This is a genomic window from Anaerococcus lactolyticus ATCC 51172, from assembly GCF_000156575.1.
GTDB lineage: Bacteria > Bacillota > Clostridia > Tissierellales > Peptoniphilaceae > Anaerococcus > Anaerococcus lactolyticus.
In genome coordinates this window covers 316,350-430,278 of record NZ_GG666045.1, presented here as the reverse complement: position 1 = coordinate 430,278, position 113,929 = coordinate 316,350, and the positions used below count along the sequence as shown (strand labels likewise).

The following is a 113,929-nucleotide window of genomic DNA, read 5'->3' as shown; positions in this document are numbered from 1 at the left end:
AGGCGGCATTGTCCTTATCGGATTAAAGCTGATTCCGCTTCTTGCAAATGTACTCAAGTAAGAAGAAAAGGAGAAATTAAATGTTTGGGATATTCGACAAGATAGAGGAGTTTTTCAAAGATCTTCTACTGGGCGGTATCCAAGCAAACTTAGAGTCCATGTTTCTTGACATCAACGATAAAGTTGGTGCGATTGCAACGGATGTGGGAAAGACACCGATGGGGTGGAACGGACAGGTTTTTAGTTTTATCAAAAGCATTAACGACTCTGTCATTATCCCCATTGCAGGGCTAATCATAACGGCAGTCCTTTGTATCGAGCTTATCAATATGGTTATGCAAAAGAACAATATGCACGATACGGATACCTTTGAATTTTTCAAGTACATCATAAAGATGTGGATTGCCGTATGGTTAGTGTCTCACGCTTTTCAGTTTTCTATGGCAGTCTTTGATGTGGCACAGCATATGGTAAATAAAGCGGCAGGGGTAATTAACACCTCTGCCGTTATCTCTGGAGATCAGATTGTAACGATGGTAGAAGGCTTAAAAGATAAAGGTCTTGGAGAGCTTGTCATGATACTCTTTGAAACCTCGCTCATAAAGGTGGCAATACAGGTCATTTCCATTGTGATTATGCTTGTGGTATACGGCAGAATGTTTGAGATTTATGTTTACTCATCCGTTTCAGCCATTCCTTTTGCCACAATGGGAAACAAAGAGTGGGGACAAATCGGAACAAACTATATCAAAGGCTTATTTGCCATAGGATTACAAGGACTCTTTTTAATGGTTTGTCTTGGAATATACGCAGTATTAGTTAAGACAATACAAATAACAGATATACACACAAGTACCTTTACGATACTTGGATATGCGGTTTTGCTGGGGTTAATGATGCTAAAGAGCGGAACACTGGCCAAAAGCGTATTAAATGCACACTAAAAGAAAGGATAGATATGATGAACAAAAGAAAAACAGTATTGATAGTAGTAGCAGTTGGAACGGGTATTTTGGCGGTGATGGATAGAATCAGGCTTCACAGCAAAGTGAATGACTTGGAAGAAAGAACAAAGGACATCGGTCGCTGCCATAATGATTTTTGTCTAATGCAGGAAAGATATAACAGAAGTACAGATAAACAGATTGCAAGTATTCAGGAAGAAATCGGCTCCGTATATGAGCATATAGAGGAGCTTTCAAAGGATAAAGAAGATGGGAGGTAAGTTATGGCGTATGTACCTATCCCAAAAGACTTAAAGAAGGTAAAAACAAAGGTGGCATTCAACCTGACAAAAAGACAGCTTATCGGTTTTACGATTGCAGGACTGATTGGAATACCAATCTATTTATTTATGCGAAAGGTAGTTCCAAATGATATAGCAGTCATCTTTCTCATTGTGTCCACACTTCCCATATTTTTCATCACTCTTTTTGAAAAGGACGGACTTAGCTTTGAGAAATATTTTAAGTATATTTACCTTCACAAATTTTATCAGCCACAAAAAAGAGTGAGGAAGGAGGTTTACCTTGAAAGACAAAAGAAAGATTCAGCAGCTAAAGTTAGAACAAAACCAAAAGAAGTTAAGAAGTCAAAAACAGGACTTAAAGCAAAATAAGGAAAAGTCTAAAAAAGATAGGGGCGGATTACTTGACCTTATCTTTAGGAAAGAGCCGAAAAGATACACAGTTGAAGATACCATTCCTTACCTTAGACTTTTAAAAAGCGGGATATGTCAGATTGATGAAAAGCATTTTAATAAGAGTATCGCCTTTGAGGATATAAACTATCAGCTTGCCTTAGAAGAAGATAGGGATTTGATTTTTAATCAGTTTGCAAACTTTCTTAATTCCTTTGATCCAAGTATCAGCATAGAGTTTTCATATATCAATCAGCTTGGTAGAAACGAAGAAATGAAATCAGCCATACAAATACCGGATAAAAAGGACGGGTTTGACGATATACGCCTTGAGTTTCGAGAAATGCTCAAAAGTCAGATTGTAAAGGGAAATAACGGACTGAAAAAATCAAAGTATGTAACCTTTACGGTGGAAGCGGATAATTTAGAGCAGGCTACTTCAAAACTGGAAAGACTGGAGATAGATATATTATCGAGTCTTAAAAGTATGGGAGTAAGAGCAGAAAGCCTGAACGGAGAAGAAAGACTCAAGATTCTTCACGATATATTAAATCCCAATAAGACCTTTGAGTTTTCATACAAAAATCTGAGGAAAAGGGAAAGCACTAAAACATACATTGTACCTGATGAATTTAACTTCACGCCTTCAAGGTACTTTAAGTTTGGAAAATTTATCGGGGCAGTAAGTCATTTTCAAATTCTTGCAAGTGAGCTTTCAGACCGTATGCTTGCCGAGTTTTTGGATATTGATGATAACATCAATATTTCATTTCATATTAAGGCAATCGACCAATCGGAGGCTATTAAAATGGTAAAGAGAAAAAATACCGATATTGACAAGATGAAGATTGAGGAAAACAAAAAGGCTGTAAGGTCGGGATATGATATGGACATTCTTCCAAGTGATTTAATTACCTATGGAGAAGATGTAAAAAGCCTTTTAAAAGACCTCCAGACAAGAGATGAGCGTATGTTTGTCGTAACCATTATCTTTATGAACTTTGCAAGGACAATTCAAAAGCTGGATAATACCATTTCTCAAATCAGCTCCATTGCCAATAAGCATAATTGCAAGTTAAAAAGACTTGATCACTCACAGGAGCAGGGCTTAATCAGTGTACTTCCACTTGGGGTAAATAAGATTGAAATTGACAGAGGACTAACCTCATCATCTACGGCAGTATTTATGCCTTTTACTACAGAGGAGCTATTTATCAATTCAAGTAACAGTCTTTATTACGGACTAAATGCCTTAAGCCATAACCTGATTATGGCAGATAGGAAAAAACTCAAAAATCCAAACGGTCTAATCCTCGGAACTCCTGGAAGTGGTAAATCCTTTAGTGCTAAAAGAGAAATGGCAAATGCAATTTTAGTAACAGACGATGATGTGATTATCTGCGATCCGGAAGGAGAGTATGGAAACCTTGTAAGACAATTTAATGGAGAAGTCATTAAAGTCAGCAGTAAGTCCAAAGATTACCTGAATCCCCTTGATATAAATATGAACTATGGCGATGGGGATGCGCCACTGAAAGACAAAGCAAACTTCATTATGAGTATGCTGGAGCTTGTAGTAGGCGGTAGTGGTCTTACGGCAGAAGAAAAGTCCGTTATAGACAGGTGCTTACCTAAGATTTACGAAAGGTATTTTGAAAATCCAGAACCTTGTAATATGCCTATACTTCAAGACCTATACGATATGTTAAAAGGACAGGAAGAAAAGGTCGGTAAAAAGCTGGCAACGGAGATGGAAATCTATGTATCAGGTTCCCTTAATGTTTTTAATCACAGGTCAAATGTGGACTTAAATAAGAAGCTCCTTTGTTTTGATATTAAAGAGCTTGGAAGTCAGCTAAAGAAAATCGGTATGCTTGTTATACAGGATCAGGTGTGGAATAAGGTATCGCAAAATAGGGGAAATAAGGCTACAAGGTACTATATCGACGAGTTTCACTTATTGTTAAAAGACGAGCAGACAGCTTCCTATTCCGTAGAGATTTGGAAAAGATTTCGTAAGTGGGGAGGAATTCCGACAGGAATTACACAGAATGTCAAAGACCTACTGATGAGTAAGGAAATTGAAAATATCTTTGATAATACGGACTTTGTTTTAATGCTTAATCAAGCTTCAGGCGATAGAGAAATTTTAGCAAGGAAACTTAAAATCTCACAGCCACAGCTAAAATATGTAACTAATTCCAATGCAGGAGAAGGACTTTTGTTCTTTGGAAATACCATTGTACCTTTCCTTGATAAGTTTCCGAAAGATACTATTCTTTATCAGAAGATGACAACCAAGCCTGAAGAAGTGAGGTAGGCTTATGGGAAAGAAACTGAAAAAGGACTTTAAGGAAAGGCAAAGGGCAAGGATTGAAAAGGAAAGGCTGCAAAGTAATAGCAGCATAGGGCCTGAAGAAAATAAACTAAAGCATAATGATGATTACAGAGGGAAAATTGTCCATGACAAAGACAGATTTCAAGATAAGGTTCATGAAAAGGTCAGTAAGAGAAGTGCAGAAACTGAATTAAACGGAAAAACTTCTAAAAGAAATGCAAGGTATAGAGCTTCCGATAAGGATAGCGTAGCTTCTGTAGCTGAAACAGAAGGTGTAAGTCAAAAAGAAATTGGAAAAGCAGATTATATTACTGAGGTTAAGGATGGAAAAATCTATGATCCTTTAGGAAAAGACCTTGATAATGACGGAATCATAGATAGATATGACAATGACTTTAGGGACAGCGACTATTTTGAGTCAACCTATGATGTAGAGGACAACCTTCATCGTAAAGCAGAAGATACAAAAGGCTTTTCAAAAAGCCAAAAGGCTCAAAAGAAAAAATATAAGAGAAAAAACTATTCCGATAAGCTCTATACCAGAAAAAAGGACAAAGAATCCAAAGAGGAAAAGGCTGACAATAAAAAAAGCGGAAAAGAAGCCATTCTTGATAGAGAAAAGAAAAACAGGCTTTCTAAAGAACAGGAAAGAACTTTTAGGGATAAGGCTTCTAAAGTGTCCGCTTTATCAGGACTTGCTAAAGGAAGTGAAACCGTAAGAGATTATTTATCTCATGGAAGTGATGAAAATCAAGGGGTAGAGGCAGGAGAAAAAACAGCCGACACAAGCTCAAAACTCATTCATGGCATTAAGAACTATTCAGATAAGAAAAGAGCAAAAAAAGGATATGACCTTACGAATAAGGACTATAAAATCAGAAAGCGAAAATCCAAACTTGAATTTCGAGATGCCAAAGAGGAGCTAAAAAAGACACAGGAGTATCAAAAAGCAAATAACTTTAAGCGATTTCAGAAGCGAAAGCAGATGAAAGATTCCATTAAAAGGCAGAATAAGTCAAGGCTTAGAGATCGCATTAAGGAAGGGCTTATAGGAAGTCTTAAAAGTTCAAAGGAAGTTATATTAAGAAAAGCGAAGGGACTTATGATTATTTTCATAGGTCTTATTATTTTGGGAACTTTCTTTATCAACTTTGCAGGAACGGGAATGACAGGCTTTATGAACTCCACAAGTTCTGTTCTTACAACAAGCTATTTGTCAAAGCCAAATGTCCTAAATGAAATCAATCAGAATTTTTCCGCTATGGAAAGTGAGCTTCAAAACGAGGTTGATCATGTCAAAGAAAATTATCCCGGATATGACGAGTACATCCTAAATAACACAGAGTACATCGGTCATAATGTCCATGAGCTTTTATCCTACATTACATCAAGGTGTGGGGAAGTAAAGAATGTATCAGAAGTAAGTTCTGTATTAAATGAGCTTTTTAAGTCCATGTATGACCTTGAGTATAAGGAAGAAGTGGAAATCAGATACAGGACAGTTACAGATACCTATACCGATGAAGATGGAAACGAATATACCGAAAGCCATGAAGAACCTTATGAGTATAAAAAGCTCATTGTAACGCTGTATAAAAAAGAGATGGACAGCATTATCCGAAAGATATTTGCTGATTATCCCGATAACTTAAAGCACTATGAAGCCTTATTCCTTGCGCAAGGAAATATGGGAGAAGCCTTTGGCAATAGCGACCTTATTGCTTCCAATGGAGGTATCGGAGGCGGAAAAGAGTATGAGGCTTCTACGGAAGTTCAAAAGAAGATTGTCAATGCTGCCTACATTACGCCATCTCCGGGTGCAGGCTGGTGTGCTATGTGGGTATCGCAGGTCTATCAAAATGCAGGACTTGGATATATCGGAGGAAATGCTTGTGATATGTACCGAAACTACACCTTTACATCAGATAAATCAAAACTCAAGGTAGGAATGCTTGTTGCAGTTGAAAGCAGTAGTAGCGGAAGCAGTGCAGGACTTACCTATGGTCATGTAGGCATTTATATAGGCGATGGCAAGGTAATAGATAATATCGGGAGAATCAGAGTAACTACCTTAGATGATTGGATAGCATCTTTTTGTCAGCATCATCCCGTAGGTTTCGGCTTTCCGCCAAATGTAAACAGATAAGGAGGACACAATTTGAAAAAAGAACTGACAGCAGTAAAAAACAGAATAAAGAAGTTAAGGGATAAAAAGGCTCTGATTGATGAAGAATTGGAGCCTTTATTCATTCGTGAGGAAGAACTTGAAAACGAAGAAATTATTGCCATTTGCAGAAAGAACAACATTACAATTTCTGATCTGATGGCAAAAGTAAACAGAGAAAAAGCAGAAGTGAAAAAGGAGAAAACAAATGAAAACCAGTTTGAAAAATAAAAGAATTACAGCCATTGTTGTAGCTTTTACCCTGTTAATGGGTGGAGTTTTAGGGGTGTTAAAAGTTGGTGCAAAGACAGTGTTTGCGTCAAATGAACCGCCTGAAAAATATGAAACATATTATGAACTGAAATTTGAGGATCATACTTCAGATGACACCTTTAGAGGATTTTATTATGTCGGAAAAGAAAATAAAGAAGGTCAGCCATTGAACTTTAAGTTTTCCTTATCAAAATCCTTTGAAGAAAAGGGCGGTGTGGTTGTCGATAAGTATAATGAAACCTTTACCAATGAGAACATGGACAAAGAAAATCAGTTAGATGATCTAATATATATGACAAAGAAAACTTATCCTTATTATCGAATTCATAATGTAGGGACAGGTGCTTTTACAAGTATCGTTTCTCCAAGAGATAAAGATAATTACTATATTGGAGATATTACAGAAAATGCAGAAGAACGAACTGTAAAAGGAAAGAAAGCAAATGTCATTGTCTATACCTGCCCTGTCTTACAGATAAATAGAAAAATCGAGAAAGTAACAGTTGACTATGAGGGAGAGCTTAAAGAGGAAACAAAGAACTCTATTATTGGCAGAGTAAAGGAAGCAAATCCCAATATCAATAATGTAAAAGAAATTAAGATTGTTAAGGACAAGCTGATTATTGAAACATGGAATAGATTTCATACCGGCGTCCCATACCTTGAATTACCTTTAGAGGATTTATATAAGAGGGTAGCGAATGCGTCAGCTCAAACAGATAATAAGGATACTAAGAATCAGGAAAGTCAGACAAAAAGTAAAGTAAAGGTCAAATATAAATATCAGGATGGAAAGGTATATAAGGAGTATTCAGCTTTCTTTGACAAAAATCAGATGATTGATGCGTCTGACCTTGAAATGCTTCCTGATAATATGAGTTTTAATGACGATTTTGTAAGCTACACAGTAAAAGGTGATGGAAGCGATAGTATTATCCGAATTGTAAAGAAGTTAGAAAGTAATGCTCAGACGCAGACGGAAAAGCCAAAAACAGAAGATAAGGGAACTCAAACAGAGCTTAGCAAAGATGATATTTCCAAAATGGAAAAGGAATCTAAGGAACTTCAGGAAAAACTTGATAAGCTAAGTCAGGAGATTAAGGACAAGGATAAATTAAGCGACAAGCAAAAGGAGAAAATCAAAGACCTTGAGGAAAAAATAGATAAGCTGAAGGAAAAACTTGAGAAGGGCAAAGACGATAAGGATTTATCGGCGGATATGAAAAAGGAGATAGAGAAGCTAACTGAGAAAATTAAGGAGCTTGAGAAAAAGACGAATGAGGTTGGCAAGGCTACAGTTACGCATAATCCTACTGTAACACCAATCAGCCCTATCTCTGGAATGAAAACAGGAACAGGAAACTTTCCTCAAACATCTGTAAGTGATACGGGTAAAGGCTCATCATCACAGGATAATACAGGAAAGATTACAAAGGACACCAATGTTGGCAAGACCGATGGAAAAGAAAAAGAAGTTCGTTATCCCAATAAGCTGACACCGAAACAACCTGCCAATAACAGCAGTCAGGATTCCTCTATGGATGGTTCAAGTAAGAATGTAAATACCAATAAAGGAGTTGCTTCTGCTCCATCAAAGGCACGAGGAACTGTTACGGAAAATAAGGATAATGCGAACAAGGATTATCCGATTCATCATGGAGATAGCAGTGATAAGAAAGAAACGGACATGTATTCAGCGGACGCAAGACAGTTTGTTACCTTTACTACTAAGAATGGCAAGACTTTCCATCTAATCATCAATCACGATGAGGATAGCGAGAATGTCATGCTCCTAACAGAAGTATCAGAAGATGATCTTCTCAATATGGTTGAAAAGAAAGAAGCTCCGAAACAGGAAATTAAAAAGGAAGAACCTGAAAAAGAAGAACCTAAGCCAGTAAAAAAGGAAGAAAGCAGCAATATGGGAACCTACTTAATTCTCATTCTTGTAGTAGCAGGAGCATTAGGTGCAGGATATTATTTTAAGGTCGTTAAGAAAAAGGAAGATAAGGAGCTTGAAGGCTTTGAGGAGGAAGATGATGATTTCTTTTCAGAGGCAGAAGAAAGTGAAAATGAAACAGATGAAACAGAAACAGAAGATAAAGAAGATGATGAGTTAGAGTAGATTTGCACCTAAAACTATACAATATTTGGGGCAAAATACAGGGCGAGAGAGTAAAATCTTTCGCCCTCTTATTTTGAAAAACAGGAGGATAAATATATATGAAACTTGTAATTGCTGAAAAGCCAAGTGTTGCAATCTCTATTGCAAAAGTGATTGGAGCTACAAAAAAGAAAGACGGATACTATGAGGGAAATGGATACAAGGTAAGCTGGTGTGTGGGACACTTAATTCAGATGGCAAATCCTGATAGTTATGATGAAAAGTACGCAAAGTGGAATATGGCGGATTTACCGATTATCCCAAAAGAATATAAGTATGAGATTGCAAAGTCCACAAAGAAACAATTTACGATTCTTAAAAAGCTGATGAACGATAAGGACATAGACATCGTGATAAATGCTTGCGATGCAGGGCGTGAGGGAGAAGCAATCTTCAGGCTCGTCTACAATCAGGCAAATTGTAAAAAGAAGATGAAACGCCTTTGGATTTCATCAATGGAAGATAGTGCCATAAAGGAGGGCTTTGATAACCTAAAAGATGGAAGTTCTTACGATAATCTTTTTGAGTCTGCACAAGCAAGAGCAATAGCAGATTGGATTGTGGGAATGAATTTAAGCAGACTGTATTCGTGTCTATACAAGCAAAATTACAGTGTGGGCAGAGTGCAGACACCTACCCTTGCCATGATTGTAAATAGAGATGATGAGATAGCAAATTTCAAGAAAGAAAAATATTATACAGTGGAATTAAGTCTTAATGACTTTACACTATCAACAGATAGAATTGATGATGAGGTTACTGCTGAACAGCTCTTAAATTTAGTAGGTGATAAGATAGAAATTACCGATGTTATTCAAAAGGAAAAGATAACAAAGCCTGATTTGCCTTTTGACCTTACAACACTTCAAAGAGAGTGCAATAAGTATTTTGGATACTCAGCTAAGCAGACACTTGATTATGCTCAAAGTCTTTACGAAAAGAAACTGATTACCTATCCAAGAACAGACAGCAGATTCCTTACTGAAGATATGATTGTAAGTACGGTTAATAACATTTTAGGAAAGAATGATTTTGACACAGGGCGTATCAAGACGGTATTTAACTCTAAAAAGGTTACAGATCATCATGCGATTATACCGACAGAAAGCAGTATGAATGAGGACTTAACTTCTCTTCCGGAAAGTGAATTGAAGGTATATGAACTTATTTTAAATAAGCTACATGCAAGTGTAGGCTATCCTTTAATTGAGAATGCAATGAAGATTGTGGCTGAATTTGATAGCTTTACTTTTACAAGCTCAGGCAAGACAATTAAAGATGAAGGTTTTACAAAATATCTTAAAGAATATAAGTCTAAGAAAAATGAAGATATGGCACTTCCTGATGTGAACATTGGTGATGTATTGAGCATTGAAAACAAGGAAATAAAAGAAAAGTACACTCAACCGGCTAAGCATTTTACGGAAGATCTTCTCCTAAAGGCGATGGAGCTTGCAGGAAATGACGCATTGGAAAAAGGAGTAGAGGTTGAGCGAAAAGGACTTGGAACACCTGCAACAAGAGCAGGGATTATTGAAAATCTGATTTTCAAGGGATTTGTAGAAAGAGATAAAAAGAACCTTATTGCTACACATAAGGGAATCAGCCTTGTAACGATTGTAGCTGATACTTTTAAATCAGCAGAAACAACAGCAAAGTGGGAAATGGAGTTATCGGATATTGCACAGGGAAAATCATCAAAGAAAAATTTTTTAGAGGCAATTGAAACTGAGATAAAAGAAGTGGTTTCAACTTATATCAAGTAAGATGGCACTAATTTCAAGGTGGAAAAAATGCCCTAAAAATGCTATAATCTTTTGTAGGAAAAGTAGGGCGAAAGGAAACGGGTATGAAAGATACATTTATGGATACTGCAAAAGTTATGTCAAAAGGGCAGGTTACTATTCCGAAAAGGATAAGAGAACTTTTGGACTTACAAAATGGAGATTATGTTACTTTTGTAGTTAATAACGATAAAGTGCAAATTCAAAACTCCAAAATTTTTATTGAAGAAAACATTGATAAATAAAGGTGGTGAAATAACAAAGATGACGATAGATGAAATAAAAAAGTTAATTCAAAACGGAGAAAAGATAGATGTTGAATTTAAAGAATCAAGGAATGCTTTAACCAAAGATGTCTTTGATACAGTATGCTCTTTCAACAATAGAAATGGAGGACATATTTTACTTGGTGTAAATGATAAAAGAGATATTGTTGGTGTTAGTGAAGATAAAGTGGATAAGGTTATTAAAGAATTTACAACATCTATCAACAATTCGCAGAAGATGTACCCACCACTTTATTTATTACCGGAAGTCTTTGAAATTGACAGTAAAAAAGTCATTTATATCCGAGTGCCTGAAGGTTATCAGGTATGCAGGCATAATGGAAGAATATGGGACAGGTCTTATGAAGGAGACATCAATATCACAGACCATGCAGAACTTGTCTATAAGTTATATGCAAGAAAACAAGGAAGTTATTTTGTAAATAAGGTATATCCAAATCTTGATATTGATTTTCTTGATGCCTCTGTTATCGCTAAAGCCAAGAGAATGGCAGTTGCAAGAAATAAAAATCATGTTTGGGAAAATATGAGCGATGAGGAGCTATTACGAAGTGCAAATCTCATTCTGACAGATCCTGAAACAAAGCTTGAAGGCATTACATTAGCAGCGATTTTGCTATTTGGAAAAGACAACTCTATTATGTCTGTTCTTCCACAGCATAAAACTGATGCAATATTTAGAGTTGAAAATAAGGACAGATATGATGATAGAGATGTGGTAATTACAAATCTGATTGATAGCTATGACAGGCTTATAGCGTTTGGACAAAAGCATTTGAATGATTTATTTGTCTTAGATGGAATTGTAAATGTGAATGCAAGAGATAGGATACTTAGAGAAATTGTTTCTAATACTTTAGCTCACAGAGATTATTCAAGTGGTTTCCCAGCCAAAATGATTATTGATGATGAGAAGATTACCATTGAAAACAGTAACTTGGCTCATGGAATAGGAGCATTAGATTTACAAAAGTTTGAGCCTTTCCCTAAAAATCCGGCTATTTCAAAAGTGTTTAGAGAAATAGGACTTGCGGATGAGCTTGGTTCCGGCATGAGAAACACCTATAAATATACAAGACTATATTCAGGTGCTTTTCCTCTGTTTGAGGAGGGAAATATATTTAGAACGATTATTCCTTTAAAGAAAATAGCGACTCAAAAAGTTGGAGGAAATGGTGTCGCTCAGGATGTCGCTCACAGTGTCGCTCAGGATGTCGCTCACGATAAGATAGCTCTTGTAGAGTTTATAAAAGAAAAAATAAGAGAAAATGACAAGATTACAAGAAAAACAATTGCAGATGAAGCTGGAGTCAGTGTAAAGACTATAGAAAGAACCATAAAAGAAATAGATAATCTACGATATATAGGTAGTGGAAGTAATGGTCATTGGGAACTGACTGAATAGCAGTAAGTTGCAGCACATAGAATTGAAAGGTGATTAGAGTAAAATCTAACCGCCTTTTTTCATGCAAAAAAGAAGGAGGTAAACATGCGAATAAATGATTTTCATAACATCTTGGAGCTAATAAAACAAGATATTCTGCAGAGTGAAGCAGAGTATCTGAAGCTCTTAAAGGTTGTCGGAAACAATCAGAGGTACGACTTTAGAAGTCAGCTAAGTATTTATGACAAAAATCCTGAAGCGACAGCTTGTGCCAAGTTTGACTACTGGAGGGAACGCTTTAATCGAACTGTTATGAGAGGACAGAAAGGTATCCCCATTTTAGAGGACTATGGCACATATAAAAAGGTGGACTATATCTTTGATATAAGTCAGACCGTTTCCAAAAACAGAGATGTCAATGAGGTAAATCTTTGGAGATTTGATAAAGAGGCTCATAGAGATGTATTAAAAGAAATGATAAAAGCTGAAGGCTATGAAGAAAGTGAAAGCACCTTAGAAAATATCTTTTCTTTAAGTAGGCTCTACGGAGATGAAAAAATAGATAGCCTGATGAATGAACTTAGAATATCTGATGAGGACAGAATAGCCTTTACCAAGTTTGTGAGGAACTCGGTAAGCTATGCAGTAGCTGCAAGATTTAAGTTAGACTATCCTATAGATACGGAGCTGTTAAAAGAAAACTTTGCAATGCTTGACAGCATTTCCCTTATGAGCCTTGGAGAAACGGTATCAGACATTAGTGGAACAGTCATTGATACAACCATTCAAAAAAGCAAAGAGTTAGAGCTTCAAAAAGAAGTGTTAAGAGGTAAAGAAGCAGGATATAATAAAATTAGAGAAGAATTAGAGGAGGTAGAAGAAAATGTACTTCGACGAGATGATCAGGAAAGAATTAGTGAAAACGAGCGAATTTTCCGAAATGGAGAGTACGGACGAGATAATAGAGAAAATCAAAGAGAATACACTGAATCAGTTAGAGGAAGAGATGGACTTTATGAGGGAATATCCGAATCCGACTTACGCAGTGATGAGGCTGGATTATCTTTCAAACAGCGAGGAGCAGAGCCACTTCGAGATGTTAGTGGATCTATACAAGGAGAAGAAATTGACCAAACACCTGATGGATACTCAAAAACAGGCGATAGAATTTATGAGGACGGAGAAGCCAAAATTGATGGCAGCTTGGAAGATAGAGGACGAGAGCCATCCACAGTACCAAGCGATGATTTCAGCACTCAAAGAAATTACCATCAAGGAAGTAGTGGAAATCTAAAAGAAAATACGGATAAAGAGATAAGAGAAGCTGACAAGGCTTCTTTTTCTTTACCCGAAAACAGATCAGGACAGATTAAACTTACAATACCTCTTACTCAAAATGAAATTGACAGTATTCTTATAAACGGTGGAAACCATGAGGGTGGTAGACTCCCTATCATTGCTGAATTTTCCAAAGGAAAAACAGTAGAAGAATTAGGAGAATACCTTAAAGGTACCTTTAGAGGCGGAAACGGTTTATTTCTTAATGAAGCAGAAGTATCTTCCTGGTATTCGGATAAAGGCATTCATTTAGCTTATGAAACTTCGGCAAGAGAAGATAGCACACAAATTTTAAGCTGGAGTGATGCTGCAAGAAGAATTAATGAACTTTTGGAAAATGGAGAGTTTGCAACAAATGTAGAGCTTTCTGAAGCACAGGACTATGAAAGAGATAGAGTTTCAGAATCCTTATGGTATCTATACCACGATTTAAGTGAAGAAGGGAAAGCACAGGGATATTTTGACTTTATAGAAAGAGGTGGTGGCTTTCCGAAAGAAACAAGACAGTTATCGGAAGCTCTGAAAAATCCTGACTATCTAAAGAATGTTATTTCCAAGTACAGTCGCTTTTTGACAGGATATAAAGAAAACAAAGATGTACTAAGATTTCATTATCACAAGGTAGATAGCCTTTATCAAAAATTGCAGGAGCTTGAACTTCCGAGAAAGGAATATACCTCTAATCTTACCGAACTTCCAAAGGTACAAGGATTTATTACAGAAGATGAAGTTCTTGATACGATTTCAAGAGGAAGTGGAGTATCTCAAGGAAAAGAGCGAATTACTAAGTTTTTCAAAGAAAATCATACGCTTCAGGAAAAAGCGAATTTCTTAAAAGATGAGTATGGAATCGGAGGTCATTCTCATGCTGTTTCAGGAGCAAAGGGAAGTGATGAATGGTATGATGCAAAGGGACTGAAATTACAGAAGAATCATTGTAACGATGTTTTTCTTACATGGTCAAATGTAGCAAAGCATGTAGATGAGCTGCTTTCTAAAAATCTTTATCTTGAAGAGAATAAAATTGAAAGCAAGACAGCGATAGAAGAACAAAAAGAGCCAAGTTATTACTCTAAAGACGATCCATACAATCTGATGACTGATGAAATGCTTGAGAAAGTTCCCGAGCTTTATGCACATGAGGATGTAGCTTTAGCGGATAAACAGGTTCATGCAGCATACATTATTCCATTTAGAAGTAACTGGACTTGGTATATGACGGAGTATGACAGGAAAAGTAAAGATGCTTTTGGACTTGTTTTAGGGATTGAGCCGGAATGGGGATATTTTAATCTTGAGGAGTTAAAGGAATTAAATGCCCAAAGACTTGTTTTAGAGGATTTTCCAAAGACCTTTAGAGAACTTAAAGACAGTGAACTTAAAAAGCAGATGGATGAGCAGGAGCTTCAGTCTGTCTTTAATGGAGAACTTAGCTTTGAAGATAAAGTAGAGCTTGAAGCACCTGAAGAAGTGGAAGAAAGCATACAAGCAGAACCTTTTCAGGCTACCTTATTTGATTATCTAAAGGAAAGAGAAGAAGTAGAGCTTAATGAAAAAGAGGAGAGCCTTTCAGATGAGTTTGCAGTTAAAGAAGGTGATACCGTCTATTTTCATCATGAAGAATACAAAGTCAGAGAAATTTCTAAAAATGAAATCACAGGAAGAAATGACTTGTGGCTTGATCCTGTAAGGCAAGGGAATCATCAAATCCCGATTATATCCTTTACAGATGATGAGGATTTATTAAGACAAATAAGTCTTGAAAGACCTGACTTTATCATCGGTGATGAAGTGAAGTATAAGGGAAAAGACTATACCATCACAAGATTTGATGATATGGGAAATAACCTAAAGACCGTAACGGTTAAGGATAATACCGAATATCTTGGAGGTATGATTACAGGCTCCGATGTAATTCCTTATCGTAAGGAAAGTGAGCTTGATAAAATCTTTGAAAATCTGACCAATGAGAAGCCTGAAAAGACTTTTGAGGAAGTAGAAATAAAGAAAAATGAGGCTCATAATTTCAAGATTACAGAAGAAACACTACCTGCAAAGTTATCTCCAAGTGAGAGGTTAAACAATAACCTTGAAGCAATCTCTATGCTTAACAGAGTAGAAAGTGGAGAACGAGAGCTTGATATTACAGCTCAGGAAGTTTTAGCGAAATATGTCGGTTGGGGTGGATTATCTGAAGTCTTTGATGAAAGCAAGGATGGACAGTGGAAAGAGGCAAGAGCCTTCTTAAAGGAAAATCTATCGTCATCAGAATATGAAGCTGCAAGAGATTCAACCTTAACGAGCTTTTACACACCGAAAACCGTTATTGATGGCGTATATAAGACGCTTTCAGGTATGGGATTTAAACAGGGAAATATCCTTGAACCGTCAATGGGTATCGGGAACTTTATCGGTAATTTACCTGATGAAATGAATAAGTCAAAGTTTTATGGAGTAGAGCTTGATTCGGTAAGCGGTCGTATTGGAAAGCTGCTATACCCTGAAAGTGATATACAGGTAAAGGGACTTGAAGAAACGGGATTTTCCAATAACTTCTTCGATGTAGCAATCGGAAATGTTCCATTTGGAGAGTATAAGGTAAATGACAGGGAATACAATCGTAATAACTTTCTTATCCACGATTATTTCTTTGCCAAGTCCATTGATAAGGTAAGAAACGGCGGTGTTATCGCCTTTATTACATCTTCAGGAACAATGGATAAAAAAGACGAAAGTGTAAGAAGATATCTTGCAGCAAGAACCGAATTTATAGGAGCAATCAGACTTCCAAACGATACCTTTAAGGGTGTTGCCGGCACAGAAGTAACTTCGGATATTATCTTCTTAAAGAAAAGAGATAGTGTATTAGAGCGAGATGAAGATTGGATACACCTTGCGGAAGATGAAAATGGACTTTCATATAACAAATACTTTGTCGATCATCCTGAGCAGGTGCTTGGTTCTATGCGTGAAGTTAGCGGAAGGTTTGGGAAAACACTCACTTGTGAGCCGATAGCTTATTTAGGTACAGAGATAAACATGGCTTCATTAAAGGAGCGTATCGAGATTGCAGGAGAAAGAATTTCAAAAGAAGCCAAGTATGAAGAAATAGAGCTACTTGATGATGAAATAACTTCTATCCCTGCAACCGATGATGTAAAGAACTTCTCTTATACCTTGATTGACGATGAAGTCTATTACAGAGAAAACTCACTTTTTATCAAAAAGGAAGTATCAGACAAGAATAAAGAAAAAATCAAGGATTACCTTGAGCTGAATGCTGCCTTAAAAGATGTGATTTACAAGCAGAAAGAAGATTTTAACGAAGAAGAAATCAAGGCTTCACAGGAAAAACTAAATGAAGTATATGACAACTTTTCTAAAAAGCATGGCTTTGTCAATAACCTAAGCAATACCAGAGCCTTAAAAGAGGATAGCAACTTCCCGCTTGTTTCCTCCATAGAAATCCTTGATGAAGAAGAAAATTTCAAGGCAAAGGGAGATATTTTCTCCAAAAGAACCATTACAAAAGCCAAAATCATAGACCATGTGGATACCTCTTTAGAAGCTCTTGTTTTATCGGTATCTGAAAAAGGATATGTGGACTTTGACTATATGGGAAGTCTTACCGGAAAAGACAGACCAACTTTAATTGAGGAGCTTCGAGGGGAAATCTACCTAAATATCAGAGAAGAACAAAACTTTTACAGACCGCTTTCCTTTAACCTCGAAGATGAGGATTTACCTTTTGCCTGTGCCAATGGCAGCAACTCCTACAAATATAGCTATGTAACAAAAGATGAATATTTAAGTGGAAATATTAGGGACAAGATTGCCATTGTAGACAGTTATCTATCAAAACTAAGACAGACGGAAAGAGAACTTCCTCATCTTGGCTATGAAGAAAATGGAAAAGAAAAAGAGCTGATAAGCTATGAAATGAATCGTTTGGAATATCAAAAAGCAGAGCTTACAAAAGTTCTTCCAAAGGAGCTTGAAGCAAGTGAAATCAATGTGCGTCTTGGTGCAACTTGGATACCGATTAAAGATATTGAGAAATTCATCTTTGAAACGCTTAAAACTCCGGGATATGCAAGATGGGATATTAAGGTTAAGTTTTCAAATCTTACAAGCGAATGGAATGTAGAAGGAAAAAGTAGGGATAGAGGAAATGACCTTGCTGAGATGACCTTTGGAACATCAAGGGTAAATGCCTATAAGCTGATTGAAGATGCCTTAAACCTGAAAGAAACAAAGGTATTTGACCAGATTGTAAATCCGGATGGCTCTAAAACTTCTGTCTTAAATAAAAAAGAAACCATGCTTGCAGGACAAAAGCAGGAGTTATTAAAAGAAGAATTTAAGAACTGGATATTTAACGATCAGGAAAGAAGAAGCCGTCTTGTAAAGCTGTATAATGAGCGTTTTAACTCTATCCGTAACAGAGAATATGACGGAAGCAATCTTTCCTTTGAGGGAATGAATACGGAGATTGACTTAAGACCTCATCAAAGAAATGCCATAGCAAGAAGCCTTTATGGAGGAAACACCTTGCTTGCCCATGTAGTAGGCAGTGGAAAGACCTTTGAAATGGTAGCTTCTGCAATGGAGAGTAAAAGGCTTGGAATGTGCAGTAAGTCCTTGTTTGTTGTACCAAATCACTTAACAGGACAAATCGGTCGTGAGTTTATGCAGCTATATCCGTCGGCTAACATTATGGTGGCTGATAAGAAAGACTTTGAGCCGAAAAACAGAAAGAGGTTTATCGGCAAGATTGCCACAGGGGAATACGATGCGGTTGTTATCGGGCATACGCAGTTTGAAAAAATCCCTATGAGTAAGGAATATCAGGAGAAGCATATCCAAGATCAGATTGATGAAATCGTAAACTATGTAGAAGAATACAAGCATGATAGGAACCAAAACTTCACAGTAAAACAGCTTGAAAAGACAAAGAAAAAACTGGAAACAAGGCTTGAGAAATTAAATGATGATTTTAAGAAAGATGATGTGATTACCTTTGAGGAATTAGGAGTTGATAAGCTCTTTGTTGACGAGGCACATGGCTTTAAGAACCTTTATCTCTATACCAAAATGCGTAATGTTGCAGGTATAGGGCAATCTGAAGCCTTTAAGTCCTCTGATATGTTCATGAAGTGCCGCTACATGGACGAAATGACAGGCGGCAAAGGCGTGGTTTTTGCCACAGGAACGCCTGTAAGTAACTCTATGACAGAGCTTTATACCATGCAGCGTTATCTTCAGTATGAAAGTCTAAAGAAAAACAACTTGGAGCATTTTGACTCTTGGGCTTCCACTTTTGGAGAAACACAATCCTCCTTTGAATTATCGCCTGAAGGTACAGGATATAGGGTTAAAACGAGATTTTCAAAGTTCTATAACTTGCCTGAGCTTATGTCTATGTTTAAGGAAGTTGCTGATATTCAGACGGCAGATATGCTTAATCTTCCTACACCTGAAGCTAACTATGAGGTTATTAAAACAGAGCCTTCTGAAGAACAAAAAGAAATTCTAAAGAGCCTCTCTGAAAGAGCAGATGATGTCAGAAATAGGGTTGTAGAGCCAGATGTTGATAATATGCTTAAGATTGCTCAAGGAAATCATGAACCTTTAATTGACGATGAGTTATGGAATACAGTTCAGGAAAAAAGAAAATCTCAAGCTAAAAAGTATGAGAAGATAAATAGAGGAAAAGATGAGAGAATTCATATCTTATCAAATCTAATAAAATGCCCATATTGTAGTGCTGGTTTATATGGAAATAAAAGCCGTAAACGTAATAAAAACAAAGAAGGAGAGCATTACAAAGATTATTACTATTACGGATGTAAACATCGACAAATGATGAATGGACATAAATGTACTTTTAATAAACAAATTAGGGCTGAATTAATTGAAAAAGAAGTAGAAACAATAATTACTCAAATAGTTAGCAATCCTACTTTTGCCAAAAAAATTGAAGAAAAAATCAATATTCAAATAGATACAAAAGAAATTGACGAAGTTATTAATAAACACTTAGCGAAGATTAGGCAATTAACAGGTACAAAAGCATCACTAATTAATCAAATAGACTCTTTAAATTTTGAAGATAAACATTATGATAGAAAATATACTGATTTAAATCTCAGACTTGATGCAATATATGATCAGTTAGAATATGCAGAAATGCAGTTAAATGATAGCAGAAAAAGGAAAGAGGCGATCCTTGAAGATAAAATAACTTCTGATAATATTTATAAAATACTTGTTAATTTTAATAGCCTTTATACAGTCCTTTCAGATATCGACAAAAAGAGATTACTTAATGAATTGATAGAAGAAATTCAAATTTATGATGAAAAAACAGAAAAAAGCACTTGGATAAAATCGGTTGTTTTCAAGCTTCCGCTCATAGATTATGACATTGACTTTAGTTTGGACAATAAAGACAATGTCGAAGCCCTAACCCTGCTTTCACGAGATTAACAAAGTTAATCGAAGTGGAACAGCGGTAGGTGTCATGCAAAGCTTTCCCAAGAGATGCTACTAGATAGCATCGACTGGCAAGAAAGCGACTGCTGAAGCTATAGCGTTGATACAAAAGATGTAAATTTAGAAATCCTGCATTTTAAGCAATTTTATAAGCATTTTGTATTTTAAAAAGATGAGAATGGATATGTAAAAAGGCTCAAAAAATTCCATGGACGTAATAGTGGTTTTAAAAATCTGCTTTTTTTATTTGTAAAGTTATTATTGATATCGAATGCATGGTATAATAATATTGATAATGAATATCAATAGGAGTTTAAAATGTTAAAAAGATTTTTTGAAAACGTGATTAAACCAAAAAATAATTTTGGTGGGCGTTTTATGGTTAAGGGCATGAATATTGGTCACGAGAAGTTAGCATCTTGGGGTCGATCATTTTTAAATATTACATCGACTGATACTTTATTGGATCTTGGTTGTGGTGGTGGTAGAAATATTCAATATTTTCTAACTAAGGCTAATAAGGTATATGGGATTGATTATTCAATGGCGAGTGTGGATATTGCAAGAATTTTAAATGATAAGGATATTAAGGATGGAAGATGTCAAATAATTGAAGGCGATGTAAAAAATATCCCTTTTGATGAGAAGACCATTGATATAGTTACTGCCTTTGAGACCATATATTTTTGGAAGGATATAGAAGCTTGCTTTAGGGAGATTCATCGAGTTTTGAAGGATGGTGGTGAGTTTTTGATTGTTAATGAGGGTGCTTATAGGGAGCATAAAAATATAAAGAAGTGGGCAGATATGCTTAATTTTGAAGTCTATTCACCAGAGTACTTAACAAATATTTTAACCAGCATCGGATTTGCATGTGAATATCACTTGGATAATAAAAGTCATCTTGCTTTTATCGCTAAAAAAATATTGTAAATTACATCGGAGATTTAGTAATTGGAAATTGAAACTATAAATGAGAGGTTAGATTTTTGAAGTTGTTATATTTTTTTGATGACAAGTTAAAACCCATAACTATGCGTGGTAAGTATTATTGTAAACCAGAAGAAACTGGGATACTAGCTGAAGGTGTGAGTTGTATAAGGGAATATGATGTCAATATGTGGTTTTACACCAAGAATGGTAAAACGATTGCTGTTGACAGTGGCCATTTAAATTTCAAAAATATAGGAGATGAATTTCAAAAAATAAATATTAGACCAGAAAATATCAATCATTTATTTTTGACTCATCTGGATACAGACCATGGTGGAGGGATAGATAAGAGCGGTCATAATATTTTTCCTAATGCTCATGTTTATATGGGCGAGGATGAGAAAAAATATATGACGAAAGAGATTCGTAGGAAGGGTATTTTTTATAATTGTGTTGAAATCGCTGATGGTTGGACTCCGATAAGCGGAAATATGATATTTGATGTTGATGGGGTAAGGGTCGAAGCTATCAGACAAATTGTTGCATTAAAAGAAGATACGAGTGAATATGTTAGAAAATCGGTAGGGAATGCTTTAAGAGATATTAGTAAAAAATTTCCAGAGTTAATTAAAGCTGAACTCTCGAACTGGAAGTTAGAAAGCAAAGAAATAAACCAAGTATACAAATTAGCGAGTAAGCTTGTAAGATGACAACTCCCAGTTTGACGAGGTAATACCTTTTAATGATAACCTTAAGCTATCGTTAAAAAGTTCATAGATATGTTCCTACATACGAACGTAGCTACTCGGCATACTTAGTGTTTACTTGTTTCACGTCGAAGTTATAGTGTTAATGTCATGTGTGTAAAGAAGTGAGGTTAATTAGCAATTCTGGTCTAAAAATCACTAAGAAGGATAATATAAACTAGGTCTAATTGGATTGATTCAACAGAAAGAAATGCTAGCATAGGTGTCAATAAAAGATAAATAAGAGCTAAAAAGTAATTATTTTATAGGAGGAAGTTTGAAAGGTTCAGAATGTAGATTAATAGAATATATGGAGGGTTCTAAAAAGCGTTTTATAATTCCAGTATATCAGCGTAACTATGACTGGAAGATAGAGAATTGTAAACAGCTTTATGATGACCTTGTTAAGGTGATAAAAAACAAAAGAAGAAGCCATTTCTTTGGAAGTTTGGTTTCAGTTTATGAACCATCCGGAAGAAATACGGAGTTTCTTGTAATTGATGGACAGCAAAGGCTAACAACAGTGTCATTATTGCTCTTAGCAATGTATAATCTTATAAAGTTTGAAATAGTAAGGTCGAGAGACACTTTATTAGATAAGCAGATTTATGAGGATTTCTTGGTTGATAAATATCAGCCAGAGGAAACTCGTATTAAATTAAAGCCTGTAAAGAACGATCAAAAGGCATTTGGCAAGCTATTTAATGATGTTAATGAATACATAAGAGAATCAAATCTAACCACTAACTACAATTATTTCTTTGAAAGAATCCAAAAGCAAGAAATAAGTATTGATGAATTGTTTGATGCAATATGTAGATTAGAGATTATTAACATCACACTTAACAATGAGGATAACCCTCAGTTAATATTTGAAAGCTTGAACTCAACGGGTCTTGATTTAAGCGAAGGCGATAAAATAAGAAATTTTATATTGATGGGGCTACCTTCAAAAGAACAAGATGAATACTATGAAAAATATTGGAATAGAATTGAAGAATTTACAAAATATAATGTTAGCTCCTTTGTTAGGGATTATCTGAGTGTCAAGCAGCTCGCTATACCATCGCAGAAGAAAATTTATATTAGTTTTAAAGATTATGTCGATAGGCAATCGATTGAAACAGAAGACCTTCTGAAAGATTTATTGGCATATGCTAAACGATACGAAATTTTACTATGTGGAGGAACAAAGAACAGGACGTTGGACTCAAGTATCTATAGGTTAAATAGACTAGAGACAACAGTTACAAGACCATTCTTCCTTGAAGTATTAAGGCTTTATGATGAAAATAAACTGGATATTGCAGATATTGCCGAAATATTTTTGATTACAGAGAATTATTTATTCAGAAGAACAATATGTGATCTACCTACAAATGCTTTGAATAAAATATTCCTTATTCTTCATAGAGAAATCACAAGGTATGAAGGTAATGATGTGGGATATGTTGAAAAATTTAAGTATGCACTTTTATCAAAGAAAGAAAAGGCACGCTTCCCTGACGACGATGAATTTGCTGAAAGATTTACTGGTAGACAAATTTACCAGATGAATAGCAAGAACAAGATTTATATCATGGAACGTCTTGAAAATTATTCTACCTTAGAAGACAAGGATGTATATGGCCATTTTGACGATGGTACTTATTCCATAGAGCATATTATGCCACAGCACTTAATTCCAGCGTGGGTTAAGGCCATTGGTGAAGACTATGAAGAGATTCATAAGCTATGGCTTCATAGAATTGCAAATCTGACTTTGACTGCTTATAATTCAAAATATAGTAACTCTACATTCGAAGAAAAGAAAACAATGAAGAATGGCTTCGAAGACAGTGGTATCCGAATGAATACTTATATTGCCAAGAAAGATAAATGGACTTTAGCTGAACTTGAAGAGCGCAACCAATATTTAATGGGAAGGGCTCTAGAAATTTGGGCCTTGCCAACAAGTACATTTAAGCCAGCAGAAAAGCTTATGGATTCATATACTTTAGACGATGATACTTCATTAAGCGGAAGATTAATTGCGCGCTTCAGCTATAAAAATACAGAACAGCCAGTTTCAAGTTGGGTAGAAATGTTTCAAAAAGTATTACAAATTCTATATTCTGAAGACAAGAGCGTGATTACAAGACTTGCCGTATCTAAAGATGGTAGCGTTGCTCAGCATTTTACCATGAATGTAGAAGATTTCAAAAAGAGTGTTGAAATTGGAGATGGCATTTACGTATGGACTAATTCAAGCACACAGAGCAAGCTTTCAGTATTAAATAGAGTGTTTAAATTATACGATTCCGATCCAAGTGATTTAGTATTTTACCTACGTGACGATATTGAAAGTACAGAGGAAGAGACAGAAACGCGATACGAGATACGAAGAAAATATTGGACCTATGCATTAGGTTTTATCAAGGAAGCTCATAGAGAAGGTGGTTCTTTTACTAATGTAAATGCATCAAAAAATAATTGGATTAGCGGTTTCTTTGGAATTAGCGGATTTAATATTAGCTGTATAGCAAACTACGATTTTGCAAGGGTTGACTTGTTTTTAGGAAAAGCTAAGAAAGAAGAGAATAAAAAAGCTTTTGATATGCTGATGACTCATAAGGATGATATTGAAAATACGTTAGGAGTATCGCTCATTTGGTACCGCGGTGATGATATCAAGTCATCAAAAATATCATATCAGTTAAATGGTGTAAGCATAAAAAATGAAACTGACTGGCTTAAGATGGCAAGATTCCATGTGGGGTGGAGCAAAAAATTCTATGATGTTATAGTACCTTATCTTGGATGATATTAGGCCGAGAAGGTAAGCGTTTTTAAATACATGGATTAATAGATCATGAACAAGAAAATCTATATGTTGAATTATTTATAGAAATTAAGGATGAATTAGATCAAACTATGAATATTTGAAACAATATTTTAATGCATAGAGAGAATAATTATTTTAATACGACAAATTAATCTATGTATTAAAAAGATAAAATAAAATTTCATTCAAAGAAATGATACTTAATGAAATGACATAATTAAATTTTATTTATATTGACAACTCAAGCCATGTTGAAAGTATTGTCTTAATTATTAAATAAAGATATTTAAGTGAATAAAATTAAGATAAAAATATGCACCCACAAGGGTGCATATTAATTTTAAATTGATTTACATTGATAGATTTTGAACTTATTTTGTTAATGATTATTATTTTTTGATTTTTGACTATATTTTTTTGATGAGTAGTAGGCTAATATAGATATAATTAAAATTATTATAATTAATCTAAGACCTTTTATTCCGGTTTTTACATTTTGCTTTGATACTACTTCGTACCTTGTAGTTGGTTCAGCACTAGTGTAGGTAACAGGCGAGTTTTTAATCGCACTATTATTTATAAATTCACTTGAATTTGTAAGAACATTATTATCTATTATTTCAGAGCCGTTAGTAATTTCATCGATGGCTATAAGTTCAGGACTTGGATTGGTATTATCACTAGGCTCAATATTATCGAATTCACCATCATATTCTCCTACTTCTCCACTATTGTTCCTATCAATCATAAAAGGATAGATCCACACAGTATTTTTAACAGGTATTGGAAATAAACCGGAATTCTTGACTTCAGCAATAGTTAAAGGATATTTTCCATCAGTATTAATTGTGTTAAGTATTTGTTTTTGTTCGTCAGTTAGCTTAGCGTATGCTTCGCTGGTTTTTGAATGGGTAGAAAAAATTGAACCATCGGTTAGACTTTTATTTACTATATAATCTTCTTCATCATTATTGTTTATATCAATCATGAAAGGATAAATCCAGACATCGCTTTTAACAGGTATTGTAAATTCACCAGATTTTTTGACTTCAGCAATAGTTAGTGGATATTTTCCGTCAGTATTCATTTCGTTGAGTTTTTGTTTTTGCCAGTCAGATAATTTTGCGTAAGCTTCTTTGGTTTTCTTATGAGTAGCAAAAATTGAATTATCAGCTTTACTTGTATTTATTAAATCATCGTCTTCAGTATTAAAGGATTTAAATTCATTAGTTTTTTCAATATTTGAACTAATAATCTTACATGATTTACTATTTGGTGCATCAATATGGTTATTTTCTCCTAAAATTATAGTTTCTGGCGTAAGTAAAGTTTCAGACGATTTGTTACTAAGTTCTAAATCTATATCCTTATTATTATCTGATGAAAATGTTCTTTCATCACCTAATAAATTTGTTTTGCTAGACATTGTCAGCAAATTCATTAAAGTTAAGTTTTCAATCCTTGTATTATTGTTATTTAATGAATTGTTTTCTAGTTTATATCTAAGGTCAAAATTAGTATTTCTATAGGATTCAAATAAATCTTTATTTGCCCTTATTGAGTCTAGTAAGGCTTGGGAGTTGGTAATAACTCCGTCCTTATCGGTATCATCTATGAAAGGATACAGCCAGTCACTAAAAAATATTAATAAATCTTGATTATTTGAATTGTTTAGATTAGAAATTGATAAGGGATTTTTTTCATTATTATTTTTTACCAATTCATCTAATATATCTTGTTTTTCTTTGCTAATTTTTAAATATGGAATTTTATATTTTGGATTGTTGAAAAACAAGGAATCTTGATTAATATTTTCTTTTTCAATAAAATTTCCATTTATCAAATTCTCTATTGTATCTATATCTTCTTTTAAGTTATTTAAAGAATATGCTATCCACTCAGTATTATCCTTTTGCATGGAATTTGAATTAAATATTATGGAATTATCATATAATAATTTTATTTCTTCGCTTGAGTTAATATAATTAGGGCTTGTTTTAATTTCTTCGATTAACTTAAGAAGATTTTCTTTTTTATTTTGGATTTCTCTAAGAGAATCCTCTGAATTAAGCGAAAAATTTTGACTGTTATAATTTGGAATTCTAGTATTTTCTTTGTCTATTTGGCTAGCATAAGTTGTTCCGTTTGTAAAAATTGCGGCAAGGGCAAGTATATATATGATGTATTTCTTCGTTTTCATAGCATACCTCACTTTTTATTAGACTATACTTCTTTAATTTAAAGATTTTACTTTGATATTATAAAAAAAGTTGAAATGAGTATAATTCAGTCAAAGTAAATGTTCTTTTCTTAATTTGTTAATTAAAGACCGCCTATTTAAAGCTAGTTTATATTTATCTGGAGGATATTATGAAAAATATTTAAAACCTTAAGCTATTTTATTTATTACGGCGATTTTTCTTGTTTGATGTGAATGTCAGAAAGATTCCTCTGAGCTTGAGAAGGGAAGAGTGGTTAACGAAAAATCAAAGAGAAGATTCCATAAATATTCTATGTAAAATTAATAGTTAATAAATTAAAGTCGAATAAATTTTATTTAGCACTCAGGATTGGTTTCTTTTCTAAATTTTATAGAAAAAATTATTTGTTTAGTTGTTTATGTATAGTAATTATTGAAAAAAAGATATATATAGATATAGTTTTAAGTAATAAAGTGAGGAATATAATACTGTATGGACAATAATTTGGATATAGAATATAAAATCATACCCTATGATGATAAGTCTAAAATAGAAGAGTTTGATCTTGATGAGATTATTTTTGACTTAGATAGTGAGCTTGATTTATTAGAAAGTAAGGCTGATAAGTTAGATTATTTAATAGCTATAGCAAGTGGTCTTATTTGCGGAATGCTTGATATACTTTGGGTTAAAGATTTTGACTTCGCAAGGGGACGTGAACTGGCTAATAATAAGGTAGAAGGCTTTGTAAAAAAGACTGCAGAGTTAGTTGAAGGAAAAAAGTTTGAGAATTTGGGTGACGCAGTAAGGGCTTTGGAGAAGAGATTTCCTATACCAGCTGATGGTAACACTATTGATTTTGGTGGAGGTCTCCAGCACCATTTGAGAGATTTTGCCCATCATCCAACTATAGCTGGCCTTTCCTTTTCTCTCTTGACTCAATTTACGGAAAAGTCTTATGGAACTGATGTAACTGGTAAATTTATTATATTTGATGTTGCTGAAAATAGTAAGGCTTTTATTGGAGATAATCTTGGGGAAAAATTAATAAAAGGGACACTTACCTGGTTTTTTCATCTAGTAAGTGATATGGCTGGTTCAAGTGTGACTGCAGGATTAAGTGGCGGCACAGGTATTCCTGGACCAATCCTTAGCTTGGCAAAAGAAATTTCTGTCCTTCCCTTTTTTAATAAAATAAATATAAAAGATGATATGTCCTTATCAGTTTTCTTATCAAAACTATTTAATGGTACACTTTTGATGAAAAGAGATGAAAAGGGACAAATAATCAAGGATTCTGTATATAGGTTTGACCTGCGAGCTGAGTTTGGTATTGCCTTAGAACTAGGAAAACAAGCTGTTCCTGTTCTTGCTAATGAATGTATAGTTAGGGGATTTTATTTTATAAGACATTTCGCTCTTGCTATGAAAGAAATAAAAGTTTCATCATTTAAAGATATGAGAAAGATTGATTGGAACCTAGTAAAACCAGTAGATAATCCGACAATATCTCGAATGTTGACAATTTCTACAGGAGTTTTTACTGGCCTTGACCTAGGAGAAGCAATTTTAACTCAGAAATACTGGCTATCAATTAACTATGTTGGGGTAGGTAGGTTTGCGCTTGCTATTTCAACTGATTTGAGCTATGGCTTAAAAAAGAGGAATCTTAAGAAAATAAGGACTGCCTATGAAAAAATCCAAAGGCAAACTCTTATAAATCCAACCAACCAAGAAATGGGAGTTAAGCCAAGTGGTGATATGAATAAGCTTGGTTTAAGTCTTGAACAAGCTGAAATTCTATTTAATATTGAATATTTAATAGTCTTAAATGATATAGAAAATACCAATAATTTTATAGTCAGAGGTAAGGCTTTTGATTTGAAAATTAAATGGCTAGCTGAGTGGAAACAAATTATAACAAAAAAATTTGAAACTTTTACTCAAGTACCTGGAGCTGTGATGAATTGGTATTCTCAGGACAAATTAGAAGAAAAAATCATCAAACTAAATCCTACTAAAGCTTGGTTTAGGTTAGTTCTATTAGAATCAATGCTTTTTGAGCCCTATTATCCTTTAAAAGCTGTAAAGAATAAAAAGGATAAGTACGTCCTATCAAAACGCTACAATTCATTGAATAATCCTATTAATAGATTTAATAAAGAAAAAGCAAGTCTGTTTTTAAATGAACAATTTACAGGGATGTATTGCGAAGAAGGTTATGTAGACCGACTTAGAAAGTCATTTAATAAACAAATAAGAAATTTAAACTTGTTTTTTAAGCTAGATATTAAAAAATTGTCTCAAATATCAGGTATTGCTGCAATAGGTTTTCTAGGTTTTGGATTTACTGGAGCTTTGACTGCAGTGGTAGTTCAGGGGAAGAAAAGCGCTATTATTGAAGCAGCAAAATTACTAACTTCTATTAGAGAGATATTCCTAGATGATGATAAGGATCTTGAATTTTCCATTAAAGTATTAGAAAAATATACTGAGAGTATTACAAAGATTGAAAAGAATCTAGTAGATTTGAGATTAAAAAGGGGCAGTTTAGATAGCAAAGAGAAAAGTGATAATGAAAAACAGATAAAAAATTTAGAAGAAAATGTAGTGGTAATGAAAATTGCAAGAAAAATTATGATCAAAATGAACAATGAATTCAAATATTAATAGATTAATTATTTGTTGAGTTTCGTTTTTTTAAAAAAGAAAGGTTTCATTTAAAATTCAATGGGTAGTGGTATATGAATTGGATAAATAGTTTTGAGATGATCTGTTATTTTATTGTCTTTTTGCTAGTTTATGACATCTATAAATCTAAAAAATATAGGGAATATGGACTCTTGATTTCTGGAGCCTTGGCTGGATTTTCTTTGGAACTTTTGGCAGTAAGATTAACTGATATCTATCATTACAGTGATGATTTTTTCATAAGCATAGGCTTTAGACCCTACCAATTTCCGTTTTTTGGAGGACTTATGTGGGGAGGCATAACGGTCTGCGCCCTTAGAATTGCGAGAAAATTTAATTTTAGTAAATTAATGACCGCTCTATTAGCGGGTTGGTTAATAGTAAGTATGGATTTGCTTTTAGATGTTGTAGCAATTAGACTTGATGGGGGATTCTGGGTCTGGGATGGTCGAGAAATAAATCTTGACATAAACCACCATATTCTAATGAGTGTAATTTGGGTGAATTTTTTAGGATATATGTTTGAAGTTCCATCCATTGTTTATATGACCCTAAAAAGTTGGGAAAATGAAAATGATAAGGCAAAAATTAATATAGGAAAGTCATTATTGATCGGAGCAGGCGGAGTTATTTTTGTAGGGATTTGTTCTTATATTTCTCTTTTTCTAGACAAAATAAGTGATGAATGGTTTTCGTTCCTAGCTTTTTCTCTCATATGGACATTTTTTTTTATAAAATTACTAGCCAAGCTAATAAAAAATCGAGAAAAAATTAGCCTATCCAAGAAAAAAGACTGGACTTTAATAATATTCTGGACTGCTCTCTATACCTACTGTATAGAAGGTCTAATAAAACTAGGCATAATTCCAGCTCTTCCAATATATGGAATAATCACCATATTCTTGTTTGTCTTAACTATATTTCTTTCTATTATTAATATAGAAAATGGAGTGACAAGATAAGAATTTAAAAAAACTTCCATAATCCATATGAATTATGGAAGTTTTTTAATTTGTATTTTTTCCATTATTAATTAAGGTATAAGTCTTTATGATAAGACAAATGATAATTATTATCAAAAAATAATTGACAAAAATAAAAGCTAGGGCTATACTATAAATAGTTAGGCATACCTAACTATAAATTAATTGGAGGAAATATGAAATTTAAAAAAATATTAATGGCACTAGCGATGCTTATTATTGCCAGCTCTTGTTCAAAAAATGTAAATAAAACTGATTCGGATGCTACAAAACAAGGTGATGGTAAAAAGATAGTTACTGTTACTACATCATTTTTATACGACATGGTAGGTAATTTAGTTGGGGATAAGGTTGATAGGGAACTTATTATTCCTGCTGGCGAAGACCCACACCTTTATACTGCTAAGCCACAAGATTTGGAGAAGATTAAGAAGGCTGATTTGCTTTTATACCATGGTCTTCACTTTGAAGGCAAGATGGTTGATGTTCTTGAAAAGAAGGGTTCTGCAGTTTCTAGAACTTTCAAAAAAGAAGATATAGGCGAAATGGAAGAGGGTGGAAAGGTTGTTGTTGACCCACACTTTTGGTTTTCTATAAATCTATATAAGGAAGCTACAAAAAACGCTGCAGAAGATTTAGAAAAACTTCTCCCTGAAGAAAAAGACAATATTGAGAAAAATCTAGAAACTTATCTTGCTAAGCTTGATGACCTTGATAAGGAAAATAAGGAAAAAATAAACTCAATTCCTGAAGCTAGCAGGTATTTGATAACCCCACACGATGCATTTAATTATTTTTCACGAGCTTATAAGATTCCAGTAAAGGCCCCACAAGGAGTTTCAACTGACAGTGAAGTTGCAAATAAGGATATAGAAGATACTGTAAACTTTATTGTAAAGAACAAGGTTAAGGCAATTTTTGCAGAATCAACCACAGACCCAATGAGGATGGAAAAATTAAGGGAAGCTGTAAAGGCAAAGGGTTTTGATGTAAAAGTTGTTTCTGGCGAGGGAAAGGAACTTTTCTCAGATTCTCTAGCACCAGAAGGCCAACCAGGTGATACCTATATAGATATGTATAAACACAATGTTGATTTAATAGTAGAAAATTTGAAATAGGTGAAATTTTGAAAGATGTAATCATAAAAGTAGAGGACATGACAATTGCATACGCAGACAAGCCTGTTCTTTGGGATAATGATATTGATATAATTAATAATTCAATAACAGCTATAATTGGTCCTAATGGGGCAGGAAAATCTACCTTGATTAAGGGAATCTTGAACCTACAAAAGAAATTATCTGGGTCTGTATTAATTATGGGCAAGCCTTTTGATGAGGTTAAGAAAAAAATTGCTTATATTCCCCAGACAGCTTCTGTTAATTGGGATTTCCCTACAACAGTTCTTGATGTTGTCCTAATGGGTAGGTATGTCCACCTTGGTTGGCTCAAAAGGCCAACTAAGGATGACTATGTCCTTGCAAGGAAGGCTCTAGAAAAAATAGGTATGCAAGATTTTGAAGATAGGCAAATTTCGGAGCTTTCTGGTGGTCAAAGGCAAAGAGTTTTTATAGCAAGAGCTATAGCCCAAGATGCTGACATATATTTTATGGATGAGCCCTTGGCTGGTGTTGACAAGGTGACAGAAAAAGTAATTTTTGATTTTATGAAAGATTCTCAAATGAAGGGGAAAACTTCCATAGTTGTTCACCATGACCTTAATACCATAGAAAAATATTTCGATCATATTATTATCTTAAATAAAAAAGTAATTGCGCAAGGACCTGTTTCTGAGGCTTTCACAAAAGAAAATGTGGATAAGGCCTTTGTGAGGTAAGCTTATGGATATTTTTAGAAACTATTCTTTTATAATAGTTGCCCTTGGTACAGTAATTTTAGCTATGGCAACTGGCATAATCGGCTCTATAAGTGTTTTAAAGGGCAAGTCATTAATCGGTGACGCCATCGGACACTCTACCTATCCGGGAATTGTCCTCGCCTTTATGTTGTCAATGGAAAAATCTCCTATTATACTTCTACTAGGAGCAGCTATAGCTGGGGCTATATCTTTTTTCTTAATTGATATAATTGCTAATAATTCAAAGATAGATCTTGATGCTACTTTGGCTATTGTATTATCAAGTTTTTTTGGATTTGGCATGGTTTTAAAATCTTTTATCCAAGGCAACCCTACCTATGCAGGGGTTTCTCAGTCAGGACTTAAAAATTATATTTTTGGTCAGGCCTCATATATTATGAGAAATGATGTTAAGATAATATTTGTCGTTTCAATTTTTTCACTTTTACTTCTTCTAGCTTTCTATAAGGAAATAAAGGTTTATGTATTTGATGAAGTTTACGCTAAAACAATTGGTATAAATCCTGTTTTGATGAATACTGTAATTTTACTTGCTACCATGCTTTTAATTACAACTGGTCTAAAACTTGTTGGAGCAATTTTGATTTCATCTATGCTCATAGTGCCCGCAATTACAGCCTTACAATGGACTGATAAATTTCATGTGATGTTAATAATAGCTGGTCTTTGTGGTGGTATATCTGCCTTTGTTGGAACATATATTTCCACTGTCTATGATGGAATGAGTACAGGATCTACAATTATTCTTATCATGAGCTTTATCTCTTTAATATCCATGGTAGTTGGGCCAAGAGGAATGCGTAAAATGATTGTGAGGAAAAATTATGATGGACTTTCTTAGTTATTGTTTTATTGACAATTATCAAACCTTGTTGGTTCTCTTGGTTACAGCAATAGCATGTAGTTTAATTGGGGTTTTCCTTGTGCTAAGAAGACTTTCTATGCTTGCCGATGCTATTAGCCATTCAATCCTTTTGGGAATAGTGATTGCGTATTTTATAGTAAGGGAAATTACTTCGGTTTATTTGGTTTTTGGTGCTGCGATTTTTGGTGTAATAACAGTATTTTCCATAGAATCACTTTCTAAAACCAAGCTGGTTAAAAATGACGATGCAGTGGGAATTGTTTTTCCGATGTTTTTTGCCTTGGCAGTAATTCTTATTACAAAATATGCGAGAAATGTCCATCTGGATGTGGATGTTGTCCTAATGGGTGAGGTAATCATGGCTCCCCTAAATACTATGAATTTTTTTGGTGTAGAAATTCCTAAATCACTTTTGCAGATGTCAGTAATGGGCATATTGAATTTAGCCTTCATAGTAGTATTCTATAAAGAATTAAAACTAACTACTTTTGATACAGAGTTTGCAAAAATAGCAGGATTTTCTGAAGTGCTTTTATTTTATGGATTAATGACTCTTACATCATTTACAACTGTTGTTGCCTTCGAGGCAGTAGGAGCTATTTTGGTAATATCCTTCTTAATCGCTCCTGCGGCGAGTGCGTATTTAATAAGCAAAAATCTTAGAACAATGATTATCATATCGGTCCTATATGCCATAATAAATTCAATCTTAGGATTTGTTCTTGCCATGTATTACAATCTTTCAATGTCAGGCATGTCTGCAACCATGGCAGGTATAAGCTTTTTAATCACATTTTTATTTAATAAGAATGGATTTTTGATGAAAATAATTACACGCAAGAAAAAGCATATAGAATTCAAAAAAGATGCCTTTTTAATTCACGTTGGTAACCACCAATCAAAAAAAGATTCTAAAGAGGAATTAGGTCTTGCAACAATTTACAGGCACCTATCATGGAAAAAAGAAGATATAGAAAAATATAGCCAGATTTTAATTTCTGAAAATAAGATATTGGTAGATGAGGGTATTTATAAATTAACTGAAAAAGGTAGAATCTTATATATAAGTTTGCTAAAAGATTATGGACTATGAGGTAAAGATGAACTCTATTAGACAAGACTATATTCAGGCAATATATAGGCTTTCGAAAGATAAGGGCTATACAAACAATAAAAATATTTCAGATTATTTTTCGATTAGCAGGCCGTCTGTAAGCGAAATGATCAAAAAGCTAATAGAAGATGGGCTGGTTATCCAGGAAAAAACTAAAATATATTTATCCGATTTAGGGGACAAGGAGGCCAAAGCAATCTTGTCTAAACATAGGATTTGGGAGTGCTTCCTAGTAGATGTCTTAGGTCTTAATGGAGGAATAGTCCACGACCAATCGGACTTGTTAGAACACGTCACAAGCGAAGAAATGTTTACAGCCTTGAATAAATTTTTAGATTATCCCAAAAAATCACCAAAGGGTAAGAGAATCTATACAAACGAAAATAAGTGATATTTAAAAGCCAAGTTCAAATTTTAGCCTGTTGAACAAACTAAAACTATGGACTTGGCTTTCTACATATAATTTCTTGGGAATAAGGTTTGAATTATAAAAGAAGATAGGCTGAAAAGGTGAATTTGATAGGTAGTTTTTATGCAGTAAAAAAAGAGGTGAATATATGAAGAAAAATGAATTATCAAGTGAAGACTTACATTTTTTAAATGTTAGTAGTGAGAATTTTAAAAAAGGTCAGTCGTTTAAAGATTATAAAAAAGATATAAAAAGATGGTTAATGATATGTCCACGGTCTTATAGCAGTGAAGATGCTGATGAGACAATAGAAAAATATAAGGTAGAAATTAGCAAGGCCCACTACAATGAGGTGCCCGTTGCTGATATTGCTTGTGATATAGGTTATTGTTGTGGTTGAATTGAATGTTTTAGAAAAAAACATCTAACTTTTAAAGCTAGACGTTTTTACTTTCATCACCCAAATTTCTTAATTTATCAACTTGTTCTTCTTGTCCCAGAACTATTAAAACATCGCCTATTTTAAAGGTGTAGGAACCATGAGGGTTAAAAATCATTTTGCCATCTTCAAATTTTTTGATAGCTAAGACTATTAGGCCAGTTTTGTTTGGGATTTGGGCTTCTATTAGGTTTTTGTTTTCTAGGTAGGATCCTCTTTTGACTATTACTTCCTCAAGGTCTAGCTCAACATCTCCTACTTTAGTGACTACGTCTAAAAATGACATTATATTTGGCCTTATCATTAGAGATGCCATTCTTTTTCCGCTTATTTCTGTAGCTGAAAGTGTCTTGTTGGCTCCTACTTTCATTAGTTTATCGCTGCCTGATTTTGTTATGGAGTTTGAAATAATATATATATCCTTATTCATATTCCTTGCAGTTAGGACAGTAACAATGTTATCAACTTCAGTATCTAGGGTAGAAATAAGGCCCTTGGCTCTCATGATACCTGCGTGGTCGAGGACGCTTTCTTCTGTGGATTGACCTTCAACTACCAAAATATCATGGTGGCTGTAATCATCTAGGTCTACACGGTTATTTGTAATTACTACAAAGTCTAATTTTTCTTTTATAAATTTATTTATAATAACTTCTGCAAGCTCACCTGATCCACAAATTATATAGTGATTAGTAAGAGCTGAAATTTTTTTATCCATCTTGCTTCCCTTCCACAAATCTCCAAGTTTTCCCTCAACAAACATGGCTACAACAGTTGTAAAAGTATAACCAACTATGCCTACTCCTAAAAAAATCATTAAAATAGAAAAAAGTTCAGATGCATCGCTAGTTGTGCCCACTTCTCCAAAACCGACTGTAGAAATAGTTATGACTGTCATGTAGAGTGCATCAACAAAGTCTACTTTTAGTAAGACCATATAGCCAAGAACACCAACTACAAGCAAAAATACAAAGGCGCCGATAATCAATTTAAGTTTTCTTTTCTCTTCCACACCCAGCTCCTCCTTTACTCGATTATAATATATTTCCCAATAAAAAGCTAGACCATATTGAATAAGGTATAATTTATATATATTTAGGAGGAGATGTCATGGAGAAATTAAAACAAATGTTACCTTACTTATTAATAATGATTGGAATATTTTATATATTACCAATGTTAATTATAGACACCGGCTCTGGCATGTTTATTCTATTAGTCCTAGTACCATTGGCTTGCTTATTAACATCCCTGGCTTACGGATTTAAAAATTCTTTTACTTTGACTTTTCCGATTTTAGTAATGCTAATATTTATCCCATCCATATTTATTTTTTATAATGATAGTGCGATTGTTTATGTTTTTGCCTATGGAGCCATATCCCTTGTAGGATCTTTTTTGGGAGCTAGCCTTAGTGGGAAGATTTAGAAGTGGTTTAGGAAAATTTATAAAGGAGTATAATTTGAAAGTTAAAAAGAGAACTTTATTATTGATAGCTGGCTTGGTCTGGCTAATTGCAGGTTTTAATGTAGCAAGGCTTGGAATCTTATCTTTTGGCTTAGTAGAAAAGATTTGGTATTTGTACGCCCTAACAATTTTAATCTTTATGATTTTTGGAAGAATGTTTTTTACTATGAGTGAAAAACATACAAAAAGAATCCTAGCCTATGAAGATAAAAGACCATTTTGGAATTTTTTTGATCTTAAATCTTATTTGATTATGGTCTTTATGATGACTATGGGTATTGGTCTTCGTAAAGCAAATATTTTACCAGAATTTTTTATAGCCTTTTTCTACACAGGACTTGGCCTTGCCCTAGCACTTGCTGGGATAATTTTCATTTATAATTATATTTTCATAAAAAATTGAAATAATAGGACCAAGATATGAAATATTTTACAAAAGAATACTACAAAGAATATCACTTTATTTTGTTTGATGAACTTAAAGTCAAGTATAAATGCAAGTGAATCGGAAATTAGATGAAGAACAAGAAAGGACCTTTGGATTTAGATAAATGAGTATAGAAGAAACTAGGGAATTTTATAGGGATTTTGATGACCTATGTGACTGTGCATATTGCAGAAAATACATAAGAGAAATTAAGAAATCTTATCCAGATTTGACAGAATACTTGAATAAATTAGGTGTTGACATAGAAAAGCCATTTGAAACCATGCCAGGGGAGCCAGAAAATAGATTTATAGATTATTTTAGTGTCCAATATCTAGTGATGGGGGATAAGAAGGAATTTTCAAAAGAAAAGCTAGGAGATGTGACAATTGACCTTGCAGAAGATTACCCAGATCCTAATTTAGATTGTAAATATTATGTGATAGAACTAGGTCCGATTAAATTAGAATGGACAAATGAAGGGGAAATATGAAAGAAATATTTAAAGAATTTTCAGAAGTAAAAGGCGAATATGTAGAAGAAATTGCTGGTCAATCACGTTTTGCTTATAGTATATCAAACTCTGATGACCTTTTTGAAATAGAAGAGACAGTGAAAATCGTTGGATTTTATAAGGGAAATGAAATTTGTTTTTATGACTATAAAACAAGTGAAATTTACAGGCCTTTTGATCTTAAAAAGAACATTGCTTATGGTAGGGTAATTTTTATTGATAATAGTTTTTACATCTTGCAAGTAGACTTTGATGAAGGTCTTGCAAATATTTATAAGTATTATCCAGGAGAAATTTTAGAAAAAATTACCGACTACAAGGTAAAAGATTTATCAACCTATAACCTTGAACTTGTTGGATTGGACCTTCACCTAATAAGCCAAGACTCTGAAACGCTTGAAATTTATTATCCTTACAGAAAAACCATTAAACTTGAAGTAAGCGAGTCGGCTCTTTTTATAGACGATGGCAAGGTTTATATCAATCGCTGGATTGAAGAAGGTTGGGATGATGAAAAAGATGAAGCAGGAGAAGACTACAAATATTATGATAAGCTAATTATTAAAGATTTTGATTCAAATATTATCGAAGAAAGGCTTGGCAGTCTCCACCAAAGCCCAGACGGAACTTGGTGGCTTGCCTAGAAAAATATGACAAATCTAGATATATTCTTAATTGATTATGAAATTTATAAGGCAAATCCAAATTGGTGGCTGGATATAACAGAAATTTTCTTAAAGCCGGGATTAATTTTTAAAGCAAGTTTTAATAATGAACATACTAATATCTTGGAAAAAATTTCTGCCTATGGGAGTGACCTTAGCATAAGTTTTGAAAAAAATGTCTTAGGGGTGGAAGGAATCATAAATGAGGAAATGATAAGAGATTTCAAGGCATCCTATAAAGTGAAAAATGGTGATGGCATAGATTATTATTCTCCATTCATTAGTCTTGAAATTGGAGAAAATTATTGCTCCGCCCATCATGGAAGCGAGCTTTATCTATCAAACCTTAGTGAGGATGAGCTTGAAAAAATTTATAAAATAATAAATCCTTTAGACCAATATTTAAAATTTGATATAAGCTAAAAGTTTTTAAAAATCTTTTTAGGGTAGGAATATAGGGAAAAGATAAAGGGAGGATTGTTATGAGAAAAGAAATTAAAAGAGAATGGGATTTTGAACTTTATTTTAAACCGGATTGTCCGTTTTGCCTTAAGGTTTTGAATTTTTTTAAGGAAAATGACATAATTAAATTTCCGTCATATAATACTGAAGATATCACAAGTGGCTATGAAAACCAAGATAAGCTAATTGCTGTAGGTGGCAAAATCCAAGTGCCTTGCATGGTGATAGATGGCAAGGCCATGTATGAATCAGACGATATTATCGCCTATGCAAAAGAAAATTTCCTGGAAAAGGCCAAGGAAAACAAGGCTAAGAGGAAAGAAATTTTAAAAACCGAATAAAAAATGATGAGCTGGTGAGGATTCCTCCTGGCTCATCATTTTTTTAATTTTTTAGTTTTGGGACTCTTCAATTTTTAATTTTTTGCCAGCGATTTTTTTGTTGTTCATAGTCCTTATACATTCATAAACCACACTTTTTTCTACATCAACAAAGCTATAAGATTTTTGAATTCTGATTTGTCCTATTTTTTTATTTGGCACATGGGCAAGCCTGTTTAGGGCCTTTATTATCTTATCCTTGGTGAAATTATCCATCTTGCCCCTGTTTAAAAAGAGAGTTGTCATGTTTTCGTCTTTATACTTGTTCGATTTTTTCTTATTAGCAGTCGATTTTTCCTTTGGCGTATCAACACCAGCTATTTTTTCGTGGTGATCTAGATTGTCTTTGTTTAGCTTATCTGATAAGAGGACTTGGGAGATGACAAAGGGGTCGTAGCCTTTTTCCATTAACCTAATAAGGATTGATTTCTCTCTCTCAACACCAGTATAATTTTCAAGCTTTTCAATGATATCATCAATTACGCCAGTCTCTAGATTCCTATCCATTTGAACTAGGCTTGGGATTTGTGCTTGTTTTATTGTAGCCTTGGTGTATTTCTCGATAGCCTTAAGCCTTTCATTATCCCTGCCAGAAATAAGGGAATAGGATAGACCACTCCTGCCAGCACGGGCGGTCCTACCTATCCTGTGAACGTAATATTCATCAAGCTGAGGGAGGTCATAGTTTATTACCATATCAACATCGTCTACATCTAGCCCACGAGCAGCCACATCTGTAGCTACCAAAATATCTATGGTATTGTTTCTAAATTTTTTCATAACTATATCTCTTTGAGTTTGCTTTAGATCACCGTGAAGGCCATCTACCAGGTAGGATTTTTTGCTTAGAGATTCTACGAGTTTGTCAACTTTTCTTTTGGTATTGCAGAAAATAATGGCAAGCCTTGGCTTGTTGATTTCCAAAAGCCTGGTTAGGGTTTCTTCTTTATCAGCTTCTTTTAATTTTATAAAATGTTGGTCAATTTTATTTACAGTTAATTCTTTTGCCTTTATCTTGATTGTTACAGGATTTTTCTGATAAATCTTGGAAAATTCTGAAATTTCCTTGCCCATAGTGGCAGAGAAAAAGCAAGTTTGCCTGTCATCGTTTGTAGCATCGAGGATAAATTTCATATCATCTCTAAAACCCATGTCAAACATCTCATCAGCTTCATCGAGGACTACGATTTTGAGATTATCAAGTTTGAGGACTCTTCTTCTCATCAGGTCCATGAGTCTGCCTGGTGTGCCGACAACAATTTCGACACCTTTTTTAAGAGCTTTGATTTGCTTTACAATTTGTGTTCCACCGTAGACTGACAGAATCTTTATGCCTGTATGATATTTAGCAAGATTTCCTATTTCTTTTGCTACCTGGATACAAAGTTCCCTTGTTGGACATAGGACAAGGGCTTGGGTGAGTCCATTTGCTTCGATTTTTTCGATAATTGGGATAGCGAAAGCAGCAGTCTTACCTGTGCCAGTTTGAGCCTGACCTATAACATCTTTTCCATCTAAGAGGGGAGGGATGGTTTCTTCTTGGATAGGCGAAGGGGACTTAAATCCCATATCTGCAATTGCTCTTAATGTTTCTTCTGATATATATAATTCTTTAAATTCCACTATTTTTTCCTTTACTAATTCAATAAAAAAGGCAGCCGTCATTAGACAACTGCCAAATACTTATAGTATTATACTACAAATATTGAAAATAGCTCATAATCTAAAAAAAATATTGAAATTTAATAATTTCACTTAAATTTTATAGGATTTGTATAGACACATATGTCTTCACCATCAATATTTATAGTTTCAATTGTTTTTCTAAGTTTTGTGTTTTTGCTGGTTAAAAGAGCCTCTTTCAAATCTAGAACTGGCTCAATGCAACAATCAGCTCCATCAAAAATATTTACCCATTCATCCCTGGTTTTTTCTTTAAATATTTCCCTTAAGATTTCTTTCTTCTCTTTATAATCAGGGCAAAGACAACCGGCCACAATCCATTCTTCCTTGCCTATTAATTTACAAAATTTTTCGAAAAACTTTGGTTCAAGAGCTCCGAAGCTTAGGTATTTGTCATCTTTTGTCTGGTAGAAATCATAAAGTGACCCACCATTTAGGGAATTTTCTTCCCTGCCAGGATTCATACCTGTCATCATAAGCCCAGCGCCAGTCATTGTGTTGTAGGCAATTACACTATCGAGGATTGAAACATCGATATATGATCCATTTCCAGTGGCATTTCTCTTATTTAGGGCAGCAAGGATACCTATAATTGCATTTTGTGCAGCTGCCATGTCAGCAACTTGCATACCATATAGAACAGGACCTCCATCTTTCCTTCCAGAGTGACCCATGATTCCTGATAAGGCAAGGAAATTAATATCATGACCGGCCCTATCTTTGTAAGGTCCATTTTGACCATAGCCTGTGAGGCTTAAGTAAAGTATATCAGATTGAACTTTTTTTATATCCTCGTAGGCAAGGCCAAATTTAGCCATTACTCCAGGTCTAAATTGTTCAATTATGCAGTTGTATCCTTCTTCTTTAATCAGCCTAATAATTTCCTTTTGACTAGCTTCTTCTTTTAAATTAAGAAAAATCTCTTTTTTCTTGTTATTTAGCCAGGCCCTATTAGCTGAAAGTCCATTTTTTGCAAGAGGTTCGGAATCTAAAACCAAGTCTTTTCTGCCTGGAGCAGATATTTTCAAAACTACAGCTCCCATTTCTGCAAGCATCCATGTAGCATAAGGCCCTGGAAGTAGGGTAGTAAAATCAAGTATTTTTAAATTGTTTAATAAGTTCATAATATCCTCTTTTCTTTATATTAATAATTTACCCATTAGTTTCATATTTAAAATCTGGTAAAATATTATTAGGAGATTAACGCGTTTTTGGAGGATTTATGGAGTACTTAATAATTTTAATTTTCTTAGCCTTTGCTATTCATAACCTAAGAGAAAGTAAGGGAAAGAAGATCAGAATAGATATTAGGCCTATTTATAATATTATATTGGTTATAGCTGGGATTTTGTATTTAGCTTTAGCTTATAAAATAGGAAGGGGAATAGAGTCAGGTATTGCAGCAATTTCTGCTCTGTTTTACCTTTGGACAATAATTTATTGTCAAGGAATTGGTCAAGATGGATTTTATGTATTACTTGGAAAATCAACCATTAGGAAAATTGAAATTTCTAATATAAGAGATATAAAGATAGATAAGGAAAATTATAAGCTTGAATTTTATGCAGACTCAACAATTTACAAGCAAAAATATAAGAAAGAAGATTTTCCAAAAGTTCTTGAAATTATAGGAAAATTTAAATGAAAAATCGCCCCAGAGGAGCGATTTTTTTAGTAGGTGAAAATACCTGTTGATATTAAAAACAAGACAAACATGATGACAGGTAAGAAGTACTTGGTCATTACGACGTAAAGACCTTTTTTGGCAAACTTCTTGCCACCATATTCCACTTCGTCTATTATCCATTGTGGTTTCATAATCCATCCTATAAAGATTGATGATAGGAAGGCTATTAGAGGCATCATGAAACTATTTGAAATATAGTCCATTATGTCTAGGAGTTGACCTGTTGAACCATTTGGAAGGGATACTTCAACGTAGAATTTGCTATAGCCTAGGGCAATTACTGCTGTTGCTATGAGATAAATAACAGATAGCACTAGGGTTGTTGATTTTCTTTCTGTGCCTAAGATTTCTATTGTGTTTGCAACTATAGATTCAAGTACTGATATACAAGAAGTTAGGGCTGCAAATGCTGCTAGAATGAAAAATATTAGGCCAATTATCCTACCAGCAGGACCCATTTGGAAAAATACCTTTGGTAGGGAAATGAACATAAGGCCAGGGCCAGCAGACATTCCTTCAACACCCAAAAATACATAAACAGCAGGAATTATCATTACACCTGCGAGCATAGCCACAGCTGTATCCATGATTTCTATAACTGATACTGATTTACTAAGATCTACATCTTTCTTCACATAAGATCCATAAGTAATCATGATCCCCATAGATACAGAAAGTGAGAAAAACAATTGACTCATAGCATCTAGGGATATTTGTAAAAATCTAGATAAGGTCATACCAGTAAAATCAGGCTTTAAATAAACTGCTAGGCCTTGGAGACCAGTTCTGATTTCATCATTTTCTCCACTTGATTTTAAGGTAAGGGAGAAAATAGCTATACCAACTACCATAATTAAAAGAATTGGCATAATAATTTTAGAAACTCTTTCAATTCCCTTCTCAACCCCGCCAAAAACTATCAAAGCAGTCATAACCATGAAGATTAGGCTGCAATAAACAGAAGCGTTTGAAGATATGAAGTTAGTAAAACAAGCATCTTCTGCAGCGAGTTTCATATCACCAGTTAAAAAATATTTTATGTAATTAAGTATCCATCCACCAATAACTGCATAATAGGTCATAATAATAACTGGTACAAAAAATGTAAAAATACCTAAAAATTTCCATTTTGAATGCATTGATTGGTAGGCATATATAGCACTCTTGCCAGTTTTACGACCAATCGCAAGGTCTGTAGTTAGGAGAACAAAACCGACTGTAAAAATTAAAGCCAGATATATAATAAGGAAAACTCCCCCTCCATCTTTGGCGGCAAGATATGGGAAGCGCCAAAGGTTACCTACACCAACGGCTGAACCGGCTGCAGCTAATACAAAACCAAGCTGGCCAGTGAATCCTTTATGTTCTTTCATAACAATTCCTCTTTTCTTATAATTTAATAGTCATATCATACCACCAAAAATTTATAATTAAAAGTTTTTTTTTATTTTTTTTCATTAATTTTATGGTAAAATATATTTTGAGATAGGAAAATGTTTGCTGTCTTGAAAATGAAATGAGGTGAAATGATGAAGATTGGAGTCAGTGCTTGTCTTTTAGGAGAAAATTGCAAATATAATGGTAAGAATAATTTTTCATCAAAATTAGAAGAAATTCTTAAAAATCATGACTTAGTAGCTATTTGCCCTGAGGTATTGGGAGGTCTACCAACTCCAAGAGATCCTGCAGAAATTGTTGGCGAGATCGTAAGGACCAAAGACGGGAGGTCGGTTGATGATGAATTTAAAAAGGGAGCAAAAAAAGCTCTAGAACTTATCAAGAGAAGTAAAGTAGAGCTTGTTGTATTGCAATCGAGAAGTCCATCTTGTGGGATAGGAAAAATATATGATGGTTCTTTTACTGGGAAATTAATAAATGGCGACGGTATTTTTGTAAAATTATTAAAGGAAGAGGGAATAAAAGCTATTGATGTTGAAGATTTAACAAACATTTGATAAAAATTATGGTTTGTGAATTAAGACCTATTCATCAGATGAGTTTACAAGCTTAAATGATAATGCCATGGATCTAATGAATAAGCTAGCAGAAGCTAAGCCTGAAAGGGAGTTAAAGTTCTTGAAGAAATAGTGGTTAAGACAGGCATATTTGAGTATATGTTCTGGGATATGTGCCACAAGCAAGAGACTTGGACAGAAATTTAAATCAATCTACTAATTGTCATGAATTGCCCGAAAATTTTCGGGTATTTTCTTTTGTATATATCTATGGGAGAAATTTGGGTATATATAGTAGAGAAATTAATTTGATAGGAAGGCTCGTTATGAATAAAAAAATTGCAATTCAAGATACTTATGGTGAGAGGTTTCAATATTGTTGGGGATGTGGTCCTAAGAATGAAGAAGGTCTACATTTAAAATCTTATCCGACTGAAGATGGTAAGCAAGTTGTTGCAAAAGTTAAACCGGCAAAGGCCTTTACTGGTGGGGTGCCAAACAATTTATTTGGTGGTATGATTGCGATGATATTTGATTGCCATGGTACTGCAAGCGCTGCATTTTTTAAACACAAATCTAAGGGGCTTGAGCTTATGGAAGATACAGTTATAGAAAGATTTATAACTGCCCATCTAGAGATAGATTTCAAAAAGCCAACACCTATGGATGAGGAAGTTGAGGTAGTAGCAAGCCTTGAAGAATTAGGCGACAGGAAGGCTATAGTAAATATGGTCTTAACTTGTAAGGATGAAGTGAGGGCTAAGGCGAAGATGGTCGCTGTAGCTGTTAAGGATAATATGTAGGTTATTATGAAGTTTGAGAAATGTTGTTGCCATAGAAATACGAAAAAATATCAGATTTACCATATGCCAAGACCAAAAGACTGGGATAAGGACGTGATGGATGCCATTCAAATGCTATTGTGGTATATACCAAATATTGATTCTGTACAATCTTTTAGCGATGATCTTATTAGGAGTAAGGCCTTTGAAAACTTGACCTTTGCTTATGTACTAGATTGCCTTGGGATGAGCGAGAAAGATGTTTTGTTTATTAGACCTGGTGGTGAAATTTTCGATGAATATTGGGACTATTACCAGGGAGAAATTTGCACTTCTTGCCAAAAAATAATCCTGGTAAGGCAAAAAAATAAAACCAAGACTGAAGATTTATTAAGGTGCATAAGAAATGCAGTTGCCCATGGAGATTTTACAGTTGTTGGCGATATGTTTGTAGGTTTTAATGAACATAAGGGCGAGAAGAAGGCGATAATTAAGATAAAACCTAAAAATCTGATAAGAGCTTTAAGCAACATTTCAATTCAAGGTGAATATAACAAAGTTAGATTAATTGACGCGACCCTTAGGAAAAATGGTTTTAAAACCCAGATAGAGCCGAAAATTATTGATAAGGAAACTAAAAGATTCTATTACCTTGATATATTGGCGGAGAAAAATGGGCTTAAATATATAATTGAGATTAAGGATATTAGCTACAAGACTTATTTGAAAGTTCATGAATTTATGGAAATCTTGGCTAGTGTTGAAAAATATAGGAAGGCACTTGATCAGGAAAATACCAAGCTAGTCTTAGTTATGGATGAAACTAGATTAACCAAAGACTGTTGGGAAATGGCGGCTGGTTTTGATGACTTGATAGTTATTGACCTAAACAAGCTGATAAATATGCCTGAAACTGTTAAGGAGATATTTGCTTGATAGATGGAAAAATAAAAATTAGGTTGGAAGAAAAAAAGGATTATAAAAGAAAATTCGTAGAAAAAGTTCTAAGAGATTTACCTGATTGGTTTGGCATAGAAGAAGCTATTTTGGCCTACGGCAAGGAAGCTAGAGAACTTGACACCTATATTATTAGCTTAAATAAAGAGGACCTAGGATTTTTAATTATAAAAGAGACTTCGCCTTATACAATCGAGCTTTATTGTCTGGGTCTATTTGCAAAATCAAGGGGCCAAGGCTTGGGCCGAATCCTTGTTGATGAAGTATTAAATTTATATAGGGAAAAAATTAGGTTTTGTCAGGTCAAAACTCTTGATGAAGGCATAGATAAGCACTACGATAAGACCATAGGATTTTATAAAAGTCTTGGCTTTATGAAGATGGAAACAATTAAAGAAATTTGGGGAGAGGACAATCCCTGTATGATAATGATTAAAAGTCTTTAAACATTAACTTGTTTGAAGGCTTTTTTTTAAAAAATTCTTGCGAGATTTTTGTAAGTATGGTACTATAAATGTAACAAGATTAGTACTATAAATGTAACAAAATCTAAGGAGAATTTATGATAAGTTTAGCAATAGTTTCTTATTTTATTTTGTTAGTTACGATGTTTTTTGTAAAAGTACCAAATTATTTGCCGATAATAATAGGCTTGGGAGTATTTTTCTACATTTCTTTTTATTATTTTAAAAATGAAAGAGGAAGAGTGCAAAAATACTACACTCTAAAGGCCTTTTTATTAAGCACTTTAATATCTATAATAATTATTTTGGCCCTGGGAGCTATTCAATCGCTAACTCTTGGTTATGATCCAACAGATGCCTTGGATATAAAGGTGTTTAAGCTATATGTAACTTTATGTATTTTTGTGGTTTATACCTTAATTGCAAGGATAAAATATGTTAAAGATTTATAAATAAGAAAGGAGACTGTATTTGTTTGGATGTATTAATAGAAAATAGGATTAGAGAATTTAGGAAGGAAATGGGTCTTTCTCAAAACGCCCTGGCAAAAATGGTAGGACTTAAACGCAGGTCGATAATGGCTTATGAAAGTAACACAATTAGTCCTACCCTAGAGACAGCCTACAAGATTTGCAAGGTTTTTGATAAGGACATTAAGGAAGTATTTATATTTAAATAGGAGAAATTATGGGATTATTATTTAACACTAGCGAAGATATGGATAAAAAAGTAAGGGAAAAATTTGGAGATGATAAGTCTTATTTAATAGTTTTTAAGCACAATAGTCCTGCCAAGGATATTAGCAAATGGTTTTTAATCGGCGGCCTTTACTATACAATGGATTCATCAAGGACCTTCATTTTATACTTTGACCCTAAAGGAGTATATGAATCAGAGATTTCAAACTCAGATAAAAAAGATTTTCTCTTTATGGCTTGGAATGAAATAGAAGATTTTGAACTTGTTGAGGGCAACAAAAAAATACTCAAAATAAACCATCTGGGTAAAACTTATGAGTACGAAGTAGAGCTTAATGGCAGGCTCTTTAAAAATAATTTCAAAAACCTAACCAATCTTATGGAAAATAATTGGAATAGGATTGACTAATGAAAAATGGCCGAAGTGTGATGATTTTAGGAGCTAAGGAATACGAAACTTTTGACTTTGCTGATGACATATATTTGGTCGAATATTTTCCTGCCTATAAACTCACCCTTCCTTGGTATGAAGATAAGCTAACTGTGAAAATGGTAGATAACGCCGACGCACCTTATGACATCGACAAGCTAAAATTAATGTATGAGTACTTAAATAAAAATGGAGATTTATTTTATATAGCCTACAAAAATAAACTAGTAGGAGATTGTGCTATTTTTGATGATAACATGGTCGCTATCGTAGTTTCGAAAGAATATAGGGGAATGAAAATAGGAAGCAAGGTTCTAGATAAATTGATATCCTATGCAAGGGAAAAGAAATTATCTTACCTAAAGGCAGAAATTTACGACTTTAACCAAGTTTCAATAAGTTTATTCAAAAGCCATGCTTTTGAAAAAATTGATAAAGAAATGTATAAATTAGAGTTAATATAAAAAATCGTCCGGGGAATTAGATTACTTAAAGTAAGTTATCTATCTCTTGGACGATTTTTTTGACTAATCTTCTTTATTTTCTTTTAGACTAAATTCTAACAAAACTGGGTTGTGGTCGCTGTTTACGAAGCCTATGGCTTGGCCTTTTACGGATTTTACTTCTACGTTATCTGATACTAAAAATCCGTCTATTATGCATTCGTATGAGTCGTTTGGATCGTATGGTTTGTGGTTTAGTCTTGATGAGTTGGTGTTTTCATCAAATGTAGGTTTGATATTATCGGTTAGGTAGTCATAAGGGAATGGTGATGGGTTCCAGATTCCTTCTGGGACATTTGCTTCATAGCCTTTTCTTAATTCTTGGTTGAAGTCGCCACCTACTATCAAATAATTTCCCTTGTTGTATTCTTCTGTCATGAAGGCTATTATTTGTTTTGTTTGGGCGAGTCTTCCATTTGAACCAGATTCGTAGGCATCAAGGTGGACATTAACTAGGACTAAATATTTATCACTACCTTCTATTGGTAGGTAAGAAGCGTTGAAGCCTCTTTTTAGGTTGGCAAGTCTTACTGGCCACTTATGTGGCACTGGTTGTTGGTATCTGTAGGAAGATTCTATTTCAAATTTTGATTTTGTAAAGATTCCTGAATTCACCTTGCCCATTGGTGGGATTGGGAAAGGAACGAAGCCAACTTTGTAGTTAAATGCAAAGGTTGAAGCTCCGTTAAGTTCTTTATCAAAGTATTCAACTTCATTTATATGGTAGGTCCTTTGCGAATCTGCGTCTACCTCTTGGAGGAAGAGCAAGTCTGGATTAATTGTTTTTATTTCTTTTGAAATACCTGCTAGGGCGTTTTCTACATGGTCTTTGGAAATAGGATTGACCATTTTTCCACCATCCATAAAAAAGTCAGTGTCCTTATCAAGACCACCATAACCAATGTTCCATGTTAAAATCTTGTATGGAGTGTTTTCTTTTATTCTATCTTTTGCTGATCCTGATATTGCGACTTCTTCTATGTCTTTTGGTTTGTATTCTGTAATCATTAAATATCCTAATAGACAAATAAAGGCAAGTACTAATATTAGTATCAAGTAGCCGATAATTTTTATAGTTTTTTTCATAAATACCTCACATTCTTATGATAAGGATATCATTAAAAATGGATAAAGTAAATAGTTTTATAAAAAATTAGAAATAGTAAAATATTATATAAGGAGATAGTATGAAAAAAATACTTTGGGATATAGATGGCACGCTTCTAAATTTTGATTTAGCGGAAACCATAGCTATTAATAATTGCTTTGATATATTTGATTTAGAAAAACCAACTGAAGAAATGATTAGAGCATATAAAAAAATAAACACTAATTATTGGGAAAGACTTGAAAGAAATGAAGTCACAAGAGATGAAGTCCTTTTAGGAAGGTTTAGGGATTTTTTTGATTTATATGGAATTGATAGCAAAAATGTTGAGCATTTTAATTACAACTACCAAATGGAACTTGGAAAAACTTATGTTTTTAATCCCTATGGCAAGGAAATTGTAAACCATCTTGTGGGTAAATATGATCAATATGCAGTCACAAATGGATCTCTTACAGCACAGAGAGGCAAACTTGAGGGGTCAGAATTGAATAAAATTTTTAAGCAATCTTTTATATCAGAGCTTATTGGCTTTGAGAAACCGGATATAAAATTTTTTGATTTTGTTTTTAAAAAGATTGGGTCCTACAAACTTGATGATTATGTAATAATAGGAGATTCTCTCACATCAGATATGCTTGGTGGAGTTAAGGCAAAAATAAAAACAATCTGGTACAACCCAAGAGCAAAAGAAAATCATTTGAATTTGCCTATAGATATAGAGATAAGTTCCTTAGATGAAGTTGAAAATGCTCTTGTAAAAATATTTGAATGATTGCAGAAAACTTGCAAAAACTGTATAATATCTATTGAGTTCTATGCATATTTACATAGAAATAATTTGTGTTAATATGAATTTTCAAACGAGGAGGAGAAATGGATAAGGCGTCGCCCTATCGAAGGTGCAAGAAAATAAGAAACTAGTATAGTGGCGAATTTCTATTTGCCATTATATGGAAATATTCACTTGAATATTTTAATTAAATAGGAGAAATAAATGGCAGAAAGAAATTATAACGTTGATAATCTAAAGCAACTCCAAAAAGAAATCAACAAGATGAACCCTGTTGATATCGCAGATAAGTTGGAGGTATTGCCTGAAAAGTCAGTAGCTATTTGGATTAAACTTTTAAATAAGGATTTGCTAGCAGATACCTTTACTGAACTTAGACCAGACAATAAGGATAGGGTGTTAAAAATCTTATCCGAAGAAAGTATTAAAGACCTTGTCAAAGAGCTTGATGAAGACGAACTTGTAGATACCTTGCAAGAATTGCCTGCAAATATGGTAAAAAAGCTTATGACAAGCCATATTGACAGGGATAGGAGAGAAATTGTAAACGAACTTCTTGGCTATCCAGAAGAATCTGTTGGTTCTATTATGACAGTTAACTTCTTATCTGTGAAGTCAAGCGAGACTCCAGCAGCGGCCATGAAAAAAGTCATGGAAAGCGATCTAGATGCGGAAAAACTTGAACAAATATGGGTTACAAATGATTCTTTAGTCCTAACAGGTTTTGTTTTTATCGCTGACCTTATCAGGAATAAGAAAGCAACTATCGAGTCAATTACCCAACAAATCACTGCAGCTGTAAGCCCTACCGATGACCAAGAAGTAGTAGCAAAGCTTTCTATCAAATATGACCTAGGAGAAGTACCAGTTATTGACTCTGAGGGTAGGCTAATCGGTATAGTACCTGCAGAAGACGTAATTGACGTAGTTCACGAAGAGTTGCAAGAAGACTTTGCTAATATTACAGGTATTTCTGATCAAGGTGAATCATATATTGATGAATCATCATTTACAATTGCAAAAAATAGGACAACATGGTTGGTAATATGTCTAATCACAGCCACAATGACAGGCTTTATTATTCAAAGATATGAAAGTCTTCTCGCTCAGGCAGTGGCCCTTACAGCTTATATACCAATGCTCATGGATTCTGGTGGTAATGCAGGAAGTCAGTCATCAACAACAATTATGACCCAGATGTTCTCTGGAAACTTATCAGCCAAAGATTTTTTTAAGGTGATTTTTAAAGAAATAAGAGTAGGTACCTTGGTATCTTTGGTACTTGTAGCAATCAACTTTTTAAGAATTCTTATTGTTGATAATGTAAACATTGCTGTAAATCTAACTGTTTCCTTAACTTTGTTTTTAACAATAGTAATATCAAACATAATCGGTGGTTTGTTGCCACTATTAGCTGATAAATTACACATAGATCCTACTGTAATGGCAGGTCCACTTATCACAACTATAGTAGATACTGGCGTACTTTTAATTTATTTTGAAGTAGCATCTGTTCTATTAGGCATATAATTATATTCCGCATACTTATTAATGGTGTGCGGTATTTTATTGGGAAAATATTGAAATATAGGGAATTGATAAGGGATTAATTAATAATAATTAGTAGAAGTTAATAATTATTTAATAAAAAATTTGACAAGATAATTTTATTGTCGTATACTTACCTTATCAAAGAAAAGCTATGACATGGAAGAGTAGTTGAGAGATTCTTTTTAGAGAGGTATCGGAAGGTGAAAGATACTAAGATATTTTAACGAAAATCACCATCAAGCTGCCCACCGAAATGTAGGTGTTGTCGGGAGCTCCCGTTACAGAGCTATTCATTAAATGAATTAAGTGCATCATTAGATGAAGAAGAGTGGTACCGCGGATGGTAAAATTATGTATATTACCCTTCGTCTCTTTATCCAAGTGGAGTAAAGAGACGAAGGTTTTTTTATTCCCAAAATTTATAGGAGGAGATTATGAAATTAAGTAAAAAATTAGCAGTTGGAATGTTACTAGCAGGTCTTGTATTTACAGGATGCTCAAATAATGAAGGAAGCAACAAAGAAAGCAAAACAGAAATGGGAGATACAGTTAAACTTGGAAACTCAGCTCCACTAACTGGTCCGCTTTCAATCTACGGAATCACAACCAATAATGGTATAAAACTAGCTATCAAAGAAATAAATGAAGCTGGTGGTATCCTTGGTAAAAAAATCGAGTGGTCAGAATATGATGATAAGGGTGAAATAACTGATGCAGTTACAAATTACAACAAATTAATGGAAGAAAAACCTGGCGCTATCCTTGGTGGTGTACCTTCAAAGCCAGCTCTTGCTATGGCTGAATCTTCTACAAATGATGGAGTTGTTTATATCACACCAACAGGCACCCAAGCTAATATAACAGAGGGTAAGGAAAATGTATTTAGAACTTGCTTTACAGATCCTTTCCAAGGTGAAGTTTTAGCAAACTTCTCAAAAGAAAAATTAAAGGCAAAGAAACTAGCAGTACTTCGTAACCAATCATCAGACTTTTCGATGGGAGTTGCTGATGTATTTGTGAAAAAAGCCAAAGAACTTGGTATGGACGTTGTAGCTGACGAATCTTACGGTGATAGCGATACAGACTTCAAGGCTCAATTAACTAAGGTTAGAAAAGAAGAACCAGATGTATTATTCATCCCAGATTATTACGAAAAAGTAGCCCTAATAGTTCCACAAGTAAGAGATGCTGGTATAAATGCAACTCTAGTGGGAGCAGATGGTTGGGATACAGTTTTATCAGTAATGGATAAATCAAGCTTTGATGCTATAAACAATTCATACTTTACCAACCAATTTACCCTTGAAGATCCAAGTGAAAATGTTCAAAAATTTATAAAAGCATATAAGGAAGCTTACAAAGACGACCCATCAACATTTGCAGCAGAAGGATATGATACAGTTTATCTATATAAACAAGCTGTAGAAGAAGCTAAAAGTTTTGATTGGGATAAGGTAATCGCTGCTCTAAAGAAAGTATCATTTAAAGGTATAACTGGATCATTCACTTACGATGAAAACAACAACCCAGTTAAGACAGCAAAAATGATAAGAATAGAAAATGGTAAGTATGAATTTGACAGTGATGTAGGAGTAAATAAGTAAGATAAAAATTAAGGGGTCTGGCTAAGGTCAGACCCAAGTTAAAATGTGAAGTTTCCTATTAGGAGGAGATATTAATGGATTTTATCAGCCAATTTTTTAATGGCTTACAATTAGGCAGTATCTACGCCCTTGTAGCTCTCGGATATACAATGGTATATGGTATAGCCAAATTAATAAATTTTGCCCATGGTGATATTATCATGGTTGGAGGTTATACTGTATTTTTAGCAATAGGCCTCCCACTTTTTAAGACAGGCCTTCCTCTATGGCTAGCAGTAGTACCTGCTGTTATAGTATGTACACTTCTAGGTGTTTTGATAGAAAGAGTTGCCTACAAACCTTTAAGAAATTCATCAAGGATTTCTTTACTTATAACAACAATTGGTGTTTCATTATTTTTACAAAACCTTTTTGTAAAGATATTTACATCAAACGCCAAACCTCTACCAGCACTTTTCCCACAAAAGTCCTTATCTTTTGGGGATGTTCACCTATCACTAGCAACAGTAATTACAATAATTTCTACAATTATTTTAACTTATCTATTAAATTTATTTGTAAACAAAACCAAGTATGGTAAGGCTATGCTAGCTGTAAGTGAAGATTATGGTGCGGCAGAACTTGTAGGTATCAATGTAAACCAAGTTATGACTATGACCTTTGCTATAGGATCTGCTCTAGCAGGTGTGGCATCTGTTTTATATGTAGCAAGCTATCCACAAATTCAACCTTTTATGGGTTCTATGCTTGGTATTAAGGCATTTACTGCTGCAGTCTTAGGTGGAATTGGTTCGATACCAGGAGCTGTAGTGGGTGGACTTATTCTTGGAATAATTGAAGTTCTAACCAGAGCTTATTTATCAAGTGCCTACGCCGATGCTATTGTTTTTGTTATTTTAATACTAGTGCTATTAATCCAACCAAATGGATTGTTTGGAAAACTAGAGAAAGAAAAGGTGTGATATATGTCTACAAACAAAAAGAAAACTTATCTTATCACAACAGCTTTAGTAATATTATTTTTCGTCATCATCCAAGGACTTATAGGTGGTGGAATAATAAACAGGTACTGGCAAAATATTTTGATATTGATTTGCATCAATATAATAATGTCAACATCCTTAAACTTGACAGTAGGTGTTTTGGGACAAATTAACTTAGGACACGCTGGCTTTATGGCAATTGGAGCCTATGCTGCAGCCTTATTTTTAAAGTCAGGTTTAGTTGGAGGATTTTTAGGATACTTCTTAAGTTTGATCATAGCTGGTGTTGTTGCGACAGTATTCGGAATATTAATAGGTCTACCTGTTTTAAGGCTTACTGGAGATTATCTAGCTATAGTTACCCTTGCTTTTGGTGAAATTATAAGGGTTTTAATCGAAAATCTATCATTTACTGGTGGTGCCCAAGGTCTAGCAGGGATACCTACCACCCATGATTTTGGCAAATATTTCTTGGTAGCAGCCTTTCTAGTTACCATGATTTTTACCTATGCTTCATGCAGACATGGTAGGGCTGTCTTATCTATAAGAGATAATGAACTAGCTGCGGAAAGTTGTGGTATCAATATAACAAAATACAAAACTTTTGCCTTTGCTTTATCAGCCTTATTTGCTGGCGTAGCAGGAGCTTTGTATGCACAAAGCTTTGGAGTTTTAGCAGCAAATATTTTCAATTATAATAAATCTTTTGACTACTTAGTAATGGTAGTATTAGGTGGTATGGGATCAATGACAGGCGCTATATTTTCAACAATTGGACTTACGATTTTGCCAGAGGTATTAAAACCAATGGCAGAGTGGAGAATGGTAATATATGCTGTTATATTAATTGCTGTTATGATTTATAGGCCACAAGGGTTGTTAGGTAGAAAGGAATTTTCCTTAAGAAAGTTATTAAGGCTAGAAAAGTATAAGAAGGGAGATGTTGAAGGTGAATAGTAAGGAAGTAGTAAGTGAAAATGTTCTTGAAATAAATAATCTTGGCATCTCTTTTGGAGGACTTAAGGCAGTAGAGAATGTAAGTTTCAAAATTAAAAAAGGTGAACTTTTAGGATTGATTGGACCAAATGGTGCAGGCAAGACTACACTTTTTAATATGCTTTCAGGTGTATATACACCTACAAGTGGGGAAATTATTCTCGATGGAAAAAAAGTAAATGGAACTTCACCAGACAAATTGTCCAAACTCGGAGTTGCAAGAACTTTTCAAAATATAAGATTATTTGATAACTTAACTGTCCTTGACAATGTAAAACTTGCCATGAACCAATATATGGAATATGGAGTTTTAACTGGTATGTTTAGACTTCCATCTTATTGGAAGGAAGAAAAAGAAGCAACTAAAATGGCAAAAGATATCCTTAGACTATTTGATTTGGAAAAATATTATATGACCCTCGCGGGATCTCTCCCATATGGTGCCCAAAGAAAACTAGAAATAGCTAGGGCTATGGCAACTCGTCCTAAGGTCTTATTGCTAGATGAGCCTGCAGCAGGAATGAATGAGTCTGAAACTCAAGATTTGATGGATTCAATAAGAGTAATAAGAGAAAATACTGGTGTATCAATCTTGCTTATAGAGCATGATATGAACCTTGTTTTAGGTATTACCGATAGACTTATAGTTTTAAATTATGGCGAAATTTTAGCCCAGGGCAATCCAAGAGAAGTTATCTCTAATAAAGAAGTTGTAAGGGCCTACCTTGGAAGCTAGAAAGAGGAAAGAATGAGTATTTTAAGAATAGAGAATTTAAGTGTTTCTTATGGAAACATCAAGGCATTAAAGGGAATTAGCCTTAGGGTTGAGGAAGGCGAGGTAGTTTCTTTAATCGGTGCCAATGGTGCAGGTAAAACTACTACCCTTCAAACCATTTCTGGACTTTTAGCTGTTCAAGAAGGGGATGTATACTTTAATGATAAATCAATAAAGAAGAAAAAGGCTTTTCAAATCACTAGGGAGGGCCTTGCCCAAGTCCCAGAGGGAAGAAGAGTTTTCAAGGGTCTTTCAGTAGAGGACAACCTAAAACTCGGATCAATTTCTGCAGGGCTAAATCCTGATGAACTTAAGGCAGAATTAGAAAAAATTTACAAGCTTTTTCCAGTTCTTAAGGAAAGGAAAAATCAAAAGGCAGGCACACTTTCTGGTGGTGAACAGCAAATGCTAGCTATGGGAAGAGCCCTACTTACAAATCCAAAGGTACTCTTGTTAGATGAACCTTCCATGGGACTTTCGCCTTTATTCGTAGATAAGATTTTTGAGACAATCAGAATTCTAAAAGAAGAAGGCAGAACTATTTTACTTGTTGAACAAAATGCAAATCTAGCTCTTGATATAGCCGACAGAGCCTATGTATTAGAGACTGGAAAAATTGTAAAAGAAGGAAAGGCTTCAGATTTAAAATCTGATCCTGACGTAAAAGCAGCCTACCTTGGCGTATAAAATCCAAAAATAATAAGCCTCTCTTTGCTGGAAAAACCAGAAAGAGGGGCTTATTTTCTTAAAATTCTTTAGCTAATTCATAGAGAGTCTTAACATGGACTCCTGTAGCTCCCTTGCTGTTAATACCTTGTGGAGCTGATAGGTAAGCAGTTCCTGCTATATCTAAGTGTACCCAAGGATAAGCTTCAACGAAGTTTTCTATAAATTGACCAGCAGTTATAGAGCCTGCCTTTGGTCCACCTGAGTTTTTCACATCGCCATTTTCTGATTCATTGTAAGTTTTATAAAACGGATCGTTTGGTAAAAGCCAAATTTTTTCGTCAACTTTTTTACTTGCTCTAAGAACTTTTTTGAAGGCTTCTTCGTTATTTGTGATAGAAGCAGTATAAGTTTCACCAAGTGCGCCAATAGCAGCACCTGTAAGAGTAGCAAGATCAACTATAAGGGCAGGTTTATATTCAGTAGCAGCATAATTTACAGCGTCAGCTAAGGTGATTCTTCCCTCAGCGTCTGTATTATCCACATCTATTGTCATACCATTACGAGCTTTTATAATATCGCCTGGCTTATAAGCCCTGCCTGAAATTAAATTTTCACAAGCAGCAACTATTGCAACGACATTTACTTGTAACTTATTTAGGGCGATTGCTTTCATGGCACCAATAACAGAGCCAGACCCACCCATATCAGAATTCATAGTTTTCATACCATTTGATGTTTTGATTGAATAACCACCAGCATCGTAGGTGAGACCCTTGCCAACAAGAGCGAGTGGCGCCTTATCTTTTTGACCATGGAAATATTCCATAACTATAAACTTAGGTTCCTTATCTGAACCCTTTGCCACTTCATAAAAGGCAGTCAAGCCCATACTTAGAATCTCATCCTTGCCATAAATTGTAACCTTAACCCCAAGATCTGATAAGTTTTCAGATGCTTTTTGAGCTAAAGTTTCTGGATAAATGTCATTTGATCTAAGGTTTACAAGGTCACGAGTTAAAAATTGGCCACATAGAACTTTTTGAAGTTCGTCTACATCAGCTTCAAACTCATTAAAGCTTTCATCTAAATTAACAACTTCAAATAAATTTTCTTTTTTATCTGACTTATAATAATTAAAGTCATATGAAGAAACAATAAGTGCCTCTGCTAAGCTAAGGACAAAATCTTTATCATCAAGACCTGTTGAGTTTTCCTTTATTGAAATCTCTTTTACGTCTTTGTCCTTAAGGAATTTTCCTAAACTGCAAATAGCTTCCTTAAAAATTTCTTTATTAAACTTATCCTCTTCACCAAGACCTAGGATTATTTTCCCATGAAAAGCAAGGACTTCTCCTTTATCACCCTTAAAAAATTCAAGTTCATTTTTATCTTTAAAGGCAAAATTAATTTGGTTTATTTCTTTATATCTATAATTAAATTTCATAATTTCCTCCTTTAAATATCATACAAGATAAAAAATATTATTCACTTATTTATAACATTTACTTACAATAGGATATAATATAGGCAGAGGTACTTATGGGAAATGAAATAATTCTGAAAGATAAGACAAGGATATACTATAAGGAATATGGTTCTGGTGAAGATTTATTTCTTCTTCATGGCAATGATGGAGATATGACTTATTTTGAATATCAAATAGGTTACTTATCAAAGTATTTTCACCTTATATTGATAGATTTTAGAGATCATGGATTTTCTACAAATACAAAGGGGAGACTTAACTTTGACCTTTTGGCAAATGATTTAAATGAAGTTTTTGACCAAATGGGCATAAAAAAAGCTAACCTTTTAGGTTTTTCTGATGGGGCAAACCTCTGTTTGATTTTTAATAAATTATTCCCAGATAAGATTAATAAGATGATTTTAAACGCACCGAATGCTAGGTTTAAGGGTATAACTTTTCCTGCAAAAGTCATAATGATTTTGGAAAATATTTTGTGGTCGATTCTGCCTTTTTTTAAAAGGAATAAGAGAGTAGCCAACCTTTTGTTAACAGACTTAAAAATTGATATAAAAGATTTGAGGAATATTGATAAGGACACTTTAATATTAGTAGGATCTAGAGATTTAATAAGGATATCCCATATTAAAAAAATTGCTAGAAATATTAAAAATTCGAGGCTAGTGATTATTAAAAACCAAGGACATAGGTTGGCAAGGACATCATCTGAGATATTTAATAAGTTGGTATATAAATTTTTGAAAGGAGACTTATGAAAAAAATAAAAGAATATAGGCAGGGAATAATAAATATTTTAATATTATCTATAATATCAATTTCACTTTATTATATAGCCAAATCTGCCTTGGATATATGGGTCAGGGTTTTACTTGGCGTTGCCCTCTTGGGTTTTTTCTTTAAGGTATTCTTGAAGTTCAAGGGATTTTTTATAAAAATTAAGGAAAATTATGGCGAAATTGCAGCAAGACTTTTTAAAGAGGCTATTCAAAAAATAAATTCTGTTTTTATAGGCTTTTATGGCTTGGTCTTTATATTAAGTGCTGATGTTGGTGGATTTTTATCCTATTTTCCATTTAATGAATTTTCTTATGTCACAGTAGGGTTGTTTAGGTCCGTTGCCGAACTAATGACAGGTTTTCTATTTATAGTAGCATCAAGACTTTCTTTTGCAAGACAGAAAAGAATAGAAAAAATTCTTTATTTTTTAATAGGTTTTACTGGAATTTATCTCTATTTGGTAGGTGAGACATTTATATCTCTCATCCCACTAATAATAATGGTATTATTGACATATTTTACAAGGGAAACCCTAGTTAAAGAAAGCTTCATTTATAGTATGGAGGAAGTTTTAATTGATCTTGTCTTTGGTGGTTTTTGGATAATAATTTATTTTAAAAATACATTTAAGACTAGACCTCTTTTAACCATTCCATTAACATATAAATTTATATTTTTTACCCTTACATTCTTTGCCATGGCTCTTGCCTTAAGGATGATTCTCTTGTATATGAAAGGCCATGATGAGTTTTTAGAAAATCCTGACCTAAAGATATATAAGGAATTTTTGAAGGAAAATAATTTAAATTCTTCAACATCCGCAGGTCTGGGGCTACTTGGGGATAAGTATATTTATTATTATAAAAAAGAGGATAAAAGACTCTTGGCCTTCATATATCAAGTAGTAAATAATAAGATAATAGTAATGGGTGAGCCAATTGGCAATAAGGAATTTCTCGAAGAAGGCTTAAATGAATTTATAAAGAAGTGTGAAGTCTTATCCTTAAATCCTATTTTTTATGAAGTGGGCAGGGAATTTACCTTCTTGCTTCACGATTATGGTTACGATTTTATGAAGTTTGGAGAAAATGCCTTTCTAGACCTAGGAGAATTTAGTTTGGCTGGAAGAAAAAAATCTAGTCTGCGTAATATTTTAAATAGGTTTGAAAAAGATGGGTATGAATTTAAAATTGTAACCCCACCCTTTGATGATATAACTTTCGATAGGCTTAAAATCATTTCCGATAAGTGGCTAAAGGGTAGGGAAGAAAAAGGATTTTCCTTAGGATTTTTTGATAGATCCTACTTAAATGATTCTAGTATAGCTTTTGTGCTTGATGAGAACAAAGAAATAACAGCTTTTACGAGTTTGATGCCAAATTATGATGATAAAATAATGACTATAGATCTGATGCGTTATGATACGGATATGAATGTAAATTCCATGATGGATTATTTATTTTTAAACTTGTTTATCTATGCCCAAGAAAATAATTATAAGTATTTTAATTTGGGAATGGCGCCCCTATCTAATGTTGGAATCTATAAATCTGCTTATTTATCAGAAAGAATCGCATCATTTATATTTAAATATGCAGATAGTTTATATCCATTTAAGGGGCTTAGAAATTACAAATCTAAGTATGCAACACACTGGGAAAGCAGGTACACTTGCTTTAGCAAGGGGAATTTCATTATCACATCTATACTCGCGATAATGGCTGCTGATAAGGGAAAAATTGGAGAGAAATAAATTTTTTGTATAAAATAAGTAAGTATAAAATTGCTTAGGTTAGTTTAAGTGGACTATGGGTAAAATATTAAAGAATAAAAGGAGGAAATATGAAAATTATTTGCTACAGCAAGTGCTCAACTTGCAAGGGTGTTTTAAAAACAATGGATGAGAAAAAATTAAAATATGAATTAAGGGATATTAAGGAGGACAACCCAACTAAGGAAGAAATAAAAAAATGGCATGAGGCAACAGACTATGATATTAAAAGATTTTTTAATACATCTGGAATGATCTATAGACAAGAAAATCTAAAAGATAAGCTTGATGGAATGAGCCTTGAGGAAAAATATGAAAAACTTGCCTCAGATGGAATGCTTGTAAAAAGACCTATTCTTTTCTTGGATGATGGGAAAATTTTAGTTGGTCCTGATGTAAAAAAATACGTTGATTCATTATAAGTAATTGCAGATTAACTGATAAAGGTGTATCATATAAAAAACTTTAGGGGTTAGATATGAGAAAAAAATTAACTTTATCAGAAAACTTATTAATTGGCTCCTTACTTTTTGGCTTATTCTTTGGTGCTGGAAACTTAATCTTCCCCTTAGAACTTGGCCAAAGATCTGGAGCCAATATTTCATTAGTAACAATTGGATTTTTGTTATCGGCAGTAAGTCTACCTATCCTTGCTGTTGTTGCAACTGCGGCAAGTGATAGTGAAAGTTTATTTGACCTATCAAAGGCAGCAGGAAGTAAATTTGCTTACTTTTTTACAACACTATTATACTTAACAATAGGTCCTGGCTTTGCCATTCCAAGAACAGCAACTACAACTTATGAAGTAATATTTGAAGGAAACGAGAGTTTTTATAATTCTTTTGGCCTTTTAATATTCTCCTTGGTATTTTTTGCTCTAGTTTTGTATTTTTCAATTAAAAAAGCAAAACTAATTGATACCATTGGTAAGTTTATGACCCCCTTATTTTTAATTTTGTTATCAATTTTATTAATTTCTACAATTTTTAAACCTATGGGACCAGTTGGTATGAATTTGCCAACTCCTAAGTATGGGTCAAATGCTCTCGCAGTTGGATTTGTCGATGGCTATAATACCTTAGATGCACCAGCTGGACTAGCCTTTGCTATTATAATAATTTCTAGTATTAAGGACTTGGGAGTGACAGATAAAAAGTCAATGGCACTTGAAACCTTAAAATCAGGTTTGGTTTGTCTATTTGCTATGTCAATTATTTACACTGGGCTTTCATTTATGGGTGGTGCGTCTGCAAATATCCTAGATGATTTCGAAAATGGTGCGGTAATTTTATCACAAATATCTGAGCATTACTTAGGTAGTCTTGGTCATATACTTTTATCAATAATAGTATTTCTTGCTTGCTTAAAAACAGCGATTGGTCTTGTTTCAGCATGTTCAGAAATGTTTGAAGAGATGTTAAAAAACAAGCTTTCCTATAAGACATATTGTGTAATATTTTCCTTAGTTTCACTATTGATAGCAAACCTTGGATTAAAACAAATTATTACTTTGTCATTGCCAGTATTAATGTTCATTTATCCAATATCGATAGTATTAATAGTTGTTTCTATTATTTCTATTTTTATGGGGAAGAGAAAATTTGTTTACCAGATAAGTCTTGGAGTAACAGCAGCTTTTGCTTTTTTGGATTTCTTAAAAACAACTCCAGACTTTATTAGTAAAGCACCTATGGTAGTTAAGATCTTAGATTTTGCTAACAATAGCCTTCCGGGTTATGAAATAGGTTTTGCTTGGGTTATGCCAGCTGTTATTGCCTTTATCGTAGGTCTATTAATTGATAAGAAGTTTATTAGAAATTGAATTTCTATTAATAAAAAGTATGATGTTATTTGGACTTATGAGAGGTAAATATGAGTGATTTTATACTAAGTGCTACTTCGACTGTTGACATTAGTAGGGAAGAGCTAGAAAAAGAAAATATAAAATGGATTAGTTTTCCTTACCAGATTGATGGTAAAGAGTATATGGATGATTTAGGAAAAACTCTTTCGCTAGATGATTTCTATCAGGCTATGATAGATGGTGCGGTGGCAACAACAAGCCAAATCACCTATGTTAGATATATAAATTATTTTGAAGATTTGCTTAAGGAAGGTAAGGATATCCTCCATATGTGCTTATCATCTGGAATTACAGGTGAGTACCAACAAGCACTGATGGCAAAAAAAGAGTTAGAGACAAAATATCCTGAAAGAAAAATCTTAATTTTAGATAGTTTGACAGCTACTGCTTGCCAAGGTGTTTTGCTTCTTGCTCTAAATGAGCAAAGAAATGAAGGTAAGACTATTGATGAGGTTTATCAATGGGCTACAAAAAATAGAGTTAATGTTAATGCTTTATTTTTTACATCTGACCTTACATATTTAGTCAGGGGTGGAAGATTATCAAAAGCAGCAGGTTCCTTTGGAAATCTTCTAAATATTTGTCCTATTATAGAAGTAAACCTTGAAGGAAAACTTGTTGTAAGGGATAAGATTAGAACAAAGAAAAAGGCTATGAAATCTCTTGCTAAGCAGATTTCTAATAGGTTAATAAAAGATTTTCCATATCTAAATGAGATTTTTATAGTTCATACTCATTCAAAGGAAGATGCTGAAGAATTAAAATCAATTCTAAAAGAACTTTTGCCAGATTATAAAGGCAACATAAGTATCCACGAAATTGGAACTACAGTAGGTGCCCACCTAGGACCAGGTACAGTTGGTGCAGGTTTTTGGGGCGAGGAAAAAACTATATAGGGACAGTCGCTAAAGGCGACTTTCTTTTTTTTATGAGGTAAATTATGAGATTAAGACACAAACCACACGCAATCCCAACCATGCAAGAGAGCCCATACATTATTTTTGATCCAGAAAATCATAAGGGTTCTTGGAAAGACTTATTTAAAAATAACAATGAAATAGAATTAGAGATAGGAGCTGGCAAGGGGGAATTTATTGTAGGTAAGGCAATAAACGAAACTAATAAAAATTTTCTGGCTTTGGAAATGAATACAAACGCCTTCGTAGCTGCCTGTAGAAAGATTGAAGAAAACGAGTTAACAAATGTATATGGGATTGTTGGCAAGGCTGAAGACCTCCTAGATATGTTTAAACAAAATGAGATTTCAAAGCTTTATCTAAATTTTTCTACTCCATGGCCTAAAAAACGCCACAACAAGAGAAGGCTTTCTCACCAAAATTTTCTAAAATTATACCAAGTTATTTGTAAAAATGGAGCAGAGCTAGAGTTAAAAACCGATAACGAAGATTTTTTTGAAGGATCTTTAGCATATTTTCAAGAATTTGGCATGGAAATAATAGAGGTTAATAGAAATCTTGCCGAAGAAAAGTCTATTGTAACAGAATATGAAAGAAAATTTAGAAATAAGAATATGCCGATTTTTTATGTAAAAGCTAAATTTAAATAGACATTTTCAATAAAATAAGGTAAAGTTACCATAAATTAATAAAAAGGGGAGATAAAATGAAAAAAGCTAAGAAATTAATTCTTGGATTGTTTACAGCTGTGATTTTAATTTTTGCTTCATACTTTTTTGGAATGAAAAGTAGTCTTAAAAATTCAGAAACAAAAATTTCATCAGAAATAATTAAAAATCAAATCCTCTCAGTCAAGGAATTAACTACACTTAAGTATAAATACACAAATGTAGGTTCTTTTGAAAATCAAGCTGAATTCTACGGTATAAAATTACCTTTTACCCAAAAGAAATTTATAATATCTTATGATGGAGAGGTTAATGCTGGGATAAACCTAAATGATATTCAGGTCACCTTAAATAAGGAGGATAAAAAAATTAGTATCCAAGTACCTAAAGCAGAAATCCTTAACCATGTAATCGATGAAAATTCATTAACAATTTTTGACGAAAAAAATTCTATATTTAATCAATTGGAAGTGAAGGATTTTTCTGATTTTAGGAAAGATGAAATGAAAAAAGTAGAAAAAAATTTAGAGGAGAAAGGATTCTTGGAGGAAGCAGATAAGAAAACCAAGGAAGCTATAGAAGAAATTTTAAAAATAAATCCTTTATTAGAAGAATATACAATTGAATTTAACTAAAAAAATGCTCTTGGAATATAGATTCTAAGGGCATTTTTATTAGTATTTTTAACTTAATATCTTAAAGTAATAGTTATAATCCAAGATGTGCTACAAATTTTCCTATTGCATAACCAAACTTATAAACTAGAACGAGGGTTATGATAGATGCAAGTATAAAATAAGATGCTGGGTAGTGCTCTTTATATTTTTTTATACGGTCCATAAATTTTCCTCCACTTAAATTTTCTGTTCTTGTATTTAATTGTATATTATTATAAGCCTATATGGACAAAAATAAACTTACATCACAAAGTTAACTTATAGATTAGGCTAACCAAGGGATAGAGGATTATTTGGTGGGTGATGTAAATAAGCATCGAATGTCTTCCGATTTTTGCAAGGAAATTTTCTTTGACGTCAAAGTTGAAAAAGTTTTTCTTATGTAAATATTTCCCCAGAGAAAGTCCAGCCAAAAAGGCGAATAGCCAAGGAATTAATGGAAAGTAGTCATTTGAATAAAAGTCAAATGACGGAAAGCCTATAGGAAATAAATTCATTTGGTAAAGACCATTAAAAAAACTATTTTCCCATAAAAGTCCAGCTGGAATTTTGTAGGAAAATGCAAAGGCTAGTATAAATAACGGCCAAAGCCTAGGGCTAATTGACTTTTGTAATAGGCCAGCAATTATCATTGATAGGCCAAGTCCATTTAAAACTCCCCAGATTATTAGTTGGTCTTTGGCAAAAATATAAGTGATGAAAGTTATTGCAAAACCAATTAGACTTGTAAAAATTCCCCTTTTTATATTATTTCTAGGATTTAAAAAGCTAGAAGTCATCCCCGAAATGAGAAAAAATGATAAAGCAATTGACAGTTGCCAAATCCTATTAAAAACAGTTTCGTTATAAAAATCTAGGGCCCAAAAGTAATTTATATTGTAAAATAAGTGGAAGAGGACCATAGAAATTATGGTAAGGCCTCTAACAGTATCAATTATTTGTATTCTTTTCATAAAATCTCCTCCCTTTATTATAACATATGGTAAAATAAACTTATAAAGTTTCTGGAGGAAATATGAAAAATTTTGACGATTATTTAGATTATCTATATGGGAGGGGATCTTCTGGCGAAGATCACACCCTTAGAAATATAAGAAAAGTTATGGAAGCCTTTGACAATCCTCAAGACAAGATAAAAACTATCCACGTTGCGGGCACAAATGGTAAAGGCTCTACTGCAAAGATGCTTGCAAATGTCCTTTCTAAAAAAGTTAAATGTGGGATTTTCACTTCACCTTATATGGTTAGGATAAATGAGGAAATTTCAATTAATGGTGTAGATATAAGTAATGAAGATTTTTGCAATCTTATGGATAGGATTCGTCCTGTTGCAGAACAATGTGATGAAGAAGGTTACCACATAACTTATTTTGAATTTTTAACAGCCATGGTATATCTTTATTTTTATGAGCAGAAGGTAGATGTTGCTGTGATTGAAGTTGGATTAGGTGGCAGTCTTGATTCTACTAATATTATAAAAAGTCCACTTGCATCTGTGATTTGTTCTATCTCAATGGACCATATGAATGTTTTGGGATCTACTATTGAAGAAATTGCAGCTAATAAGGCAGGAATTATCAAAAAGAACCGACCTGTATTTGTCTATCCACAAACAAGTGAAGAAGCTTTTAGGGTTATAAAAGAGAAATCAATTGCCGAGCAAGCTCAACTTTTCACCTTCAAAAAAGATGAAATAAATATAAAAGATTTTTCTGATTTTGGAAATACTTTTGATTTTAAGTCGTACAAGGATTTACAAACAAGTCTTAGGGGTGAGCATCAAATCTATAATGCAAGCCTTGCCCTTATGGTTTTAGATTATTTCAAAAAAGACTTCAACCTCAGCGAAGATGATATCAAAGAGGGGATAAGAGAAACCTACAATCCAGGTAGAGTTGACTTGGTTTCTACAAATCCACGAGTGCTCTTAGATGGTTCCCATAATAAAGAATCAATTGACGCCTTATTAGCTAGTCTTAAAAAGTTTGATTATGACAAGTTAATAGTAGGTTTTTCAATCCTAAAAGATAAGGACCATAAAGATATTATAAGAAAGATTGCAGGTCTTGCTGATGAACTTATCATAACCCATATTGATGACAATCCAAGGGCGCTTGATACACAAATAATAGACGAAGAAGCAAAAGCTTATGCCTCAGACATTCATGTAATTGAAAATAACAAGCAAGCCTTTGAATTTTCTTTAAAAGAAGCCAAGGATAAAGACTTAGTTCTTTGGTGTGGGTCCTTGTACCTTATCGGAAAAATTTTATCCTATATGGAAAAATAAGAAATCATATTATAAAAAATCGCCCATGCTAAAGGACGATTTTTTATTTGTTTAAATATTTTATTCTTGTGAAAAATTCAGAAGGCAAGGCTTTTTTATTATTTCTCTTTTTGGTTGCTAGGATGTATAAATTATCCCTAGCCCTGGTCATAGCTACATAAAAAACCCTTCTTTCTTCTTCTAAGTTTTTTATTGGATCTTTTTCGTAGTCGATTATAGGAAATTCATTTTTATTTAAATCGACCACGAAGACCTTATCATACTCGAGTCCCTTAGACCTGTGGATAGTTTGAAGGATGATGCTAGACTTGTTAATCATTTTAATTTTTTTCTTAAGGCTCAAAACTTTCTTATCAAAATCTTCTATTGTTTCAAGGTCCTGGGTGAAATTTATCAGACTTTCAATAAATAAATCCTTGTTAATAACTTCTTCTGCAAACTTATTTGCCTTTAGGGAGGCGTATTCTTTATAGCCCATATATTTGTAAATGTAGGAAATTTTCCTCGATAGGGGAAGGTTTCTTAAGTGCTTTAGCTTTTTTTCTATGTCATATAGAGAATTTTTTCTATCATAGTCTATAAAGTTATAAAAAAAATCAAAGACATCTTGGTTAAGAGGCTTGGTATTTAGTTTTTCAATCTCCGTCTTTTTGATAAATGTTTTTATCTTATAATAAATATTTTCAAAGGCGCTTACGTTATTAAAATCCTCAGAAAATTTGATTATATCGAATATATCATCTATAATTTGAGATTTGAAGAAATCTAGGAAATCATCATTTATAGAAAAATCAATCCCATCTTCAAGTAAGAAACTGACAAGGTTTATAGCTGAGATATTATTCCTAAATAAAATTGCGTTGGTTTTGTCGTTATCAATATTTTTTCTTATAAAATTGTATTGATCATAGGAATCGTGTAGGGTTTTAATAATAATTTTATCCCCCATATCTTTTTTGCTAATGATTTCTTTCTCATAGCGAAATTTATTTTCTTTAATAAAATTTCCTGCAAGAGTCGAAATATTTTTGCTTGACCTATGATTTTCGTTCATGATTATGATTTCAGCCCTAGGATAATAGGCCGTAAAATTTAAAAGATACTCAGGATCAGCCGCTCTAAAAGAGTAAATTGACTGGTCATCATCTGCAACAACCATAAAATTATTATTTAGGTTTACAATTTCTTTTAGAATCTTAAATTGCAATAGGGAAGTGTCTTGGCCTTCATCTAGCTGAAAATATTCATACTTTTGATGGATGGATTTTAGGAGCCTCGGGTTTTCTTCCAGAAGCTTGAGAGCTAGGATTTGCATATCATCAAAATCTATGTAGTTATTTATTTTCTTGAAATTTTCATAGGTTTGGTAGACTTTCTCAATATTTTTTATCCTAACTTTTTTTAAATATGACTCATCAAGCATAGCGTTTTTCATGTAAGATGTTTCTGTGAAAAAATTCAAAATATCTTCTCGAGATGGCTTTTTATTATTAATATCCTGGTATATACGTTTAACTAAGTCGTATTTATTGTAGGTATCAGTTGATTCTAATAATCTTAACTCTCTATGAAATTTTTTTAGGTAATTTCTAATAATAAGGTAGCAAAAAGCATGAATGGTCATGATATTTGTATCGTCACCTGTGTAACGGTTATTCATATCTATAGCTTGGGTTCTAGAAAAAGTTAGGGTTAATATTTTATTTGGAGAAGTAATTTTACTTAAAATTTTTACTCTTTCTAGAAGCATTGTAGTCTTGCCCGCGCCTGGAACTGCAAGGACTAGACAGGGTCCATCTATAAAATTTGCTGCCCTATTTTGTATGTCAGTTAGCTTCATATTAATATGATACCATATATTTTTTTGAAAAATATGATAAAATAGAATGTAGGTATAGTATAATAGAAGCAGTAGAATATAAATATGGGGGAATATATGCTTACAACACAATTTTTAAAGTCTAGAACTTCAACAAGAGATTTCAAGGATGTGGATCTTAAAAAAGCCGATTTAGAAAAGCTTGAAAATATAATTGATTCTGAAATTATAAAGCTTGGTAAGGATGACCTTGCTTTTATAGTTCAAACTGATGGAGAAGCAGTTTATAAGGCTCTCGATGGCAAGGCTGGATACAAAGGAATAATGATAAAAGCTCCAGCTTATCTTGCTTTAAACACTTTAAATGACGACCCAGCAAGCTTAGTTAAGGGAGCTTATGGAGTAGAAGAAATAATAACAGAGCTTGACAAAATGGGCATCGGAAACTGCTGGATTACAGTAGGAGATGTAGGAGAAGACATTAAAGAATCTGTATTTAATTATGAAAAAGGAGAAGTTAATTTACTTCTAGCTATAGGCTATCCTGTAGATACAACTGTTAGAGAACATCAGTTTGATGACAGAAAGGGTATTGGTGAATTTGTATTTATTGATGATCTAGGAAATAAAGCAACAAATGAAGATCTTGAACAAAGAGGACTAGATGAGATTTTCGCTTATGCAAGATTTGCACCATCAGCCTATAATGCTCAACCATGGAGATTTCTCCTTGTTGATGACTTAATCAAACTATACATTGAAGATTATAAGGGAAATGCAAACCTACTTGATGCAGGTATTATTATGTACTACATCGACAAATTAGGTGAAAGTATTTCTATGGGGTCAAATTGGGAAATTAAACCAGAACTTAATGACGACAAATATGTCTATATAGCTAGTAAACAACTATAAGATGAAGGGCGCCAAGGCGTCCTTTTTAGGAGAGTGTAATATTGATTAGAATTTATAACGAAACTTATTTTGAAAAAATGAGAAAGGCAGCTGAGATTTTATGTCAAACTCACCTTGCCTTAAGGGAAGTAATAAGACCAGGTCTAACAACAAATGATTTGGATAAATTTGCTAATAAATTTATCGTAGACCATAAAAAGGCAATACCAGCACAATTAGGGTATCAGGGTTTTCCATTTACTCTTTGCACATCAGTAAATGATGAGATTTGCCACGGCTATCCAACAAATAAACCTCTTAAAGAAGGAGACATTTTATCAATTGATAATGTTGTCAACTTAGATGGAGGCTTAGCTGATTCTTGTTGGACTTATACCATAGGCGAGATGAGTGAAACTGATCAAAAGCTTGTAGATGTAAACCTAGAAGCCTTAAATAGGGCAATAAAAGTTGCTGTGCCAGGAAATAGGATTGGTGATATTGGTGCTGCCATTCAAGAATGTGTAGAAGATGAAAATGGATTTTCTGTTATACGTGACTTTATTGGTCATGGTATCGGCAAAGAAATGCATGAAGACCCACAAGTACCACACTACGGCAAGGCTGGTAGAGGACCAAGGATCGAAGTAGGAATGGTCTTTACCATTGAGCCAATGATAGCTATAGGCGATTGGCGTATGAAACTTGATAGTAATGGCTGGACTGCAAGGACTGTTGATGGCTCAAAAGTTAGTCAATTTGAACACCAACTAATAATTCACAAGGATGGTCCTGAAGTTATAACAGACCAATCAAAATATAAATTAACAGAGTCTGACCTCGAATTTATAAAGAATTATAAGTTTTAAAAAAATCTACCCAACTGGGTAGATTTTTTACTTGCCTAAATTCAATTCTATTTGATTTTTTGTTTTTTCTCTTTCGGCCATTTTTTCATTATAGCAAGACCTACATAGGGGTTCGTAAACATCCTTTGAACCTATTTGTATCCTTGAATCATCACTAGATTTTCTGTAGGATGCCCAAGCGTCTTCACCACATGATGCACAAATGGCGTGGTGTTTTATTAATTCATCCGCTAGAGGCATTATTTCTTTTATAATTTCAAAGGGTTTAGCTTTGTAATCCATATCTAGTCCTGATATGACTATGGTTATATTTTTTGCCATGAGTTTATTAAAAATGTCAACTACTTCACTAGGCTCGTTTGGAAAAAATTGTAATTCGTCAATACCGATTGCATCTATTTCATGTTTTTTAACGTAGTCCAAAATTTCATTTAGATTTTCTATCTTAATTGCATCTAGGGATAAGTTATCATGAGAGACAATTTTTTTATCACTATCTCTGTTATCAACTGATGGTTTAAAGGCTACTGTTTTATAATTTGCTATTGTCATCCTGTAAAGCTCTCTCCAGAGGGAGGTTGTTTTGCCTGAAAACATTGATCCTGTGTGGACAATTAACTTACCTTGTCTTTTTATCATTTTCTTAAACATTGAACTTAAATTCCACTACATCTCCATCTTGCATGATGTAGTCCTTTCCTTCCATTCGTAGTTTACCAGCTTCTTTAGCTTTTGCCTCACTACCAGCTGCTACTAAATCATCATAGGAAATAACATCTGCCATAATAAAACCACGTGCTATATCTGAGTGGATTTTTCCTGCTGCATCTTGGGCACGAGTACCTTTTGTGATTGTCCAAGCTCTGGTTTCAACTTCACCGGTTGTTAGGTAGGATATGAGGTTTAAAGTTTTATAAGAATCTTTAATTACCCTGTCTGTGCCAGATTCTGTAAGGCCAATCATAGCGAGGAATTCTTCTCTTTCCTCCTCTGTTTCTAGTTCTGAAATTTCTTGCTCGATTTTTGCAGATACAACAGAAACTTCAGCTCCTTCGCTTTTAGCAAAGTTACGAACTATTTCTACATATTTATTGCTTGCACCGTCATCAGCGGCATCATCTTCATTTACATTGCACACATATATAATTGGTTTAGTAGATAGGAGTTGGTAAGACCTTAAAAGTTTTTTCTCTTCGTTGTTAAGGTCAAGGATTCTTGCAGATTTTCCTTCTTCAAGTACTGCTACAATTTTCTCTAGAACTTCTACCTCGGCTCTGGCACTTTTGTCAGCCCTAGCTACTTTTCTTTTCTTTTCCAAAACCTTATCAACAAGCTCAAGGTCGGAAAGGATTAGTTCAAGGTTAATAGTTTCAATATCTCTTAGTGGGTCAACAGAACCATCTACGTGGGTCACATTTGGGTCATCAAAACACCTTAAAACTTCTACAATAGCGTCAGTTTCTCTGATATTTGATAAAAACTTATTACCAAGTCCTTCACCCTTACTAGCTCCCTTTACAAGGCCAGCTATATCGTAAAATTCTACAACAGCAGGGACTATTTTTTTTGAATTGCTCATTTCTGACAGCACATTTAATCTATTGTCAGGTACATTAACAAGACCAACATTTGGGTCAATAGTAGCAAAAGGGTAGTTTGCTACGAGTGCACCTGCTTTTGTTATGGCATTAAATAATGTTGACTTGCCAACATTAGGTAGGCCGACTATTCCTAGTTTCATCTCATTCACTCTCTCTTTTTATTTATTCTTATAACTATTATATTATAATGGATTTAAAGAAAAAATCAATCTTTATCAAGCTTAAAATAGGTTCTGAAGTCTGGTATAATGATATATAGAAATAATATTAAACTGTGATAAAATATTACTATAAGCTCGAGCAAGTAGTCTTGCTTAATTTAAAGATTAGGAGATAAGGATGAGTATAAATAAAAGATTAGAACAATTAAGATCTTTGATGAGAGATAGAAAAATTGATGCCTACATTGTTGCAACATCAGATCCTCACCAATCAGAATATTTAGCAGATCATTATAAAACAAGAGAATTTATTTCAGGTTTCACTGGCTCGGCAGGAACAGCAGTAATAACTTTGAAAGAAGCTAGGCTATGGACTGACTCCAGATACTTCTTGCAAGCCCAAAAAGAATTGCAAGGTTCTGAATTTGAATTAATGAAGATGGGCGTTGAAGGCTATCCTACTATTGTTGAATACTTAGACGAAAATATAGCCGAGTTTGGTAAAATTGGTTTTGATGGAGAATGTTACTCTGTAACAGGTTATAAGGACCTTTCAGAAAATATGGGTGCAAGAGTTTTAGTTTCAGACCTTGATTATATTTCCAAAATTTGGACTGATAGACCAGACCTACCAAAAGATAAGGCGTGGATTCATGATGAAAAATATTGTGGCTTAAGCCTAAAAGAGAAACTTGAAATCCTAAGAGAAAGAATGGCTTTAAACCATTGTGATTATACATTTATAGGTGCACCAGAAGATATATGCTATCTATTAAACATCAGAGGAAATGATGTGGCTTATAATCCAGTTATCCTTTCCTATATTCTTATTTCAAAAGATAAGGCTTGCTTATGTATTGATGAAGAAAAGATTGCTGGAAGTGTTCGTGAATATTTAGAAGAGAATGGTATCAGCATTTATTCTTACGAATACATTTATAGCCTCTTAAAAAATATTCCAGGCAAAAATAGGATTTATCTTGATCCTGCAAGGACAAATGTAGCTATCTATGATGCTATAAATGCAAATGTAAAAATCACCCAAGGAATTAACCTAACTACCTATATGAAGGCTGTGAAAACTGATGCAGAAATAGAAAGTATTAAAAAAGCTTATATTATTGATGGTGTTAGCCTTGTAAAATTCTTTAACTGGCTAGAAGTTGGAGCTAAGACAGGGTCATTAAATGAATTAGTTGCATCAAACAAGCTCCATGATTTGAGGGCTCAAAATGAAAGTTTCATAGAAGATTCTTTTGAAACTATAGCTGGTTATAAAGACAATGCAGCAATAGTTCATTATGCGCCTTCAAAAACTGGTTCAAAAACATTAAGAGACGAGGGAATGATCCTTGTTGATTCAGGTGCCCACTATAAAGAAGGAACAACTGATATTACTAGGACCATAGCTCTTGGTAGCCTTAGAGAAGATGAAAAAATTGATTATACTTTGGTTTTGAAATCTTTCTTAAGTTTATTTCTGGCTAAGTTTAAGAATAAGACTAAGGGTACTAGACTTGATATGATAGCTAAATATCCATTGTGGAAGGCTGGAAAAGACTTCTTCCATGGAACTGGTCATGGAGTCGGCTTTGTCCTTACTGTTCATGAGGGTCCACAGGCAATTTCAGAAAGAAATGAAGTTGAATTTGTTGAAAACATGACAACATCAATTGAGCCTGGTCTTTATATAGAAAATAGCCATGGAATTAGAATTGAGAGTGAAGCTTATGTAAAAAAAGCATTTGATAATGAGTTCGGTCATTTTCTCGAGTTTGAAACTCTAACCTATGTACCAATTGACACTAGACCAATTAAAATTGAAATGCTTTCTACAGAAGAAATTGACTGGCTTAATGCTTATAACAAGAAATGCTATGAACTTCTAAGTCCATATTTAGATGGTCATGATTTAGAATACTTAAAAGAAAGTTGCAAGGAAATTTGAGTCACAAAGAACTTAAGGAAAAATTAAAAGAACTACCAGAAAAACCTGGTGTATATATAATGAGAAATGCTGATGGGGAAATTATTTATGTTGGTAAGGCTATTTCTCTAAAAAATAGGGTCAGACAGTATTTTGACAATAATAAAAACAAGGGCGCCAAGGTTCTTGCCATGGTAAGTCATATTGCTGATTTTGAATATATAATTGTTCAAAATGAAGTTGAGGCCTTGGTTCTTGAGTCTAACCTCATAAAGAAAAATAGACCAAAATACAATATTGTTTTAAGAGATGACAAACAATACCCTTATATAAAAATAAATAAAGAAAAATTCCCCAGGATTCAAAAGGTAAGGCAAGTTAATAAGGATGGGGCAGATTATTTTGGGCCCTATCCAGATGCCTATGCAGTTAATGATGCCATAGATTTATTTCATGACTATTACCCCTTTAGGACTTGTAATTTGAATTTTGATAGGGGTCAGAGTCTTGATAGGCCATGCCTAAATTATTTTATAAAAAAGTGTAAGGGTCCGTGTATTGGCGAAGAAGATGAAAGCACCTACCTAAGTAAGATGGATGATGTCAGGCAGTTTCTTGATAAAAAAGATAGAAAAATTTCTGATAAGGTTCTAGAAAGAATGAATGAAGAAAGTGCTAAACTGAATTTTGAAATGGCAGCTAAGTACAGGGATTATTATAGGGCACTTTCAATTCTTTCTGAAAGACAAAATGTGACGGAAACAACTGGTGATGATGTCGATATTATCGCTATTAGCAAGGGTGTTTCAATTATAGTTGTTCAAGTTTTCTTTATGCGTAAGGGGCATATTGTCGATAGAGAACACTATATCATTAAAAATGAATTTGCGGAAGAAGAAGCTGATATTATTTCGTCCTTTATCAAGCAATTCTACTTAGATTTGATTTTTATACCAAAAGAGATACTTGTCCAAACCCTGCCTAGTGATTTGGAATCAATAACCGATTTTCTTAATCAGAAAAAAGGCTCCAAGGTTAAAATCCATCAACCAAAATTGGGCAAGAAGTTTGAACTTATTACCATGGCTGCAAGAAATGCTGAAGACATGCGTATTAAACATGAAAAAAGAATTGATAGGAAAGAGAGAAATAAGTCTTCAGGGCTAAACCAACTTAAGGAAATTTTAAATGTTGACAAAATTAATAGGATTGAAGCTTATGATATTTCGAATACTTCCGGTGTACAGTCTGTTGGATCGATGGTAGTTTTTGAAAATGGGATTTCTGCTCCTAAGGAATATAGGAAATTTAAAATTAAAACAGTAGAAGGTCCAGATGATTATGCTTCTTTAAGAGAAGTGTTGATTCGAAGGTTCACAAATGCAAAAAAAGAAATAGCCAAAGGCAGTACCCATACAGGATTTGGTAAATTACCTGATTTGATTTTGATGGATGGTGGTAGGGGGCAGGTTTCTATCGCCAAAGAAGTTTTTAAAGAGATGAATATTGATATAGAAGTAGCAGGTCTTGTTAAAGATGATAAGCATACCACAAGAGGCATCATTTATAATAACGAGGAGATTCAAATTAGAAGAAAAGACCCTGTTTATAAGCTGATTTATGAAATTCAGGAAGAAGCTCATAGGTTTGCCATAAACTACCACAGGTCTTTGATGAGAAAGTCGATGAAAAAATCTGAACTTGATGATATAAAGGGCGTAGGTAAAAAAACTAAGGCAAATCTTTACAAGCATTTTAAGACTATTTCTAATATTAAAAAGGCTAGTATTGAAGAATTGATGGAAGTTCCTCTTGTAGGCAAGGAAGCGGCTGTTGAGATATATAAATTTTTTAGGTTGAAAGGATAGTTGATGACAGAAGTTTTTGATATTGATGATAAAAGTGAACAAATATCGGAAGTTAATTCCGGAGCAAACCATAAGACAATCAAACTTTACAAGGTTGTCGAAAATTTGGGGCTAGAAATTATTAGTGCTTCGACAGATTATAAGGAAATTGTTCTGGAAAATGCTGATGTAAATAGACCGGGTCTGCAACTTACTGGCTATATGGAAGAATTTCCTTATAAGAGACTTCAAGTTATAGGAACTGTAGAGTATAACTACCTAACAAGTCTGGATAGCAAGATGCAATACGAGAGATTTAGGGGAATTTTATCCTATGCTATACCAGCAGTAATTTTTTCTTATAATAGGGAGATAAATGAAGATATAGTTGATTTGGCGAGATATTATAATATCACTCTTTTAAGATCACCTGCTAAGACTACTAAGTTAATTTCGGATATATCGGACCAACTCGAATACCAATTAGCACCGACAACAAATGTTCATGGTGAACTTCTAGAAATATTTGGTATAGGAGTTTTAATAATGGGTAAGTCTTCAGTAGGTAAGTCTGAGACTGCTCTTGAACTTGTGACCAGAGGTCATAGGTTGGTTGCTGATGATATGGTAGATATAACTGCAATTGATAAAAAAATTGTAGGGGAGGCTCCTGAAAACATTAGGCACTTTATGGAGTTGAGGGGTCTTGGTATAATAAATGTTCGTAGACTTTATGGTTCGGGAGCAATTAAGCTTCAGACAGAAGTCGATATGGTAATTGAGCTTGAACAATGGAAAGATGATTATGAATATGATAGACTTGGGATTGATGAGCACTACATCGAACTACTCGGCATTAAGCTACCTCATCTAGTTGTGCCTGTAAGGGCTGGTAGAAATATTGCACTTATTATTGAAGTTGCTGCCATGAATCAAAGAGAAAAAGCTTTTGGATATAATGCTGCAAGAATAATGACTGATAGCATTTTCCATCCAGAAAGACTTGTAGATAAATCAGAAAAAATAGGGGGTTAACTCCTATTTTTTTATTTTGAAAAATTTGTCAAGGATAACTTTTTCCTATATAATAAAATTAAGAGATGAAATTAATCTCTTTATATGCATTATAAATTATAAAAGAGAGGAAGGATTGAAATGACAATTAAAAGATCTAAAAAAACAATGGATGGAAATACGGCTGCGGCACATATTTCTTATGCATTTACTGAAGTAGCAACTATATTTCCGATAACCCCTTCTTCACCAATGCCTGAGTGCGTTGACGTGTGGGCTGCCAATGGAAGGAAAAATATATTTGGCAAGGAAGTTATAGTTAAAGAAATGGAATCTGAAGCAGGTGCTGCTGGCGCTATGCATGGTTCACTAGGAGCCGGCGCCCTTACTACTACATATACATCAAGCCAGGGTCTCTTACTAATGATTCCAAACCTTTATAAAATCGCTGGTGAAAGACTACCTGGAGTTTTTCACGTTGCAGCCAGGACAATAGCAACTCATGCCTTATCAATATATGGAGACCACTCTGACGTCATGAGTGTAAGGCAAACAGGTGTAGCCATGATGGTGGCAAATTCGGTACAAGAAGTTATGGACCTAGGGGCTGTTGCCCACCTATCAGCTATTAAAGCAAGGCTTCCATTCTTGCAATTTTTTGATGGGTTTAGGACCAGTCATGAAATTCAAAAAATTGATGTCTGGGACTATAAAGATCTAGCACCTCTTGTTGATTATAACCAAGTTAGGTTCTTTAAGAATACATCATTAAATCCAGAAAGACCAAAGACTATGGGTACTGCTCAAAAAAATATTTTCTTCCAAGCGACAGAAGCTTCAAATATGATTTATGAACAAGTACCGGGTATTGTTGAAGATTATATGGATAAAATTAATGATTTAATAGGTACAAATTATAGGCTATTCAATTATTATGGTGCACCAGATGCAGAAAGAATTCTTATAGCTATGGGCTCTGTGTGCCAAACCATTAGAGAAACTATTGATGAATTAAGGAAAAATGATGAAAAAATAGGCTTGGTTGAAGTCCATCTATTTAGACCATTTTCTAAAGAACACTTATTAAAGGTAATACCAAAAACTGTCAAAAAAATAGGGGTTTTAGATAGGACTAAGGAGAAAGGTGCTGAGGGTGAACCACTTTATAAGGATGTTGTTACAGCCTTTTACGACGAAAAGAATAAACCGGAAATAATAGGTGGTAGGTTTGGTCTTGGATCTAAGGATACTATTCCAGCTGATATTGAGGCGGCATTTAATAATCTTAAATGTGAGATGAAAAAAGACTTTACTCTTTCTATCCATGATGATGTAACCAATAAATCACTTCAAAGAACTGAATTAAGAATTAGGCACGAAGGCGAATCAAGATGCAAGTTTTGGGGCTTTGGCTCTGATGGTACGGTTGGAGCTAATAAGGAAGCCATTAAAATTATTGGCGATAATACTGACATGTATGTCCAAGCCTACTTTGATTATGATTCAAAAAAATCTGGAGGCTTGACTGTATCCCACTTAAGATTTGGTAAGGAACCAATTCTTTCAACTTATTTGCTAGATGAGGCGGATTTTATTTCTTGTTCAAAACAAGCTTATGTATTCAATTATGACCTCCTAGCTGGCCTTAAGGATGAGGGAATTTTCTTATTAAACACCGTTTGGGCAAAAGAAGAATTAGAAGAACGTCTACCTGGATCAATGAAAAGGTATCTTGCTAAACACAAAATCAACTTTTATATAATTGATGCCAGCCATATAGCAGAAAAAATAGGTCTTGGCTCAAGAACAAACATGATTATGCAATCAGCCTTCTTCAACCTAACCAAGGTAATAGATACAGATGATGCAATGAAATACCTAAAAGACTCTATAGTAAAGGCCTATGGTCATAAGGGTGAAGACATTGTTTCTATGAATAACAAGGCTGTTGACATGGGGGCAAGTGCTTACGAAAAAATCAATATCCCAGAAGCTTGGGCAAGTGTTAAAGATGAAGTAAAAGAAGAAGTAAAACTTCCTGATTTTATCAAAAACATTGTCAAGCCAATGGAAGAGCAAAAAGAAGATGAAATCCCTGTTTCTGCCTTCAAAGATATCGATAATGGTGCTTGGGAAACAGCCACAACCCAATACGAAAAGCGAGGGGTAGCCTTAAATGTGCCTGAGTGGCAAATTGATAAGTGTATCCAATGTAACCAATGTTCATTTGTATGTCCGCACGCTGTAATAAGACCATTTTTAGTAACAGAAGAAGAAAAAGCAAAGGCTCCTGCAGGTTTTGCAACAAAGAAAGCAATAGGTAAGGGGCTAGAAGGTTACGACTTTAGGATTCAAATATCACCACTTGATTGTACAGGCTGTGGCAACTGTGCTGATGTATGTCCAGCTCCTCAAAAAGCTTTGATTATGAAACCTTTTGAAGAAGAAGTTGAAAAAGAGAAGGATGATTGGACTTTTGCTCACGAAGTTGTCGGATATAAAGAAAATGTTATGGATGATTCTTCAGTCAAAGGTAGCCAGTTTAAGAGACCTTTACTAGAATTTTCTGGTGCCTGTGCAGGGTGTGGTGAAACTCCATACGCAACAGTTATAACCCAATTATTTGGAGATAGGATGTTGGTTGCTAATGCGTCCGGTTGTTCATCAATTTGGGGAGCAAGCGCACCTTCAGTTTCTTACGCTAAAAATTGTGAGGGCAAGGGTCCTTCATGGGCAAACTCTTTGTTTGAAGATAACGCCGAATACGGCTATGGCATGAAACTTGCAACAGACTCAAATAAGTATCTCCTAGAAGTCTACATGAAAAATTTCCTAGAGCTAAACCTTGAGACTCCATTTAATGAGGTTTTTAAAAAGTGGATTGAAAACAAAGATGATGTTAAGGGCTCAAAAGAAGCGACAGCTGAAATATTAAAAATAAAAAATGAAACTGTAGATTCTGAAAATGGACGAAGTCTATTAGAAAAAATATTTGATTTAAAAGATTATTTAATTAAAAAATCTGTATGGATTTTCGGTGGTGATGGTTGGTCTTATGATATTGGTTATGGTGGTGTAGACCATGTTTTAGCCAGTGGAGAAGACATAAATATCCTTGTTTTTGACACAGAAGTATATTCGAATACAGGTGGTCAATCTTCAAAAGCCACACCGCTTGCAGCAGTAGCTCAATTTGCAGCATCAGGTAAAAAAGTAAGAAAGAAAGACTTGGGTTTAATGCTATCCACATATGGTTATATTTATGTGGCACAAGTGGCCATGGGTGCAAATCAAAACCAATGTTTAAAGGCAATGAGAGAAGCAGAAAGCTATGATGGTCCATCAATCATAATTGCATATGCACCTTGTATCAATCATGGTATTAGAATTGGTATGGGTAAATCTCAATACAGAGAAAAACAAGCAGTTGAAGCTGGTTATTGGCATTTATGGAGATATGATCCAAGACTAGAAGATGAAGGAAAAAATCCATTCCAATTAGATTCTAAAGAGCCATCTGCATCTTTCCAAGAATTTATCCAAGGTGAAGTAAGGTATTCTTCACTTAAGAGGTCTTTTCCTGAAACAGCTGACGAGCTTTATGAAGAAGCAGAAAAAGCTGCGAAGGCAAGATACAATACCTATAAGAGACTTGCAGGAAAATAATTTCATAAAAGAAGCAGGCAGAAGCTTGCTTCTTTTTAAAATCTATTTAAAACTTTAGAGAAATAAAATTTTATACAGACTGCTCCTAAATACGAGCATATTTATTCATTTGCTTATGTTTTATAAATTATATAGCTTATGGAAATGGATGAATTTGGTTATTTATTAGACGGTTATAGATTGATAATAAATATGCTATATGAATAAAAAATGAAAATATTTTCTCCAAGTCTTGACAAAGAATGAAAATATAATTATACTAATAGTAGTGTTAACGATAATTGCTTATAATTATTTTAGGAGGTCTAGATGACAATTACTAGAGCAATGAAGACTATGGATGGTAACACAGCAGCAGCGCACGTTTCATATGCGTTTACTGATGTAGCTACAATATATCCTATCACACCTTCTTCACCAATGCCAGAAAGCGTAGACGTATGGGCAGCAAACGGACGCAAGAACTTATTTGGTCAAGAAGTTAAAGTTAAAGAGATGCAATCAGAAGCCGGCGCAGCAGGAGCTATGCATGGATCACTTGCAGCAGGAGCACTAACAAGTACATATACAGCAAGCCAGGGTCTATTATTAATGATTCCAAACATGTATAAGATTGCTGGAGAAAGATTACCAGGTGTTTTCCACGTTTCTGCAAGAACTATAGCAACTCACGCACTATCTATTTATGGTGACCATTCAGACGTTATGGCTGCTAGACAAACAGGTTGCGCTATGCTTGTATCAAACTCAGTTCAAGAAGTTATGGACTTATCTCCAGTAGCTCACTTAGCTGCTATTGAAGGTAGAATTCCTTTTATCAATTTCTTTGACGGATTTAGAACAAGTCACGAAATTCAAAAAGTTGAAGTTTGGGACTACAAAGACCTTGCTACAATGTTAGACTTCAAGGCTGTTGAAGAATTCAAGAACCATTCACTAAACCCTGAAAGACCAAAACACATGGGTACAGCTGAAAAGAATATCTTCTTCCAAAGAACAGAAGCAAGCAACACAGCTTATACAGATATCGTTGGTATAGTTGAAAACTATATGAACCAAATTAATGAAAAAATTGGAACAAACTATGGTTTATTCACATACTATGGTGCTGATGATGCAGAAAATATCATCATAGCTATGGGTTCTGTATGTCAAGCTGCTAGAGAAACAATTGATGTTCTTCTAAAAGAAGGCAGAAAAGTTGGTATGGTAGAAGTTCACCTATACAGACCATTCTCAAAAGAACACTTACTAAAAGCAATTCCTTCTACAGTTAAGAAAATAGCTGTTCTTGATAGAACAAAAGAAAAAGGCGCTGTAGGAAGCCCACTTTACCTTGATGTTAAAGCATGCTACTATGAAGAAGAAAAGAGACCATTAATCATTGGTGGTATTTTCGGTCTTTCATCAAAAGATACAATTCCAGCAGACATTAAGGCTGTTTATGACAACCTCGACAAAGATGAACCAAAACATGACTTCACATTATCAATAACTGATGATGTTACTAACAAATCACTTCCAAGAGATGATTTCAAAGTTAGACATGAAGGTACAAGCAGATGTAAATTCTGGGGATTCGGTTCTGATGGTACTGTAGGTGCAAACAAACAAGCTATCAAGATAATCGGTGATAATACAGACATGTATGCACAAGGTTATTTCGATTATGACTCTAAAAAATCAGGTGGTTTAACTGTATCTCACTTAAGATTCGGTAAAGAACCTATCCTATCAACATACCTATTAGACGAAGCTGACTTTATTTCTTGTTCAAAACAAGCTTACGTTAACCAATATGACCTATTAGCAGGTATTAAAGAAGGTGGTACTTTCTTATTAAATACTGTTTGGTCAGTTGAAGAACTAGAACAACACCTTCCAGCTAAGATGAAGAGAGTTCTTGCTGAAAAGAATATTGATTTCTACATCCTAGATGCAAGCCATATTGCTCAAAGCATCGGTCTTGGTGGAAGAACAAACATGATCATGCAATCAGCATTCTTCAACCTAACAAAAGTAATTCCAGTAGAAGACGCTGTTAGATACTTAAAAGAATCAATAGTTAAATCTTATGGTCACAAGGGTGAAGACATTGTAAACATGAACTACAATGCTGTTGATAAGGGTCTTGAAGCTCCAATTAAAGTTAACGTTCCAGCTGAATGGAAAGATGCAGTTGACGAAGTTAAAGAAGAAAAAGAACTACCAGATTTCATTAAAAACATCGTTAAACCAATGCTTGAACAAAAAGAAGATGACCTTCCAGTTTCTGCTTTTAAAGGCATCGAAAATGGTGAATTTGAATCAGGTACAACAGCTTACGAAAAGAGAGGTATAGCTCTTAACGTTCCTGAATGGCAAATAGATAATTGTATTCAATGTAACCAATGTTCTTACGTTTGCCCACACGCTGTAATTAGACCATTCTTAGTAACAGAAGAAGAAAAGGCTAATGCTCCTGAAGGCTTTGAAACTAAAAAAGCTATTGGTAAGGGCATGGACGGATTTACATTTAGGATTCAAGTATCTCCACTAGACTGTACAGGATGTGGTAACTGCGCTGACGTATGTCCAGCTCCAAAGAAAGCTCTTCTAATGAAACCTTTCGAAGAAGAAGTTGAAAAAGAAAAAGATCATTGGACATATGCTCATGAAGTTGTTGGCTACAAAGAAAATGTTATGGACGACATGACATTAAAGGGAAGCCAATTCAAACAACCATTATTCGAATTCTCTGGCGCATGTGCAGGTTGTGGTGAAACTCCATATGCTAAATTAATTACCCAATTATTTGGCGATAGAATGTATATAGCAAACGCTACTGGTTGTTCTTCAATCTGGGGAGCATCTGCACCAGCTATGTCATACACAAAGAACCTTGCAACAGGTAAGGGTCCAGCTTGGGGTAACTCATTATTTGAAGATGCTGCTGAATACGGATATGGTATGAAACTTGCAGCAGAAGCAAATACTCACTTACTTGAAGATAACATGACTAAGTTCCTAGAACTAGGTCTTGATTCTCAATATAACGAAGCATTCAAAGCATGGCTTGAAGGAAAAGATGATGTTAGAGCTTCTAAAGAAGCAACAGCAGCTATCTTAAATGTTAAAGAAGAAGTTGAAGGCGAAGATGCTAAGAAATATCTAAACAACATCCTTAAACTAAAAGACTACATGATTAAAAAATCTGTATGGATCTTTGGTGGTGACGGATGGAGCTACGATATAGGATTTGGTGGCGTTGATCACGTACTTGCAAGTGGTGAAAACATCAATATCTTCGTATTCGATACAGAAGTATATTCTAACACAGGTGGACAATCTTCTAAATCTACACCATTATCAGCAGTAGCACAATTTGCTGCATCTGGTAAAAAGGTAAGAAAGAAAGACCTTGGTCTAATGATGACTTCATATGGTTATGTATATGTAGCACAAGTTGCTATGGGCGCAAATCAAAACCAAACTCTAAAGGCTATTAAAGAAGCTGAAAGCTATGATGGACCATCTATCGTAATTGCTTACGCTCCATGTATTAACCACGGTATCAGAATTGGTATGGGTAAATCACAATACAGAGAAAAACAAGCCGTAGAAGCAGGTTACTGGCACTTATGGAGATTTGACCCAAGACTTGCTGAAGAGGGTAAAAATCCATTCCAATTAGACTCTAAAGAACCTACAGGATCATTCCAAGAATTCATCCAAGGTGAAGTAAGATATTCATCACTTAAGAGATCATTCCCAGAAACTGCTGATGAGCTTTATCAAGAAGCTGAAAAAGCAGCTAAGGAAAGATATGAATCTTACAAGAAATTAGCAAATAAATAATATAAGCAAGAAAAATCGCCATTCATTGGCGATTTTTTCTTTGCAAAAATACATAATTATTATATTAAATAAGAATATAATTAAAATAGAATTCAGATAGGTGTCAATAATTTATCAGACTTACAAATTTATGGTATAATAAAGTAAAACGAAGATTTATTATTAATACACTTTGGAGGTATTATGACGATCAGATATGTAAATAATTTAGGAAAAATAACAATCGATGATTCCGTTATTGCAAATATAGCTGTTGCAAGTGTTATGCAATCTTATGGGGTTGTAGGACTCGCATCAAGATCTGCTAGAGATGGGATATACAAGCTTCTTGGAGTAAATAACATGCAAAGAGGCGTTGAGGTTATAAGAAGAGACAATGGTACAGTTGCTATTTACATTTCTTTATTTTTAGAATATGGAATAAGAATACCTGTAGTATGCCAAAATATAATCGACAATGTTAAATATAATATTGAGAAATCTTTGAATGTTAATGTTGCAGAAGTAAATATCTATGTTCAAGGAATCAATAGATAGGAGAAGTATGAAAGTAATTGACGCAAGTAAGCTCCAACAAATGGTCATTGGAGCCTATAAATATTTAGAAGAGAATAAGTCTCTTGTAGACGAATTAAATGTATTCCCTGTTCCTGATGGAGATACAGGTACAAATATGAATATGACCATGAAATCCGGTGTAGATAAAGTAAATCAAACAAGCGGATTAAGTGTTGAAGAAATAGCCAAAGCTCTTAGCCAAGGCACACTTATGGGTGCTAGGGGTAACTCTGGGGTTATCTTATCTCAACTTGTTAGAGGAATGTCTAAGACTCTCAAAGGTAAGGATGAGATTGGTGCTCTTGAAATAAGAGATATTTTTAAAAATGCAACAAAAACTGCCTATAAAGCTGTCATGCAGCCAACAGAAGGAACCATCCTTACTGTTGCTAGAAAGATGTCTGAAAAGGCAGAAGAAGCTTTTGATGAAAATAAAAATTTAGATGATTATCTTGTGGAAATCATAACTGAGGGTCAAATTGCTCTTGATAATACACCAAAACAACTTCCAGTTCTTAAGGAAGCAGGAGTAGTAGATTCTGGTGGACAAGGTCTGATGTTCCTACTTAGGGGTGCTCTTAATGCTCTTAATGGAGATATCGACAGAGATATTGACCTATCAAGTTCAGAAAGTGTAGAAGAAGGTTCCTATAAGATTTACTTCGAACTTTTAATAAAAGAAAATGACTTTAAAAAAATTAGTGACTCAATTGATTCTTTGTCAACAAATTTCGACTATGAATATAAAGATGGTCACCTAAAGGCAGAAGCACGTTCTGAATATCCACAACAAATAATTTCGAAGATCCTAGTTGACGGTATTTTAGTAAAACTTGAAGTTGAAAATACTAAACCAGATATCGAAAATGCTGTAAAAGAGCCTGAAAAACTCAAAAAATACGGATTTATAGCTGTATCAAGGGGTGAAGGTTTTGATGATATATTAAAGTCTATGAATATAGACAAAATTATTTCAGGAGGCCAAACTATGAACCCTTCTACAGAAGATATTTATAAAAATATCGAAGAAGTGGCAGCTGAAAATATAATTATTTTCCCAAATAATAAGAATATAATTATGGCTTCAAAACAGGCTTGCCAATTGACTGACAAAAATGCTATGGTTTTAGAAACAAGATCTATTCCAGAAACATTCACTGCTATGCTCGAGTTCGATGAAGATGAAGATTTAGAAGAGAATATTGAGAATATGGCAGATGCTATTAGTGATATGCACACAGTAGAAGTTTCTATTTCTATTAGAGACACAAGTGTCAATAATATTGAAATTAAGAAAGATGACTATATAGGCATCCTTGATGGAAAGATTGTGGCAACTACTTCTAATATTGAAGAAACAACTAGAGAGGCTATCAAAATTGCCATTGACAAGGACGATGATATATCATTAGTAACCCTATATTATGGTGAGGAAGCTGATAAGAGAAAGGCAAAAGAACTTGTGAAGAAGCTTTCAAAAGACTATAAGGATATTGATATTGAGTTAGTCTACGGCGGACAGCCAGTATATTATTATCAAGCTACACTTGAATAAGGATTTAACAAGCTTGAAAGGGATAGGCCCTAAAAAAGCTAAGGCTCTTTCAAAGCTAGATATATATACTGTTAGGGACCTATATACTTACTATCCAAGGGAATACGAGGATAGAAGGATTAAAGCTAGCGTTTTAAAGGCAAGTCCAACTAGGTCTTATTATTTCGAATGGAAAGCTATTTCAAAAGCCTACGTAAAAAGATTAAAGAACATGATTGTTTCTTATATGTATTTTGCTGAAGGCGATTTTAAAAAAATCAGAGTCATTTGGTTTAATGATAGGTTTTCTATAAGAAAGATTAGATTAAACGAGACTTATAAGTTCTACACTAAAGTAGCTTATAAAAATGGTTACTATGAGTCAGTAAATCCTATTTTTGAAAATTTAGATGGGGATATGATAGGGGCAATATACTCTATGTATCCACTAACTTCTGGTATCAGCCAAAAAAATCTGAATGCTTTTATCAAGGAAGCCTTAAAAGAATTTGATGTAAGAGAAGACATTTTATCAAAGTCACTAAAGGAAAGATTTAATCTTATGGATAGGGAAAAGGCACTTAAAGAAGTGCATTTTCCTAGTAATCTTCAAACCTTATTTAAAGCAAAAACAGACATAAAAATTGGTGATTTATTAAAAGAATTAATTTTTTTAGATTATCTCGGAAAACTTCAAAGAAATAAACAAGATATAAGTTTAAAATATGATTTGAAAGAAATATTAGCCAAACTTTCTTTTTCCCTAACAAGGTCTCAACTAAGGTCATTGAAGGAAATTTTAGAAGATTCTGATAAAGATATTTCGATGAATAGACTTTTAATAGGAGATGTTGGTTCTGGTAAAACTATTGTGGCCATGGTTTCAATGCTAGTTTTTGGATTAAACTCTTATCAAGCAGCCATGATGGTACCGACAGAGGTGCTTGCTATCCAACAGTATGAAAAATATAAGGATTTTATTGGAGGATTTGGACTAAAGCTTGCTCTTTTAACTGGTTCTTCCAAGAATAAAGAAGAAATTAAAGAAGGTCTTCGAGACGGCACTATTGATATGGTAGTCGGTACTCATGCCCTAATAGAAGAAGACGTGAAATTTAGGAATTTAAGACTTGTTGTAAATGATGAACAGCACAGGTTTGGTGTAAGGCAAAGGCAGGAATTGGCAAAGAAAGGTATTGATGCTAACTACCTAACAATGACAGCTACACCCATTCCACGAACTTTAAGTCTTAGAATAAATAAGATGTTGGATCTAAGTATAATCAACGAACTTCCTAAAGGCAGGGCTAGCGTTATAACAAGTATTGTCAATGAAGACCACCAAGAATTTCTTTTTGAAAATATAAAAGAAGGTCTAAAAGCTGGTAGGCAAGTTTATGTTGTTAGCAACAATATTGATGCAGAGGATACTAATTCTGTAGAAAATCTTTATAAAAAATATAAGAAAATCTTTAAGACTCATCGAGTAGAAAAACTTCACGGAAAACTTAAGGCGAGTCTTAAGGAAGAAATTTTAAAAAAGTTTAATAACCATGAAATTGATATTTTGATTTCTACGACAGTCATTGAAGTAGGAATAGATGTGGCAAATGCAAATACGATGGTTATTTATAATTCTAATAATTTTGGCTTATCCCAACTTCATCAATTGAGAGGTAGAGTTGGCAGGGGAGAATATGATTCTTATTGCTACTTAGTTAGTAAAGATGTTAATCCTAAAAGTAAGCTAAAAATTCTAGTAGATTCTAATGATGGTTTTGAAATATCACAAAAAGACTATGAACTGAGAGGTGGGGGCAAGATATTATCCCTCATCCAACATGGGAAAAATCTTTCTGAGATTGAATTTTTAAATATGACTGAGGAAGAAACTAATAAAACCTTCGAAATATTTGATTACCTAAAAGAAAATTCTTATAAGGGTGTTAATTTAGAATTTATAAGAGATTATTTTGATGAAGATAAGGATATTATATTAAATTGATGAAAGTAGTAGCAGGAAAATATAAAGGATACAATCTATTGAGTCCCAAGTCTAAGACTTCTAGGCCAACCGACAATAAAGTTAAAGAAGCTATCTTTGATATGCTTTATCCTTACAAAAATAGTTTTAGGGCCTTAGATCTTTTCTCTGGCACCGGTCAAATGGGGATAGAGTTTTTATCTAGGGGAGCTGATGAAGTTTACTTTAACGAAAAAAATTATTCTAATTTTTCCATCCTTAATCAAAATCTAGATAAGGTTGATAGGCAAAGAGTTTATGCTTCAAAGATGGATTTTATAAGGTGTTTGAAAGATTTGTCAGAAAAAGGTTTGGATTTTGACTATATTTTTTTAGACCCACCCTATGAGACAGACTTTATAGACAAGGCTTTATTTTATATTTTAGAGTATGACTTATTAAGTGAAGATGGTATAGTTATTACTGAATCAAGTAAAGATATAGATTTTTCTGATAAGTATAACTTAAATATTTTGAAAGATAAATCTTATGGAAGGAAATTTATAAAATTTTATACAAAATGAAAGTAATTTACCCAGGTAGCTTCGATCCCCTTACAAAGGGTCATATGGACATTATCAAAAGACTGAGTAGTATGTTTGATGAAGTGATTGTAGCTATATTAAATAACGAAAACAAATGTTCTCTATTTACTGTTGATGAAAGAAAAGATATAATAAAAGAGGAAATTAGAGACGAAAAGCTATCTAACACATACATATATTCCTTCGATGGACTATTAGTAAAATTTGCACAAGATCATGATGTCAAGCTAATAGCTAGGGGATTAAGGGGTGTTACAGATTATGAATATGAAAAGGATATTGCTAGAGTTAATTCAACTCTTTATGAGGGACTTGAGACAATTTTTCTACTAAGTAATCCTACTTATTCATTTGTTAGTTCGAGTGGTGTTAGAGAAATAGCTGCTTTTAAAGGTGATGTGTCAGCGTTTGTAAGTCCAAGCGTTGAGAAAAAAATTAAAGAAAAATTTAACTATTAGGAGGAAACATGGCAAACAAAATTACTGATCTTATTCTTGAGATGGAAGATATAATGGACGAGGCAAGCTCTGTACCTTTCTCTAAGAAAATCGCAGTAGATCCTGATGAGATTTATGAGATTTTAAATGAAATGAAAGATTCCCTACCTGAAGAAATCAAGCAAGCTCAATGGGTAACAGATGAAAAAGACAGGATTCTATCTGAAGCAAGCAGTGAAGCAAGCAATAGACTTAGCCAAGCTGAAGGCGAAATTAAAAATTTTAAAGAACAAGCTAAGAGCCAATACCAAAAAATGGTAAGCGAACATGAACTTACCCAACAAGCAAGAAAAGAAGCTGATAGGATTTTACAAGAAGCTGCAGCTGAAGCTAAAAATATAAGACAACAATCCTATGACTATATTGACAGACTTTTCACTGGTTCAATAGATAACTTTGGTCAACTTGTTCAACAGCTTGAAAAAAATAGAGATAAAATTTTAGAAAATAGATAAAAATAAGACCTATCAATCGATAGGTCTATTATTGTGCACAAAATCATAATCAATATCTCGATTAATACCGAGGCTATAGAGGTTTGATGCTTCTATCATTTTTTTATGAATTAGGAGATTATTAGAATCTAGCTTAGAGATGTCTTTTTTATTAATCACAAGCTTGAGATTTTCAGATAATTTTTTAAAAAACTGACTCGCCTTTTCATTGTAGGCGAGAATTTTTATGAAAGAAATATCAATGTCATTTAAATTTTCGGTATTAGCTAAGATATAATTTAATATTATTCTTTTTATCCTTGACCTCGTATATCTCAACGATGTAGCCTCGTCTAAGAAAGATTTATAAGAAAGATTTCTTCTTGCTAACCTATAAAGATAGTTATCGATACCTTCTTCAAAACCTAATATAGTAGTCATAGGAGATTTTTCTATTAGAATTTTGTACCTAAATATCTTGTATATATAATCTTCATCAAAATCTTGGTAGGTGTTTCTAAAATCAATAAGTTTTTCAAAGGAAATAGCTGGCATTAGCTTATAAATTTCTGAATCTAAATTATTTCTAATCGCAGTCGATGATGCAAAACATTCGTCGTAAATTAATTTATCTTTGGTAGAAGTTTTAATTCTTTTAATAGGGTAAGGCTTTATTTTTGAATTTACTTTATTAATAGCCCTTAAGTATTCAAGAGCCAATATATTATTAGATGAAACAAAGTCGCGTCCAACAAGCTCATCAATCATGATGTTATAAGCTTTTGGATAAGATAGCCCTTCTTTTAAAAGACTTTTTATCTTTCCATCAATAGAATTTTGATTTTCAATGATTTTACTAGCTCCTTGAAGAAAGTCATCTGGGCTAATGTTTTCAATGCCAAAAACTAAGTAGTCAATATTCATTTTATCTAAAATAACAATTGATTTTAAAGCAAAAAATTCAGCAGCTTGTAAGCTTACAAAACTTGGCATTTCGACTACAAGGTCAAAGCCAGATTTAATTGCTACATAGGCTCTTAAATACTTATCCATAACGCTCGCATCGCCCCTTTGAATAAAATCTCCACTCATAAATGAGATATGTAAGTCGGTATTTAATTGGATTTTGGCTTGCTCTAATAAAAATTTATGCCCGTTGTGAAAGGGATTAAATTCTGAAATAATTCCTAAGCTTTTCATAAAGACTCCTTGAGTATATTATACTTATATTTATAAAAGTATGCATAGGGATGAAAATCTCATGAAAATAGTTTTATATTTATGAATAAAATTTTCAATTAAGGGCTAAATATGGTATAATAATTTAAGAAATATCAACTAGGAGGAATTATGATTTCAGCAAATGATTTAAGAAAAGGTGTAACTTTCGTATACGATAATGATGTATATCAAGTTGTCGATTTCCAACACGTTAAACCAGGCAAGGGAGCTGCTTTTGTAAGAGCTAAAATTAGGTCTGTTATGAACGGTGGAGCAAAAGATGTAACCTTTAACCCAAATGAAAAATTTGAAAATGCAGTTATTTCTACAAAAGAAATGCAATATTTATACAATGACGGTCAATTGTATTATTTTATGGACCCAGAAAGTTTCGAACAAATTGGAATCGAAGAAGACAATGTTAAGGATGCTATCATCTATGTAAGAGAAAATGATACAGTTCTTATCAAATTTTACCAAGGCAAGCCATTCTCTATTGATCCACAAAACTTTGTTGAACTTCAGGTAGTAAAAACAGAGCCAGGTGTTAAGGGAGATACTGCTACTAACGTTACAAAACCAGCTACAGTTGAAACTGGAGCAGTAATCAACGTGCCAATATTTGTAAACGAAGGCGATGTAATTAAAATCGATACAAGAAGTGGTGAGTACCTATCAAGAGTTTAGGAGTAGATAATGTCAAGTAATTTCAAAGACGGTTCTGTGAAGATTGCAGATGAGGTTTTAGATCAAATCGCAATCCAAGCGGCTAATGACGTTTATGGAGTATATGAAGAAAATTCTGATGAAGGATTTATTCATTCACTAGGAACTAGGACAAATAAATCATCAATTAGAAATGTTGATGGTCACCTTGTTATAGATTTAGATCTTTCTTTGGATAAAAATGTTAATGTTAGGAAAACAGTTAAAAAAATTCAAGAAAATGTTAAAAATGTTGTTGAAACTATGACTGGACTTAATGTTAGCAAGATTAATGTTAATATAATTAAACTAGAAATCTAATGAAAAGAACTGATCAAAGAGAATGGGTTTTTAAACTTATTTTTCAAGACACAATAAATAAAATCGAAGATACTAAAGATTTATTATCCAACCACAAGCTAAACGAGGATGAGACTTTTATTGTTGAATCTATTAATTCTTATAAGAAAAATTTTGAAAAGATTGATAAGATTTTACAAGACAATGCACCAAAAGGTATGCCAAAGCTTAGTAGGGTGGTTAAGTCGATAATTTATTTATCCATCAATGAAATATATTTTCTTGATATACCTGTTTCTGTGTCAATAAATGAAGCTGTAAATATTGCCAAAAAGTTTTCTAATGAAGACGACTATAAGATAGTTAATTTGATCCTTGGCAATATTGTAAGAAATGAAAATAAATGAGAAAACCCTTAAGTGTTAAGCAATTTAATGAATATATAAAATCAAATATTAAACATGACCCAATCTTTCAAAGAATAAATTTAATAGGTGAACTTTGCAATATTAGAATTAACAACTATCATTTATATTTTTCCTTAAAGGAAGGCAATGATTTAATAGATGTGGTTATTTACTATTACGAAGATAAGGAAATAAATTTTGATTTTAGCCCTGGTAAAGAAGTAATTATTAAGGGAAATCTTTCTTTTAATAATTACTCTTCAAAGCTTGTTATTATTGTAAATGAAGTTGAGGATGTCGGTATTTCAAAAGAATTTTTAGAATTTCTCAAAATGAAAGAGGAATTTAAGTCAAAGGGCTACTTTGATAAGGAAAACAAAAAGCCGATACCAAAACTTGTTAAAAAAATAGGGTTAATAACATCTAAAGACGGAGCTGCTATTATGGATTTTCTTGCCATGATAAACAGCAAGGCTAATGATATACATATTTATCTAGATCCTGTAAAGGTTCAAGGTGATGACGCAGAAGTTTTGATTGCAAATGCTATCAGAACTTTAGATAATCTTAGCTTGGATGTAATTGTTATCACCAGGGGTGGGGGCTCTAATGAAGATTTATCAAGCTTTAACAAGAGAAAAATTATTGAAGCTGTATTTGCAGCAAAAACCCCAATTATTTCAGCTATTGGTCATAACATAGATACGACTTTAATTGACTACACAAGTGATTTAAGCCTGCAAACACCAACTGAGGTGGGGTCATATTTGATTAGTGATTATGTAGATTACGAAAAAAAGATAATTAACAAATTTGATAAGGCTGAGTCATTAATTAAAAACACAATAGTTATGACTGAACTTAAGCTTAAGGTATTAGATGCTAAAATAAAAAAATCTTCACCAGCTAAGCTAACTGAGGATAAAATAAATGCACTTAGTTCGCTAAACCAAGAGATCAACAAGGCTATAAAAAATGTTTTCAGCTACAATGAAAATAAGTTTAAGAATTTGGCAATCAAACTGGATTATGTAGAAAAATTAATTGATGTTAGAAAACAACATTTTGAAATAAAATTTGATGAGAAAAACGTCTATTCTTCACACAGCTTAACTGAAGGAGATCAAATAGAATTGATATTTGTTGATGGAAAATTAAAGGCAAGGATTATTAATGGATAAATCTTTCGAAGACCAATACAAAAAAATCGAAGAAATTTTAGATGAAATTGAAAATAATAAGGATAATCTAGATGAAGCAATCAAGCTTTATGACAAAGCTAAAAATATGTATAAGGACCTTGAAGAAAAGTTAGAAGACTTTAGAGCCAAGGTGGAAGTTATAGGAAATGATGAATAAAGAAAAATTTTTGGAAAGTCTCAGTTTAGATAAGAAGATTATTGACAGGGAAATTCAATCATACTTTAATCCTAAAAATAAACTTGAAGAGGCTATGGTCTATGCAACAGATGGTGGTAAGAGGATAAGAGCATTCTTATACCTAGAAACAAAGAAAATGTTTTCACAAAACATTAGCGAATTGGACTATAAACTCGCTATGTCAATCGAATTTATCCATGCCTATTCTTTAGTCCATGATGACCTACCTGCAATGGATGATGATGATTATAGGAGAGGACAGGAAAGTGTTCATAAAAAGTTTGGTGAAGATATTGGTATCCTTACCGGAGATGCTTTACTAAATGAAGCGGCACTTATACTTTTTGATATCGGTATTAAAGATTCTTCATATCTAAAGGCTTCGTCTTATATTCTAGAAAGAGCATCAAGATTTGGAATGATTGAAGGACAAGTCATGGATTTAAGAAGAGAGTCGACTTATGATTTATCCTATCTTTTAGAAGTATATAAGAAAAAAACATCAGACTTATTTAAGGCGGCATGCCTGGCAGCAGCTTTAACTAGCAATCAGACTGAATATACTTATAGAAAAATCGAAGTATTTGCAGAAAATCTTGGACTCGCCTTTCAAATCCAAGATGATTTACTCGAGGATACTTACAAAGATGAACTTAATATTCTAAATGTAATGGAAAAACAGGATGCTATTAAACTTTTAGATGAAGTCAATAATAAGGCAAGAAACTCTATTAGAGATTTTAAAAATAATGAAGTTTTATCATATTTAATTGATTACTTATCAAGTCGAAGTTATTAGGGGAAATTATGAAAAAATACACTAGACAAAGATTAATATTAGATATTATTCAAAACAATGACGTCAGAACCCAAAGCCAACTTTCTGAAATCTTGAAATCCCAAGGGGTAAATGCGACTCAAGCAACAATTTCTAGGGATATAAAAGAGTTAAGAATTTCAAAGGTGCAAAGTGATGATTATGAGTATAAATATACTGTCGTAGATGCTGTTTATGATACTTTAACAGAAAGAATTGAAAAGATTTTTAAGGAAGCGGTACTCTCTGTAGAAATTTCTGCTCAACTTATAGTGATTAAAACCATATCATATTGCGCAACTGTATGTGGACAATATATTACCAATGCCAAATTAGATAATGTGGGTGGTATGGTTACCGGAATAGACACTATATTTATAACACCTAAAGACTTTGAATCAATTGAAAATCTTGTTGAAGATATAAGGGCACTTGTTAAATAATGCTTGCGGAGCTTTATATAGATAATTTTATTATTATCAAAAAAGATCATATATTTTTTGAAGATAAGTTTAATGTCTTGACAGGTGAAACAGGTTCAGGAAAATCTATAATCCTTGAAGCGATTAATTTACTTTCAGGCAAAAGAGCCAGTAAGGATATTATTGGCAATTTTAAAGATCAAAGTATCATAGAAGCTGTTTTTTTATTAAAGGACGATTTGATACAAAAATTAACAAATCTAGGTATTAGTTTTGATGATGATAAACTTATTATTACTAGAAATATTGGGAAAAACTCTTCAAGCATTAGAATTAATGGTAGACTTTCAAATATTAATATTCTAAAAGAAATAAGTGATGATTTGATCGATGTCTATAAGCAAGGTGACTCAAATATCTATATGAATAAGGCTAATTATGTCGACCTTATAGATTCATATCAAAATGATGGCAAAACAAAAGACATCCGAAGCAAGTTGGCAAGTTTATTTAAGGAAAAAAACGACTACTTAAGACGATTTAAAGATTTTGACTTATCTGATGAGGAGTTAAGTAGGGAAAGAGATTTGTTGAACTATCAAATTGATGAGATTGATAGTATTGATTTATTTAATTTAGACGAAGAAGAAATTGAAAGTGAGTATAAGAGGCTTACTAACATTTCAAGTCTAAAAGATGGTTATTATAGGATGCTTGAATTGCTTGATTCAAGTGATTATGAGATGACATCTGCTAGCAAACTTCTAAATGAAGCTGTTTCAAATATATCCGACTTCATCACTATAGATAAGAAGTCTTCTGACCTTTATAACAGGTTAGTAGCCTTATCGGATGAACTTGATGATATTTACTCGCAAGCAGATTCCTATGTGGATTTTCTATCAACAGATCCTGAAAAATTGGAAACGCTGGAAGATTTAAATAAAAAACTTTTTGACTTAAAAAGAAAATATGGCAATAATATCGATGACATTAAAGCTTATTATGACTCAATGAAAGAAAGACTTAGTGAGTTAGACCAAATTGATGATTTAAGGAATAATCTTACTAATATCTTATTAGAAATTGATAATAAGATGATGAGATATTCAGAAGAAATTCACGAGATTAGAATTAATAAAATAAAGAGTCTGGAAAAATCATTAAACAAAGAAATAGTGGAATTAAATATAAAAAATGGTAAGTTTAAAGTCGATGTTAAGAAAAAAGAAAAAATCGATAAAACTGGTTTCGATGATGTTGATTTCTTAATAAGAACAAATAAAGGTGAGAGTTTGACATCTTTAACAAAAACTGCATCTGGAGGAGAAATCTCTAGGATAATGCTGGCATTTAAGGAAGTTTTTGCAAGTTTTGACGAGATTGACACAATGATTTTTGATGAAATTGATACTGGAATAAGTGGTAGGACTGCTCAGATTGTCGGAGAAAAAATACTTGACCTATCAAAGAAAAGGCAGATTATAGCCATTAGTCACTTGCCACAGATTGCATCTCTTGCCAATAACCATATATTAATAAGCAAGGAAGATGACGGAAATTATACAATATCAAGTTCCAAAAATATAAAAGAAGACGAGAGAACTCTTGAAATTGCTAGATTAATTGGTGGAGTTGACATTACACAAACTACTATTAAATCAGCCAGAGAAATTTTGAAAATGGCGGAGGATCTAAGAAATGAATGAAGAAAAGTTTTATGAAAAAACAATAAAGTCAGATACTATTTATGACGGTAAAATCCTTAAGCTTAGGGTGGAAACTGTTGAACTTGAAAATAAGAGATATTCGAAGAGGGAAATAGTCGACCACCAAAAAGGAGTTGGTATTATCGCTTTTGATGGTCCTGATAAGATATGGATGGTTCGTCAATATAGGAAGGCTATCGATAAGGTAACTCTAGAAATTCCTGCAGGTCTTGTGGACCCAGGTGAACTTCCAATTGAAACTGCAAAAAGAGAACTCCAAGAAGAAGTGGGATTTTTCCCTCAGAAAGTAACTTATCTATTCGATATGCACGCTTCGCCAGGTTTTACAAACGATAAATTATCTTTTTTCGTTGCTGAAGATTTATTAGAATCTCCATTAGACTTAGACGAGGATGAAAATTTGATGAGTAAATCATATTTATTAACTGATTTATATCAGATGATTGAAAATGGTGAAATAACTGATGCTAAGACAATTATTGCAATTTTTTATGCCCTAAGAAGGATAAATGAAGCTTAATATAAAACTTGAAGATTTTGAGGGCCCTTTTGAGCTATTGTTAAAACTGATTGATAGGGAAAAAATTGACATATATGACGTAAAAATAGAAGAGATTACAGCTCCATTTTTAGAGGAAATGGCAAAAATGGATATTGATATTTCTATGCTATCTGAATTTATATATACATCTTCAATTCTATTGACAATTAAGGCAAACAAACTCTTGCCAAAACCTGAAAATGAAGGGCTAGAAGAAGATTTTCTTTCTTATCTTATTGAATATAAAAAAATAAAATCTGTTCAAGATGATTTTAAATTTTTAGAAGATGAAGCTAGGAAAATCCATTCAAAATATCAAGAAGATCTCTCAACTTATCAAAAAGATAATTTAATCATATCTCAAGATGTCGATATTCTTTCTAATGAATTTTCAAAGTTACTAAGAAGACTTGCGATAGAAAAAAAGAGTGAAGAGAAAATTTTTGAGCAAGTTAAGATACCGGATGTTAATTCATATTTGATAAGTCTTAGGAAGACCCTAAACTTTTCTAAAGAATTAAACTTGGTTGATATTACCAAAAGAATTAATTCAAAAGCTGAGTGTATTGCAACTTTCCTAGCCTTATTAGAAATGGTAAGGCTAAATGAAATATATATTAAACAAATAGAGATGAACTCATTTAAGATTATTAAGAGGGTTAAATGACGGAAGACTACTTAAAAGGTCTCATTGAAGAGGTCTTATATATATGGGCTGAACCTATAAGTATTGATGAAATTAGTAAAATTTTATATGACTTGCCTAAGGCTGATATAAAAAAATGCCTAGATGAGATGATTGATGAAAGAAAAGACAGGCAAACTGGTCTTGTTATAAGAAATTTTAACAATTCTTTCCAATTTACAACTAGGAAGGCTAGCGATAAGTATTTTGAATCACTTCTTTCAAAATCAGATAAAAAACTAACAAATTCAACCCTAGAGACTTTATCAATAATAGCTTATAAGCAGCCAATAACAAGAGTTGAGATAGATAAAATCAGAGGGGTTAATTCTCAATCAACTATTGATTCGCTTTTAGAAAAAAAATTAATTACAGAAAAAGGAAGGCTCGATAAAATAGGCAAGCCAATTATCTATGGAACAACTGATAACTTTTTGCAATATTTTAATTTGAATTCTTTGGATGACTTGCCTGAAATAAGGATAGAGAAAAATGAGGATTAATAAATTTATTGCTCATGCTGGTTACACTTCAAGGAGAAAGGCTGACGAGCTGATTCTAAAGGGCAAGGTAAAAATTAATGATGAAGTAATCTTAGAACCAGGAATTGATGTTTGTGATGATGATAGGGTTGAAGTAGAAGGTAAAGTTTTATCGATCGAAAAGAAGTTTTATATAAAATTGTATAAGCCAGTAGGCTTTATAACATCGAATTTTGATCCCTATAATGAAAAAGACTTAAATGAATTAGTTGATATTGATAAGAGGTTTTTTGCTGCAGGCAGGTTAGATAAGGATAGTGAAGGACTTTTAATAATAACAAATGATGGCGAATTTACCAACAATCTAATCCATCCTAAATACAAACTTGATAAGGAATACATAGTTAAAGTCGATAAAAAACTAAAAGACTATCAAGAAAAGCAATTTGCACAAGGCCTTGATATAGGCAATGGCGAAAAAACATCTGATGCTAAAATCGAATATTTGGAAAATAACACTTACAGGGTTATAATCCATCAGGGATACAATAGACAGATAAGAAGGATGTTTAAGGTTTTCGGAATAAAAGTTGTAAGTCTAAAAAGAATAAGGATAGGAAAGATTAGCCTATCAAATCTTAAGGAAAAAGAATACAGATATTTTAATGAAGATGAATTAAAATTTGTAGAAGAAATTAGAAGATAGGTGACTATCTTTTTTTGTGGGATAAATATGAAAAAAATTGGGATAATTGGTGCAGGCCCTGCGGGGTTGATGGCTGCTATAAGAGCAAAGAATGAAAATAATATAGTTACAGTTTTTGAAACTAATGAGAAAATTGGTAAAAAACTCCTCATGACTGGTGGTGGCAGATGTAACATTACGAATGCTGCTTACTATCAAGATTTCTTAGATAATGTCGTTACAAATAAGAAATTTATTTATTCTGCCTTTACGAATTTTGATAATTTTTCTATGATTGATTTTTTAAATAAAAATGGGATAGAAACAATCATAGAGGAAGATGGTAGAGTTTTTCCGAAATCTGAGAAGGCGATAGATATCGTAAAGTTTTTTGAAGCTAAGCTTAAAGAGAAGTCTATAAATCTTATAACTAATACAAAAATTAATAAGGTATATAAGGATAAAAATTTTTATCTCACCGATCAAAATGGAAAAACCTACGAATTTGATTATTTAATTATAGCTACAGGTGGAAAATCTTACCCTAAAACAGGCTCTGATGGAATTGGTTATAAACTTGCAAGAAAGTTAGGGCATGAAATCATTGAGCCTAAAGCGGTTCTTGTACCTATATTTATAAAGGACAAGATAAATTTTAAAGCCCAGTCTTTTAGGAATATAAAAATAAATATATTAACAGATAAAGATAATGTTTCAGTCGAAGGTGATCTTCTTATTAATGCTAATTTCTTAACTGGACCTGCTGCGCTTAAGGCAAGTTCTTATATGAGAGATAAAAAAATAAGCAAGGTGTCTATAGATTTTTATCCAAATCTAACTTATAATGATTTAGATAAGCAAATTCTAAATTTACTGGGTGAAAACTCGAAGAAAAGTGTTGGAAACGCATTAAAGACCCTTTTAAATCCATCTTTACTTGATGAAATATTTAGACGAAATAATTTGAATTTAGGAAAAAAATCAAGTGAATTTACAAAAGAAGATAGAAAATCATTGATTGAAAAAATTAAAGATTTTGATCTTGAATTTGATAGACTAGGGTCGTTTGAATCTGCAGTTGTAACTAGAGGCGGAATAGATGTAACTAAGTTAAATCCAAAAAATATGCAATCAAAATTAGTAGAGGGTTTATTTTTTGCAGGCGAAATCCTGGATATAGATTGTCTTACAGGTGGTTTTAATTTACAAATTTGTTTTAGCACAGCATATTCAGCCGGGACTTACATTAAGGAGAACACATGACATATATAATAGCAATTGATGGCCCAAGTGGATCTGGAAAATCAACCGTATCAGAAATCTTGGCAAAAAAATTAAATATTGAATACTTAAATACAGGCCTTATGTATAGGGCTGTTACAAAGTATTTTCTTGATAAGGGCTTTGGAGAAAATACTGATGACAAAATTTTAAAATACTTATTAGATGAAATCACAATTGACTTTAGAGACAACAAACTGTTTTTAAATGATGAAGATGTCACTGATAGATTGAGGAATGATCAAGTTACAGCTAATGTTTCTTGGGTCTCCGCTAGAGATTATGTAAGGGAAAAAATGGTAGACCTACAAAGAAAAATTGCAGAAAACACTTCATTTATTCTTGATGGTAGGGATATCGGAAGTGTGGTTTTCCCTGATGCAAAATATAAATTTTATCTAACTGCTTCTGCCTTAACAAGAGCTAAAAGACGTTTTGACCAAGGCGAATCTGATATGACAATAGAAGAAATAGAAAAAGCAATAATAAAAAGAGATGACTATGACTCAAACAGAAAAGTTTCACCTTTGAAAGTTGCTGAAGGCGCCATTGTCGTTGATAGCTCAAACTTAAATATTGACCAAACAGTTAATAAAATCTTATCATTAATGGGTAAAAATGATGTTTTATAGGGTTGTTGTTGCCATATTGAGGGTCTTATTTTTCCCTTTTTATAGGGTAAGAGTCCATGGCAGGGAAAATATTCCAGAAAAGGCCGATATAATTGCTTGTGCGAACCATTGGTCTAACCTTGACCCTTTTTTTCTAGCCCTTAATCTGCCCATAAAGTTTAACTTTATGGCCAAAAAAGAACTTTTTGAAATACCAGTCTTAAGAAATATTTTAAAAGCGGCTGGCGTTTTTCCTATAGACCGAAAGGGAAATGATTTAAAAGCTCTTAGATATGCAATTGGACTCATAAAAGATGGCAAAACTCTTGGCATTTTCCCTGAGGGAACCAGGGTAAAGAAAATATCAAGGGAAAATATGCACGAAGGAATTGGGTTCATCGCTCTAAAAGCAAAGTCAGATATCCTACCTATTGAAATAGTAACAAGTTATAAATTATTTTCTAGTGTTGATATTTATGTCAAAGAGCCTATTGCTATTGAAAAATATGCTGACATTAAAAATAAAGAGGCAATGAAGATGATTAGCGATGAGGTATTCTATGCCATATATGACCATAGAGATATAATAGAAAGTGAAAAAAATGGAAATAATAATTGCTGAAAATTCAGGTTTTTGCTTTGGTGTAAAAAGAAGCGTAGAACTTGCAGAAAAAGCTTTGGATAGTAATAAAACTGTTTACTGCTTGGGTCCCTTAATCCATAATCCTCAACTTGTCGAATCTTTTAGCAAAAGAGGACTTACTGTGATTGACCATGATGAAGCTTTGAATATAAAAGATAGCTTGATTGTGATAAGAGCTCATGGTGAGGATAAAAATTTTAAAGATAAGCTAATCGAAAATGGAAATGAACTTTACGATGCGACTTGTCCAGTCCTAAATAGTATTTATAAAAAAATTATTCAAAAGGAAAAAGATGGTTACCAGGTTATAATTGTAGGTGATAATACACATCCTGAAATAATTGCTATGGACTCTTGCATAAAACATGGTATAGTAGTTAAAGATGAGACTGAAGCAAAAAATATTAAGAATTACGATAAGCTATATGTGGTAAGCCAAACTACAAATAGGTTAGAGTTTTTCAGAAATATTGCTAACAAGTTAGAAGAAAATAATGATAGTGTAGTAATAGAAAACACAATTTGCAATGCTACAAAATTAAGGCAGGACTCTGCTAAAAAACTGGCAAGTCAAGTGGATTGCATGATTGTTGTTGGTGGTTTTAATAGTTCTAATACGAATAAGCTATACCAAGTAGCTAGTATGTTTTGTAAAAATGTTTTTAGGATTGAAACTGTTAAAGATCTACCTTTGCAAAAGCTCTCTAAATTTAAAAAATTAGGAATAATCGCAGGAGCGTCTACGCCTGAGTCGATTATCGAGGAGGTAGTAAGTAGTATGGATGAATTCACAAAAGAAGAATTTATGAACAGTCTGGAGAATAGTTTAAGAAAGATTTACCCAAAAGAGGTAATCACAGGTACAGTAATCAACGTTAAAGATGATGAAGTATTTGTTGACATTCAATATCGTGCAGATGGTATTGTTAAACTAGATGAAATGACTGAAGAAGAACAAAAAGATCCAAAAAACAGTTTTGAAGTTGGTGCTGACATCGATGTTTACGTAATTAAACTAGATGATGGTGAGGGTAATGTTTCCCTTTCTACAAGAAGAGTAGAAGGAATGAAAGCTTGGAAAGAACTATCTGATAAATTTGAAAATGAAGAATTAGTTCATGGTAAAGTTATAAGCTTTAATAAGGGAGGCCTTACTGTTGAAGTTAATGGCGTTAATGGTTTCGTACCAGCTAGCCAAATAGCAACATACTTTGTTAAAAATTTAAAGAAATTCGTTGGTGAAGAATGGGATCTTAAGATCATAAGCATCGATGAAAGAAAAAATAGACTTGTTTTATCTAGAAAAGATGTATTAGAAGCAGAACTAGATGACCTTTGGGATGAGCTTGAAGAAGGTCAAGTAGTTAAGGGTAAGGTAGCAAGACTTACAGATTTTGGTGCATTCGTAGAAGTTAATGGTCTTGATGGTCTACTTCACGTTTCTGATATAGCTTGGACAAGAGTTGAACATCCATCAGATGTTTTAAATGTTGGCGATGAAATCGAAGTTAAGATTTTAAAACTAAACAAAGAGAAAAACAGAATCTCTCTTGGTCGTAAACAACTTATCGAAAAACCATTTGAAAAATTTGTAAACGAACACCAAGTTGGTGACGTTGTTGAAGGTAAGGTTGTAAACTTACTTGATTTTGGTGCTTTTGTTGAAGTTGCTGACGGTGTTGAAGGACTTGTACACGTTTCAGAAATTTCTTGGGACCACGTGGAAAAACCATCAGATGAATTAAACGTTGGTGATACAATTGAAGTTAAGATTATTTCAATTGATAAGGATGAAGAAAAGGTTGGACTTTCAATTAAGGCTCTTAAAGAAGCTCCAGAAAGACCAGAAAGAAAACCAAGACCACAAGCTAAAACAAATGACAAACCAAGAAGAAAAGTTGAAAGAGATAATTCAATAGCTTTCGGTGATGATGATTTAAATAATAACCTTGGTGATATGCTAGCACAAGCTTTATCAGCACAAGGATCAGATGATTTATTAGGATCAATCGAAGAAGACGCTGAGTAAAATTAGAATCAAAAGGAGATGACTTAGATCATCTCTTTTTTTACTTAAGGAGTAGCATGGTAAGTAAGAAACTAGAAAAATATAAAGATTATTTTAAGGGAAAAACCTATAATATCACGACATTCGGCTGTCAGATGAACGAACACGATTCTGAAAGGATATCCTATATCCTAGAAGATTTAGGATATGTTTATGAAGAGGATAGAAAGAAAGCAGACTTCATTTTATTTAATACCTGTTTGGTAAGAGAAAACGCTGAATTAAAACTTTATGGTCAGGTATCATCTCTTAAAAAAATAAAAGAAAGTCATCCTGAGAAAATTATAGCCGTATCAGGATGTATGATGCAAACAGAAGTAGCAAGACAGGTTATAATAGATAAACATAGGGAAGTAGATATTATTTTTGGAACAAAAAATATAAATTCTTTATCCGATTTAATTTTTAGGTATCTAGAAACAGGAGAAAGAGTTGTTGATATATCTACCGATAATGTAAAAGATGATTTTGTAAAATACAACACTCCAAATCATTTCCAAGCCTATGTAAACATAATGACAGGGTGCGATAATTTTTGTTCATATTGTATAGTTCCTGAATCTAGAGGAAGGGAAGAATCAAGAAGACCTTCATCAATAATAGAAGAAGTTGAATACCTAGTTAACCAAGGTTATAAGGAAATAACTCTTCTTGGACAAAATGTTAATTCCTATGGTAACAAGGCTGACTTTAATCACACTTTTCCAGAATTGCTTGAAAAAGTAGCGCAAATTCCTAATCTTAAAAGATTAAGGTTTACAACAAGTCATCCTAAAGACTTATCTGATGAATTAATCAAGGTTATCAAAAGAAATGATAATATATGTAAATATTTCCACCTACCATTACAATCTGGATCTGATAAGGTGCTTAAGGATATGAACAGGAAATACACTCAGGAAAAATATTTAGAAAGAGCGAGGAAATTAAAGGAAGAGATTCCAGAAATAGCAATTTCTACTGATATTATTGTAGGCTATCCTACTGAAACTGAGGAAGATTTTGAACAAACACTTAAGGTTTGTAAGGAAGTTGGTTATGATACAGCCTTCACTTTTAAGTACTCACCAAGACCAAAAACTAGAGCGGCAAAGTTAACTCCAATTGATGATGATATAGTTCAAGCAAGGTTTGATAAACTTTTAGACTTATTATATCCAATCTTTAATGAAAAAAATCAAACATATATAGGAAAAACTGTAGAAGTTTTATTAGAATCAGAAAGTAAAAATAATCCAGAGGTCTTAACTGGCAGAACTGACGACTATAAATTGGTTCATGTTAAAGCAGATAAGAGTCTGATTGGGGAATTTGTTAAGGTAAAAATCACTGGAAATACATCTTTTACTATCTCTGGAGATTTAGTAGAATAAAGTTAATAGCTCATATTGTTCTATGGCAATAGAAATATTGGATGTTAAACATTATATATGATTCATAATTAGTATTTTAAAAGCTTTTTTTTAAAAAAATATTGGGTACAATATACCGTGGTAGGAAGGAGGTTTTATGAAAGATGTTTCTGTAAAAGCTAAGGCAAAATTAGGGAAACTTTTAGATGATTATTTGCTTGAAAGAACTATAAACGAGAATGATTTAGCAAGAAAAATTTCTTATCTTAAGAAGAACTATGAATTTTTAGATGAAAATGATAACAAGCTTGTTATAGAAGAAAAATTATATAATCATTTCTATAAACAAGAAAAATCTATCGAGTTCTTTTTAAGAGGCTTAGAAAAGAAATTTTATCAATTGTATTTTTCAATTTATAAAATCTATTTGATACAGGAAATAATTACGAGTATCTTAAATAAGTCTTTGGAAGATAACTATAAATACTTTATTAATAGTCCATTTTTTGAAGGAATGGAACTTCTGCCTAATTTTTCTCTAAATGATTTTGTAAACTCAATTAAAGATAATCATATAAAAAGAGTTCTTGAACCATTTTTAAATGAAAATATGGATCAAGACGAGTTGATATTTTTATCTTCTAATGCGCTTATAAAGTTGTACTACAGGGCTTTATTAAAAATTAGCGAAAAATTTCCTAATAGTGAGTATAAGCATATCAACAAATATTTAGCTGAAGAAATTAATTTATTGAATTTTGAGATGCTTTACAGGTTAAAATCATTTTTTGAAATAAATAATAATGAAGTTTTTAACTACCTTATAGAGGGTGGATATCTGTTTAATGCAGAAAGACTTAGAGAGATATCTAATCTAAATAAGGAAGAATTTATAGAGTATTTTTCTGATGGTAGGTATAAAAATATTTTTGAAGACGAAAACTTGGTTTATAAAAGAATACAAGATAAAAGATGGAAAAATTCGAGGGATGAAATAATCAACGACAATTGCGACATACTTTATGTTGTTTCTGCTATAAATCTTTTGTATCTTGATATAAAAAATATAGTTTCTATTTTGGAAATGGATGAGAAGTATGACTATAATCAGAAGAGAGAATTGTTAATAGGAAGGTAGATATGGCAGTAGAAAAAATGAACCTTGTTAATATAACATCTAGGTTGGAAAATCTTACTGATTTACTAAAAGATGTTATTAATATAGGTCAAATCGAACCGATTGATGCTTTTGGTCAAGTGGCCAGTAGAGCTTTCTCTGTCAAGGCTAGTAGTGAGAACGTCGAACTAACCGAGGATATGAATAATATTACGAGTTTTCATGGGCTTTCTAAAGAAGAACTTGAAAAGTTGAATTATTTAAAGAGATTTTTCGACATCAGCGATGATGAAGAAGTTGGTGAAATATCCAAAGTTATTAGCAAGGATGAGCTCGAAAGATTATATACTAGACTTGAGCCAATGATTAAAAGACGAGAGGAGCTTGTAGAAGAAAAGGATAAATTATTAACTTACAAAAATAATTTAGAGATTCTTACTAAAGCTAATGTTGATATTGAAAAGATTAAGCATTTAAATTATTTCGATTTTAGATACGGTGATGTTACCAAAGACGGTAGATTTATATTGAAAAACAATTATGAAAATATACCATCATTGATTATTCACTTAGATGATGAAGCTGTAAAAAGTGCTGATGCATTAAATACTTTGATTGAGCTTGATAATAAGACTAGTCAAAGAAGAAAAAGTGTCGATGAAATAATTGAAAATGAAAAATCTGAGAGCTTAAGAGTAGCTAATAAGATTGATCAAACATTTTTTGAAAAGCTTTCAAGCGAAGTAGCAAACTTAAATGCAAATAATGACGAAAAAATCAAAAAAGAAGCTGAAGAAATAAAGAATTCTTTTTCTGATAGAAAAAATCACATAGAAAGCTTGTATAAAGAAAAAGTAGATTTACTTGTAGATAATGCGTTTAACAAAATCATCGAGGGGGATGGCAATGACAGATAAAATTAAAAATTCAAAAGAAAATTATTTGTTAGTCTATCCAAAACAAGTTAGTGAGGATATAGGTAGAGCTGTTAATACAATGGGCTTTATCGATAAAAAGCTTCCTGATGAAAATCTTGACTCAATAGAAAGCAAATTAAGTGAAGTTAATCAAGAATTAGACTCATTGGAAAATGAAATCGAAAATTTCAAAAAAAATAATGAGGAAACTTTTGAATCTCTTCCAAGCACTGTTGAATATTACGAAAAGAGTGAAGATATCATCAGTAAAATGGCAAAGGGTGAAAAATATTTATACCTTACAGGTTGGGTTCCAAATTCAAAAGTAAAAGAATTTGAGAATTTATCCAAGAAATATGATAAGACTAATGTTGAAGTAAAAAAAAAATATAATCAAGAACCACCCACTAAGCTAAGAAATAACAAATTATTTAGACCCTTTGAATTTTTAGTAAACATGTATGGCGCTCCTAATTATAATGAAATAGATCCAACTCCATTTTTCGCAGTATCTTACATGCTCCTATATGGAATGATGTTTGGTGACCTTGGACAAGGTTTAGTATTTGTGTTATTAAGTTTTTTAGTCGACAAAAAAGACAAAACATTCGGAGCTCTTATCAGAAGGGTCGGATTTTCAGCATGTTTCTTTGGTTTGATGTATGGTTCAGTATTTGGTATAGAAACTCTTATACCAGCTATTTTGATAAAACCATTTGATAATATAATGAAAGTTCTTATTGCATCTGTTGCATTTGGTATTGGACTACTTGTAATAGCCTATTGTATGGGCATTTATAACAAGTTAGTAAAGCAAAATAATATTGAGGAAGGTATCTTTGGCAAGGAAGGCATTGCAGGCCTTATGATGATGATTTCTTTTGTCTTGATTATCCTTAATATTGTAAAGGTAAATCCAATGCCTATTAGCGTAGGCTTTGCTTTATTAATTGCTTCAATAGTTATGATAGTTTTTTCAAAACCAATTGCGGCAAAGATTGAAAAAAGAGATGAAATTTTTGAATCAAGTGCCTTTGATTATTATGTTGAAAGTTCATTTTCAATTATAGAAGCACTTCTTTCAGTATTCTCAAACCTTGTTTCTTTTACAAGGGTAGGAGCCTTTGCTATAAACCACGTAGGCTTGTATATGGCTTTTGAAGTTATGAGTAAAATAGCTGGTGGTGGTATAAAAGGTTTAATTATCTTAATCTTAGGTAACATACTTATTATTGGTCTTGAAGGCATGATAGTTTTTATCCAGGGTTTAAGATTAGAGTTTTATGAAATGTTTAGTAAATATTACCAAGGAAATGGTCGTAAATTTAGACCAGTTAAAGAAAGAAAATAAAAGGAGATATTATGATTAAATACACAGCACTACTTGCACTTGCAGTAGTAATAATAACAATTTATTCAGGTTTGTACCTATTAAAAAACAACGAAGACCCATCAAAATCTAAAATTAGAAAAGCATTAAAGATGAATTTATTTACCTTTGTGCCAGTAATGTTAATGATTGTTGTACTTATGATTCCTACAGGTTCAAAAGCAGCAGAGACTGCAGCAACAGCCGCAGCAGCTTCTGACGGACTTAAATATATTGGTGCAGCACTCTCAACAGGACTTGCTGCTATTGGTACTGGATATGCTGTAGGTACAGTAGGTTCAGCAGCTCTTGGAGCTATTTCTGAAGACCAATCTATCCTTGGTAGGACAATCATATTCGTTGGTCTTGCTGAAGGTATCGCTATCTTTGGTGTTATTATTTCTATCATGATTCTAAACGCATAAAATGAAAGCAAAGATTCTAACTGACTCAAACAGCTTGCTAACAATGTTCCGCCTTGGCGCAATTGAAGCAAGCTTGGTTGGAGATCAAAATTTTGAAGTGGAATTTAAAAATTCGTACAAGGATGAGAATCTTGCCATATTGATAATTACAAGGTCAGTTTATAATAAAAACATGAATAGGATAGATAATTATAGAAGAGATTACTCAATGCCTTTGATTGTAATTATTGATGGCTGAAAGGATAAAATATGCTAGACTTAGAAGCAAAACTATCAAGTTTTAGGAAGATGGTTTGGGATGAAGAAAAATTAAAAACTGATAATGAGTTATTCTTATCAACTGAAAAAAATTCATCCTATATAGACGATAAAAATAAACAAAGAAATAAAGAATTTGAAGAAAAAATAAAAGATAGAAAAAACTTTCTAAAAATAAGAAAAAATGAAGAAATCTCTAAAATAAAGCAAGAAGAAAAAAATGATTTCTATGCTTATAGAGAAGAATTGCTTTATGATTTTTATAATAGATTAATCACTAAACTAAGAGCTTATAAAAAAACTGATGCATATAAAAAATCTTTACAAGAAGATATTAAGAAAATGATGAAAGCACTTAATTTGTCTGAAGATGAAATTGTTGTATGTGTCCTTCAAGATGACTTAGATTTAATAGATTTTAAAAATAAACAAGCGATTGATAAGACTTACATTGGTGGCTTTATACTTAAAGATATAAATAATGAGTTTAGATATAACTTTAGCTATAAAGAGAGAATAAGAGATAGAAAATATGAATTTGGTAAGAAATTATACCAAGTTCTTGAAAGTGAGCGTTTTAATGAATCCAATAATTAAAACAATTAATGGACCTGTTGTTTATGCTCAAAATGCAAGAAATCTTAAAATCAGAGAGATGGTGTCGGTTGGAAATTTAAAGCTAATCGGAGAAGTTATTTCTGTTGAGGGTGATCTTGCTACCATTCAGGTTTATGAGGATACATCAGGTCTAAAAGTGGGAGAGGATATTATTTCTACATCAATGCCTCTTTCTGTTAGACTAGGTCCAGGTTTATTGGGAAATATGTTTGATGGTATTGAAAGACCTCTTAAACATATTATGGATAAGCATGGAGCTTTTATTCCATCAGGTATTGGTTTTGATAATCTAGATTTGGAAAAAGAATGGGATGTTAAAATCAAATTTAAAAAGGGCGATAAGATAAGAAAAGCTGATATTTATGCTACTATTAAAGAAACTGAAGTAATAGAGCATAGACTTATGTCAAGTTTTGATGGTGAAATAATAGAAGCAAAAGAAGATGGCAAATATAAGCTAGAAGATACTATACTTAAAGTAGAAAATGATGAAGGTGTTTATGAGCTTAAGCTTTATCAGTATTGGCCAGTTAGAAATCCTAGACCTGTTAAGAAAGCTCTCAGCTTAAAGAACCTACTTGTTACAGGTCAAAGAGTTTTGGATGTATTTTTCCCTATTGCAAAGGGTGGTACTGTTGCAATTCCAGGTGGTTTTGGTACAGGTAAAACTATGCTCCAACACCAACTTGCCCAATATTCTGATGTTGACATAATTGTCTATATCGGTTGTGGTGAGAGGGGAAATGAGATGACCCAAGTACTAGAAGAATTCCCTGATCTTATAGACCCGAATACTGGCAAAGACTTGATGCAAAGAACAATTCTTATAGCAAATACATCTAATATGCCAGTAGCAGCGAGAGAAGCAAGTATCTACACAGGTATAACTATAGCAGAATATTATAAGGATATGGGTTATGATGTTGCTCTTATGGCAGACTCCACATCAAGGTGGGCAGAAGCTCTTAGAGAAATATCAGCAAGGCTTGAAGAAATACCAGCAGAAGAAGGTTATCCAGCCTATCTTGCTAGTAGACTTTCAAAATTCTATGAGAGAGCTGGTTATTTTGAAAATTTAAATGGAACTAAGGGATCTGTTACCCTAATAGGAGCTGTATCTCCATCAGGTGGAGATTTTTCTGAGCCAGTTACAGAAGCTACAAGAAGAAGCGTAAATGTATTTTTAGGTTTGGATCGAAAGCTTGCTTATTCAAGACATTATCCAGCTATAAATTGGTTAACATCATATACTAATTATCTGGAAAAAATGCAAGATTATTACAAAGAGCATTACAATTCAGATATTATTTCTATAAGAAATAAGCTTATGAATGTTTTGATTTCTGAAGAAGAAGTTAAATCAATTATGATGCTAGTTGGATCTGATGCCTTATCTGATGAGCAGAAAAATATTCTCGATGTTGCTGCCCTAATTAGAAACGGATTTTTGCAACAAAACGCTTATAATGCAGTTGATAAATATGTACCTGTAGATAAGCAAATTATGATGTTAGACATTATTGATAAATATAACAACTTAAGTGAACAAGCCCTAAAAGATGGCATTTCATATAAAAAGATTTATAATTCTGATTTATTAAATGAAATAAGTCAGATGAAATATAATGTTGAGAATGATAAGTTAGAAAAGCTTAATCAGCTAGGCTCTAAGATTGAGAATTATTTTGCTAATTTGAGGGGGTAGCTGATGAGAAAAGAATATACTAAAATTAAAAAAATTGAATCATCTATTATTGAAATTGAAAAAGTAACTGATATTGCATATAATGCCTTAGTTTCTGTTCACGCAGCAGGAATGGAATTTGTAGGGTCAGTTGTTATGGTCGATGATGATACAGTAACAGTAGAAGTTTATGCTAATACAGATAATTTTTCTGTTGAAGATATAGTTGTAAGTTTTTATGAGAGACCTCTAGAACTACCACTAAATGAAACTATTCTAGGTAGGACTTTTAATGGTATAGGTGAGCCTATTGATAATGGTGGAGATATTTATGCTGATGAGACCTATCCTGTAGAAGGTCTTGCGTTAAATCCTGTTGCAAGGGAATACCCAAGAGATTTCATCCAAACTGGCATTTCTGCTATTGACACCTTAACAACATTAATACGTGGTCAAAAATTACCAATATTTTCAGGATCAGGTCTACCTCATAATGAAATTGCTGCTCAAATTATTAGGCAAGCAAAACTTAAAACAAACGAAGACTTCGCCTTTGTATTCGCAGCCATGGGTATTAAGAAGGATGAGGCTATGTTTTTTGAGGATGCTTTCTCAAAAGCAGGTGTAAAAGACAAGCTTGTTATGTATCAAAACTTGGCAGACTCTCCAATAATGGAAAGGCTACTTGCTCCAAAGTGCGCCCTCACAGCAGCAGAATACTTAGCTTATAAAAAAGGCTACCACGTTCTTGTAATAATTACAGATATGACTTCATATTGTGAAGCGCTCAGGGAAGTTTCTTCAATAAGGGGTGAAATTCCATCTAGGAAGGGTTATCCTGGATACCTTTATTCAAACCTTGCAAGCCTTTATGAAAGAGCGGGTATGATTGAAGGAGTAAAGGGATCTGTAACTCTTATCCCAATTTTAACTATGCCAAATGATGATATTACACACCCTGTAGCTGACCTTACAGGCTATATTACTGAAGGTCAGATAGTTATTGATAGGGGACTATCAAGCAAGGGTGTTTATCCACCTATTAACGTACTACCATCTCTATCAAGACTAATGAAAGATGGTATAGGTGAAGGATACACTAGGGCAGATCATGAAGATGTAATGAACCAGTTGTATGAATCATATTCAAAGGTAATTGACGTAAGAAATATTGCACAAATTGTCGGAGAAGATGACTTATCAGCTGTTGATAAGAAGTATTTAGAGTTTGGGGATGTTTTTGAAAGCAAATTTTTATCCCAAGCTCAAAGTGAAAATAGAGAGTTAGAAGAGAGCCTAGATCTTGCTTGGGACATACTAAAAATATTGCCAAGAAATGAACTTCACAGAGTATCTGAGAAGAACCTTGATAAATTCATAGGAAAAGCTGATGAATAGCGAACAAATTGCAAGCAAGGCTAACCTCATAAAAGCCAAAGAAGAGCTAAAGCTTTTAGATGTTGGTCTAGATATTCTTGATAAAAAGAGAAAGGCTCTTATGAATGCTCATGAGAGTAAAATTAAAGATAGGGACAGTTTGAATAAAAAGGTTAATCAAACAATGAATGATGTTAGTCATAGCTTTAACAAGGCTATGGCAAGCATAGGCCAAGCTAAGCTAGAAAGTTTAGCAGGTCTTATACCTATTGACAATTCGATTGAAACAAAAAATACAAAGTTCATGCAGACAGACATGGCTGAGGTAAGTTTCAATCCTAAGAAATTGTCCTTATCATATTCTTTTTATCAAACCAATTCACTTTTTGATGAGGCTCTTATTGCCTTTAACAAACTAAGAGCTGATATATTTAAACTAGCTGAACTTGATAGTACAATTAATAATTTAGAAATCGAGATAAGAAAATCAAATAAGAAAGTGAACAGTTTGGAAAAGATTCAGATACCACAAAAGACTGAACTTATAAAGAATATTTCTCAGAGCATAGAAGAAAAAGAAAGAGAAGAATTCTCAAAAACAAAAATTGTTAAAAGCAACAAAGCAAAAAAGTCATCGTAAAAAATTACGTAATAG

General features: G+C 33.2%; 104 protein-coding genes and 1 other annotated feature. Of the genes, 91 read left to right on the top strand and 13 right to left on the bottom strand.

What is annotated here, in order from left to right; all coding sequences use genetic code 11:
• The first annotated feature begins 80 nt into the window (after window positions 1–80).
• The 14 genes from HMPREF0072_RS04615 (at window position 81) to HMPREF0072_RS04550 (ending at window position 24,348) form a co-directional block, all read left to right on the top strand.
• Window positions 81–944: a VirB6/TrbL-like conjugal transfer protein, CD1112 family gene (locus HMPREF0072_RS04615; protein ID WP_000466901.1), complete on the top strand. Its 864-nt coding sequence runs from the start codon at window positions 81–83 to the stop codon at window positions 942–944.
• 17 nt (window positions 945–961) lie between these two features.
• Entirely contained in the window at window positions 962–1,225 is a 264-nt protein-coding gene (locus HMPREF0072_RS04610) for a hypothetical protein (RefSeq protein ID WP_039931114.1), read from the top strand.
• Between the two features lie 3 nt (window positions 1,226–1,228).
• Complete coding sequence (locus tag HMPREF0072_RS04605; RefSeq protein WP_000332197.1) at window positions 1,229–1,618, top strand: PrgI family protein; 390 nt, start codon at window positions 1,229–1,231, stop codon at window positions 1,616–1,618.
• Window positions 1,530–3,959 (top strand): VirB4-like conjugal transfer ATPase, CD1110 family, encoded by a 2,430-nt coding sequence (locus HMPREF0072_RS04600; protein ID WP_004827741.1) that lies wholly within the window; start codon window positions 1,530–1,532, stop codon window positions 3,957–3,959. Before HMPREF0072_RS04605 ends, HMPREF0072_RS04600 begins: the two co-directional genes overlap by 89 nt.
• A gap of 4 nt (window positions 3,960–3,963) precedes the next feature.
• Window positions 3,964–6,123, top strand: a complete 2,160-nt coding sequence (locus HMPREF0072_RS04595) for a CHAP domain-containing protein (RefSeq protein WP_004827738.1) — start codon at window positions 3,964–3,966, stop codon at window positions 6,121–6,123.
• A gap of 12 nt (window positions 6,124–6,135) precedes the next feature.
• The gene (locus HMPREF0072_RS04590; protein WP_004827736.1) at window positions 6,136–6,372 is read left to right on the top strand and encodes a hypothetical protein; all 237 of its coding nucleotides are present in this window, start codon (window positions 6,136–6,138) and stop codon (window positions 6,370–6,372) included.
• Window positions 6,350–8,539: a CD1107 family mobile element protein gene (locus HMPREF0072_RS04585; RefSeq protein ID WP_000858296.1), complete on the top strand. Its 2,190-nt coding sequence runs from the start codon at window positions 6,350–6,352 to the stop codon at window positions 8,537–8,539. Before HMPREF0072_RS04590 ends, HMPREF0072_RS04585 begins: the two co-directional genes overlap by 23 nt.
• Window positions 8,540–8,637: 98 nt before the next feature.
• On the top strand, window positions 8,638–10,344 hold the full coding sequence (locus tag HMPREF0072_RS04580; protein ID WP_004827735.1) for a DNA topoisomerase 3: 1,707 nt from the start codon (window positions 8,638–8,640) through the stop codon (window positions 10,342–10,344).
• Window positions 10,345–10,427: 83 nt separating this feature from the next.
• Window positions 10,428–10,607: an AbrB/MazE/SpoVT family DNA-binding domain-containing protein gene (locus HMPREF0072_RS04575; protein ID WP_000655432.1), complete on the top strand. Its 180-nt coding sequence runs from the start codon at window positions 10,428–10,430 to the stop codon at window positions 10,605–10,607.
• A gap of 19 nt (window positions 10,608–10,626) precedes the next feature.
• Window positions 10,627–12,054, top strand: coding sequence for an AlbA family DNA-binding domain-containing protein (locus HMPREF0072_RS04570; RefSeq protein WP_032459506.1), 1,428 nt, complete (start codon window positions 10,627–10,629; stop codon window positions 12,052–12,054).
• Window positions 12,055–12,138: 84 nt separating this feature from the next.
• Complete coding sequence (locus tag HMPREF0072_RS04565) at window positions 12,139–19,860, top strand: helicase-like domain-containing protein (protein WP_004827731.1); 7,722 nt, start codon at window positions 12,139–12,141, stop codon at window positions 19,858–19,860.
• 324 nt (window positions 19,861–20,184) lie between these two features.
• A complete protein-coding gene (locus HMPREF0072_RS04560) occupies window positions 20,185–20,799 on the top strand; it encodes a class I SAM-dependent methyltransferase (protein WP_004827729.1) in 615 nt (204 codons plus the stop codon).
• 56 nt (window positions 20,800–20,855) lie between these two features.
• Window positions 20,856–21,509: an MBL fold metallo-hydrolase gene (locus HMPREF0072_RS04555; protein WP_004827728.1), complete on the top strand. Its 654-nt coding sequence runs from the start codon at window positions 20,856–20,858 to the stop codon at window positions 21,507–21,509.
• 313 nt (window positions 21,510–21,822) lie between these two features.
• Window positions 21,823–24,348: a DUF4268 domain-containing protein gene (locus tag HMPREF0072_RS04550; RefSeq protein WP_004827726.1), complete on the top strand. Its 2,526-nt coding sequence runs from the start codon at window positions 21,823–21,825 to the stop codon at window positions 24,346–24,348.
• 400 nt (window positions 24,349–24,748) lie between these two features.
• On the opposite strand, the gene HMPREF0072_RS04545 is transcribed toward HMPREF0072_RS04550, so the two are convergent.
• Complete coding sequence (locus tag HMPREF0072_RS04545; protein ID WP_004827723.1) at window positions 24,749–26,569, bottom strand: hypothetical protein; 1,821 nt, start codon at window positions 26,567–26,569, stop codon at window positions 24,749–24,751.
• 493 nt (window positions 26,570–27,062) lie between these two features.
• On the opposite strand from HMPREF0072_RS04545, the gene HMPREF0072_RS04540 reads away from it, so the two are divergent.
• From HMPREF0072_RS04540 to HMPREF0072_RS04505, 8 genes are all read left to right on the top strand, one after another.
• Window positions 27,063–29,240: a hypothetical protein gene (locus tag HMPREF0072_RS04540; RefSeq protein ID WP_004827722.1), complete on the top strand. Its 2,178-nt coding sequence runs from the start codon at window positions 27,063–27,065 to the stop codon at window positions 29,238–29,240.
• Between the two features lie 74 nt (window positions 29,241–29,314).
• Window positions 29,315–30,223, top strand: a complete 909-nt coding sequence (locus HMPREF0072_RS04535; protein WP_004827719.1) for a carotenoid biosynthesis protein — start codon at window positions 29,315–29,317, stop codon at window positions 30,221–30,223.
• 197 nt (window positions 30,224–30,420) lie between these two features.
• Complete coding sequence (locus HMPREF0072_RS04530) at window positions 30,421–31,362, top strand: metal ABC transporter solute-binding protein, Zn/Mn family (RefSeq protein WP_004827717.1); 942 nt, start codon at window positions 30,421–30,423, stop codon at window positions 31,360–31,362.
• An 8-nt stretch (window positions 31,363–31,370) separates the two neighbouring features.
• Complete coding sequence (locus tag HMPREF0072_RS04525) at window positions 31,371–32,081, top strand: metal ABC transporter ATP-binding protein (RefSeq protein ID WP_004827716.1); 711 nt, start codon at window positions 31,371–31,373, stop codon at window positions 32,079–32,081.
• A gap of 4 nt (window positions 32,082–32,085) precedes the next feature.
• Window positions 32,086–32,964 (top strand): metal ABC transporter permease, encoded by an 879-nt coding sequence (locus HMPREF0072_RS04520; protein WP_004827713.1) that lies wholly within the window; start codon window positions 32,086–32,088, stop codon window positions 32,962–32,964.
• Window positions 32,948–34,081, top strand: a complete 1,134-nt coding sequence (locus HMPREF0072_RS04515) for a metal ABC transporter permease (protein WP_004827712.1) — start codon at window positions 32,948–32,950, stop codon at window positions 34,079–34,081. Before HMPREF0072_RS04520 ends, HMPREF0072_RS04515 begins: the two co-directional genes overlap by 17 nt.
• Before the next feature lie 7 nt (window positions 34,082–34,088).
• A complete protein-coding gene (locus tag HMPREF0072_RS04510; RefSeq protein WP_037327740.1) occupies window positions 34,089–34,493 on the top strand; it encodes a metal-dependent transcriptional regulator in 405 nt (134 codons plus the stop codon).
• A gap of 166 nt (window positions 34,494–34,659) precedes the next feature.
• Window positions 34,660–34,911 carry a hypothetical protein gene (locus tag HMPREF0072_RS04505; RefSeq protein ID WP_004827708.1) on the top strand — a complete coding sequence of 84 codons (252 nt, stop codon included), beginning with the start codon at window positions 34,660–34,662 and terminating at the stop codon, window positions 34,909–34,911.
• 37 nt (window positions 34,912–34,948) lie between these two features.
• Here the strand turns inward: HMPREF0072_RS04505 and HMPREF0072_RS04500 are convergent, their stop codons facing one another.
• Complete coding sequence (locus HMPREF0072_RS04500) at window positions 34,949–35,962, bottom strand: potassium channel family protein (RefSeq protein WP_004827706.1); 1,014 nt, start codon at window positions 35,960–35,962, stop codon at window positions 34,949–34,951.
• A 98-nt stretch (window positions 35,963–36,060) separates the two neighbouring features.
• Here HMPREF0072_RS04500 and HMPREF0072_RS04495 point away from each other — a divergent pair, with 98 nt between their 5' ends.
• From HMPREF0072_RS04495 to HMPREF0072_RS04470, 6 genes are all read left to right on the top strand, one after another.
• Window positions 36,061–36,378, top strand: coding sequence for a DUF2651 family protein (locus HMPREF0072_RS04495; RefSeq protein WP_004827704.1), 318 nt, complete (start codon window positions 36,061–36,063; stop codon window positions 36,376–36,378).
• 34 nt (window positions 36,379–36,412) lie between these two features.
• Window positions 36,413–36,820 carry a hypothetical protein gene (locus tag HMPREF0072_RS04490; RefSeq protein ID WP_037327738.1) on the top strand — a complete coding sequence of 136 codons (408 nt, stop codon included), beginning with the start codon at window positions 36,413–36,415 and terminating at the stop codon, window positions 36,818–36,820.
• Between the two features lie 148 nt (window positions 36,821–36,968).
• Window positions 36,969–37,337: a hypothetical protein gene (locus HMPREF0072_RS04485; protein WP_004827700.1), complete on the top strand. Its 369-nt coding sequence runs from the start codon at window positions 36,969–36,971 to the stop codon at window positions 37,335–37,337.
• The gene (locus tag HMPREF0072_RS04480) at window positions 37,334–38,002 is read left to right on the top strand and encodes a hypothetical protein (protein ID WP_004827697.1); all 669 of its coding nucleotides are present in this window, start codon (window positions 37,334–37,336) and stop codon (window positions 38,000–38,002) included. Before HMPREF0072_RS04485 ends, HMPREF0072_RS04480 begins: the two co-directional genes overlap by 4 nt.
• A gap of 6 nt (window positions 38,003–38,008) precedes the next feature.
• Window positions 38,009–38,446, top strand: coding sequence for a hypothetical protein (locus tag HMPREF0072_RS04475; RefSeq protein WP_004827695.1), 438 nt, complete (start codon window positions 38,009–38,011; stop codon window positions 38,444–38,446).
• Window positions 38,447–38,505: 59 nt separating this feature from the next.
• A complete protein-coding gene (locus tag HMPREF0072_RS04470; protein WP_004827694.1) occupies window positions 38,506–38,826 on the top strand; it encodes a glutaredoxin family protein in 321 nt (106 codons plus the stop codon).
• A gap of 51 nt (window positions 38,827–38,877) precedes the next feature.
• Here the strand turns inward: HMPREF0072_RS04470 and HMPREF0072_RS04465 are convergent, their stop codons facing one another.
• Window positions 38,878–40,488, bottom strand: a complete 1,611-nt coding sequence (locus HMPREF0072_RS04465) for a DEAD/DEAH box helicase (RefSeq protein WP_039931142.1) — start codon at window positions 40,486–40,488, stop codon at window positions 38,878–38,880.
• Window positions 40,489–40,616: 128 nt separating this feature from the next.
• Entirely contained in the window at window positions 40,617–41,672 is a 1,056-nt protein-coding gene (locus HMPREF0072_RS04460; RefSeq protein WP_004827690.1) for a CaiB/BaiF CoA transferase family protein, read from the bottom strand.
• Between the two features lie 98 nt (window positions 41,673–41,770).
• On the opposite strand from HMPREF0072_RS04460, the gene HMPREF0072_RS04455 reads away from it, so the two are divergent.
• A complete protein-coding gene (locus tag HMPREF0072_RS04455) occupies window positions 41,771–42,193 on the top strand; it encodes a hypothetical protein (RefSeq protein WP_004827688.1) in 423 nt (140 codons plus the stop codon).
• A 26-nt stretch (window positions 42,194–42,219) separates the two neighbouring features.
• Here HMPREF0072_RS04455 and HMPREF0072_RS04450 read toward each other — a convergent pair whose 3' ends face one another.
• Window positions 42,220–43,608 (bottom strand): sodium-dependent transporter, encoded by a 1,389-nt coding sequence (locus HMPREF0072_RS04450; protein ID WP_004827686.1) that lies wholly within the window; start codon window positions 43,606–43,608, stop codon window positions 42,220–42,222.
• A gap of 153 nt (window positions 43,609–43,761) precedes the next feature.
• Here HMPREF0072_RS04450 and HMPREF0072_RS04445 point away from each other — a divergent pair, with 153 nt between their 5' ends.
• The 8 genes from HMPREF0072_RS04445 to HMPREF0072_RS04410 all read left to right on the top strand — a co-directional run bounded on the left by HMPREF0072_RS04445 (window position 43,762) and on the right by HMPREF0072_RS04410 (window position 47,985).
• Window positions 43,762–44,190 (top strand): 2-thiouracil desulfurase family protein, encoded by a 429-nt coding sequence (locus HMPREF0072_RS04445; protein ID WP_004827684.1) that lies wholly within the window; start codon window positions 43,762–43,764, stop codon window positions 44,188–44,190.
• A gap of 326 nt (window positions 44,191–44,516) precedes the next feature.
• Entirely contained in the window at window positions 44,517–44,993 is a 477-nt protein-coding gene (locus tag HMPREF0072_RS04440; RefSeq protein WP_037327727.1) for a hotdog domain-containing protein, read from the top strand.
• Window positions 44,994–44,999: 6 nt separating this feature from the next.
• Window positions 45,000–45,908 (top strand): HEPN family nuclease, encoded by a 909-nt coding sequence (locus tag HMPREF0072_RS04435; protein WP_155811867.1) that lies wholly within the window; start codon window positions 45,000–45,002, stop codon window positions 45,906–45,908.
• Window positions 45,905–46,375 (top strand): GNAT family N-acetyltransferase, encoded by a 471-nt coding sequence (locus HMPREF0072_RS04430; RefSeq protein ID WP_004827677.1) that lies wholly within the window; start codon window positions 45,905–45,907, stop codon window positions 46,373–46,375. The genes HMPREF0072_RS04435 and HMPREF0072_RS04430 overlap by 4 nt, the downstream gene beginning before the upstream one ends.
• A gap of 116 nt (window positions 46,376–46,491) precedes the next feature.
• The gene (locus HMPREF0072_RS04425; protein ID WP_004827676.1) at window positions 46,492–46,845 is read left to right on the top strand and encodes a hypothetical protein; all 354 of its coding nucleotides are present in this window, start codon (window positions 46,492–46,494) and stop codon (window positions 46,843–46,845) included.
• Between the two features lie 23 nt (window positions 46,846–46,868).
• Entirely contained in the window at window positions 46,869–47,072 is a 204-nt protein-coding gene (locus tag HMPREF0072_RS04420) for a helix-turn-helix transcriptional regulator (RefSeq protein WP_004827673.1), read from the top strand.
• An 8-nt stretch (window positions 47,073–47,080) separates the two neighbouring features.
• A complete protein-coding gene (locus HMPREF0072_RS04415) occupies window positions 47,081–47,500 on the top strand; it encodes a hypothetical protein (RefSeq protein ID WP_004827670.1) in 420 nt (139 codons plus the stop codon).
• Window positions 47,500–47,985, top strand: a complete 486-nt coding sequence (locus tag HMPREF0072_RS04410) for a GNAT family N-acetyltransferase (protein ID WP_004827668.1) — start codon at window positions 47,500–47,502, stop codon at window positions 47,983–47,985. Before HMPREF0072_RS04415 ends, HMPREF0072_RS04410 begins: the two co-directional genes overlap by 1 nt.
• 63 nt (window positions 47,986–48,048) lie before the next feature.
• Here the strand turns inward: HMPREF0072_RS04410 and HMPREF0072_RS04405 are convergent, their stop codons facing one another.
• The gene (locus tag HMPREF0072_RS04405; RefSeq protein ID WP_004827667.1) at window positions 48,049–49,110 is read right to left on the bottom strand and encodes an endonuclease/exonuclease/phosphatase family protein; all 1,062 of its coding nucleotides are present in this window, start codon (window positions 49,108–49,110) and stop codon (window positions 48,049–48,051) included.
• Between the two features lie 101 nt (window positions 49,111–49,211).
• Between HMPREF0072_RS04405 and HMPREF0072_RS04400 the strand changes: the two genes are divergently transcribed.
• From HMPREF0072_RS04400 to HMPREF0072_RS04370, 7 genes are all read left to right on the top strand, one after another.
• Complete coding sequence (locus tag HMPREF0072_RS04400; RefSeq protein ID WP_004827665.1) at window positions 49,212–49,907, top strand: HAD-IA family hydrolase; 696 nt, start codon at window positions 49,212–49,214, stop codon at window positions 49,905–49,907.
• Between the two features lie 222 nt (window positions 49,908–50,129).
• Entirely contained in the window at window positions 50,130–51,455 is a 1,326-nt protein-coding gene (mgtE, locus tag HMPREF0072_RS04395; RefSeq protein ID WP_004827662.1) for a magnesium transporter, read from the top strand.
• Between the two features lie 163 nt (window positions 51,456–51,618).
• Window positions 51,619–51,852: a binding site (T-box leader), on the top strand.
• 58 nt (window positions 51,853–51,910) lie between these two features.
• A complete protein-coding gene (locus HMPREF0072_RS04390) occupies window positions 51,911–53,080 on the top strand; it encodes an ABC transporter substrate-binding protein (protein WP_004827661.1) in 1,170 nt (389 codons plus the stop codon).
• 74 nt (window positions 53,081–53,154) lie between these two features.
• Window positions 53,155–54,042, top strand: a complete 888-nt coding sequence (locus HMPREF0072_RS04385; protein WP_004827658.1) for a branched-chain amino acid ABC transporter permease — start codon at window positions 53,155–53,157, stop codon at window positions 54,040–54,042.
• 3 nt (window positions 54,043–54,045) lie between these two features.
• Window positions 54,046–55,020 (top strand): branched-chain amino acid ABC transporter permease, encoded by a 975-nt coding sequence (locus HMPREF0072_RS04380; RefSeq protein ID WP_004827657.1) that lies wholly within the window; start codon window positions 54,046–54,048, stop codon window positions 55,018–55,020.
• A complete protein-coding gene (locus tag HMPREF0072_RS04375) occupies window positions 55,004–55,795 on the top strand; it encodes an ABC transporter ATP-binding protein (protein WP_004827654.1) in 792 nt (263 codons plus the stop codon). Before HMPREF0072_RS04380 ends, HMPREF0072_RS04375 begins: the two co-directional genes overlap by 17 nt.
• Window positions 55,796–55,807: 12 nt before the next feature.
• A complete protein-coding gene (locus HMPREF0072_RS04370; RefSeq protein ID WP_004827652.1) occupies window positions 55,808–56,521 on the top strand; it encodes an ABC transporter ATP-binding protein in 714 nt (237 codons plus the stop codon).
• A 58-nt stretch (window positions 56,522–56,579) separates the two neighbouring features.
• On the opposite strand, the gene HMPREF0072_RS04365 is transcribed toward HMPREF0072_RS04370, so the two are convergent.
• Window positions 56,580–57,947: a leucyl aminopeptidase gene (locus tag HMPREF0072_RS04365; protein WP_004827649.1), complete on the bottom strand. Its 1,368-nt coding sequence runs from the start codon at window positions 57,945–57,947 to the stop codon at window positions 56,580–56,582.
• 95 nt (window positions 57,948–58,042) lie between these two features.
• Between HMPREF0072_RS04365 and HMPREF0072_RS04360 the strand changes: the two genes are divergently transcribed.
• From HMPREF0072_RS04360 to HMPREF0072_RS04330, 7 genes are all read left to right on the top strand, one after another.
• Complete coding sequence (locus HMPREF0072_RS04360; protein ID WP_004827647.1) at window positions 58,043–58,744, top strand: alpha/beta fold hydrolase; 702 nt, start codon at window positions 58,043–58,045, stop codon at window positions 58,742–58,744.
• Window positions 58,741–60,519 carry a phosphatidylglycerol lysyltransferase domain-containing protein gene (locus HMPREF0072_RS04355; RefSeq protein ID WP_004827645.1) on the top strand — a complete coding sequence of 593 codons (1,779 nt, stop codon included), beginning with the start codon at window positions 58,741–58,743 and terminating at the stop codon, window positions 60,517–60,519. The genes HMPREF0072_RS04360 and HMPREF0072_RS04355 overlap by 4 nt, the downstream gene beginning before the upstream one ends.
• A gap of 89 nt (window positions 60,520–60,608) precedes the next feature.
• Window positions 60,609–60,959 (top strand): Spx/MgsR family RNA polymerase-binding regulatory protein, encoded by a 351-nt coding sequence (locus HMPREF0072_RS04350; protein ID WP_004827644.1) that lies wholly within the window; start codon window positions 60,609–60,611, stop codon window positions 60,957–60,959.
• Between the two features lie 56 nt (window positions 60,960–61,015).
• Window positions 61,016–62,359 carry a branched-chain amino acid transport system II carrier protein gene (brnQ, locus tag HMPREF0072_RS04345; protein WP_004827641.1) on the top strand — a complete coding sequence of 448 codons (1,344 nt, stop codon included), beginning with the start codon at window positions 61,016–61,018 and terminating at the stop codon, window positions 62,357–62,359.
• A gap of 50 nt (window positions 62,360–62,409) precedes the next feature.
• Window positions 62,410–63,297, top strand: coding sequence for a DegV family protein (locus HMPREF0072_RS04340; protein WP_004827640.1), 888 nt, complete (start codon window positions 62,410–62,412; stop codon window positions 63,295–63,297).
• Between the two features lie 44 nt (window positions 63,298–63,341).
• The gene (gene trmB / locus HMPREF0072_RS04335) at window positions 63,342–63,968 is read left to right on the top strand and encodes a tRNA (guanosine(46)-N7)-methyltransferase TrmB (RefSeq protein ID WP_004827638.1); all 627 of its coding nucleotides are present in this window, start codon (window positions 63,342–63,344) and stop codon (window positions 63,966–63,968) included.
• Window positions 63,969–64,024: 56 nt separating this feature from the next.
• A complete protein-coding gene (locus HMPREF0072_RS04330; RefSeq protein ID WP_004827636.1) occupies window positions 64,025–64,621 on the top strand; it encodes a DUF4230 domain-containing protein in 597 nt (198 codons plus the stop codon).
• Window positions 64,622–64,694: 73 nt separating this feature from the next.
• Here the strand turns inward: HMPREF0072_RS04330 and HMPREF0072_RS11975 are convergent, their stop codons facing one another.
• Window positions 64,695–64,826: a hypothetical protein gene (locus HMPREF0072_RS11975; protein ID WP_004827634.1), complete on the bottom strand. Its 132-nt coding sequence runs from the start codon at window positions 64,824–64,826 to the stop codon at window positions 64,695–64,697.
• Between the two features lie 82 nt (window positions 64,827–64,908).
• Window positions 64,909–65,616 (bottom strand): heparan-alpha-glucosaminide N-acetyltransferase, encoded by a 708-nt coding sequence (locus HMPREF0072_RS04325; protein ID WP_004827632.1) that lies wholly within the window; start codon window positions 65,614–65,616, stop codon window positions 64,909–64,911.
• 62 nt (window positions 65,617–65,678) lie between these two features.
• Between HMPREF0072_RS04325 and HMPREF0072_RS04320 the strand changes: the two genes are divergently transcribed.
• Window positions 65,679–66,953 (top strand): bifunctional folylpolyglutamate synthase/dihydrofolate synthase, encoded by a 1,275-nt coding sequence (locus HMPREF0072_RS04320; RefSeq protein ID WP_004827630.1) that lies wholly within the window; start codon window positions 65,679–65,681, stop codon window positions 66,951–66,953.
• 43 nt (window positions 66,954–66,996) lie between these two features.
• Here HMPREF0072_RS04320 and HMPREF0072_RS04315 read toward each other — a convergent pair whose 3' ends face one another.
• The gene (locus HMPREF0072_RS04315; protein ID WP_004827627.1) at window positions 66,997–68,793 is read right to left on the bottom strand and encodes an ATP-dependent helicase; all 1,797 of its coding nucleotides are present in this window, start codon (window positions 68,791–68,793) and stop codon (window positions 66,997–66,999) included.
• Between the two features lie 96 nt (window positions 68,794–68,889).
• On the opposite strand from HMPREF0072_RS04315, the gene HMPREF0072_RS04310 reads away from it, so the two are divergent.
• Window positions 68,890–69,687 carry a nitroreductase family protein gene (locus HMPREF0072_RS04310; protein WP_039931105.1) on the top strand — a complete coding sequence of 266 codons (798 nt, stop codon included), beginning with the start codon at window positions 68,890–68,892 and terminating at the stop codon, window positions 69,685–69,687.
• Window positions 69,688–69,728: 41 nt separating this feature from the next.
• Window positions 69,729–70,535, top strand: a complete 807-nt coding sequence (gene map / locus HMPREF0072_RS04305; protein ID WP_004827623.1) for a type I methionyl aminopeptidase — start codon at window positions 69,729–69,731, stop codon at window positions 70,533–70,535.
• Between the two features lie 27 nt (window positions 70,536–70,562).
• On the opposite strand, the gene HMPREF0072_RS04300 is transcribed toward map, so the two are convergent.
• Both HMPREF0072_RS04300 and ychF read right to left on the bottom strand, forming a co-directional pair.
• Window positions 70,563–71,186 (bottom strand): thymidine kinase, encoded by a 624-nt coding sequence (locus HMPREF0072_RS04300; protein WP_004827621.1) that lies wholly within the window; start codon window positions 71,184–71,186, stop codon window positions 70,563–70,565.
• On the bottom strand, window positions 71,179–72,276 hold the full coding sequence (gene ychF, locus HMPREF0072_RS04295) for a redox-regulated ATPase YchF (RefSeq protein WP_039931104.1): 1,098 nt from the start codon (window positions 72,274–72,276) through the stop codon (window positions 71,179–71,181). The genes HMPREF0072_RS04300 and ychF overlap by 8 nt, the downstream gene beginning before the upstream one ends.
• Before the next feature lie 199 nt (window positions 72,277–72,475).
• On the opposite strand from ychF, the gene HMPREF0072_RS04290 reads away from it, so the two are divergent.
• The 11 genes from HMPREF0072_RS04290 to HMPREF0072_RS04240 all read left to right on the top strand — a co-directional run bounded on the left by HMPREF0072_RS04290 (window position 72,476) and on the right by HMPREF0072_RS04240 (window position 90,200).
• Window positions 72,476–74,245, top strand: a complete 1,770-nt coding sequence (locus tag HMPREF0072_RS04290; protein WP_004827617.1) for an aminopeptidase P family protein — start codon at window positions 72,476–72,478, stop codon at window positions 74,243–74,245.
• On the top strand, window positions 74,242–76,092 hold the full coding sequence (uvrC, locus tag HMPREF0072_RS04285; RefSeq protein ID WP_039931103.1) for an excinuclease ABC subunit UvrC: 1,851 nt from the start codon (window positions 74,242–74,244) through the stop codon (window positions 76,090–76,092). Before HMPREF0072_RS04290 ends, uvrC begins: the two co-directional genes overlap by 4 nt.
• 3 nt (window positions 76,093–76,095) lie before the next feature.
• Complete coding sequence (hprK, locus tag HMPREF0072_RS04280; RefSeq protein ID WP_004827611.1) at window positions 76,096–77,106, top strand: HPr(Ser) kinase/phosphatase; 1,011 nt, start codon at window positions 76,096–76,098, stop codon at window positions 77,104–77,106.
• Between the two features lie 120 nt (window positions 77,107–77,226).
• Complete coding sequence (gene nifJ / locus HMPREF0072_RS04275; RefSeq protein WP_004827609.1) at window positions 77,227–80,751, top strand: pyruvate:ferredoxin (flavodoxin) oxidoreductase; 3,525 nt, start codon at window positions 77,227–77,229, stop codon at window positions 80,749–80,751.
• A 309-nt stretch (window positions 80,752–81,060) separates the two neighbouring features.
• Window positions 81,061–84,588, top strand: a complete 3,528-nt coding sequence (gene nifJ, locus HMPREF0072_RS04270) for a pyruvate:ferredoxin (flavodoxin) oxidoreductase (protein WP_004827608.1) — start codon at window positions 81,061–81,063, stop codon at window positions 84,586–84,588.
• A 183-nt stretch (window positions 84,589–84,771) separates the two neighbouring features.
• On the top strand, window positions 84,772–85,125 hold the full coding sequence (locus HMPREF0072_RS04265) for an Asp23/Gls24 family envelope stress response protein (protein ID WP_004827605.1): 354 nt from the start codon (window positions 84,772–84,774) through the stop codon (window positions 85,123–85,125).
• Between the two features lie 7 nt (window positions 85,126–85,132).
• A complete protein-coding gene (locus tag HMPREF0072_RS04260) occupies window positions 85,133–86,701 on the top strand; it encodes a DAK2 domain-containing protein (RefSeq protein WP_039931101.1) in 1,569 nt (522 codons plus the stop codon).
• A gap of 13 nt (window positions 86,702–86,714) precedes the next feature.
• The gene (locus HMPREF0072_RS04255) at window positions 86,715–88,685 is read left to right on the top strand and encodes an ATP-dependent DNA helicase RecG (protein WP_248601165.1); all 1,971 of its coding nucleotides are present in this window, start codon (window positions 86,715–86,717) and stop codon (window positions 88,683–88,685) included.
• The gene (gene rsmD / locus HMPREF0072_RS04250) at window positions 88,685–89,227 is read left to right on the top strand and encodes a 16S rRNA (guanine(966)-N(2))-methyltransferase RsmD (protein ID WP_037327624.1); all 543 of its coding nucleotides are present in this window, start codon (window positions 88,685–88,687) and stop codon (window positions 89,225–89,227) included. Before HMPREF0072_RS04255 ends, rsmD begins: the two co-directional genes overlap by 1 nt.
• Complete coding sequence (gene coaD, locus HMPREF0072_RS04245) at window positions 89,224–89,706, top strand: pantetheine-phosphate adenylyltransferase (protein ID WP_004827598.1); 483 nt, start codon at window positions 89,224–89,226, stop codon at window positions 89,704–89,706. The genes rsmD and coaD overlap by 4 nt, the downstream gene beginning before the upstream one ends.
• Window positions 89,707–89,714: 8 nt before the next feature.
• A complete protein-coding gene (locus tag HMPREF0072_RS04240; RefSeq protein WP_004827596.1) occupies window positions 89,715–90,200 on the top strand; it encodes a hypothetical protein in 486 nt (161 codons plus the stop codon).
• A 12-nt stretch (window positions 90,201–90,212) separates the two neighbouring features.
• Here the strand turns inward: HMPREF0072_RS04240 and HMPREF0072_RS04235 are convergent, their stop codons facing one another.
• Window positions 90,213–91,379, bottom strand: a complete 1,167-nt coding sequence (locus tag HMPREF0072_RS04235) for a nucleotidyltransferase family protein (protein ID WP_004827594.1) — start codon at window positions 91,377–91,379, stop codon at window positions 90,213–90,215.
• Window positions 91,380–91,529: 150 nt separating this feature from the next.
• Between HMPREF0072_RS04235 and efp the strand changes: the two genes are divergently transcribed.
• The 26 genes from efp to HMPREF0072_RS04105 all read left to right on the top strand — a co-directional run bounded on the left by efp (window position 91,530) and on the right by HMPREF0072_RS04105 (window position 113,914).
• Window positions 91,530–92,087, top strand: coding sequence for an elongation factor P (gene efp, locus HMPREF0072_RS04230; RefSeq protein ID WP_004827593.1), 558 nt, complete (start codon window positions 91,530–91,532; stop codon window positions 92,085–92,087).
• Window positions 92,088–92,096: 9 nt separating this feature from the next.
• The gene (locus HMPREF0072_RS04225; RefSeq protein ID WP_004827591.1) at window positions 92,097–92,426 is read left to right on the top strand and encodes an Asp23/Gls24 family envelope stress response protein; all 330 of its coding nucleotides are present in this window, start codon (window positions 92,097–92,099) and stop codon (window positions 92,424–92,426) included.
• Window positions 92,426–92,812 carry a transcription antitermination protein NusB gene (locus tag HMPREF0072_RS04220; protein ID WP_004827588.1) on the top strand — a complete coding sequence of 129 codons (387 nt, stop codon included), beginning with the start codon at window positions 92,426–92,428 and terminating at the stop codon, window positions 92,810–92,812. Before HMPREF0072_RS04225 ends, HMPREF0072_RS04220 begins: the two co-directional genes overlap by 1 nt.
• Window positions 92,809–93,993: an exodeoxyribonuclease VII large subunit gene (gene xseA, locus HMPREF0072_RS04215; RefSeq protein WP_004827586.1), complete on the top strand. Its 1,185-nt coding sequence runs from the start codon at window positions 92,809–92,811 to the stop codon at window positions 93,991–93,993. Before HMPREF0072_RS04220 ends, xseA begins: the two co-directional genes overlap by 4 nt.
• Complete coding sequence (gene xseB / locus HMPREF0072_RS04210; protein ID WP_004827583.1) at window positions 93,986–94,171, top strand: exodeoxyribonuclease VII small subunit; 186 nt, start codon at window positions 93,986–93,988, stop codon at window positions 94,169–94,171. Before xseA ends, xseB begins: the two co-directional genes overlap by 8 nt.
• Window positions 94,161–94,991, top strand: a complete 831-nt coding sequence (locus tag HMPREF0072_RS04205; RefSeq protein WP_004827581.1) for a polyprenyl synthetase family protein — start codon at window positions 94,161–94,163, stop codon at window positions 94,989–94,991. The genes xseB and HMPREF0072_RS04205 overlap by 11 nt, the downstream gene beginning before the upstream one ends.
• Window positions 94,992–94,999: 8 nt before the next feature.
• A complete protein-coding gene (locus HMPREF0072_RS04200) occupies window positions 95,000–95,452 on the top strand; it encodes an arginine repressor (protein WP_004827579.1) in 453 nt (150 codons plus the stop codon).
• A complete protein-coding gene (gene recN / locus HMPREF0072_RS04195) occupies window positions 95,452–97,140 on the top strand; it encodes a DNA repair protein RecN (protein ID WP_004827578.1) in 1,689 nt (562 codons plus the stop codon). The genes HMPREF0072_RS04200 and recN overlap by 1 nt, the downstream gene beginning before the upstream one ends.
• Window positions 97,133–97,681 carry an NUDIX hydrolase gene (locus tag HMPREF0072_RS04190; protein ID WP_004827575.1) on the top strand — a complete coding sequence of 183 codons (549 nt, stop codon included), beginning with the start codon at window positions 97,133–97,135 and terminating at the stop codon, window positions 97,679–97,681. Before recN ends, HMPREF0072_RS04190 begins: the two co-directional genes overlap by 8 nt.
• A complete protein-coding gene (locus HMPREF0072_RS04185) occupies window positions 97,671–98,369 on the top strand; it encodes a segregation and condensation protein A (protein WP_004827574.1) in 699 nt (232 codons plus the stop codon). The genes HMPREF0072_RS04190 and HMPREF0072_RS04185 overlap by 11 nt, the downstream gene beginning before the upstream one ends.
• Entirely contained in the window at window positions 98,366–98,890 is a 525-nt protein-coding gene (scpB, locus tag HMPREF0072_RS04180) for an SMC-Scp complex subunit ScpB (RefSeq protein WP_004827571.1), read from the top strand. The genes HMPREF0072_RS04185 and scpB overlap by 4 nt, the downstream gene beginning before the upstream one ends.
• Entirely contained in the window at window positions 98,880–99,575 is a 696-nt protein-coding gene (locus tag HMPREF0072_RS04175) for a pseudouridine synthase (protein WP_004827570.1), read from the top strand. The genes scpB and HMPREF0072_RS04175 overlap by 11 nt, the downstream gene beginning before the upstream one ends.
• A 27-nt stretch (window positions 99,576–99,602) precedes the next feature.
• Complete coding sequence (locus tag HMPREF0072_RS04170) at window positions 99,603–100,817, top strand: BaiN/RdsA family NAD(P)/FAD-dependent oxidoreductase (protein ID WP_039931133.1); 1,215 nt, start codon at window positions 99,603–99,605, stop codon at window positions 100,815–100,817.
• Window positions 100,814–101,467, top strand: coding sequence for a (d)CMP kinase (gene cmk, locus HMPREF0072_RS04165; protein ID WP_004827566.1), 654 nt, complete (start codon window positions 100,814–100,816; stop codon window positions 101,465–101,467). Before HMPREF0072_RS04170 ends, cmk begins: the two co-directional genes overlap by 4 nt.
• The gene (locus tag HMPREF0072_RS04160) at window positions 101,454–102,068 is read left to right on the top strand and encodes a lysophospholipid acyltransferase family protein (protein WP_004827564.1); all 615 of its coding nucleotides are present in this window, start codon (window positions 101,454–101,456) and stop codon (window positions 102,066–102,068) included. Before cmk ends, HMPREF0072_RS04160 begins: the two co-directional genes overlap by 14 nt.
• A complete protein-coding gene (locus HMPREF0072_RS04155; protein ID WP_037327591.1) occupies window positions 102,049–104,118 on the top strand; it encodes a bifunctional 4-hydroxy-3-methylbut-2-enyl diphosphate reductase/30S ribosomal protein S1 in 2,070 nt (689 codons plus the stop codon). The genes HMPREF0072_RS04160 and HMPREF0072_RS04155 overlap by 20 nt, the downstream gene beginning before the upstream one ends.
• A 56-nt stretch (window positions 104,119–104,174) precedes the next feature.
• Window positions 104,175–105,530: a tRNA (N6-isopentenyl adenosine(37)-C2)-methylthiotransferase MiaB gene (gene miaB, locus HMPREF0072_RS04150; RefSeq protein ID WP_004827561.1), complete on the top strand. Its 1,356-nt coding sequence runs from the start codon at window positions 104,175–104,177 to the stop codon at window positions 105,528–105,530.
• Window positions 105,531–105,666: 136 nt separating this feature from the next.
• Window positions 105,667–106,647 (top strand): V0D/AC39 family V-type ATPase subunit, encoded by a 981-nt coding sequence (locus HMPREF0072_RS04145; RefSeq protein WP_004827560.1) that lies wholly within the window; start codon window positions 105,667–105,669, stop codon window positions 106,645–106,647.
• A 2-nt stretch (window positions 106,648–106,649) separates the two neighbouring features.
• Window positions 106,650–107,543: a V-type ATP synthase subunit I domain-containing protein gene (locus HMPREF0072_RS04140; RefSeq protein ID WP_004827559.1), complete on the top strand. Its 894-nt coding sequence runs from the start codon at window positions 106,650–106,652 to the stop codon at window positions 107,541–107,543.
• A complete protein-coding gene (locus HMPREF0072_RS04135; RefSeq protein WP_004827558.1) occupies window positions 107,527–108,894 on the top strand; it encodes a V-type ATP synthase subunit I in 1,368 nt (455 codons plus the stop codon). Before HMPREF0072_RS04140 ends, HMPREF0072_RS04135 begins: the two co-directional genes overlap by 17 nt.
• An 11-nt stretch (window positions 108,895–108,905) precedes the next feature.
• The gene (locus HMPREF0072_RS04130; protein WP_004827557.1) at window positions 108,906–109,337 is read left to right on the top strand and encodes an ATP synthase subunit C; all 432 of its coding nucleotides are present in this window, start codon (window positions 108,906–108,908) and stop codon (window positions 109,335–109,337) included.
• A gap of 1 nt (window position 109,338) precedes the next feature.
• The gene (locus HMPREF0072_RS04125) at window positions 109,339–109,575 is read left to right on the top strand and encodes a V-type ATP synthase subunit F (RefSeq protein ID WP_004827556.1); all 237 of its coding nucleotides are present in this window, start codon (window positions 109,339–109,341) and stop codon (window positions 109,573–109,575) included.
• 11 nt (window positions 109,576–109,586) lie between these two features.
• The gene (locus tag HMPREF0072_RS04120; RefSeq protein WP_004827555.1) at window positions 109,587–110,192 is read left to right on the top strand and encodes a V-type ATP synthase subunit E family protein; all 606 of its coding nucleotides are present in this window, start codon (window positions 109,587–109,589) and stop codon (window positions 110,190–110,192) included.
• Window positions 110,176–111,918 (top strand): V-type ATP synthase subunit A, encoded by a 1,743-nt coding sequence (locus HMPREF0072_RS04115; protein ID WP_004827554.1) that lies wholly within the window; start codon window positions 110,176–110,178, stop codon window positions 111,916–111,918. Before HMPREF0072_RS04120 ends, HMPREF0072_RS04115 begins: the two co-directional genes overlap by 17 nt.
• A gap of 3 nt (window positions 111,919–111,921) precedes the next feature.
• Window positions 111,922–113,295: a V-type ATP synthase subunit B gene (locus HMPREF0072_RS04110; protein ID WP_004827553.1), complete on the top strand. Its 1,374-nt coding sequence runs from the start codon at window positions 111,922–111,924 to the stop codon at window positions 113,293–113,295.
• Window positions 113,288–113,914 (top strand): V-type ATP synthase subunit D, encoded by a 627-nt coding sequence (locus tag HMPREF0072_RS04105; RefSeq protein ID WP_004827552.1) that lies wholly within the window; start codon window positions 113,288–113,290, stop codon window positions 113,912–113,914. The genes HMPREF0072_RS04110 and HMPREF0072_RS04105 overlap by 8 nt, the downstream gene beginning before the upstream one ends.
• Window positions 113,915–113,929 lie beyond the last annotated feature (15 nt).

Coding starts and splice junctions, on each gene's coding strand:
- HMPREF0072_RS04545 (WP_004827723.1), bottom strand. CDS start 26,569: ATGAAAACGAAGAAATACATCATATATATACTTGCCCTTGCCGCAATT.
- trmB (WP_004827638.1), top strand. CDS start 63,342: ATGAGATTAAGACACAAACCACACGCAATCCCAACCATGCAAGAGAGC.
- HMPREF0072_RS04445 (WP_004827684.1), top strand. CDS start 43,762: ATGATGAAGATTGGAGTCAGTGCTTGTCTTTTAGGAGAAAATTGCAAA.
- nifJ (WP_004827608.1), top strand. CDS start 81,061: ATGACAATTACTAGAGCAATGAAGACTATGGATGGTAACACAGCAGCA.
- HMPREF0072_RS04535 (WP_004827719.1), top strand. CDS start 29,315: ATGAATTGGATAAATAGTTTTGAGATGATCTGTTATTTTATTGTCTTT.
- HMPREF0072_RS04185 (WP_004827574.1), top strand. CDS start 97,671: ATGAAGCTTAATATAAAACTTGAAGATTTTGAGGGCCCTTTTGAGCTA.
- HMPREF0072_RS04350 (WP_004827644.1), top strand. CDS start 60,609: ATGAAAATTATTTGCTACAGCAAGTGCTCAACTTGCAAGGGTGTTTTA.
- rsmD (WP_037327624.1), top strand. CDS start 88,685: ATGAAAGTAGTAGCAGGAAAATATAAAGGATACAATCTATTGAGTCCC.
- HMPREF0072_RS04220 (WP_004827588.1), top strand. CDS start 92,426: ATGAAAAGAACTGATCAAAGAGAATGGGTTTTTAAACTTATTTTTCAA.
- HMPREF0072_RS04520 (WP_004827713.1), top strand. CDS start 32,086: ATGGATATTTTTAGAAACTATTCTTTTATAATAGTTGCCCTTGGTACA.
- HMPREF0072_RS04475 (WP_004827695.1), top strand. CDS start 38,009: ATGACAAATCTAGATATATTCTTAATTGATTATGAAATTTATAAGGCA.
- HMPREF0072_RS04560 (WP_004827729.1), top strand. CDS start 20,185: ATGTTAAAAAGATTTTTTGAAAACGTGATTAAACCAAAAAATAATTTT.
- HMPREF0072_RS04140 (WP_004827559.1), top strand. CDS start 106,650: ATGGCAGTAGAAAAAATGAACCTTGTTAATATAACATCTAGGTTGGAA.
- recN (WP_004827578.1), top strand. CDS start 95,452: ATGCTTGCGGAGCTTTATATAGATAATTTTATTATTATCAAAAAAGAT.
- HMPREF0072_RS04375 (WP_004827654.1), top strand. CDS start 55,004: ATGTTGAAGGTGAATAGTAAGGAAGTAGTAAGTGAAAATGTTCTTGAA.
- xseA (WP_004827586.1), top strand. CDS start 92,809: ATGAGAAAACCCTTAAGTGTTAAGCAATTTAATGAATATATAAAATCA.
- HMPREF0072_RS04325 (WP_004827632.1), bottom strand. CDS start 65,616: ATGAAAAGAATACAAATAATTGATACTGTTAGAGGCCTTACCATAATT.
- HMPREF0072_RS04190 (WP_004827575.1), top strand. CDS start 97,133: ATGAATGAAGAAAAGTTTTATGAAAAAACAATAAAGTCAGATACTATT.
- HMPREF0072_RS11975 (WP_004827634.1), bottom strand. CDS start 64,826: ATGGACCGTATAAAAAAATATAAAGAGCACTACCCAGCATCTTATTTT.
- HMPREF0072_RS04510 (WP_037327740.1), top strand. CDS start 34,089: ATGAACTCTATTAGACAAGACTATATTCAGGCAATATATAGGCTTTCG.
- HMPREF0072_RS04155 (WP_037327591.1), top strand. CDS start 102,049: ATGGAAATAATAATTGCTGAAAATTCAGGTTTTTGCTTTGGTGTAAAA.
- HMPREF0072_RS04360 (WP_004827647.1), top strand. CDS start 58,043: ATGGGAAATGAAATAATTCTGAAAGATAAGACAAGGATATACTATAAG.
- HMPREF0072_RS04385 (WP_004827658.1), top strand. CDS start 53,155: ATGGATTTTATCAGCCAATTTTTTAATGGCTTACAATTAGGCAGTATC.
- HMPREF0072_RS04145 (WP_004827560.1), top strand. CDS start 105,667: ATGAAAGATGTTTCTGTAAAAGCTAAGGCAAAATTAGGGAAACTTTTA.
- HMPREF0072_RS04120 (WP_004827555.1), top strand. CDS start 109,587: ATGCTAGACTTAGAAGCAAAACTATCAAGTTTTAGGAAGATGGTTTGG.
- scpB (WP_004827571.1), top strand. CDS start 98,366: ATGACGGAAGACTACTTAAAAGGTCTCATTGAAGAGGTCTTATATATA.
- HMPREF0072_RS04125 (WP_004827556.1), top strand. CDS start 109,339: ATGAAAGCAAAGATTCTAACTGACTCAAACAGCTTGCTAACAATGTTC.
- ychF (WP_039931104.1), bottom strand. CDS start 72,276: ATGAAACTAGGAATAGTCGGCCTACCTAATGTTGGCAAGTCAACATTA.
- cmk (WP_004827566.1), top strand. CDS start 100,814: ATGACATATATAATAGCAATTGATGGCCCAAGTGGATCTGGAAAATCA.
- HMPREF0072_RS04605 (WP_000332197.1), top strand. CDS start 1,229: ATGGCGTATGTACCTATCCCAAAAGACTTAAAGAAGGTAAAAACAAAG.
- HMPREF0072_RS04260 (WP_039931101.1), top strand. CDS start 85,133: ATGAAAGTAATTGACGCAAGTAAGCTCCAACAAATGGTCATTGGAGCC.
- HMPREF0072_RS04415 (WP_004827670.1), top strand. CDS start 47,081: ATGGGATTATTATTTAACACTAGCGAAGATATGGATAAAAAAGTAAGG.
- HMPREF0072_RS04105 (WP_004827552.1), top strand. CDS start 113,288: ATGAATAGCGAACAAATTGCAAGCAAGGCTAACCTCATAAAAGCCAAA.
- HMPREF0072_RS04115 (WP_004827554.1), top strand. CDS start 110,176: ATGAATCCAATAATTAAAACAATTAATGGACCTGTTGTTTATGCTCAA.
- HMPREF0072_RS04485 (WP_004827700.1), top strand. CDS start 36,969: ATGAGTATAGAAGAAACTAGGGAATTTTATAGGGATTTTGATGACCTA.
- HMPREF0072_RS04515 (WP_004827712.1), top strand. CDS start 32,948: ATGATGGACTTTCTTAGTTATTGTTTTATTGACAATTATCAAACCTTG.
- HMPREF0072_RS04400 (WP_004827665.1), top strand. CDS start 49,212: ATGAAAAAAATACTTTGGGATATAGATGGCACGCTTCTAAATTTTGAT.
- HMPREF0072_RS04530 (WP_004827717.1), top strand. CDS start 30,421: ATGAAATTTAAAAAAATATTAATGGCACTAGCGATGCTTATTATTGCC.
- HMPREF0072_RS04610 (WP_039931114.1), top strand. CDS start 962: ATGAACAAAAGAAAAACAGTATTGATAGTAGTAGCAGTTGGAACGGGT.
- HMPREF0072_RS04175 (WP_004827570.1), top strand. CDS start 98,880: ATGAGGATTAATAAATTTATTGCTCATGCTGGTTACACTTCAAGGAGA.
- HMPREF0072_RS04380 (WP_004827657.1), top strand. CDS start 54,046: ATGTCTACAAACAAAAAGAAAACTTATCTTATCACAACAGCTTTAGTA.
- HMPREF0072_RS04450 (WP_004827686.1), bottom strand. CDS start 43,608: ATGAAAGAACATAAAGGATTCACTGGCCAGCTTGGTTTTGTATTAGCT.
- HMPREF0072_RS04135 (WP_004827558.1), top strand. CDS start 107,527: ATGGCAATGACAGATAAAATTAAAAATTCAAAAGAAAATTATTTGTTA.
- HMPREF0072_RS04595 (WP_004827738.1), top strand. CDS start 3,964: ATGGGAAAGAAACTGAAAAAGGACTTTAAGGAAAGGCAAAGGGCAAGG.
- HMPREF0072_RS04170 (WP_039931133.1), top strand. CDS start 99,603: ATGAAAAAAATTGGGATAATTGGTGCAGGCCCTGCGGGGTTGATGGCT.
- HMPREF0072_RS04370 (WP_004827652.1), top strand. CDS start 55,808: ATGAGTATTTTAAGAATAGAGAATTTAAGTGTTTCTTATGGAAACATC.
- HMPREF0072_RS04225 (WP_004827591.1), top strand. CDS start 92,097: ATGTCAAGTAATTTCAAAGACGGTTCTGTGAAGATTGCAGATGAGGTT.
- HMPREF0072_RS04455 (WP_004827688.1), top strand. CDS start 41,771: ATGGAGTACTTAATAATTTTAATTTTCTTAGCCTTTGCTATTCATAAC.
- efp (WP_004827593.1), top strand. CDS start 91,530: ATGATTTCAGCAAATGATTTAAGAAAAGGTGTAACTTTCGTATACGAT.
- hprK (WP_004827611.1), top strand. CDS start 76,096: ATGACAGAAGTTTTTGATATTGATGATAAAAGTGAACAAATATCGGAA.
- HMPREF0072_RS04575 (WP_000655432.1), top strand. CDS start 10,428: ATGAAAGATACATTTATGGATACTGCAAAAGTTATGTCAAAAGGGCAG.
- HMPREF0072_RS04480 (WP_004827697.1), top strand. CDS start 37,334: ATGAAAGAAATATTTAAAGAATTTTCAGAAGTAAAAGGCGAATATGTA.
- HMPREF0072_RS04570 (WP_032459506.1), top strand. CDS start 10,627: ATGACGATAGATGAAATAAAAAAGTTAATTCAAAACGGAGAAAAGATA.
- HMPREF0072_RS04505 (WP_004827708.1), top strand. CDS start 34,660: ATGAAGAAAAATGAATTATCAAGTGAAGACTTACATTTTTTAAATGTT.
- xseB (WP_004827583.1), top strand. CDS start 93,986: ATGGATAAATCTTTCGAAGACCAATACAAAAAAATCGAAGAAATTTTA.
- HMPREF0072_RS04160 (WP_004827564.1), top strand. CDS start 101,454: ATGATGTTTTATAGGGTTGTTGTTGCCATATTGAGGGTCTTATTTTTC.
- HMPREF0072_RS04300 (WP_004827621.1), bottom strand. CDS start 71,186: ATGTTTAAGAAAATGATAAAAAGACAAGGTAAGTTAATTGTCCACACA.
- miaB (WP_004827561.1), top strand. CDS start 104,175: ATGGTAAGTAAGAAACTAGAAAAATATAAAGATTATTTTAAGGGAAAA.
- HMPREF0072_RS04410 (WP_004827668.1), top strand. CDS start 47,500: ATGAAAAATGGCCGAAGTGTGATGATTTTAGGAGCTAAGGAATACGAA.
- HMPREF0072_RS04240 (WP_004827596.1), top strand. CDS start 89,715: ATGGCAAACAAAATTACTGATCTTATTCTTGAGATGGAAGATATAATG.
- HMPREF0072_RS04290 (WP_004827617.1), top strand. CDS start 72,476: ATGAGTATAAATAAAAGATTAGAACAATTAAGATCTTTGATGAGAGAT.
- HMPREF0072_RS04615 (WP_000466901.1), top strand. CDS start 81: ATGTTTGGGATATTCGACAAGATAGAGGAGTTTTTCAAAGATCTTCTA.
- HMPREF0072_RS04425 (WP_004827676.1), top strand. CDS start 46,492: ATGATAAGTTTAGCAATAGTTTCTTATTTTATTTTGTTAGTTACGATG.
- HMPREF0072_RS04205 (WP_004827581.1), top strand. CDS start 94,161: ATGATGAATAAAGAAAAATTTTTGGAAAGTCTCAGTTTAGATAAGAAG.
- HMPREF0072_RS04580 (WP_004827735.1), top strand. CDS start 8,638: ATGAAACTTGTAATTGCTGAAAAGCCAAGTGTTGCAATCTCTATTGCA.
- HMPREF0072_RS04315 (WP_004827627.1), bottom strand. CDS start 68,793: ATGAAGCTAACTGACATACAAAATAGGGCAGCAAATTTTATAGATGGA.
- HMPREF0072_RS04460 (WP_004827690.1), bottom strand. CDS start 41,672: ATGAACTTATTAAACAATTTAAAAATACTTGATTTTACTACCCTACTT.
- brnQ (WP_004827641.1), top strand. CDS start 61,016: ATGAGAAAAAAATTAACTTTATCAGAAAACTTATTAATTGGCTCCTTA.
- HMPREF0072_RS04365 (WP_004827649.1), bottom strand. CDS start 57,947: ATGAAATTTAATTATAGATATAAAGAAATAAACCAAATTAATTTTGCC.
- HMPREF0072_RS04440 (WP_037327727.1), top strand. CDS start 44,517: ATGAATAAAAAAATTGCAATTCAAGATACTTATGGTGAGAGGTTTCAA.
- HMPREF0072_RS04390 (WP_004827661.1), top strand. CDS start 51,911: ATGAAATTAAGTAAAAAATTAGCAGTTGGAATGTTACTAGCAGGTCTT.
- HMPREF0072_RS04310 (WP_039931105.1), top strand. CDS start 68,890: ATGCTTACAACACAATTTTTAAAGTCTAGAACTTCAACAAGAGATTTC.
- HMPREF0072_RS04495 (WP_004827704.1), top strand. CDS start 36,061: ATGGAGAAATTAAAACAAATGTTACCTTACTTATTAATAATGATTGGA.
- nifJ (WP_004827609.1), top strand. CDS start 77,227: ATGACAATTAAAAGATCTAAAAAAACAATGGATGGAAATACGGCTGCG.
- HMPREF0072_RS04565 (WP_004827731.1), top strand. CDS start 12,139: ATGCGAATAAATGATTTTCATAACATCTTGGAGCTAATAAAACAAGAT.
- HMPREF0072_RS04330 (WP_004827636.1), top strand. CDS start 64,025: ATGAAAAAAGCTAAGAAATTAATTCTTGGATTGTTTACAGCTGTGATT.
- HMPREF0072_RS04320 (WP_004827630.1), top strand. CDS start 65,679: ATGAAAAATTTTGACGATTATTTAGATTATCTATATGGGAGGGGATCT.
- HMPREF0072_RS04340 (WP_004827640.1), top strand. CDS start 62,410: ATGAGTGATTTTATACTAAGTGCTACTTCGACTGTTGACATTAGTAGG.
- HMPREF0072_RS04110 (WP_004827553.1), top strand. CDS start 111,922: ATGAGAAAAGAATATACTAAAATTAAAAAAATTGAATCATCTATTATT.
- HMPREF0072_RS04235 (WP_004827594.1), bottom strand. CDS start 91,379: ATGAAAAGCTTAGGAATTATTTCAGAATTTAATCCCTTTCACAACGGG.
- HMPREF0072_RS04435 (WP_155811867.1), top strand. CDS start 45,000: ATGAAGTTTGAGAAATGTTGTTGCCATAGAAATACGAAAAAATATCAG.
- HMPREF0072_RS04130 (WP_004827557.1), top strand. CDS start 108,906: ATGATTAAATACACAGCACTACTTGCACTTGCAGTAGTAATAATAACA.
- HMPREF0072_RS04540 (WP_004827722.1), top strand. CDS start 27,063: ATGGACAATAATTTGGATATAGAATATAAAATCATACCCTATGATGAT.
- HMPREF0072_RS04200 (WP_004827579.1), top strand. CDS start 95,000: ATGAAAAAATACACTAGACAAAGATTAATATTAGATATTATTCAAAAC.
- HMPREF0072_RS04585 (WP_000858296.1), top strand. CDS start 6,350: ATGAAAACCAGTTTGAAAAATAAAAGAATTACAGCCATTGTTGTAGCT.
- mgtE (WP_004827662.1), top strand. CDS start 50,130: ATGGCAGAAAGAAATTATAACGTTGATAATCTAAAGCAACTCCAAAAA.
- HMPREF0072_RS04265 (WP_004827605.1), top strand. CDS start 84,772: ATGACGATCAGATATGTAAATAATTTAGGAAAAATAACAATCGATGAT.
- HMPREF0072_RS04470 (WP_004827694.1), top strand. CDS start 38,506: ATGAGAAAAGAAATTAAAAGAGAATGGGATTTTGAACTTTATTTTAAA.
- HMPREF0072_RS04405 (WP_004827667.1), bottom strand. CDS start 49,110: ATGAAAAAAACTATAAAAATTATCGGCTACTTGATACTAATATTAGTA.
- coaD (WP_004827598.1), top strand. CDS start 89,224: ATGAAAGTAATTTACCCAGGTAGCTTCGATCCCCTTACAAAGGGTCAT.
- HMPREF0072_RS04355 (WP_004827645.1), top strand. CDS start 58,741: ATGAAAAAAATAAAAGAATATAGGCAGGGAATAATAAATATTTTAATA.